Source organism: Herbihabitans rhizosphaerae, from assembly GCF_004216555.1.
Classification (GTDB): domain Bacteria; phylum Actinomycetota; class Actinomycetes; order Mycobacteriales; family Pseudonocardiaceae; genus Herbihabitans; species Herbihabitans rhizosphaerae.
Window position 1 is genome coordinate 1 of record NZ_SGWQ01000015.1, and the last position, 111,313, is coordinate 111,313.

The 111,313-nt window shown below is 69.2% G+C and carries 110 protein-coding genes, 1 tRNA gene and 3 pseudogenes (1 of these 114 cut by a window edge); 55 read left to right on the plus strand and 59 right to left on the minus strand.

What is annotated here, in order from left to right:
• The first annotated feature begins 187 nt into the window (after positions 1–187).
• The 3 genes from EV193_RS29765 to EV193_RS29775 are packed head-to-tail and all read left to right on the plus strand — an operon-like array spanning position 188 to position 2,617.
• The gene (locus EV193_RS29765) at positions 188–841 is read left to right on the plus strand and encodes a TetR/AcrR family transcriptional regulator (RefSeq protein WP_130348279.1); all 654 of its coding nucleotides are present in this window, start codon (positions 188–190) and stop codon (positions 839–841) included.
• Positions 838–1,779, plus strand: a complete 942-nt coding sequence (locus EV193_RS29770; RefSeq protein WP_130348280.1) for an ATP-binding cassette domain-containing protein — start codon at positions 838–840, stop codon at positions 1,777–1,779. The genes EV193_RS29765 and EV193_RS29770 overlap by 4 nt, the downstream gene beginning before the upstream one ends.
• Positions 1,780–1,792: 13 nt before the next feature.
• The gene (locus EV193_RS29775; RefSeq protein WP_130348281.1) at positions 1,793–2,617 is read left to right on the plus strand and encodes an ABC transporter permease; all 825 of its coding nucleotides are present in this window, start codon (positions 1,793–1,795) and stop codon (positions 2,615–2,617) included.
• Positions 2,618–2,620: 3 nt separating this feature from the next.
• Here the strand turns inward: EV193_RS29775 and EV193_RS29780 are convergent, their stop codons facing one another.
• From EV193_RS29780 to EV193_RS29790, 3 genes are all read right to left on the minus strand, one after another.
• On the minus strand, positions 2,621–3,559 hold the full coding sequence (locus EV193_RS29780; protein WP_130348282.1) for a glycoside hydrolase family protein: 939 nt from the start codon (positions 3,557–3,559) through the stop codon (positions 2,621–2,623).
• Between the two features lie 75 nt (positions 3,560–3,634).
• A complete protein-coding gene (locus EV193_RS29785; RefSeq protein ID WP_130348283.1) occupies positions 3,635–5,410 on the minus strand; it encodes a cutinase family protein in 1,776 nt (591 codons plus the stop codon).
• 20 nt (positions 5,411–5,430) lie between these two features.
• Positions 5,431–6,579 carry a serine hydrolase domain-containing protein gene (locus tag EV193_RS29790; RefSeq protein WP_130348284.1) on the minus strand — a complete coding sequence of 383 codons (1,149 nt, stop codon included), beginning with the start codon at positions 6,577–6,579 and terminating at the stop codon, positions 5,431–5,433.
• Between the two features lie 137 nt (positions 6,580–6,716).
• Between EV193_RS29790 and EV193_RS29795 the strand changes: the two genes are divergently transcribed.
• The 3 genes from EV193_RS29795 to EV193_RS29805 all read left to right on the plus strand — a co-directional run bounded on the left by EV193_RS29795 (position 6,717) and on the right by EV193_RS29805 (position 9,009).
• Entirely contained in the window at positions 6,717–7,613 is an 897-nt protein-coding gene (locus EV193_RS29795; protein ID WP_130348285.1) for an SDR family NAD(P)-dependent oxidoreductase, read from the plus strand.
• Positions 7,610–8,179: a carboxymuconolactone decarboxylase family protein gene (locus tag EV193_RS29800; protein ID WP_130348286.1), complete on the plus strand. Its 570-nt coding sequence runs from the start codon at positions 7,610–7,612 to the stop codon at positions 8,177–8,179. Before EV193_RS29795 ends, EV193_RS29800 begins: the two co-directional genes overlap by 4 nt.
• A gap of 191 nt (positions 8,180–8,370) precedes the next feature.
• A complete protein-coding gene (locus EV193_RS29805) occupies positions 8,371–9,009 on the plus strand; it encodes a C39 family peptidase (RefSeq protein WP_130348287.1) in 639 nt (212 codons plus the stop codon).
• A 32-nt stretch (positions 9,010–9,041) separates the two neighbouring features.
• On the opposite strand, the gene EV193_RS29810 is transcribed toward EV193_RS29805, so the two are convergent.
• Positions 9,042–9,671, minus strand: a complete 630-nt coding sequence (locus tag EV193_RS29810; protein WP_130348288.1) for a TetR/AcrR family transcriptional regulator — start codon at positions 9,669–9,671, stop codon at positions 9,042–9,044.
• Positions 9,672–9,887: 216 nt separating this feature from the next.
• Between EV193_RS29810 and EV193_RS29815 the strand changes: the two genes are divergently transcribed.
• A complete protein-coding gene (locus tag EV193_RS29815) occupies positions 9,888–10,529 on the plus strand; it encodes a biliverdin-producing heme oxygenase (protein ID WP_130348289.1) in 642 nt (213 codons plus the stop codon).
• Between the two features lies 1 nt (position 10,530).
• On the opposite strand, the gene EV193_RS29820 is transcribed toward EV193_RS29815, so the two are convergent.
• A complete protein-coding gene (locus tag EV193_RS29820; protein ID WP_130348403.1) occupies positions 10,531–12,447 on the minus strand; it encodes a bifunctional copper resistance protein CopD/cytochrome c oxidase assembly protein in 1,917 nt (638 codons plus the stop codon).
• Positions 12,448–12,728: 281 nt separating this feature from the next.
• Here EV193_RS29820 and EV193_RS29825 point away from each other — a divergent pair.
• A tRNA-Arg gene (locus tag EV193_RS29825) sits at positions 12,729–12,801 on the plus strand.
• A 370-nt stretch (positions 12,802–13,171) separates the two neighbouring features.
• Here the strand turns inward: EV193_RS29825 and EV193_RS29830 are convergent.
• The 6 genes from EV193_RS29830 to aztB form a co-directional block, all read right to left on the minus strand.
• Positions 13,172–13,510 carry a hypothetical protein gene (locus tag EV193_RS29830; RefSeq protein WP_130348290.1) on the minus strand — a complete coding sequence of 113 codons (339 nt, stop codon included), beginning with the start codon at positions 13,508–13,510 and terminating at the stop codon, positions 13,172–13,174.
• Positions 13,511–13,670: 160 nt separating this feature from the next.
• A complete protein-coding gene (locus EV193_RS29835) occupies positions 13,671–15,257 on the minus strand; it encodes an alpha/beta fold hydrolase (RefSeq protein WP_242613768.1) in 1,587 nt (528 codons plus the stop codon).
• A gap of 599 nt (positions 15,258–15,856) precedes the next feature.
• A complete protein-coding gene (gene aztD, locus EV193_RS29840; protein ID WP_130348291.1) occupies positions 15,857–17,044 on the minus strand; it encodes a zinc metallochaperone AztD in 1,188 nt (395 codons plus the stop codon).
• Positions 17,045–17,092: 48 nt separating this feature from the next.
• A complete protein-coding gene (aztC, locus tag EV193_RS29845; RefSeq protein ID WP_130348292.1) occupies positions 17,093–18,013 on the minus strand; it encodes a zinc ABC transporter substrate-binding protein AztC in 921 nt (306 codons plus the stop codon).
• A complete protein-coding gene (locus tag EV193_RS29850; RefSeq protein ID WP_242613769.1) occupies positions 18,010–19,257 on the minus strand; it encodes a hypothetical protein in 1,248 nt (415 codons plus the stop codon). The genes aztC and EV193_RS29850 overlap by 4 nt, the downstream gene beginning before the upstream one ends.
• A gap of 42 nt (positions 19,258–19,299) precedes the next feature.
• Positions 19,300–20,121, minus strand: a complete 822-nt coding sequence (gene aztB / locus EV193_RS29855) for a zinc ABC transporter permease AztB (RefSeq protein WP_130348293.1) — start codon at positions 20,119–20,121, stop codon at positions 19,300–19,302.
• Between the two features lie 49 nt (positions 20,122–20,170).
• Between aztB and aztA the strand changes: the two genes are divergently transcribed.
• On the plus strand, positions 20,171–20,878 hold the full coding sequence (gene aztA / locus EV193_RS29860; protein WP_242613770.1) for a zinc ABC transporter ATP-binding protein AztA: 708 nt from the start codon (positions 20,171–20,173) through the stop codon (positions 20,876–20,878).
• 27 nt (positions 20,879–20,905) lie between these two features.
• On the opposite strand, the gene EV193_RS29865 is transcribed toward aztA, so the two are convergent.
• Entirely contained in the window at positions 20,906–22,822 is a 1,917-nt protein-coding gene (locus EV193_RS29865; RefSeq protein WP_242613777.1) for a heavy metal translocating P-type ATPase, read from the minus strand.
• A gap of 144 nt (positions 22,823–22,966) precedes the next feature.
• On the opposite strand from EV193_RS29865, the gene EV193_RS29870 reads away from it, so the two are divergent.
• Positions 22,967–23,329: an ArsR/SmtB family transcription factor gene (locus EV193_RS29870; protein WP_130348295.1), complete on the plus strand. Its 363-nt coding sequence runs from the start codon at positions 22,967–22,969 to the stop codon at positions 23,327–23,329.
• 18 nt (positions 23,330–23,347) lie between these two features.
• On the opposite strand, the gene EV193_RS33545 is transcribed toward EV193_RS29870, so the two are convergent.
• Both EV193_RS33545 and EV193_RS29875 read right to left on the minus strand, forming a co-directional pair.
• Positions 23,348–23,515: a hypothetical protein gene (locus EV193_RS33545; protein ID WP_165401548.1), complete on the minus strand. Its 168-nt coding sequence runs from the start codon at positions 23,513–23,515 to the stop codon at positions 23,348–23,350.
• 243 nt (positions 23,516–23,758) lie between these two features.
• Entirely contained in the window at positions 23,759–24,823 is a 1,065-nt protein-coding gene (locus EV193_RS29875; RefSeq protein ID WP_130348296.1) for an aldo/keto reductase, read from the minus strand.
• A 116-nt stretch (positions 24,824–24,939) separates the two neighbouring features.
• Here EV193_RS29875 and EV193_RS29880 point away from each other — a divergent pair, with 116 nt between their 5' ends.
• The gene (locus EV193_RS29880; protein ID WP_130348297.1) at positions 24,940–25,773 is read left to right on the plus strand and encodes a helix-turn-helix transcriptional regulator; all 834 of its coding nucleotides are present in this window, start codon (positions 24,940–24,942) and stop codon (positions 25,771–25,773) included.
• A gap of 580 nt (positions 25,774–26,353) precedes the next feature.
• Positions 26,354–27,703, plus strand: coding sequence for a hypothetical protein (locus EV193_RS29885; RefSeq protein ID WP_130348298.1), 1,350 nt, complete (start codon positions 26,354–26,356; stop codon positions 27,701–27,703).
• Here EV193_RS29885 and EV193_RS29890 read toward each other — a convergent pair.
• Genes EV193_RS29890 through EV193_RS29900 form a run of 3 tightly spaced genes read right to left on the minus strand, consistent with a single transcriptional unit; the run spans position 27,653 to position 31,217 of the window.
• On the minus strand, positions 27,653–29,746 hold the full coding sequence (locus EV193_RS29890; protein ID WP_130348299.1) for a tetratricopeptide repeat protein: 2,094 nt from the start codon (positions 29,744–29,746) through the stop codon (positions 27,653–27,655). The two genes, EV193_RS29885 and EV193_RS29890, sit on opposite strands and share 51 nt — an antisense overlap.
• 56 nt (positions 29,747–29,802) lie before the next feature.
• Positions 29,803–30,444, minus strand: a complete 642-nt coding sequence (locus EV193_RS29895; protein WP_130348407.1) for a DNA alkylation repair protein — start codon at positions 30,442–30,444, stop codon at positions 29,803–29,805.
• 20 nt (positions 30,445–30,464) lie between these two features.
• Positions 30,465–31,217, minus strand: coding sequence for an SDR family NAD(P)-dependent oxidoreductase (locus tag EV193_RS29900; protein WP_130348300.1), 753 nt, complete (start codon positions 31,215–31,217; stop codon positions 30,465–30,467).
• Positions 31,218–31,298: 81 nt separating this feature from the next.
• Here EV193_RS29900 and EV193_RS34835 point away from each other — a divergent pair.
• Positions 31,299–32,196, plus strand: a pseudogene (locus tag EV193_RS34835) (AraC family transcriptional regulator).
• On the opposite strand, the gene EV193_RS29910 reads toward EV193_RS34835, so the two are convergent.
• Both EV193_RS29910 and EV193_RS29915 read right to left on the minus strand, forming a co-directional pair.
• Positions 32,190–32,810, minus strand: coding sequence for a LysE family translocator (locus tag EV193_RS29910; protein ID WP_130348301.1), 621 nt, complete (start codon positions 32,808–32,810; stop codon positions 32,190–32,192). The pseudogene EV193_RS34835 and the gene EV193_RS29910 sit on opposite strands and share 7 nt — an antisense overlap.
• A 58-nt stretch (positions 32,811–32,868) precedes the next feature.
• Positions 32,869–33,762 (minus strand): LysR family transcriptional regulator, encoded by an 894-nt coding sequence (locus tag EV193_RS29915; protein WP_341273211.1) that lies wholly within the window; start codon positions 33,760–33,762, stop codon positions 32,869–32,871.
• A 68-nt stretch (positions 33,763–33,830) separates the two neighbouring features.
• Here EV193_RS29915 and EV193_RS29920 point away from each other — a divergent pair, with 68 nt between their 5' ends.
• The gene (locus EV193_RS29920) at positions 33,831–35,807 is read left to right on the plus strand and encodes an APC family permease (protein WP_130348302.1); all 1,977 of its coding nucleotides are present in this window, start codon (positions 33,831–33,833) and stop codon (positions 35,805–35,807) included.
• Positions 35,808–35,924: 117 nt separating this feature from the next.
• Here EV193_RS29920 and phoU read toward each other — a convergent pair whose 3' ends face one another.
• The 3 genes from phoU to EV193_RS29935 all read right to left on the minus strand — a co-directional run bounded on the left by phoU (position 35,925) and on the right by EV193_RS29935 (position 39,465).
• On the minus strand, positions 35,925–36,554 hold the full coding sequence (gene phoU / locus EV193_RS29925; protein WP_130348303.1) for a phosphate signaling complex protein PhoU: 630 nt from the start codon (positions 36,552–36,554) through the stop codon (positions 35,925–35,927).
• A gap of 75 nt (positions 36,555–36,629) precedes the next feature.
• Positions 36,630–37,439, minus strand: coding sequence for an SDR family NAD(P)-dependent oxidoreductase (locus EV193_RS29930; protein ID WP_130348304.1), 810 nt, complete (start codon positions 37,437–37,439; stop codon positions 36,630–36,632).
• A gap of 205 nt (positions 37,440–37,644) precedes the next feature.
• The gene (locus EV193_RS29935; protein ID WP_242613771.1) at positions 37,645–39,465 is read right to left on the minus strand and encodes an APC family permease; all 1,821 of its coding nucleotides are present in this window, start codon (positions 39,463–39,465) and stop codon (positions 37,645–37,647) included.
• Between the two features lie 122 nt (positions 39,466–39,587).
• Here EV193_RS29935 and EV193_RS29940 point away from each other — a divergent pair, with 122 nt between their 5' ends.
• From EV193_RS29940 to EV193_RS29960, 5 genes are read left to right on the plus strand one after another with little or no spacing between them, the layout of a single operon-like run.
• Complete coding sequence (locus EV193_RS29940) at positions 39,588–39,992, plus strand: hypothetical protein (protein WP_130348306.1); 405 nt, start codon at positions 39,588–39,590, stop codon at positions 39,990–39,992.
• Between the two features lie 46 nt (positions 39,993–40,038).
• Positions 40,039–40,536, plus strand: a complete 498-nt coding sequence (locus tag EV193_RS29945; RefSeq protein ID WP_130348307.1) for a toxin-antitoxin system HicB family antitoxin — start codon at positions 40,039–40,041, stop codon at positions 40,534–40,536.
• 57 nt (positions 40,537–40,593) lie between these two features.
• Positions 40,594–41,436 carry a DUF4097 family beta strand repeat-containing protein gene (locus EV193_RS29950; protein ID WP_130348308.1) on the plus strand — a complete coding sequence of 281 codons (843 nt, stop codon included), beginning with the start codon at positions 40,594–40,596 and terminating at the stop codon, positions 41,434–41,436.
• 29 nt (positions 41,437–41,465) lie between these two features.
• Positions 41,466–42,434 carry an ATP-binding cassette domain-containing protein gene (locus EV193_RS29955; RefSeq protein ID WP_130348309.1) on the plus strand — a complete coding sequence of 323 codons (969 nt, stop codon included), beginning with the start codon at positions 41,466–41,468 and terminating at the stop codon, positions 42,432–42,434.
• A complete protein-coding gene (locus tag EV193_RS29960; protein ID WP_130348310.1) occupies positions 42,431–43,216 on the plus strand; it encodes an ABC transporter permease in 786 nt (261 codons plus the stop codon). The genes EV193_RS29955 and EV193_RS29960 overlap by 4 nt, the downstream gene beginning before the upstream one ends.
• Positions 43,217–43,282: 66 nt before the next feature.
• Here the strand turns inward: EV193_RS29960 and EV193_RS33865 are convergent, their stop codons facing one another.
• Both EV193_RS33865 and EV193_RS29970 read right to left on the minus strand, forming a co-directional pair.
• Positions 43,283–43,501 (minus strand): hypothetical protein, encoded by a 219-nt coding sequence (locus EV193_RS33865; RefSeq protein ID WP_207222862.1) that lies wholly within the window; start codon positions 43,499–43,501, stop codon positions 43,283–43,285.
• Positions 43,502–43,725: 224 nt separating this feature from the next.
• Positions 43,726–44,361, minus strand: a complete 636-nt coding sequence (locus EV193_RS29970; protein WP_207222863.1) for a TetR/AcrR family transcriptional regulator — start codon at positions 44,359–44,361, stop codon at positions 43,726–43,728.
• A gap of 158 nt (positions 44,362–44,519) precedes the next feature.
• Here EV193_RS29970 and EV193_RS29975 point away from each other — a divergent pair, with 158 nt between their 5' ends.
• Positions 44,520–45,785 (plus strand): lipase family protein, encoded by a 1,266-nt coding sequence (locus EV193_RS29975; RefSeq protein WP_130348311.1) that lies wholly within the window; start codon positions 44,520–44,522, stop codon positions 45,783–45,785.
• A gap of 148 nt (positions 45,786–45,933) precedes the next feature.
• A complete protein-coding gene (locus EV193_RS29980) occupies positions 45,934–47,712 on the plus strand; it encodes an N-acyl-D-amino-acid deacylase family protein (protein ID WP_130348312.1) in 1,779 nt (592 codons plus the stop codon).
• Here the strand turns inward: EV193_RS29980 and EV193_RS29985 are convergent.
• Genes EV193_RS29985 through accD form a run of 6 tightly spaced genes read right to left on the minus strand, consistent with a single transcriptional unit; the run spans position 47,699 to position 54,268 of the window.
• Positions 47,699–48,217 carry a pyridoxamine 5'-phosphate oxidase family protein gene (locus tag EV193_RS29985; protein ID WP_130348313.1) on the minus strand — a complete coding sequence of 173 codons (519 nt, stop codon included), beginning with the start codon at positions 48,215–48,217 and terminating at the stop codon, positions 47,699–47,701. The genes EV193_RS29980 and EV193_RS29985 overlap by 14 nt on opposite strands.
• Positions 48,214–49,770, minus strand: coding sequence for a phytoene desaturase family protein (locus tag EV193_RS29990; protein ID WP_165401549.1), 1,557 nt, complete (start codon positions 49,768–49,770; stop codon positions 48,214–48,216). The genes EV193_RS29985 and EV193_RS29990 overlap by 4 nt, the downstream gene beginning before the upstream one ends.
• Positions 49,763–50,518 carry an SDR family NAD(P)-dependent oxidoreductase gene (locus EV193_RS29995; protein ID WP_130348315.1) on the minus strand — a complete coding sequence of 252 codons (756 nt, stop codon included), beginning with the start codon at positions 50,516–50,518 and terminating at the stop codon, positions 49,763–49,765. Before EV193_RS29995 ends, EV193_RS29990 begins: the two co-directional genes overlap by 8 nt.
• Positions 50,519–50,523: 5 nt before the next feature.
• A complete protein-coding gene (locus tag EV193_RS30000) occupies positions 50,524–52,131 on the minus strand; it encodes an acetyl-CoA carboxylase biotin carboxylase subunit (protein WP_130348316.1) in 1,608 nt (535 codons plus the stop codon).
• Positions 52,128–52,589, minus strand: coding sequence for an acetyl-CoA carboxylase biotin carboxyl carrier protein (gene accB, locus EV193_RS30005; protein ID WP_130348317.1), 462 nt, complete (start codon positions 52,587–52,589; stop codon positions 52,128–52,130). Before accB ends, EV193_RS30000 begins: the two co-directional genes overlap by 4 nt.
• Positions 52,586–54,268, minus strand: coding sequence for an acetyl-CoA carboxylase, carboxyltransferase subunit beta (gene accD / locus EV193_RS30010; protein ID WP_130348318.1), 1,683 nt, complete (start codon positions 54,266–54,268; stop codon positions 52,586–52,588). The genes accB and accD overlap by 4 nt, the downstream gene beginning before the upstream one ends.
• A 337-nt stretch (positions 54,269–54,605) precedes the next feature.
• On the opposite strand from accD, the gene EV193_RS30015 reads away from it, so the two are divergent.
• The 7 genes from EV193_RS30015 to EV193_RS30045 all read left to right on the plus strand — a co-directional run bounded on the left by EV193_RS30015 (position 54,606) and on the right by EV193_RS30045 (position 61,931).
• Positions 54,606–55,781, plus strand: a complete 1,176-nt coding sequence (locus EV193_RS30015; protein WP_165401550.1) for a beta-ketoacyl-[acyl-carrier-protein] synthase family protein — start codon at positions 54,606–54,608, stop codon at positions 55,779–55,781.
• Positions 55,778–56,641, plus strand: coding sequence for a beta-ketoacyl synthase N-terminal-like domain-containing protein (locus EV193_RS33550; protein WP_165401551.1), 864 nt, complete (start codon positions 55,778–55,780; stop codon positions 56,639–56,641). Before EV193_RS30015 ends, EV193_RS33550 begins: the two co-directional genes overlap by 4 nt.
• Positions 56,622–57,104: an SRPBCC family protein gene (locus EV193_RS30025; protein ID WP_130348321.1), complete on the plus strand. Its 483-nt coding sequence runs from the start codon at positions 56,622–56,624 to the stop codon at positions 57,102–57,104. Before EV193_RS33550 ends, EV193_RS30025 begins: the two co-directional genes overlap by 20 nt.
• Entirely contained in the window at positions 57,101–57,892 is a 792-nt protein-coding gene (locus EV193_RS30030; RefSeq protein ID WP_130348322.1) for an SDR family NAD(P)-dependent oxidoreductase, read from the plus strand. The genes EV193_RS30025 and EV193_RS30030 overlap by 4 nt, the downstream gene beginning before the upstream one ends.
• A gap of 20 nt (positions 57,893–57,912) precedes the next feature.
• The gene (locus tag EV193_RS30035) at positions 57,913–59,490 is read left to right on the plus strand and encodes an alpha/beta hydrolase (protein WP_130348323.1); all 1,578 of its coding nucleotides are present in this window, start codon (positions 57,913–57,915) and stop codon (positions 59,488–59,490) included.
• Complete coding sequence (locus tag EV193_RS30040) at positions 59,487–60,398, plus strand: cyclase family protein (protein ID WP_130348324.1); 912 nt, start codon at positions 59,487–59,489, stop codon at positions 60,396–60,398. The genes EV193_RS30035 and EV193_RS30040 overlap by 4 nt, the downstream gene beginning before the upstream one ends.
• A gap of 315 nt (positions 60,399–60,713) precedes the next feature.
• Entirely contained in the window at positions 60,714–61,931 is a 1,218-nt protein-coding gene (locus EV193_RS30045; RefSeq protein WP_130348325.1) for an HNH endonuclease signature motif containing protein, read from the plus strand.
• Here the strand turns inward: EV193_RS30045 and EV193_RS30050 are convergent.
• The 5 genes from EV193_RS30050 to EV193_RS30070 all read right to left on the minus strand — a co-directional run bounded on the left by EV193_RS30050 (position 61,918) and on the right by EV193_RS30070 (position 65,456).
• Positions 61,918–62,133, minus strand: coding sequence for a hypothetical protein (locus EV193_RS30050; protein ID WP_130348326.1), 216 nt, complete (start codon positions 62,131–62,133; stop codon positions 61,918–61,920). The two genes, EV193_RS30045 and EV193_RS30050, sit on opposite strands and share 14 nt — an antisense overlap.
• Positions 62,134–63,231, minus strand: coding sequence for a PucR family transcriptional regulator (locus tag EV193_RS30055; RefSeq protein WP_130348327.1), 1,098 nt, complete (start codon positions 63,229–63,231; stop codon positions 62,134–62,136).
• A complete protein-coding gene (locus tag EV193_RS30060; RefSeq protein WP_130348328.1) occupies positions 63,228–64,340 on the minus strand; it encodes a PucR family transcriptional regulator in 1,113 nt (370 codons plus the stop codon). Before EV193_RS30060 ends, EV193_RS30055 begins: the two co-directional genes overlap by 4 nt.
• A 168-nt stretch (positions 64,341–64,508) precedes the next feature.
• The gene (locus tag EV193_RS30065) at positions 64,509–64,973 is read right to left on the minus strand and encodes a hypothetical protein (RefSeq protein ID WP_130348329.1); all 465 of its coding nucleotides are present in this window, start codon (positions 64,971–64,973) and stop codon (positions 64,509–64,511) included.
• Between the two features lie 24 nt (positions 64,974–64,997).
• Positions 64,998–65,456: a MarR family winged helix-turn-helix transcriptional regulator gene (locus tag EV193_RS30070; protein ID WP_130348330.1), complete on the minus strand. Its 459-nt coding sequence runs from the start codon at positions 65,454–65,456 to the stop codon at positions 64,998–65,000.
• Positions 65,457–65,645: 189 nt separating this feature from the next.
• Between EV193_RS30070 and EV193_RS30075 the strand changes: the two genes are divergently transcribed.
• The 7 genes from EV193_RS30075 (at position 65,646) to EV193_RS30105 (ending at position 72,674) form a co-directional block, all read left to right on the plus strand.
• Complete coding sequence (locus tag EV193_RS30075) at positions 65,646–66,098, plus strand: MarR family winged helix-turn-helix transcriptional regulator (protein WP_130348331.1); 453 nt, start codon at positions 65,646–65,648, stop codon at positions 66,096–66,098.
• A 113-nt stretch (positions 66,099–66,211) separates the two neighbouring features.
• Complete coding sequence (locus EV193_RS30080) at positions 66,212–66,628, plus strand: organic hydroperoxide resistance protein (RefSeq protein ID WP_130348332.1); 417 nt, start codon at positions 66,212–66,214, stop codon at positions 66,626–66,628.
• Positions 66,628–67,632 carry an NADP-dependent oxidoreductase gene (locus EV193_RS30085; protein WP_130348333.1) on the plus strand — a complete coding sequence of 335 codons (1,005 nt, stop codon included), beginning with the start codon at positions 66,628–66,630 and terminating at the stop codon, positions 67,630–67,632. Before EV193_RS30080 ends, EV193_RS30085 begins: the two co-directional genes overlap by 1 nt.
• A gap of 67 nt (positions 67,633–67,699) precedes the next feature.
• Positions 67,700–68,311, plus strand: a complete 612-nt coding sequence (locus EV193_RS30090; protein WP_242613772.1) for a TetR/AcrR family transcriptional regulator — start codon at positions 67,700–67,702, stop codon at positions 68,309–68,311.
• 22 nt (positions 68,312–68,333) lie between these two features.
• Positions 68,334–70,094 (plus strand): acyl-CoA dehydrogenase family protein, encoded by a 1,761-nt coding sequence (locus EV193_RS30095; protein ID WP_130348335.1) that lies wholly within the window; start codon positions 68,334–68,336, stop codon positions 70,092–70,094.
• 12 nt (positions 70,095–70,106) lie between these two features.
• Positions 70,107–70,964, plus strand: a complete 858-nt coding sequence (locus EV193_RS30100) for a pentapeptide repeat-containing protein (protein WP_130348336.1) — start codon at positions 70,107–70,109, stop codon at positions 70,962–70,964.
• Between the two features lie 1,005 nt (positions 70,965–71,969).
• Positions 71,970–72,674, plus strand: coding sequence for a hypothetical protein (locus EV193_RS30105; RefSeq protein WP_130348337.1), 705 nt, complete (start codon positions 71,970–71,972; stop codon positions 72,672–72,674).
• Here the strand turns inward: EV193_RS30105 and EV193_RS30110 are convergent.
• The 3 genes from EV193_RS30110 to EV193_RS30120 form a co-directional block, all read right to left on the minus strand.
• A complete protein-coding gene (locus tag EV193_RS30110) occupies positions 72,668–74,623 on the minus strand; it encodes an ATP-binding protein (RefSeq protein ID WP_130348338.1) in 1,956 nt (651 codons plus the stop codon). The two genes, EV193_RS30105 and EV193_RS30110, sit on opposite strands and share 7 nt — an antisense overlap.
• 66 nt (positions 74,624–74,689) lie before the next feature.
• A complete protein-coding gene (locus tag EV193_RS30115; protein WP_130348339.1) occupies positions 74,690–75,745 on the minus strand; it encodes a glycosyltransferase in 1,056 nt (351 codons plus the stop codon).
• A 27-nt stretch (positions 75,746–75,772) separates the two neighbouring features.
• Positions 75,773–76,258: a thioesterase II family protein gene (locus EV193_RS30120; protein WP_130348410.1), complete on the minus strand. Its 486-nt coding sequence runs from the start codon at positions 76,256–76,258 to the stop codon at positions 75,773–75,775.
• 142 nt (positions 76,259–76,400) lie between these two features.
• On the opposite strand from EV193_RS30120, the pseudogene EV193_RS34840 reads away from it, so the two are divergent.
• Together EV193_RS34840 and EV193_RS30135 are read left to right on the plus strand one after the other, a co-directional pair.
• Positions 76,401–76,984, plus strand: a pseudogene (locus EV193_RS34840) (condensation domain-containing protein).
• The gene (locus EV193_RS30135; RefSeq protein WP_130348341.1) at positions 76,918–77,172 is read left to right on the plus strand and encodes a hypothetical protein; all 255 of its coding nucleotides are present in this window, start codon (positions 76,918–76,920) and stop codon (positions 77,170–77,172) included. Before EV193_RS34840 ends, EV193_RS30135 begins: the two are co-directional and overlap by 67 nt.
• On the opposite strand, the gene EV193_RS30140 is transcribed toward EV193_RS30135, so the two are convergent.
• Both EV193_RS30140 and EV193_RS30145 read right to left on the minus strand, forming a co-directional pair.
• Complete coding sequence (locus EV193_RS30140; RefSeq protein ID WP_130348342.1) at positions 77,126–77,635, minus strand: DUF488 domain-containing protein; 510 nt, start codon at positions 77,633–77,635, stop codon at positions 77,126–77,128. The genes EV193_RS30135 and EV193_RS30140 overlap by 47 nt on opposite strands.
• Before the next feature lie 175 nt (positions 77,636–77,810).
• Entirely contained in the window at positions 77,811–78,149 is a 339-nt protein-coding gene (locus EV193_RS30145; protein WP_130348412.1) for a nuclear transport factor 2 family protein, read from the minus strand.
• A 76-nt stretch (positions 78,150–78,225) separates the two neighbouring features.
• Between EV193_RS30145 and EV193_RS30150 the strand changes: the two genes are divergently transcribed.
• A complete protein-coding gene (locus EV193_RS30150) occupies positions 78,226–79,197 on the plus strand; it encodes a helix-turn-helix transcriptional regulator (protein WP_130348343.1) in 972 nt (323 codons plus the stop codon).
• Positions 79,198–79,316: 119 nt separating this feature from the next.
• Here EV193_RS30150 and EV193_RS30155 read toward each other — a convergent pair whose 3' ends face one another.
• Complete coding sequence (locus tag EV193_RS30155; protein ID WP_130348344.1) at positions 79,317–79,460, minus strand: AMP-binding protein; 144 nt, start codon at positions 79,458–79,460, stop codon at positions 79,317–79,319.
• Between the two features lie 6 nt (positions 79,461–79,466).
• Here EV193_RS30155 and EV193_RS30160 point away from each other — a divergent pair, with 6 nt between their 5' ends.
• Both EV193_RS30160 and EV193_RS30165 read left to right on the plus strand, forming a co-directional pair.
• Positions 79,467–79,904: a YibE/F family protein gene (locus EV193_RS30160; RefSeq protein WP_242613774.1), complete on the plus strand. Its 438-nt coding sequence runs from the start codon at positions 79,467–79,469 to the stop codon at positions 79,902–79,904.
• Positions 79,870–81,018 carry a zinc-binding dehydrogenase gene (locus EV193_RS30165; RefSeq protein ID WP_130348346.1) on the plus strand — a complete coding sequence of 383 codons (1,149 nt, stop codon included), beginning with the start codon at positions 79,870–79,872 and terminating at the stop codon, positions 81,016–81,018. The genes EV193_RS30160 and EV193_RS30165 overlap by 35 nt, the downstream gene beginning before the upstream one ends.
• Here EV193_RS30165 and EV193_RS30170 read toward each other — a convergent pair.
• Positions 80,993–82,318 (minus strand): FAD-binding oxidoreductase, encoded by a 1,326-nt coding sequence (locus EV193_RS30170; RefSeq protein ID WP_130348347.1) that lies wholly within the window; start codon positions 82,316–82,318, stop codon positions 80,993–80,995. The two genes, EV193_RS30165 and EV193_RS30170, sit on opposite strands and share 26 nt — an antisense overlap.
• Positions 82,319–82,377: 59 nt before the next feature.
• Entirely contained in the window at positions 82,378–86,151 is a 3,774-nt protein-coding gene (locus tag EV193_RS30175; RefSeq protein ID WP_130348348.1) for an NPCBM/NEW2 domain-containing protein, read from the minus strand.
• 181 nt (positions 86,152–86,332) lie between these two features.
• On the opposite strand from EV193_RS30175, the gene EV193_RS30180 reads away from it, so the two are divergent.
• The 6 genes from EV193_RS30180 to EV193_RS30205 are packed head-to-tail and all read left to right on the plus strand — an operon-like array spanning position 86,333 to position 91,194.
• Complete coding sequence (locus tag EV193_RS30180; protein WP_130348349.1) at positions 86,333–87,421, plus strand: LLM class flavin-dependent oxidoreductase; 1,089 nt, start codon at positions 86,333–86,335, stop codon at positions 87,419–87,421.
• Entirely contained in the window at positions 87,418–88,014 is a 597-nt protein-coding gene (locus EV193_RS30185) for an FMN reductase (protein WP_130348350.1), read from the plus strand. Before EV193_RS30180 ends, EV193_RS30185 begins: the two co-directional genes overlap by 4 nt.
• Complete coding sequence (locus EV193_RS30190; protein ID WP_130348351.1) at positions 88,007–88,903, plus strand: LLM class flavin-dependent oxidoreductase; 897 nt, start codon at positions 88,007–88,009, stop codon at positions 88,901–88,903. The genes EV193_RS30185 and EV193_RS30190 overlap by 8 nt, the downstream gene beginning before the upstream one ends.
• A gap of 17 nt (positions 88,904–88,920) precedes the next feature.
• Entirely contained in the window at positions 88,921–89,364 is a 444-nt protein-coding gene (locus tag EV193_RS30195; protein ID WP_130348352.1) for a MarR family winged helix-turn-helix transcriptional regulator, read from the plus strand.
• Between the two features lie 22 nt (positions 89,365–89,386).
• A complete protein-coding gene (locus EV193_RS30200) occupies positions 89,387–90,157 on the plus strand; it encodes a crotonase/enoyl-CoA hydratase family protein (RefSeq protein WP_130348353.1) in 771 nt (256 codons plus the stop codon).
• An 11-nt stretch (positions 90,158–90,168) separates the two neighbouring features.
• The gene (locus EV193_RS30205) at positions 90,169–91,194 is read left to right on the plus strand and encodes a crotonase/enoyl-CoA hydratase family protein (RefSeq protein WP_130348354.1); all 1,026 of its coding nucleotides are present in this window, start codon (positions 90,169–90,171) and stop codon (positions 91,192–91,194) included.
• A gap of 153 nt (positions 91,195–91,347) precedes the next feature.
• Here EV193_RS30205 and EV193_RS30210 read toward each other — a convergent pair whose 3' ends face one another.
• Positions 91,348–91,986, minus strand: a complete 639-nt coding sequence (locus EV193_RS30210; protein ID WP_130348355.1) for a TetR/AcrR family transcriptional regulator — start codon at positions 91,984–91,986, stop codon at positions 91,348–91,350.
• Between the two features lie 78 nt (positions 91,987–92,064).
• On the opposite strand from EV193_RS30210, the gene EV193_RS30215 reads away from it, so the two are divergent.
• The gene (locus EV193_RS30215) at positions 92,065–93,120 is read left to right on the plus strand and encodes an oxygenase MpaB family protein (RefSeq protein WP_130348356.1); all 1,056 of its coding nucleotides are present in this window, start codon (positions 92,065–92,067) and stop codon (positions 93,118–93,120) included.
• A 5-nt stretch (positions 93,121–93,125) separates the two neighbouring features.
• A complete protein-coding gene (locus tag EV193_RS30220; RefSeq protein ID WP_130348357.1) occupies positions 93,126–93,536 on the plus strand; it encodes a DoxX family protein in 411 nt (136 codons plus the stop codon).
• Here EV193_RS30220 and EV193_RS34845 read toward each other — a convergent pair.
• Positions 93,503–93,718, minus strand: a complete 216-nt coding sequence (locus EV193_RS34845; RefSeq protein WP_130348413.1) for a discoidin domain-containing protein — start codon at positions 93,716–93,718, stop codon at positions 93,503–93,505. The two genes, EV193_RS30220 and EV193_RS34845, sit on opposite strands and share 34 nt — an antisense overlap.
• A 101-nt stretch (positions 93,719–93,819) precedes the next feature.
• Here EV193_RS34845 and EV193_RS30230 point away from each other — a divergent pair, with 101 nt between their 5' ends.
• Entirely contained in the window at positions 93,820–94,647 is an 828-nt protein-coding gene (locus EV193_RS30230; RefSeq protein ID WP_130348358.1) for an SDR family oxidoreductase, read from the plus strand.
• On the opposite strand, the gene EV193_RS30235 is transcribed toward EV193_RS30230, so the two are convergent.
• Positions 94,587–95,117: a MarR family winged helix-turn-helix transcriptional regulator gene (locus EV193_RS30235; protein WP_130348359.1), complete on the minus strand. Its 531-nt coding sequence runs from the start codon at positions 95,115–95,117 to the stop codon at positions 94,587–94,589. The genes EV193_RS30230 and EV193_RS30235 overlap by 61 nt on opposite strands.
• Before the next feature lies 1 nt (position 95,118).
• Here EV193_RS30235 and EV193_RS34850 point away from each other — a divergent pair.
• Both EV193_RS34850 and EV193_RS33870 read left to right on the plus strand, forming a co-directional pair.
• Positions 95,119–95,367, plus strand: a pseudogene (locus tag EV193_RS34850) (alpha-N-acetylglucosaminidase TIM-barrel domain-containing protein); the annotation flags it as partial.
• Positions 95,339–96,127, plus strand: a complete 789-nt coding sequence (locus tag EV193_RS33870; RefSeq protein WP_423202248.1) for an alpha-N-acetylglucosaminidase C-terminal domain-containing protein — start codon at positions 95,339–95,341, stop codon at positions 96,125–96,127. The pseudogene EV193_RS34850 and the gene EV193_RS33870, both read left to right, overlap by 29 nt.
• On the opposite strand, the gene EV193_RS30245 is transcribed toward EV193_RS33870, so the two are convergent.
• The 9 genes from EV193_RS30245 to EV193_RS30285 form a co-directional block, all read right to left on the minus strand.
• Positions 96,124–96,759 carry an Mce protein gene (locus tag EV193_RS30245; RefSeq protein ID WP_130348360.1) on the minus strand — a complete coding sequence of 212 codons (636 nt, stop codon included), beginning with the start codon at positions 96,757–96,759 and terminating at the stop codon, positions 96,124–96,126. The genes EV193_RS33870 and EV193_RS30245 overlap by 4 nt on opposite strands.
• A complete protein-coding gene (locus EV193_RS30250) occupies positions 96,759–98,018 on the minus strand; it encodes an MlaD family protein (protein ID WP_130348361.1) in 1,260 nt (419 codons plus the stop codon). The genes EV193_RS30245 and EV193_RS30250 overlap by 1 nt, the downstream gene beginning before the upstream one ends.
• Positions 98,015–99,034, minus strand: a complete 1,020-nt coding sequence (locus EV193_RS30255) for an MCE family protein (protein WP_130348362.1) — start codon at positions 99,032–99,034, stop codon at positions 98,015–98,017. The genes EV193_RS30250 and EV193_RS30255 overlap by 4 nt, the downstream gene beginning before the upstream one ends.
• Entirely contained in the window at positions 99,031–100,110 is a 1,080-nt protein-coding gene (locus tag EV193_RS30260) for an MCE family protein (protein WP_130348363.1), read from the minus strand. The genes EV193_RS30255 and EV193_RS30260 overlap by 4 nt, the downstream gene beginning before the upstream one ends.
• 115 nt (positions 100,111–100,225) lie before the next feature.
• A complete protein-coding gene (locus EV193_RS30265) occupies positions 100,226–101,218 on the minus strand; it encodes an MCE family protein (RefSeq protein ID WP_130348364.1) in 993 nt (330 codons plus the stop codon).
• Positions 101,215–102,225, minus strand: a complete 1,011-nt coding sequence (locus EV193_RS30270; protein ID WP_165401553.1) for an MCE family protein — start codon at positions 102,223–102,225, stop codon at positions 101,215–101,217. Before EV193_RS30270 ends, EV193_RS30265 begins: the two co-directional genes overlap by 4 nt.
• The gene (locus tag EV193_RS30275) at positions 102,222–103,454 is read right to left on the minus strand and encodes an MCE family protein (protein ID WP_130348366.1); all 1,233 of its coding nucleotides are present in this window, start codon (positions 103,452–103,454) and stop codon (positions 102,222–102,224) included. Before EV193_RS30275 ends, EV193_RS30270 begins: the two co-directional genes overlap by 4 nt.
• A complete protein-coding gene (locus EV193_RS30280; RefSeq protein ID WP_130348367.1) occupies positions 103,454–104,260 on the minus strand; it encodes an MlaE family ABC transporter permease in 807 nt (268 codons plus the stop codon). The genes EV193_RS30275 and EV193_RS30280 overlap by 1 nt, the downstream gene beginning before the upstream one ends.
• Complete coding sequence (locus EV193_RS30285) at positions 104,257–105,048, minus strand: MlaE family ABC transporter permease (protein ID WP_130348368.1); 792 nt, start codon at positions 105,046–105,048, stop codon at positions 104,257–104,259. The genes EV193_RS30280 and EV193_RS30285 overlap by 4 nt, the downstream gene beginning before the upstream one ends.
• 95 nt (positions 105,049–105,143) lie before the next feature.
• On the opposite strand from EV193_RS30285, the gene EV193_RS30290 reads away from it, so the two are divergent.
• From EV193_RS30290 to EV193_RS30300, 3 genes are all read left to right on the plus strand, one after another.
• A complete protein-coding gene (locus EV193_RS30290) occupies positions 105,144–105,755 on the plus strand; it encodes a TetR/AcrR family transcriptional regulator (protein ID WP_130348369.1) in 612 nt (203 codons plus the stop codon).
• Positions 105,752–106,135: a nuclear transport factor 2 family protein gene (locus EV193_RS30295; protein WP_130348370.1), complete on the plus strand. Its 384-nt coding sequence runs from the start codon at positions 105,752–105,754 to the stop codon at positions 106,133–106,135. Before EV193_RS30290 ends, EV193_RS30295 begins: the two co-directional genes overlap by 4 nt.
• Positions 106,136–106,196: 61 nt before the next feature.
• The gene (locus EV193_RS30300) at positions 106,197–107,024 is read left to right on the plus strand and encodes an aldo/keto reductase (RefSeq protein ID WP_130348371.1); all 828 of its coding nucleotides are present in this window, start codon (positions 106,197–106,199) and stop codon (positions 107,022–107,024) included.
• Here EV193_RS30300 and EV193_RS30305 read toward each other — a convergent pair.
• Both EV193_RS30305 and EV193_RS30310 read right to left on the minus strand, forming a co-directional pair.
• A complete protein-coding gene (locus tag EV193_RS30305; RefSeq protein WP_130348414.1) occupies positions 106,963–108,411 on the minus strand; it encodes a flavin-containing monooxygenase in 1,449 nt (482 codons plus the stop codon). The two genes, EV193_RS30300 and EV193_RS30305, sit on opposite strands and share 62 nt — an antisense overlap.
• 134 nt (positions 108,412–108,545) lie before the next feature.
• A complete protein-coding gene (locus tag EV193_RS30310) occupies positions 108,546–109,181 on the minus strand; it encodes a response regulator transcription factor (RefSeq protein ID WP_130348372.1) in 636 nt (211 codons plus the stop codon).
• A gap of 257 nt (positions 109,182–109,438) precedes the next feature.
• On the opposite strand from EV193_RS30310, the gene EV193_RS30315 reads away from it, so the two are divergent.
• Positions 109,439–109,993, plus strand: coding sequence for a peptidase inhibitor family I36 protein (locus EV193_RS30315; RefSeq protein WP_165401554.1), 555 nt, complete (start codon positions 109,439–109,441; stop codon positions 109,991–109,993).
• Positions 109,994–110,083: 90 nt separating this feature from the next.
• Here the strand turns inward: EV193_RS30315 and EV193_RS30320 are convergent, their stop codons facing one another.
• Both EV193_RS30320 and EV193_RS30325 read right to left on the minus strand, forming a co-directional pair.
• Positions 110,084–111,088 carry a CU044_5270 family protein gene (locus EV193_RS30320; RefSeq protein WP_207222865.1) on the minus strand — a complete coding sequence of 335 codons (1,005 nt, stop codon included), beginning with the start codon at positions 111,086–111,088 and terminating at the stop codon, positions 110,084–110,086.
• On the minus strand, positions 111,088–111,313 hold the end of the coding sequence (locus EV193_RS30325) for an RNA polymerase sigma factor (RefSeq protein WP_130348375.1). Its footprint extends 317 nt past the window's final position; only the last 226 of its 543 coding nucleotides appear in the window; the start codon falls outside the window, past its right edge — the gene reads right to left on this strand; its stop codon occupies positions 111,088–111,090. Before EV193_RS30325 ends, EV193_RS30320 begins: the two co-directional genes overlap by 1 nt.

The following is a 111,313-nucleotide window of genomic DNA, read 5'->3' on the forward strand; positions in this document are numbered from 1 at the left end:
GGCGGCGCGGAGGAGGGATGGCGGGGGCCGCGGCCGCAGTTGTGGACACCTGGGCGCATGTGGCCTACCCGCCGGTCGGGGCGCCCGTTTGTGGGGTCTTCGTGCCACCCCCCCCCCCCCCCCCCGCCAATCTGAGTGAGTCCTCACTCATTGACATGAGTGAGGACTCACTCATACACTCGCCACCATGTCCCAACGAACCCGTGCGCCGGCCATGAGCACCGAGGACCGGCGTGCCGCGATCATCGAGGCGACCCTGCCGCTGCTCGCCGAGCACGGCATGAAGGTCACCACCGGCCAGATCGCCAAGGCCGCCGGAATCGCCGAGGGCACGGTGTTCCGCGTCTTCGCCGACAAGCAGGAGCTGATCCAGGCCTGCGTGCTCAAGGTGATGAGCCCCGAGGAGGCGCCGCGCTACCTCGAGACGCTCCCGGACGATCTCGAGCTGAGCGAGCGGCTCTCGCGCGTCGGCCACGAGATGGTCGCCGGCATGCGGCGGGTCGGCGCGCTGATGCACGCTCTGATGGCGACCGGCTACAAGCCCGATCGCTCCGGCGGCCAGTTCCACCGGTCGCGCCAGGAGTCGCTGCGGATCTCGATCGACGCGCTGACCGCGGTGTTCGAGCCGGAGGCCGCGTCGTTGCGGCTGCCGCCGCGCCGGGCGGCGCAGATGTTCCTCGGCGTGATCTTCAGCTCGCAGTTCACCAGGCAGATGACCGGTCGCGACGACCCGCACGCCGCGGCCGAGGAGGGAGACGAGGTCACCATCGACGACCTGATCGACGTGTTCGTACACGGTGTGGTCAAGGAAGAGACCAAACGCAAGAGGGGGAAGAGATGACCGAGCTCATGATCGAGGCGGAGCACGTCCGCAAGGTCTTCGGTGACGTGGTCGCGCTGGACGACGTCAGCCTCCGGGTGCCGAAGGGCACCGTGATGGGGCTGCTCGGCCACAACGGCGCCGGCAAGACGACGCTGGTCAACGTGCTCACCACGGTGCTGCCGGCCGAGTCCGGGCGCGCCTCGGTGGCCGGCAACGACCTGACGACCGCGCCGGACAAGGTGCGCTCCAGCATCGGCGTCACCGGACAGTTCGCCTCCGTTGACGAGCTGCTCACCGGTCGGCAGAACCTGATCCTGGTCGCCCGGCTGCTCGGCGCGAGCCCGGGGCAGGCACGGGAACGCGCGTCAGACCTGCTGGAGCTGTTCGACCTCGCCGACGCGGCCGACCGCAAGGCGTCGACCTACTCCGGCGGCATGAAGCGCCGCCTGGACCTGGCCACCAGCCTGCTCGGACACCCGGAGGTGGTGTTCCTCGACGAGCCCACGACCGGGCTGGACCCGACCAGCCGGGTCAGCCTGTGGGAGATCGTCGAGCGGCTCGTGGACGACGGCACCACCGTGCTGCTGACCACGCAGTACATGGAGGAGGCCGACCGGCTGGCCGACTCGATCACCGTGCTCTCCAACGGCTCGGTGGTCGCCGCGGGTACCGCCGCCGAGCTCAAGGCCGACGTCGGCCAGCGCACCGTCGCGGTCACGCTGACCGGCGAGTCCGACCCGGCGGCCGCGCTGGAGTCGTTGCGCCGCAAGGGATTGCGCCCGATGAACGAGAAGCCGCAGCGAGCGCTCACCATCCCGGTCGGCGCGGCGAGCGACGTCGCCGTCGTGGTGCGCGCGCTGGACGACGTGGACGCCGAGGTGTCCGAGCTGAACGTGCACGAGCCGACGCTGGACGACGTGTACCTGGCACTCACCCGCACGAAGACCGCAGCTTGATCGAGGGGACACGATGACCACCACCACGGAGAGACCCACCCGAACGGACGCGCCGGCCGACGCCTGGGGCGGCACGAGCATGGTCACGCAGATCACCGTGCTCACCGGCCGGTCGCTGCGCGCGCTGCGCGACCCGCGGATGCTGATCATGAGCATCCTGCAGCCGCTGATCATGCTCACGCTGTTCAGCCAGGTGTTCCGCAGCGTCGCGGAGTCACCCAACTTCCCCAAGGACCTGGACTACATCGACTATCTGATGCCCGCGATCCTGGTCACCACGGGCAGCCAGGCCGCGATGTGGGCCGGCGTCGGTCTCGCCAACGACCTGAAGAACGGCGCGCTGGCGCGGTTCCGCACGCTGCCGATCAACATGATGTCCGTACTGGCCGCGCGGAGCCTGTTCGACATGGTGCGCAACGGTTTGCAGCTCAGCATCCTGCTGATCGCGGCGACCCTGCTGTTCGGATTCGGCCCGGCCGGCGGGGTGCTCGGCGTACTCGCCGCGCTCGCGCTGGCACTGGTCATCGGCTGGGGCCTGGCGTGGGTGTTCCTGGCGCTGGCCGCCTGGGTGCGCAACCTCGAGGTCATGCAGATGATCGGCATGGTGGCGATGTTCCCGCTGATGTTCGCCTCCAGCGCGTTCGTCACCACCGACAGCCTGCCGGGCTGGCTGCGCGTGATCGCGGAGATCAACCCGCTCACCTACGCCATCGACGCGTCACGAGGCCTCGCACTCGGCGACCCGTCCTGGTCGCCGGTGTTCGGCGCGCTGATCACCAGCGGCGTGATCGCCGCGGTCGGCGCGGTCTTCGCCTTCCGAGGTGTCCGCAAGCCGTGAGAGTTATCTGGCTGGCGTCCACTTGAGGGGCGCCAGCCAGAGGCCGCGCATGCCCCAGCCGGCGCCGGTGATGCCGACGTATCCGTCGTGGTCGGTGATCACTTCGGAGGCGTGCGCGTCGATCCGGCCGGCGGGGGCGTCCATCGAGAACGACAGCGGATCGCGGCTGCGGTACACCCGCGTGTCGGTGTATCCGTCCTCGCAGCAGACGAACAGGTACCACCAGTCTCCTTGGCGCACAACGAAAGGCGACTCGGTCGGCCCGCCGTAGGTACCGACCGTCGGGTGTTCGAATGCCACCTTCTTCTCGCTCCAGCGCAGCAGATCACGACTGGTGCGATACGCCACCTGGTGCTTGCCGCCGAGCGGCTCGCTCGTGGCGGTGTAGTACACGACCCACTGGTCACCGATCCGCCGGACCATCGGGTCACGCCCGTCGTAGCCGTCCACGAACAGCGGGTTGGCCGGGCTTCTGGTCCACGTGACGAGGTCGGTCGAGGTCGCCAGGTGCATCCGGTAGCGGGCGTGGTCGGGTGTGCCGGCCGCGTAGAACAGGTAATAGACGCCGTCGGAGTGGATCACGTGCGGCGCCCAGATGTGGCTCTCCCCCGCGGCCGGGTCGGCGGTCAGCGCGAACGGCTGCTTGGTCCACGGGCCGTGCGGCGACGGCGCGGTGGCGTGCCCGAAGTTCTTCTCGTCCAACGGGTTCGCCGGTTCGGCGTGCGTGATCGCGAAGACGTGCCACAGCCCGGTGACCACGTCCCGCACGAGCGTGTGGTCGTTGTAGTACCAGGGCTCGTCCTCGCCGACCGACGGGTCGTACACGTTCCTGAACGGGCCAGCCGAGACGTTGTCCTGCGGCGGCGGTGCGGCCGAGGCGGGCGTGACGGCGAGCGCGGCCGCCGACACCGTGGCGAGCAGGACGGGGAGCAGTCGACGCATGGCACGCACCCTTCACGTGGGATCCCGGGCCGGCGGCTGGTCGTATCCGAGGGCCCAACCGCCGGCCCGGGTTGATCAACGACCCGGCGCGACCGCCTTCGCGACGGCACCCAGGTCACCCAAGTTCGCGCCGCGCAACGCGTTCAGCACCTCGCCGGCCATGACGACCGAGCGCATCAGCAGGTGCGGCACCCGCACGAGGCCCATGGGGTCGCCGGCGGCGGCGAGATCGCCGAACTCCCTGCCGATCGCCATGATCTCGTACTTGTCGACCTTGTTCAGCGCACGGCCGACGTTGGCGAGCGTGGTCATGGCCGCCAGCATCTGCGGCGTGCGCGCCTGCTCGGGGAGCTGCGAGTAGATCAGCGCGCCGTCGGGCGTGTTCGGGTCGAGCACGTCGAGCACGTCGGCGATCTGCGGCAGGTTCGCGCCCGCCTCGTACATCCGCAGCCCGTCGGACAGGATCGCGAGCCCGGACGAGGTGAGCAGGCCCGCGCCCTGCACGGTCTGCAGGAGCGCCTGCGGCGTCGGCGCGGCACCCAGTGCGGCGCCGCCCGCCGAGACCTTGGCCACGCCCTCGGCGAACCGGTTCAGCTCGTTCGGGTCGACGGCGAGCACGATGTCCCCGAAGTCGGCCGCGGCGTGCATCGCCTTGACGACCGCGTCCTGCGTCAGTTGTGGATCACGCTTCACCAGCGCGTTGGCCACGAGCGTGGTCAGCTTCTCTTGCGGCGCGTGCACACCGACGCCGTCCAGGTTCTCCCGCAACGGCTTGCCGGCGGTGACGCCCTTGACGAGTGCCTGGAACAACGTGAACCCGGCGACGCCCGGGTCCTGCGTCGGCGAGGTGGAGGTGCCGTCGCCCTGGCTCAGCGGCGGACCGCCGGCCGAGGCGCCGCCCAGATCGTCACGAATCCGGTTGGCCGCCCACTCGACGGCGGTCTGCCCGTTGATGTTCAGCCGCCCCTTGTCGGCGTAGACGCCGTGCCGGTTCTCCCGGTTGTACGCCTCGACCGCGGCGGCCGTGCCGGCGATCCGTATCCCGGCGGTGATCGGGTCCGGCGCGCCGATGTGGTTCGACCACTTGGTCAGGTCGAACTGGTTGTCCTGCAACGCTTTCAGCACCTTCTGTACGAAGGTGACGTTCGCCGTGCCGGAGTACTCCTTGGCGAGCGGGGCGAGGACCGTGGCGTTCGGGTCGTTGTCGCACGGCAGGTCGCCGGCACCGCAGAAGGTGAACGTCCTGCCGTGCACGGCGCCGAACCCGCCGGGCCGCACGCCGTCCACGCCGACGCCCTTCACCCGCGGGCCGACGAGCTGGTCGGCGGCGGTGCGATGCGGGTCGGAGAACAGGATTCCGGTGCTCAGCTTGTCGGCGGGGATCGGGCCCCTGCCCTGACCGATGTCGGCCAGCACGTCACCGGCGACACCGGCGCCCTGGGAGTAGCCGGCGATCGCGAACCTTGTGTCACCGCAGCGCTTGGCGATGTCGGCGATGCGCGAGCGCACCATGTCGGCACCGATCTTGACCGACTCCCGGTACGAGATCAGCACGCCGATCTCCGCGGGCTGCACCACCTGCTCGTAACCGATCGTCCCCCTGGCCCGCTCCGGGCCGAGCAGGTTGGACACGTCGGTGATGAACGGGTTGGGCTGCAACGGGTTCAGCCCGTTCGGCTGCCCGGGCGCCGACCACGTGACGTAGTAGTGCGTGCCGGGCACACCGATCAGCTGGATGTTGGGGCAGCCGCCCTCGGCGGACGCGGTGTTCGTCGTGGTGATCACCGCGGTGACGCCGATGCCGGTGGCGAGCGCCGTCGCGGCGGCGATCATTTTGGTCGTGTTCCTCATTGGTGAAATCCCCGTCCTGGTCAGCGTGTCTCGCACAAGGCGGCGTCGACCGCCTCGCTGGCCGTCTTGATGATCGCGTCGTTCTGCGGGAAGCCGCCGTTGATCACGACCGAGGCGTGCCGGCCGTCGTCGGTGGCCATCATCAGCGTGTGGTAGCCCGGAATCAGGCCGTTGTGCCCGAACGCCTGGCCGCCGCAGGACAGGTTCATCCCGTACAGGCCGAGCCCGTACGGCGTGTCCTTCGGAGCGGGCTTGCGCATCTCGGCGAGTTCGGCCTTGCCGATCACCTTCCCGTCCGCGAGGGCCTGGGCGAACGTGGCCATGTCGTCGAGGGAGGAGACCATCGCACCGGCGGCGCGGCCGTAGCTCGGCTCGAACGGCGTCACGTCGATGTAGCCGGCGACCGGGCCGAGCGGCCCGCCGAGGTAGCCGCGCGCGTGCGCTCCGGCGATCTCCCTGTCCCCCGGCTTCGGGAGCGTGGTCTCGTCCAGACCCAGCGGCCGGACGATCCGGGCGTCGATCTCGTCGCCGACGTCGCGGCCGGTGACCTTCTCGATCAGCAGGCCGGCGAGCACGTAGTTGGTGTTGACGTACTCGAAGCTCGTGCCGGGCTCGAACCTCGGCTTGGTGCGCAGCGCCGCGCGTACGAGGTCTTCCTGCTTGTGCTGGCGCAGCATGTTGAGCGGGTTGAGCGGCCCGCCCTGGTAGTTGCCGAAGAAGTCGGCGATGCCGCTGGTGTGCTGGAGCAGTTGGCGCACCGAGATGCGGTTGCCGTCGTAGCCGTTGCCCTGCACGCGTCCGGGCAGGTACCGCTCGATCGGCGCGTCCAGTTCGACCGTGCGTTCACTGACGAGTTGGAGCACGACCGCGGCGACGAAGGTCTTGGTGTTGCTCGCGATCCGCACCCGATCGGTCGGCTGGATGGGTTGGTTCACGCCCAGCCGGCCGGTCCCCCGGCTCAGGTTCCACGCGCTGTCCTTGTCACCGGCGACGACGGCGGCACCGAGCAGGCCCTGCTCGCCGGTCAGCCGTTCCAGCGCCTGGGTGGTCCGCGCGTGGTCCTCGACCGTCCCGGCACCCTTGGCCAGGGCGGACGGCGCGACCAGTGCGGCCGCCACCAGCGCGGTGGCGAGCGTCGCCCCCACGATCCATTTCGTCTTCTTTGCCATCTTCCCCTCACTCTTGGCTCGCGATCGAGCACGTCGTGTTGAGCGCGAGGTTAGCGAACATCGGCGTTCTTAGGAACAGGTCCGTTCATCAACTTACTTTTGCGAACGGCGACGTTCCCCGATGCTACTGTGTACTCATGAGTAGCTTTCACGGACCGACGCTCGCCGGACGACGCGTCTTGATCACGGGCGGCGCCCGGGGAATCGGCGCGGCACTGGCGCGGCGGATGCACGAACGCGGCGCCCGGGTCGCCATCGCCGGCCTCGAGCCCAAGCTGCTCGCCGACGTGGCGTGGGACTGCGGCGACGCGCCATGGCGGTACTGCGACGTCGGCGACCGGGTGGCCGTGGACGCCGCGGTGAACGAGCTGGTCGGCGAGCTCGGCGGGCTGGACGTGGTGGTCGCCAACGCCGGGATCGCGGCACAGTTCCCGCTCGTGCACGGCGACCCCGAAGTACTGGAGCAGACGCTGCGGGTGAACGTGCTCGGCACCTACTACACGCTGCGCGCCGCCGGCCCGCACGTGAGCCACCCGCTCGGATACGCGCTACCGATCGCGTCCATGGCGGCCGCGGTGCACCTGCCGCTGCTCGGCGCGTACAGCGCGTCCAAGGCCGCGGTCGAGGCGCTCGGCGACACGCTGCGCGAAGAGCTGCGACACACCGGCGCGCAGGTCGGCGTCGGCTACTTCACCGAGATCGACACCGACATGACCTCGCGCGGGTTCGGCACCGCGGCGGCGAAGGCGCTCACCAAGGGCAAGTCGCTGTCGATCAGCTCGGTGCTGCCGCTGGACAGCGCGATCGACGCGCTCGAACGCGGGATCGCGCGCCGGTCCCGGCGAATCGTGGCGCCACGCTGGGTCGGCCCGGCGCTGCACGTGCGGATGGCGCTGCAGCGGATCGTCGCCATGGACCGCCGGCTGGCCTCCGTGCCGGAGGCGCTGCGAGTGGCGGCCGACGAGAAGGCCCCGCTGACCACGCCGCAGCCGGAGCGCGGCGACCACGAGCAGCCCACGGATGCAACACCGTGAACCAGCCGAGAATCCCACCCGGCACGCGCCGCGACATCGGCATCGGCGCGTGGCTGCTGATCAGAGTGCTCGGACTGGTGGCCCGAACCGAACCGCCGAAGCTGTTCAGCGTCCTGGCCAGACACCGGCCGCTGTTTCGCGGCTGGCTGTCCTTCGCCCGGCGGCTGATGCCCGGCGGCACGCTCCCCCGGCGCGAGACCGAACTGGTGATCCTGCGGGTGGCGCTGCTGCGCGGCTGCTCCTACGAGCTGGCACACCACCGGCGGCTCGGCGAGCGTGCCGGCGTCACCGACGCCGATCTCGCGCGGCTGGTCGACGGATCCGAGGCCGAGGGCTGGCCCGCCCGTGACCGCGCGGTGCTGCGCGCCGCCGAGAGCATGATCGAGCGGCACGACGTCGACGACCGGTCCTGGGACGAGCTGCGCGAGCACCTCGACGAGCGGGAATGCGTCGAGTTGTGCCTGCTCGTGGCGCACTACGACATGCTGGCCACGGTCATATCGACCCTGCGCATTTCGCCTGATCTCTCCAGCAAAGAAGCACGACGAGAACGCCGGCGACGCTAGAAAGGAGCCACAAGAGAATAGCCGCGGCTAGCCGGCCGCGTGATTGACGATGCCTACTTCGAATTGCGGCACTACGTATTTCACGGCGAATTCACGCCAAGCTCTTCCCTTCGCCGGCGCGCCCCCACCAAGATGGGTGGACGATCACCAGACCCGCGAAGGGTCGGAAACTCACCGACGAAGGGAAGAAGATGCGCAGGAGGTTACTCGTCGCGTCACTCGCGCTGGCCTCGCTCGGCGTGCTGACCACCCCGCTGGTGGCCAACGCCGCGCCGGCCCTGACGCAGGTGGCGTCCGCCGCCCCCGTGCAGCCCAGGGGCACCGTCACGCTGAAGGTCGACTACCAGGTCCAGGAAACCGGATACTGGTGCGGCCCGGCCGCCACCCGAATCGCGCTGTCCGCGCGGGTGGGGCCACCCAGCCAGGCCACGCTCGCCGAGCAGCTCGGCACCACGCAGAACGGCACCGACTGGATCGGCCAGGTCACCGGCGTGCTGAACCAGAACCTCGGCAACGGCTACTACGAGACCAAGGAAATGCCGAACGATCCGCCGTCACAGCAGCAGAAGGAGCTGCTGTGGAACGACATCGTGCTCGACATCAACAACAACTATCCGATCGTGGCGAACATCGTCGCACCGCCGGGAAACCAGCCGCCCGGATACCCGCCGGACCAGACGATCTACCACTACTTCACGATTATCGGCTATGACGACGTGAACCGGACCGTGCAGATCGCCGACCCGGCGTCGTTCTCCGGAAATCAGATCTACTGGCTCACCTTCGACCAGCTCGCGTCGCTGATCCCGCCGAAGGGGTACAGCGCCTGACTCGAAGGCTGAACCGAACACGGCGCCACCGGCTACAGCCCGAAGTGCTCCAGCAGGTCCATGATCGGCTTGCGCAGCTCAGGCAGCTCCTCGGGCTTGCCGGTGGCGACCGTGCTCACCACCAGCGAGCTGATCGCGCCGACCAGCACCCGGCAGGCGAACGCCGGGTCGGGCAGCGTCTGCCAGGAGGGCTCGGTGGCGAAGTTCGCGATCATCGCCTGGACGAACTTCTCCTGGATGTCGAACCGCCGAAGCTGCGAGGCGCGCCCGGCGGCGAACGAGTCGATGAAGAACGCGCGCGCCACCGCCGGCTCGGCGGCCAGCGTCGCCAGATAGGCGCGCAGCGCGCGGTCGAGGCGCTCCTTGGGCGGACCCGAGTTGTCCACCAGCTCGCCGCCCATGATCCCGACCAGGATGGTCGCCGAGTGGTCGAGCGACGCGAGGAAACACGCTTCCTTGTCGGCGAAGTTCTGGTAGAAGGTCTCCCGCGACACGCGCGCCCGCTTCAGCACGTCGGCGACGGAGGTGTGGACGTACCCCTTCTCCGCGACCGCGTCGGCCATCGCCACCAGCAGCCGGCTGCGCTGCGACTCCACCACTTGCTCGCGGGTCAGCCGGTGCCGGCCCCGGGGCAGTGCCTCGAATGCGGGCGATTCGTTCACAGCGGCAGGTTAACAATCAGTGGCGCGCCCCGACAGCCAATCACGCGAATCGGTGATCTTCGGAGTGTCGGAAGCGGCAAGATTAGTCCTCTGTGGACAGTCCACAGTGGTCGTTCGGTCACCGAGCGGATCTTTCTGGACTGGATCGACCGCCGCGACCGGACTATCCTCGAATGCGGCGCCAAGTAAGGGCAGCCTAACTTGGATGGTGGATACATGGCGGGACTGGCGGAACGACTGCGCGCGGAAACCCGCGCGGAGCACGAGCGGACCGAGCAATCCCCGTTCGTGATGTCACTGCTCGACGGACAGCTCGATCGCGGCTGCTACGCGCGCCTGCTCGGCCAGAGCTGGCTGTTCTACCAGGTGCTCGAGGAGGCGGCGGAGGCGTGGCGATCCGACCCGGTCACCGGCGCGTTCGTGTTCGACGGCCTGCACCGCGGCGCCGCGCTCGAAGCCGACCTGCGCTGGCTGCACGGCGAGGCGTGGCGCGACGCGGTGGTGCCGCTGCCGGCCACCCGGCGCTACGTCGACCGGCTGCGCGCGGTGTGCTTCGACTCCCCCACCGCGTTCGTCGCCCACCACTACACCCGCTACCTCGGCGACCTGTCCGGCGGCCAGATCATCCGCCGCCGGCTCACCTCGATCTACGGCCTGACCACCGACGGCGTGCGGTTCTACGTGTTCGACGAGGTGCCGAAGCCCAAGCGGTTCAAGGACGCCTACCGCGAGCTGCTCGACCAGGCACCCTGGACGGCCGAGGACCACGACGACGTCGTCGCGGAGGCCAACGAGGCGTTCCGCCTCAACCGCGCGGTGTTCGAGGACCTGGCCGACGCCTCCGGACTCGCCGCCTGACCTACTTCTTCGGCCCGGCCAGCTTGCGCAGCATCTCGTTGTAGGCCTCCAGGTCGGCGTCCCCGGTGACCTCCTCGCGGCGGTCCAGCCGGCGCGCGTCCCGCTCGTCGGCCCTGATCCACTGCGCCAGCAGCGTGATCACCACGACCAGCAGCGGGATCTCGCCGGACGCCCACGCGATGCCGCCGCCGAGCCGCTGGTCGGCCAGCAGATCGGGCACCCACGGCAGGGTCAGGCCCCGGTAGAACAGCTCGCCGATCACGGTCTGCTTGCTCATCAGGATCACGCCGAAGAACGCGTGGAACGGCATCGAGGCGAACACCAGGCCCAGCCGCGCGAGGTGCGGCAGCCGGCGCGGCGCCGGGTCCACGCCGATCACCGGCCAGTAGAAGACGTACCCGGCGAGCAGGAAGTGCGCGTTCATGGCCAGGTGCGCCCAGTGATAGTTCAGCGCGGAGTCGAACAGGCCGGAGAAGTACAGCGCGAAGAACGAGCCGACGAACAGCGCCAGCGCCACGATCGGGTGAGTGAGCGCGCGGGACACCGGCGAGTGCACCGCCGCGAGCAACCACTCGCGCGGGCCGGGCGGCGCGTCCTTGCCCGCCGCCGGCAGCGCCCGCAGCGCCAGTGTCACCGGCCCGCCGAGCACCAGCAGCACCGGCGCGAGCATGGACAGCAGCATGTGGCTGGTCATGTGCACGCTGAACATCGCCGGCGCGTACCGGCCGATGCCGGACGAGGTGGCGATCAGGATCGTGAGGCAGCCGAGCGTCCAGGCGATCGTGCGGCCGACCGGCCACGCGTCCCCGCGCTTGCGCAGCCGCCGCACGCCGAGCAGGTACGCGACGCCCGCCACGATCGCCGCCGTGCCGTAGACCAGGTCGAAGCGCCAGTCGAACAGCAGCCGCAGGAACGTCGGCGGGCCGTCGAGCGTGTACCCGATCAACAGCTCCACGTTGGACAGCTGGGCGGCGACCTCCTGCGGCGGCGGGGTGCGCGACAGGGCGACGGCCAGGCCGATCGTGCCGAGCATGATCAGCACCTCGACCGCGGCCATGCGCACCAACGCGGACGCCGAGCCGCTGGTGGTGATCTCGCGGAGACTGCGCTCGCGGTGGTACGCGCCGATCGCGCCGAGCACGGCCAACGCGGCGATCTTGCCGAGCACCAGCAGCCCGTACGGCGTGTCGAACAGGTCGTCCAGCCGCACCCGCACCAGCGCGTTGATCACGCCGGAGACGGCCAGCGTGAGCCAGCAGGCCAGCGCGAGCATGGAGAACCGGCGCGCGGCGAGGTCGACGTGATCGCCCCGGCGGCGGCCGTGGGCCAGCAGCGCGACCAGCCCGCCGCCCCAGAGCGCGGCGGCGACCAGGTGGTACAGCAGGCTGTTGGTGGCCAGGTCGTGCTGGCCGCCGCTGGACGAGTGCCCGGTGACGGCGACCGGGAGCAGGCCGACGACGGCGAGCAGGAACAAGGTCGTCGTCCAGCCCCAGGACACGACGAAGCGCGCCGCCACGGCGATCACCAGGGCGATGCCGGCGGTGATCAGCCACGCCTTGGCCTGCTCGAGCGCGCCGGTGAACTCGACGACCAGAGACGGGTCGAGGTCCTCCACCGGCCGGCCCAGCGCGTCGGCGATCGTGAACGGGATGGACGCCAGCGCGCCGGCGAACCAGACGACGGCCGACCACATGGCGGTGCGCACGGCCGCGTACCCGTCGATGGTGAGCACGCCGGAGGTCTTGGGTGGCACCAGGAAGGCGGCGAACAGCAGCGAGCCGATGCACAGCACGGCGCCGATGTCGGTGATCACCCGGACGGCGGCGATCCCGTAGCCGGTGAGCGCGCCCGGGTCGGGCAGCAGGGCGACGGCGTACCGGTCCTCCGCCGAGAGCGCGGTGAGGGCCACCGCCACCATCGCGGCGAGTAGCGCGCCGACGATCAACAGCGGCGCGAGCCCCGACCGGCGCCTGCGCCTGGCCGGCTCGGTCGCCGTCGCGCTGTCGTTCACGGTCACCCGGCGAGCCTATGCGCCCGGTCCCGGTGACCCCGGCGGTACCCTGGTGGTGGGTGCGCATCATGGTTGACCTGCGAAGTCGTCGATTGGGTCACTCGTCCGGCTGGCGAAGAGAAACGACAGAGCCGTTCGGAACGATCACACCGGGCGGGACGGTTAATCTGCCTCGCAGCGCCGCCCACGCCCTGGTAGCTCAGCGGATAGAGCAGGAGCCTTCTAAGCTCTTGGCCGCAGGTTCGAGTCCTGCCCAGGGCACCGGTCCAGCCAATGCGCGAACCTTACGGTCCGCCACCACCGTTTCCGCGGTGGCGGCGGCGCGCTGTGGAGGAATCCCACCGCCGGGGATGACGAAGATGGGTTTGGCCTGGTCGCGGCCGATGATGTCGACGCGGTGGACAAAGGTTCGCATGATCGCACGGAGCGTCTCAGGGCTGCCGGCGTCAGTTGCGGCTTGGATGTCGGCCCGCAGTGTGTCCAGGACGCCGGTATCGGGGAGTTCGGGTTTCCGCACGCGGGGTGAGCACACGTCCTCGTCCATGGTGCCGCTTTCGAACGCACTGAGGTAGCGATCGACAGCTTCCTCGCTCCTCGCGATGTCGCGCTCCACAGCAGCGAGTTCGTCGGCCTAGGTGGTGCACTGGTCGTCGACTTCGCTGGCGGTGCTGGCCAGTCCCTGTTCGATGAGATCGCTGCGCGCGAGGGTGTCGATCAGCGAGGTGAGCACGGCTTGTTCGAGTTGGTCGGCGGGCAGCCGGTCGGCGGGGCAGTGCAGGGGAGCCGTACCGCTGCTTGGTGAAGCAGGTGTAGTAGCGGTATGCGCCTGCGTCAGCCACCCGGCGACCTGGGCGCGGTTGGCGAAATCGAGCTCGACGAGAATGTTGCGCACCTGAGTGCCCGCGGTGCGCGCGGAAATCACCGGTTGTCCGACGTTCTCGCTGTTGATCAGCCAACCCGGCGCGACCACGACTCCGACCTTTCACGGCGAGCACTGGTACGCGCACGCTGGGCCAACGTGCATTCACGATCAGGCAGCCGACGTGGTGGGCACCGCCGTGCCGAGGCGGGGCCACAGCAAACGGCGTCTCGGCCCGCCGAAGATGGCGGGCCGAGACGCCGCTGGTGGTTCAGCGCGTCCGGAACGGGGCTTTGAGGGTGTTTTCCAGACCGGCTGGGCGTTGGCTCATCTTGAGCCCGCTCCTCGGTCCGCCGAGGGCTTTGGGAACTGGCTGGGAAGCGGGTTCGCACTCCATGTCCGCCTGATCGCCGGGCTTCCGCGTGGGAAGAGTGGTGATGTCGGCGAAGAAGCTGGCGATCGCGTTGTCGACGCAGGTGTTGCCGGACAACGAGTTGGAGTGGGTCGTGCCGCCGGGCAGTCCGATGAGGCTGGACTTGGTCAGCAGCTTGCGCAGGGCGAGTCCGTCCTCATACGGAGTCGCTCCGTCGAACTGCTCGTGGATCAGCAACGTGGGCGGCGCGTTCTCGCCGTCGACCTGGACTGGTTTCTCGAGCGCTCCAGCGGTCCAGTAGTTGCACGGCAGGGCGCCCCAGGTGCTGGGCCAGGCGTAGAAGGGCTCCTGGGCGTGACCTTTCCAGGCGTCGGCCGACCACTGTGCCCAGTCGTCCGGGTACGGCGCGTCCGTGCAGAGCACTGCCTCAAGCACAACATCGCCGCTCGTTTTCGGCGCCTGCGTTTCGTCGTAAAGCTTTTGCAGCGCCTCCCATTGGCCATTGTTCACCCAGCCTGAAAAGGCCGTCGCGATACGGTCCCACTCGCCTTGGCCCGGTACCGCTGAATAGAACAGCTCCGTCCATTCAACGGAGCCGATCCTTCCGCCTGCCGCTGCCCGGTCAAGCCGGTCCCGCTCGCCGAACCAGCGGGTCTCAACCTCCGTCCCGGTGGCACCAAGGTGATAGACTCTGTCATATTTTGCAATCCATTCGAAGAACTTGCCGAGCGTGCGGCCTGCAGCCTTCGCCTGATCGTGGTTGGACCTATACCACGCCGTCTGTGGATCGACGTTGCCGTCCAGGATCATCCTTTTGACCTTGCCCGGAAACATCGTGCTGTACACCGGGCCGAGATACGTTCCGTAGGAGTATCCGAAATAGTTGATCTGCTCGACGCCGAGGGCGAGGCGGATAGATTCCATGTCCTCGGCGGCGTCGGTAGTCTTGATGTGTTTCAGCAGTTCGCCGCTGTTCTTTCCACACGCGTCGGCGTGCCCGCTCGCCTTGTCCTTGAGCGCCTGTTCCGTGATGTCGCTTCGCGGCACCAGGTCCGGCTGGTCGTACTTGATCCCCTGGTCCGGGCCACAGGACAGAGTCGGCCCACTGTCGCCGACCCCCCTGGGATCGAACCCGATCCAGTCGTAGTACGCACCGACACCGGAAGGGATCCGACTGCCGATAAGAGACATGTCGAGGCCCGAACCGCCAGGACCGCCGGGATTGCCGAGCACGACACCTTGATATGCGTCACTGGACGACGTGTGCTTGACCCGGGAGATCGCGATGTCGATTTTCTCGCCGCCGGGGTTGCTGTAGTCGAGGGGAACCTTCACCTTCGCGCATTCAGCACCGGCGTCGATCAGGTCTTGATTCGTACACTGCGTCCACTCGACGGGTGACGGCTCGTACCTCGGTGTCGCATTCGGAAAGGCCCCGACAGACGGTGCCGCGACAACGCCGGCCGCGATTACCGTGGCGCCCACGAAAATGAGGCCAGCCGTCCTTCTACTGTTCACAGTATCTCCCAGAGGATATTCGAACCAACTCCGTGCTCGACTTGGTTCCGCGTAGTGGAGCGAAGGGAGATTAGCAGGTCGCAGACGCGCCGATCGGACGTAGCTCCTTATGCGGCGTGGCCGCTAATCCAGATGGGATACTGTCAGTTGAAACATTAGACGAAACGTCACACCAAGGTGTAGTAATGCGACGGAATCGGTAACCAGAAACGTCGCGATTCGGTCATGAGACGCGCTGGGTTCACCCGTTCGTGCACCCGGTCCGCGGATGCGGTTCTCGAGTCGAACAGGCAAGGAAGCCCATGCCGCGGCGAGGCGGTCCTCGACATCCCCGCCGCGCCGGTGGCCTCGTTCGCCGCGAATCAGCACATTGCCGAAAGCCCTGCGTTCGCGGCGTACAGGTGACTGGCGGCACGGTCGAGCCGCCGGTGCCGCCCAGATCCGCCGTGACATCCAGCCGTGACGTCCAGCAGTCGGGTGGTGGTGGTTGGTGCGACCCCGCCGGGTGCTCGCGTGGTGGCTGAGGGACCGCGAGCATGGCCGATGCCGCGGCTGGCGGCGGTCGGTTACGCGGGCACGCCGCTGATTTCGTTGGGCACGCCGGGGAGTGTGCCGGTCGCGGTCCTGGCGCCCGAGGCGAGGTCGACGGCGTGGATCTGTTTCTTGCCCGGGTCGCTGATGTAGGCGGTGGCGCCCCGGACGAAGATCGCCGGTCGTGGTTGCTGCCACTCCAGTGGCTCCTGCCAGGGACCGATCACGGGAATCCTGCGTGTGACCGTGCCGGCGACAGGGTCGATCACGTGGATCTGGCCGTCGGTGCCCAGCACCAGGCCCTCCCCGTGAGGCCCGCGGGCCAATGAGCGGAAGGTGTAGCTGGTGCCGAGTTCGACGTGTCGCAGTGTCGCGCGGTCGGTGTCGATCAGCGATACCCGGGTCGGGCGCTCCAACTCGGCTTCCTTGTCGATCTTGTAGTCGCCGAGGGTGATCGGGGAATGTTCGGAACCGGCCTGGTTGCCGATGCGCCCGTAAGGGTCGGGGCTGGTGACCTTGGTGATGGTGCCGTTGCGGTAGATCAGCGCCCCGGTCTCGCAGCCGATCACCACGGTCTCGCCGCGTGCGGTGGCCTCGCCGTGCACGCCGGGGCACTGCTCGTTGCGCGCGATCTCCTTGCCGTCCCTGTTCAGCACCACGATGCCGGGGCGCGAGTCCTCGTTGCCGATGGTGGTGACCAGTTCGCCGTTGGCCAGCTCGACCGCCACGCCGTGGTGTGCCTGCGGCGTGCGGTGCCGGAGCGCGGGCAGCTTGCCGGATCCCAGCGCCGCCGGCTCGGCCACGGTGATCTCGCCGGTGCCGTCGGCGAAGAGCACGGTCTTGCCCGCGTGTCGCACGACGTGCCCCGGTTTGGCGGCCTTGACCTCGATGCCGGTCAGCGCGGCGCGCGAGGCGTCGAGCACGCGGAACCCGGTGGAGGTCGAGACCAGCAGGTGCCGGTCGTCCCCGGCCGGGTTGAGGCGGTTGAAGCCGTCCAGCCGAATGTCCTTGGCCATCGTGAGAGTCTTGCCGTCGAGCACGTGGATCCCGCCGTCGTAGGTGACCGCGACCGGCGCGGTCACCGTGGCTTCGTTCTGTGCCGCGGCGTTGCCCTGCGGCGGCGGAGGTTGCTCGGAACCGCAGGCCGACAGCGCGAGTGCGGCCGCCGCGGTGAGTGCGGCGCTCCGGGCGGTCGACCGCCGGGCGAACAGCGATGTTGCCATGTTTGCTGCACCTTTCGTCTTTCGTGTGGTCTCGGCCGTTCCCGGTGGTCAGGGCCGGGTCAGGCTGGTCGCGATCGCCTCGGTGTTGGCGCGCATCATTTCCAGGTAGGTCGCGGCACCCTTTCCTGGTTCGGTCAGCGACTCGGTGAACAGTGGCCGCACGGTCACGTGCAGCCCGGCCTGCTCGGCAAGTACGCGGGCGAGCCGATCGGATTGGGAGGAGTCGGCGAAGATCGCCGGTACTCCCGCGGCGCGTACCGCGTCGGACAGTGCCCGCAGGTCGGCGGCGCTGGGTGAGGCGAGGGTGGTGCCGCCCGGGATGACGGCGCCGATGATCTCGAAGCCGAACCGCTGCGCCAGGTAGCCGAAAACGTGGTGGTTGGTCACGAGTTTCCGGCGCGCCGGTGGGATTTCGGCGAACCGGCGGGTCATCGTGGACTCGAGCGCGGCGATCTCGTCGCGGAGGCGTGCGGCGTTGGCCCGCACCACGGCCTCGTCCACTCCGCGCACGTGCGCGATGACCTGGTCGGCGATCACCGTGACCGCCTCGCGCATCCGGCCGGGGTCGGTCCAGAAATGCGGATCGGGCTGCCCGGCGTTCTCGCCACCGGTGTAGCTGATCGGGTTGGTCCGCTCCCCAACCGGCACGGTTGGCACTCCGCTGCCGGCTGCCGAGGCCACGGTGCGAAGCACGCCTTCCTCGAGGCCGAGTCCGTTGTAGACGACCAGGCCCGCGCGCTCCAGCTGGGCGGCCTGCTGGGCTGAGATCCCGAAGGAGTGCGGGTCGGCGTTCGGTTTCATCAGCACCGTCACGTCAGCCTGATCACCGACGACGGTGCGGGTGATGTCGCCGAGAATGTTCGTGGTCACCACCACCGAGGGCCGCCCTTCGGTGGTGCCGGAGCAGCCCGCGACGAGCAGCAGCACGGCGATGAGGCCTGTGGCGAGCCGCGTGGCTGTGCGGCTCATCGGCCGGTCTCCACGATGTGGCTGGCCTTGCCGCCGACGGTCAGCGTCCTGGCCCGGCGAAGGCCGTCGTTGTAGTCGATCTCGTATACCTGTCCGGAGCTCGGGTTGTTGACGTAGGCGCGGGTGTTGTCGATCTGGATGCTCGGCGCGGCGGCCAGCGTCGTCGCCTCTGGCGCCATCAACTGGGTTCGTGCCCGCTCCGCGCCAGTGGTGGTGTCGTAGGCGCGCAAGATCCCGTCCCGGGTCAGCGCCAGCAGCGGCGCCCCCTCGCCGACGGCGTTCACGGCGGCGAGTGGACCGGTCTCTATCCGACGCCACGTCCGCCGGGCGGTGTCCAGCAGCCATGCGCCGCTGTCGCCCGCCGGCGCGGTGAGCGTGCTGCTGCCCGGCCGGTGGGTGAACCGGATGGCGCGTTCCCCTGGGTCGACCTGGCGCGGGTACGGGATCTTCTCGCCGGTGAACGCGCCGTCCTTCTCGGTCACGAGCAGCGCCCCGTCCGCGCAGCCGAAGACGACACCGCGCCGGGTGACCGCCTGGCCCTGGAGTTCCGGGCACGGTTGCGCGACCTCGGCGACCGGGTTGCCCTGCCGATCGTGGACCCGCACCCCGCGTGCGTGCCGCTGCCCCGGATCGGCGACCGAGGCCAGCACACGCTCGCGGTAGGGCACCGCGGTGCTCAGGTGCGCGGTGCGGGCGATGGTTGCCAGCTCGGCGACCGAACCCTTGTCGAGCTTCGCCCGGTCGAGCAGGCTGGTCGTGCCGTTCGGGAAGGACACCGCCGTGACCGCGGGGTCGCTGTAGGCGGCCACCGGCCCCGCGCCTGGCCCCGAACTCGGCACGATGCCCGGTACCACGCCGACCTCGCGGACCGGAGCGCGGTAGTAGTGCACGTGATCGCCGTGGTCGACCATCCAGGAGCCACTGTCGACCACGCGAACCGACCCGTCCCGGCCGGTCAGGTACCCGAACCGGCCGTCCCCGGTGATGCCCCGCACACCATCGACCCGCCCAGCCGGAACGACCTGCTCGGTGATCAGGTCCACCACGTGCACCAAGCCGGTGCCGGCATCGGCCACGATCAGCCTGGACTGCGTCTCGGCGGTCTCCTCGGCGCCCTCGACGTAACCGTGCGGCACTCCCCCGGCGGGCGCGCCGGCCTGCGGCCCATCGCCACCGCAGGCCGCCAGCAACAGCGAAACCACAACGAGCAGACCGGCTCCGCGACCGGTGAGGCGTTTCATCATCGAAGAACTCGATCCCAGTTGTCGGACAGCGAACCCGCGCGCTCAGCCGCGGGACGGCACGACGGCGGACAGCAGAGCGGACAGGAAGAACAGCAGGACCGCGCTCACGACGATGCTCGCGCCGGCGGCCGTACCGCCGTGCCAGGAGACGAGCAGCCCGGCCACCGTCGCCAGGCCGCCCAGCAGTGCGGCGACCAGCATGATCGTGGAGATCCGCCGCGCCCAGAACGTCGCGGCCGCCGCGGGCGCGATGAGCAGGCCGAACACCAGCAGCGTCCCGACCACGCGGAACGACGCCACGATCGTCACCGTCACCAGCGCGAGCAGCAGCGCGTTGGCCAGCCCGGGGCGCAACCCCAGGGTGTGCGCCTTGCGCGCGTCGAAGGTGAGCGCGACGAAAGACCGGTGCCCCAGCGCCGACACCACCGCCACGAGCGCCAACGCGACCGCCAGACCGACGAGGTCACCGGCCCCGACCGCGAGCACGTCGCCGAACAGGAAACCCGTGAGGTCGACCGCGAACGACCGCGAGTGCGACACGATGATCACCCCGGTGGCGAGCATGCCCACGAACAGCAGCCCGATGCCGGTGTCCTGCGACAGCCGCCGCGAACGCCCGAGCGCCGTGAGGCCCACCGCCATCACCGTGGCGCTGAGCAAGGCCCCGAACAGCAGGTTCACCCCGGCCAGCGAGGCCAACGCGACCCCGGGCAGCATCCCGTGCGACAGCGCGTCGCCGATGAAGGCCATGCCGCGCAGCACGACCCAGGTGCCCACGATCGCGCACGCCGCCGCGACCAGCACGCCGGCAACCAGTGCCCGCCGCACGAACGACACCTCGAAAGGGATGAGCAACCAGTCCACGCCACCACTATACTGATAACGATTTTCATCGTCGTCTAGGTGGTGGTCCGTGACCGGCAAAGGAACGATCGTGCTGCGTGACCTCAGCGCGAGCTACGGCCGGCGGGAGGTGCTGCGCCGCGTCACCGCGGAGGTGCCGGCCGCGCGCATCACCACGGTCGTCGGGGCGAACGGGGCCGGGAAGTCGTCCCTGCTCAACGTGATCGCCGGGGTGCTTCCCGTCAGCTCCGGCTCCGTAGTGACCGGGGGCTGCGGGCGTCCCGCGTACGTGACCCAGCACAGCGAGGTTTCCGACTCCGTTCCCATCACCGTGCGCGCGGCGGTGACCATGGGACGTTGGGCGCACCGGGGCCCGTGGCGCAGGCTGACCCGACGCGACCGGGCCGTGGTCGACGATTGCCTGGCGCGGCTGGACATCACCTCGATCGCCGACCGCCGGCTGGGCGTCCTCTCCGGCGGACAACGCCAACGCGCCCTGGTCGCACAGGGCCTGGCCCAACAGTCCGACCTGCTGCTGCTCGACGAACCGTCCGTCGGACTCGACCTGCCCGCCCAGGCGCGGATCGAAGAAGCGCTCCAGGACGCCGGCCGCGACGGTGTGACCGTGCTCCGCGTCACCCACGACCTCACCGTGGCGGGCCGCGCCGACCACTGCCTGTTGCTCAGCGCGGGCACGCTGCTCGCCGAGGGCCCGCCCAACACGGTGCTGACTCCGGAGCGAGTCGCCACCGCGTGGGGCGTGCCGCCGATCCACTGATCACCGCCGGACGCGTCGGAATGATCCTCACCACGCCGAGCGGCGCAGCAGGCGCAGCCCGTTGAGTCCGACCAGCACGGTGGAGCCTTCGTGGCCGGCGACGCCGAGCGGGAGTGGCAGCGTGCCGAGCAGGTCCCAGGTGGCCAGGACGGCGATGAAGGTGAACGCGATGACCAGGTTCGCGACCACGACGCGGCGGGCGCGGCGGGACAGGGCGATGACGGCGGGGATGGTGGTCAGGTCGTCGCGGACCACGACCGCGTCGGCGATCCGCAGGGTCAGATCGGCGCCCGCGCCGCCCATCGCGATGCCGGTGTGTGCGGCGGCCAGCGCCGGGGCGTCGTTGATGCCGTCGCCCACGACGGTCACCCGCTCGCCGGCGGCCTGAAGGTCGCGGACGGCGCCGAGCTTGTCGTCGGGCAGCAGTCCGGCCCGCACGTCGGTGATGCCGACCTGGTCGGCGAGCCGGTCGGCGGTGGCCTGGTTGTCCCCGGTGAGCAGCACCGGTGGGGCGCTGGTCAATCGGGCGACCGAGGCGACGGCCGGCGCGGCTTCGGGCCGCACCTCGTCGGTGATCGCCAACACGCCGACCGGTTGACGTTCGCAGCGCACCACGACCGCGGTTTGCCCCCGACCCTGCGCGGCCTCCACCGCGGTCGCGGCGGCCAGGTCCGCTGGTGCCAGCAGCGCGGACGGGGAGCCGACCTCGATGAACCGGTCTTCGACGGTGGCCGACACGCCGCGCCCGGGCCGGGCGATGAACTCGTCGACAGCAGGCAGGTCCTGCCCCCGGCGGTGGGCGGCACGCACGATCGCCGCGCCGAGCGGGTGTTCGCTGGGGTGCTCGGCCGCCGCGGCCAGCCGCAACAGCTCGTCCTCGGTGGAGATCGCGGCGCGGCGCGCGCCGGGCAGCAGGCCGATCTCGGCGAGTGCGGGTGTACCGCGGGTCAGCGTGCCGGTCTTGTCGAAGGCGACCTGGGTGGTGGCGCCGAGTCGCTCCATGACCACCGCGGACTTGACCAGCACGCCGTGCCGTCCGGCATTGGCGATCGCCGCGAGCAGCGGCGGCATGGTGGCCAGCACCACCGCGCACGGCGAGGCGACGATCATGAAGGTCATCGCGCGCAGCAGCGCGTCCGGCAACTCGTCGCCCATTAACAGAGGGATCACGAACACCGCGACGGTTGCCGCGACCATGCCGATCGAGTAGCGCTGCTCGACTTTCTCGATGAACAGCTGGGTCTTGGCCTTGGTCCGGATGGCCTGCTCGACCAGTCCGGCGATCCGGGCCACCACCGAGTCCTCGGCGCGGCGGTCCACCCGAACCCGCAGTGACCCGGTGCCGTTCAGCGTGCCGGCGAACACCTCGTCCCCGACCGCCTTGTCCACCGGCAGCGGCTCTCCGGTGACGGTCGCCTGATCCGCCTCGCTGGCCCCGGCCAGCACCACGGCGTCGGCGGCGATCCGCTCGCCGGGACGCACCACGACCAGGTCGCCGACCTCCAGATCGGTGACCTTCACGATCTCCTCGTCGCCGTCGGGAGCGAGCCGGGTCGCGGTGTCCGGCGCCAGGTCCAGCAGCCCGCGCACCGAGTCCTCGGTCCGGGCGGTGGCCAACGCCTCCAACGCACCGGAGGTGGCGAAGATGACGATCAACAGGCCGCCGTCCATCACCTGCCCGATCGCCGCCGCGCCGATCGCGGCGACCACCATCAGCAGATCCACATCCAGGGTCTTCTCCCGCAGCGCCCGCAACCCGGCCATGCCCGGCTCCCACCCGCCGGTGGCGTAACAGGCCAGGTACAGCGCCCACCACAACCACGCCGGACCACCAAGAAGCTGGGCAGACAGGCCGGCCAGGAACAACACCAGCGCCGCGGCCGCCCACCGCACCTCGGGCAGCGCGAACGGCCGAGTGCGCCGCACCGGCACCCTCGTCGCCACACGGGCAGCGGGCCGCGCCGCCGCGATCGTGTCCGCGGTGGAACTCACCAGGCACCTCCGGGAGAACGTGTACCGAACTCGCCCGACCATAACAGGAATAAATGAAGAGGTCTTCATGCGTTCCCAAGGGTTAAACTGCGGTCCATGGGACACGGGGTGCAGGGCCGGGACCGGCCCGCCGCACGGCTGGACGCCGACGCCGCAACCCACGTGGCGACCACCCTGCAAGCCCTGGCCACTCCCAGCCGGCTGCTGATCCTCACCGAACTCCGCAACGGCCCCCGCCCGGTCACGGAACTGGCCGACGCCGTCGGGATGGAACAGTCCGCGGTCTCCCACCAACTCCGGCTACTGCGCAACCTCGGCCTGGTCACCGGCACCCGGACCGGCCGCAACATCGTCTACAACCTCTACGACAACCACGTCGCCCAACTGCTCGACGAGGCCATCTACCACAGCGAACACCTGCGCCTCGGCCTGACCGACCGACCCGACACCGCCGGCTGACGCACCGCGTTCCCGGCCTCAGCCGAGCCGGTTGACGGCCGTCTCGATCGCGGCGAGTAGGCGGCGCGGGTCGTTGTTGGAGGCCGTGCGGCCCGCGAAGTAGCAGGTCATGCCGATCTCGGCAGCCAGTGCCGCGATCTCGGGCGTGGCTCCCCGTTCGGCCAGCCGGGCGGTGACCTGATCCACGTAGCCGCGTTGCTTGACGACGCTACGGGCACGCAGCGCGGGCTGTTCGGCGACCAGCGGCCGCAGGGCTCGCTCGTCCGCGGATCACTATCCGTCATCAGCCACACGGGTGCGCCTGTAGCCGGCACGGCGGATCTTCGCGTGAGTCGGCCGCACAGCGACCGGCAAGCCACTGACCAGCGAGATGTGCCGATGATCCCGCCGAGGGCGGCGGTAGTGCCGTCCTCGGCGCTCGGTCGGGTGTCAGCGGCGGGTTTCGATCTTCAGGTCGCCTGCGGTCACAGTGCGGATGTGGTCACTGGCGAGCAGGTCGTGCGGGTAGCCAAGGTCGATCGCGCTGACCTTGTCGAGGCGGGCCAGCTGATCGGCGGTGAAGTCGACCTCCAGGGCGCCCAGATTCCCCATCAGTTGCTCGGGGGTGCGAGCGCCGATGACGGGTGCCGTCACGCCCGGGTTCCGCAGGGTCCAGGCCAGTGCGACCTGGGCCGGTGTGCGTTCCACCTCCGCGGCGACCTCCCGCACGATGTCGGCGATGGCGAGGGTGCGCTCGGTGACCATGCCCAAGCCGGCGTTGAAGCTCTTGCGGTTGCTGTCACCGGAGTCGGCGCTCGTCGCGGTCAGGTCGGCGCGGCCGTACTTGCCGGAAAGCACGCCGCCGCCCAGCGGTGAGTACGGGGTCACCCCCAGCCCCATCGCCCGTGCCATCGGGATCAGGTCACGTTCTCCACCCCGGTTGATGAGGCTGTATTCGATCTGCAGCGCGACCAGCGGCGACCAGCCGCGCAGGTCGGCGATCGCCTGCATGCGCGAGATCTCCCAGGCCGGAGCGTTGGACATCGCCACGTACAGGACCTTGCCGTGGCGGACCAGGTCGTCCATCCCGCGCAGGATCTCCTCAACCGGTGTCGTGAAGTCCCACACGTGCAGGAAGAGCAGATCGAGGTAGTCCGTGCCGAGCTGCCGCAGGCTGGTCTCCACCGACGCGAACAGGCTCTTGCGGTGAGCGCCCCCGGAGTTCGGGTCGCCGGGACGGCGCGACGTCGTGTACTTCGTCGCCAGCACCAGGCTCTCGCGGTTCTCGCGGGTGAATTCGCCCAGCATGCGCTCGGAGCTGCCGTTGGTGTAGGTGCTGGCGGTGTCGATGAAGTTGCCGCCGCGCTCGACGTAGGTGTCGAACAGCTTGCGCGCATCGTCCTGCTCGGCGCCCCAGCCCCACTCGGTGCCGAAGGTCGCCGTGCCCAGTGCCAGTGGTGAGACCCGCAGCCCGGAGCGGCCCAGCAGCCGGTAGGTGTCGAGGGTGAGCGACATGGTGTTCTCCTGTGCTTGTGATCCGGTGTCGAGCACCAGCCTGAGACCACCGCGCGCCGGGGTAAGGGAAGGAAGTTCCTGGGAACAGCAGTCCTACCCGAGCTGTTGGACCAGCCATGATCACCAGCACCGTGGACGTGACACAGGAGCTGGCCGCGTTCCTGCGGACCCGGCGCGAGCGCCTGGATCCGCGGGATTTCGGCCTGCCGGCGCGTCGGCACGCCCGGCGGACCCCGGGATTGCGCCGCGAAGAGGTCGCCGAACTGGCCGGGGTCAGCGTCGACTACATCGTGCGGCTGGAACAGGCCCGCGGGCCGCGGCCCTCAGCGGACGTGGTGGAGGCGCTGGCCAGGGCGCTGCGGCTGGCCCCCAACGAACGCGCCTACCTCTTCGGCCTGGCCCAGCAGCGTCCCCGCGACGCCGGCAAGCTCGCCACCACCGCGGCGCCGTCACTGGCCCGGCTGGTCGCCGACCTGTCGCCGCTGCCGGCCATGCTGATGAACCACCGCTACGACATCCTGGCCTGGAACGGCGAAATGGCGAGGCTGCTCCTGGATTTCGACACCCTGCCGCCGTCGCAGCGCAATGCGATGTGGCTGTGCCTGATGCATCCGGAGACGCGGGAGTTCTATGTCGACCGCGAACGCGTCGTGCGGGAAGGGGTCGCCCACCTGCGCGCTGCGTGGGCCGCGCATCCGGAGGATCAGGCGTTGACCCACCTCATCGCCGAATGCATCACTCGTGACGAGCAATTCGCGCGATTGTGGAACGATCGAGACGTCAAGGTCAACGGTCGCGGACACAAGGTGATGCGACACCCGGAAGCCGGTGTGATCGCAATGCGTTTCGAAACGCTTACGCCACTTCAAGATCCAGACCAACTGCTAGTGATCTACCGCGCCGCGGACGAGGAGAGCCAGTCGGCATTGGACCGGTTGTGCACACGGTGATGTCGAATCGTCCATTCGCGTACTGTGCCGTACCGTCATTCCGGCGTGTTTTCGAGACCGACGCCCACCAACCACGGATACCTTCGAGGCTCGTAGCGCCGTGGACATGCCAGGGTGACGTGATCACACGAGACCTTGAAGTACCTGTTGGTACCGTGGGTCGACGGAGTCCACAGCGCGCACAAGGAGCCGATATGCCGGAGCCGGTCTACGACCTGGTGAAGGTCATCAACGGTGGAGTGAGTCTCTGACCGCCGATCCGCAGTGGGACACCGTCGCGACCCAGCGCACCGTGTTGGCCATCGTGCACAATGTCACGGCAGGTACGCGCCTGCTGGACGCCATCGACGTCCTCGCTTCCGACCTGCGGATCCAGGTCAAGTACACGATCATCGGCTCGTCCGCGTTCACCGCGGGGACATGGCGCTTCCTGACGGATCGAGGAATCGAACCCCTCCCCTGGGATACCGCCGTCGGCGAGTCCTTCGATCTCGCGATCGCGGCCAGTCACGGTGGCCCGCTCTCCGATATCGACGCACCATTAACAATTCTTCCCCATGGAATGGGGTACAATAAGCTATTGAAACCGGAAACCGGAAACCGGAAACCGGAAACCGGAAACCGGAAACCGGAAACCGGAAACCGGAAACCGGAAACCGGAAACCGGAAACCGGTTTTCGGCCTTTCGCCGGAATGGCTGTTCGACGGTGATCGGCTGATCCCGTCGTCGCTGGTGCTCTCCCACCCCGAACAGGTGGAGCGGCTGGTCGCGACCTGCCCGCGCGCCGCGGAGGTCGCCGTCCTGGCGGGTGACACCTGTCTCGACCGGATGTCGGCCAGCGTCGCGCTTCGGCCGTCGTATCGCCGTGCGCTTGGCTGCGCGGAGGATCATCGGCTGGTACTGATCTCTTCCACCTGGGGACCGGATTCGCTGTTCGGCGCGCATCCCGATCTGGTGTCCAGGTTGGTCGCGCGGCTCCCGATCGACGACTTCCGGGTTGTTCTCTCACTGCACCCCAACATCGTCCACCGGCACGCGCCGTGGCAGATCGACCGGTGGTCGCAGGCGTGGCGTCGTGCCGGTGTGACGGTGCTGCCGCCCGAGGAGGGGTGGCGGGCCGCGGTCGTGGCCGCTGATGTCGTGGTCGGCGACCACGGATCAGTCACCTTCTACGGTGCGGCGTTGGGTCGTCCGGTTTTGCTGGCCTCCGCGCCCCGGCACGCGGTCGCCCCGGATTCCGCCGTGGGTCGGTTCCTCACCGCCGCGCCGCTCTACGACCACCGCCGGCCGCCGGCCGCGCAACTCACCGAGGCGATCACGACCCACGACCCGACCGAGGAGCCGCTGGCCTCGATCACCGCACTGGCCACCTCCGCACCCGGCCAGGCGGCTGCCTTGTTGCGCTCCGAGCTGTACCGGCTGATCGAACTGGACGAGCCGGCGGAGCCGGCCGGAACCCGCGCGGTGCCGATCCCCACGGCGGTCACCACACCACCGGGCGCCCAGGTGGTGCTGGCCGAACCGCACGGCGCGGACGTGCGAATCACCCGGTATCCCGCCGAGCTGATGAACGTCGACGGCCGGTTGCCGCCGGGCTGTCATCTGCGGGTCGACCTGCATGAGCCGCAGCGGCGGATGCTGGACCTGGCCGAGATCGTGGTCGTGCCCGACGGGCGGGACGCGGCCGCGGTGTTGGCATCGATGCCCGGGTGTCTGCTGGCGACAGGCCCAGTCGGCACGGACAGGTGGCTGGTGACCGACACCGACGGGGCCACCCTGCTGTTCAGAGGCACCATCGACGACGGTGCGGTGTGGGCTTCCGTGCTACACGCCTGGCTCGACGCGGGTCACAGCCACACGGACCTGCCCGATCGGCTGTCAGCCACCGTCGGCCGGCGCCGGTACACCGCCACCGTCGAGCGAGGCTAGGGCAGCCTTGATCCGATCGGTGTCCGGCCGGAAACCGCATGCCTCGGTGACGGCCAGCGCCTCCTGGTAGCGGCGGCTCGCCAGTCGCGAATCGCCCTGCGCGTTCGCCAGCGCGCCCAACGCCTCCAGGCACAGCGCCCGGTCGTAGGTCCGGTCATGGTCACGCATGAGCTGGAGAGCTGTGTTCAGCTCGTCGCCGGCCTGGGCGAACCAGCCGAGGCCGGTCGCGACGCGACCCAACCACAGCCGCGCCTTGGCCACGTTCACCGGCTCGGGCGGGCTCAACTCGAGGAAGCCGTCCAGCGCGGCGGTCAGCGACGCATGGGCCTGCTCCGGATCGACGGCCTTGCCCAGGTGCAGGCGAATCAGTGCCGATCGTCGCGGATCACCGATCACCTCGGCGAGCTCCAAACTGCGCCGCAGCCAGTGCGCGGCGGAGTCGCGCCGCCCCAACGCCAGCGCGGCAAGCCCGGCGACCTCCGACGCGGACGCTTCGAGCTCGATCTGGCCGGCCGCCGCGTCCACCGCGCGTTCCGAAGCCGCCAGCGCGGCCTCGGGTTTCCCCTCGTGCAGCCACCCGAAAGCCTGCTGCTGCCCGGCCAACGAGGCCAGATCGGACCGCGCCAGCTCATCCGCCGCGGCGAGTGCGGCGGCGTTGACGGACACCTGATCCTCGACGTACTTGCCATGTTCGTGCAGTGGCCACAGCGCGACGGCCATCAGGCACACGTCCAGCCACCGACCGCGATCGGCCAGCGCGTCCACGACCGCCCTGGTGTTCACCCGCTCGGCCTCGAGCCAGCTCATCGGCTCCTCGGGCGCACCGTCGGCGAACCCGTCGGGGGCGAACCGGCGCAGCCAGATACGCCCCGGCATCGCGGCGTGCCCCGCCGCGATCGTGGTCCGCAGGTAGTAACCGAGCATCCGGTCGAGTACGACCTCGCTGTCCTCGCCCGGCGCCACGCCGCGGGCGTGCAGGCGGGTCATGCCGTGCATGACCACCCGCTCGTCCTCGGTCTCCCGCACCAGCCCGGCCCTGACGAGTTCATCGATCAACCCGTCCACCTCGCCGCCCAGCACCATCTCCAGCACCTCGGCGGACACGCTGCCAGCGCCCGGATGCAGGCCGAGCACTCGGTAGAGTCCCCGTGTGGCGGGCGAAAGTCGCTCGTAGGCGGTGTTGAACACGGCCGTCACCGACAAATCGTCGTACCGGGACAGCGCCATCAGACGTCGTCGTTCGTCCGCGAGCTCAGCGACCTGCCGGGCCAGCTTCCGGTTGGGCCGCCCAGCCAGCAACGCACCCACGACACACAGCGCGATCGGCAGCCCCTCGCACGCCGCGGTCAGCGCACGTGCCGCTTCCGGCTCACGGTCGACCCGCTCCCGCCGGATCAACCGAGCCAGCAACTCGACAGCGGCCTCGTCCTCCAGCGGCGTCAACTCGATGTACTCCACCGAATCGCGCTCCCCGAGGCCAGGCATCCGCCCGGCCGCGGTCACCAGCATCACCGACTCCCCCGGCCCGGGCGACAGCATCCGCACCTGACGCGGGGTGAGCGCGTTGTCGACCGAGACCAGCACCTTCTTGTCCGTCGACCAACTCCGAAAGCAGGCCGCGCGCCCTTCCTCGTTGCCGGGAATCTCCGACGGATCCAGACCGGCCGCGATCAGGAACTCGCGCAGCGCGGTGGCCTCTCGCCCCTCCGCGCCGACCGAGAGATCAACGTGGAACTGCCCGTCCGGAAAGCTCTCGCACCGACGCCCACCCCACTGTCGAGCGGCCTCTTTCCTGCCCGACCCAGGCAGCCCGCAGAACACCAGCGTGCGCAGCCCATGGATGTCGAACGCGGCGTCGGCCTGCCCCAACACCCTGAGCTGATTGACGAAGTAGGGAGTCACCGACGGCATCATCCGCGCGGGCTCGGCACGTCGCCGGCCGTAGATGTGGTTGTGCACTCCACCGTGGATGTCGCGGGCCAGCAGGGCGTTCTCGGCGCTGCCGGACAGCTCGTTGTGTACGCCCGGCTGATCGTCATTCATCAGCGATTACCCCCAAGTCGACCACCGCGTCAGCGTACCGACTCCACTACCGATAGTCACCCGTGCTGTCGGCGCACCATCTCGGTGATCCAGACGGGCGCGAACGGCGACGTGCAGTTCGGGGGCGTCGGGTAGTCCTTGAGCACCTCGAGGCGCTCGCCGATGTCGAGTGCGCGGGCGCGGTGCTCGGCGTGCTCGATCCCGATCTGGGCCAGGCAGTGATTCATCGCCCACTGCAGGCGATCCGAAGCGTCCTTCATCTCCGCCTCGATCACGTCGAGCAGTCCCGCGAGGTCGAGGCCCTCGGGCTTGCGCGCCACCCGTTCGGTGGTCAGCGCCCAGCCGGCACTCGCCACCACCGGATCCGAATCGGCCGACCAGGCCAGGCGCAGCTCCTCGGCGTGCGGGCTCTTCTTCACCACGTAGTTCACGAGCCAGTCGTGCACCTTGGGAGTGCGCGCCTCCCGCAGCATGACGTCCAGCTCGTCACGCTCGAACGCCTTCGGACGGCAGATCAACAGCGCCAGCAGTCTGGCCGCGGTGTCGGCCGTCCCCCACAGCTCGCGCGCGAGTTCCTGGCGCGTCTTCAGCCGCTTCGCGATCGCGCGCAGCCTGCCGAGGTTCACACCGTGGTCGTCACCGTGTTTCTCGTTGACCTCACGCACTTTCGGGTCCTCGAGCGCGGCCAGTTCGGCCATCACCCCGGCCACCGTCTCCGTCACTCGGCCTCCCACTCGGCACGGGGAATCACACTCTCCGGGACCACCATTTCCCGCGGTTTCCGGTCGGTGTGCATGGTCCAGAGCAGTTCGGCCAACTCGACCGGGTCGGCGGCGGGCATGTCCGGCACCGGCCGACCCGCGGCTTCTTCGGCCTGGAACGCGGCGTCGAACGGGGTTCCGGTGATGCGCGCGCCAATGTACAGCGTGCCGACGTACACGCCCTGGCCGGCGATCTCGGCCGCGAGGGACTGGAGGTAGTTGCGCTGGGCGGCCAGCACCGGCGACCAGCCGCTCAGGTGCGGGCGGCCCCGAAGAGCGGCGGCTCCCTGGGCGTTGAGGATCGCGCCGTCGCCGCGCTCGATCATTGCCGGGAGGAATTCCTTGATCAGCGCGATCAGGGTGTAGACCGTCATCGGCATCAGCTCGTGCAGTCGTTCGGGGCGCAGATCGACGGCACTGGTGAACGCCGGGTCCGTGGCTGGGCCGTAGTAGAGGGCGGTGGGGTCACCGACCTTCGCGCGAATTCGCTCGGCGACGACGGGCACGAGGTCGGTCTCGGACAGGTCGGCCGTCACCACGTGCGCGGTGATGCCGTGGGCGGCCAGCTCCTCGGCGAACTGGTCCAATGGATCTTGGCGGCGGGCGATCAGGGCGACGTCGTACCCCGCTTTCCCGTATCGGCGGGCGACCGCCCGACCGACGCCGGGACCGGCTCCGAACACCGCGATGGATTTGGGCGTGTTGTTCATGCCCCGAGCAAACCCCAGCGTGCGCAGACGATCCATGGGCAACCGTCGAAGATTGCTTTGTGAACGTCTACCGTGACTGCTGTGGACGTGCTGACCGACTTGCTGCACCGGGCCCGCGCCAGGACCGCGCTGGTCCGGCAGTTGATCCAGACGCCGCCGTGGTCGGTCACCTACGCCGACGCTCCCGCGCTGACCGTGATGGCCGCGCTCGGCGGCCACGCGTCGATCCGGCTCGAGGGCTCCGGGGCCGCGCCGGTGCGCCTCGCCGCCGGGGAGATCGCCCTGGTCACCGGGACCGGCGAGTCCACGATCGCCGACGACCCGAACACTCCGCGCCAGGTCACGATCCGCGGCGGCCGCAAGTACCTCCCCAGCGGAGAACAGACAGCGGGCCACCCGGCTCTGGCGCCGCGCACCTATGGCGACGGCCTGCCCGGGGCGACGATCATGCTCCGGGCCGCCTACGAACTCCACGGCGACGTCGGCGAACGACTGCTCGGCCTGCTGCCACCGCTGGCCGTGGTGCCGGCCGGGCCGCGGACCGCGACGACGTTGGACCTGCTGGCCGCCGAGGTGTCCCGCGATGAACCCGGCCAAGACGCCGTCCTCACCCGGTTGCTGGATCTGGTGCTCGTACTGGCGTTGCGGGCCTGGTGCGCCGAGTCGGCGACCCTGCCCGCCTGGTACCGCGCGCTGGGCGATCCGGCCATCGGCGAAGCGCTGCGCCTGCTGCACACTGGCCGCCAAGGTCGGCTTGTCCCGCGCCGCGTTCGCCGCCCGGTTCGCCGCTCTGGTCGGCGAGCCCCCGCTCACCTACCTGACCGGCTGGCGGATGACGCTCGCGGCGGATCTGTTGCGGGACACCGAGGAGACGGTCGCGGCGGTGGCCGGCGAGGTCGGCTACACCGACGCGTTCGCGTTCAGCGTGGCCTTCAAACGCGCCCGTGGCGTCAGCCCCTCGGTCTGGCGCCGTCAGTGAGCGGCGGTCGCGAGGCGGACGGCCACCGCGCCGAGGACCATCCCGGTCACCTGCTCGATACGCGCACGCACCCGCGGTCGCCGCAGCCAGCGGCCGAGCCGGTCGACGGCGATGAGGTAGACGCTGAACCAGGCCAGGTACAGGATCGCGAAGATCCCGGACAGCACCAGCCCCTGGAGCTGCGGCGAGCCGGTGTCACCGGAGAGGAACTGCGGCAGGAAGGTGACGAAGAACAGCGCGACCTTCGGGTTGAGCGCGTTGGACAGGAATCCCTGCCGCAGGCACGCCGACCGTCGCTGGGGCGCCACGAGCGCGTCGGTCCGCTCCGGGGCGCGGCGGGTGCGCCTCGCCGACCACAGCATCTGCGCGGCCAGCCACAGCAGGTAGACCGCGCCGACGATCTTCAGGATGGTGAACGCCGTCGCCGAGGCGAGCAGCAGCGCGGAGACCCCGAGTGCGGCCAGCGCGGCGTGCACGGCCACGCCGAGCACGCCACCGAGCATGGTCAGCGCTCCGCCGGACCGGCCACCGACGAGGGCGTTGCGGGTGATGAGCGCCTGATCCGGGCCGGGCAACATGATGAGCACCAGCGCGGCGATCGCGAATTCCGTCATGAGAAAAGCGTGACGCAGGCCGATCGATAGGTCCAATGTCAAATTCAGCCGATACCCATCAAGCAGGTTGATGAGTGAGACTCTGCGCGGCCGCTTTCAGGGTGTCGATGAGCGCGGTCGTCGCGGGCGGGTCCGGCGGCTCGCCGTACGTGACGGCGTAGATGTGGCGGGTGCTGCCGGGGATCTCGGTGGCGTGAACTCCCCGCGTGCGGTGCGCCGCGAGCGCGAGCCCGGGCAACGTGGCGACGCCCATCCCGGCCGCCACGAGTGACTGGATCACCACCATGTCGTCGGTGGAGTACGCGATCCGCGGGGTGAAGCCGGCACGCTCGCAGACGGTGATCATCGCCGCCCGGCAGCGCTCGCAGCCGCCGACCCAGACGGAGTCGCGATGGTCCTCCAGACGCTGGTCCGGCTCCTGGCTGATCAGGTACAGCGGATCGTCGAGCAGGTAGGTCAGCCGCAGTTCCTCGTCCTCGTCCGGCGTGTCGTCGTGCCGGAAGACCACGGCGACGTCGACGTGTCCGGCGCGCAGCATCCGCAGCCCTTCGACCGGGTGCACGTCGACCAGATTCAGCTCCACGCCCGGGTACGCCTCGGCCATCTCCGCGGCCGCCCTCGGCACGATCGTGCTGAGCACCGTCTGAAAGCCCGCGAGACGAACCCGCCCGGACCGCAGCCCCACCTGGGCGGCCAGCTCGACGGAGGCGGCGTCCACCCGACCGACGATCTCGCTGGCCCGCTGGGCGAGCAACTCACCCTCGGGGGTCAGCCGGATCCCACGACCCACGCGTTGGACGAGCCGGGCGCCGGTCTCGGCCTCCAGCCGCCCGAGGTGGTGGCTGACCGACGGCTGCGAGTAGTGCAGCTCCTTGGCCGCCTTGGTGACCGACCCGTGCCGGGCGACGGCGTCGAGTACTCGCAGGTGCGTCAGGTTCAGCATGATTGACATTCAACGCCATGATGATCGCGGTACGGCATGCTTGGCCCGACCATCGACTTTGATCACGGGGGTTTCGAGTGAGCGCGGACGCGGACTACGTGGTGCCCGCCGAGGTGACCAGCCCGGTGCCGCCGAAGACACCGGGCGGCGGCTTCGGCAAGTGGATGTTGCAGCACCGGGTGTCGACGCCGGGCCCGGAGGCGGACGAGGCGCACAAGCCGCAGGCGTGGTGGAAGGTCATGTGCCTGACCGGCGTCGACTACTTCTCCTCGCTGGCCTACATCCCGGCGATCGCCGCGTTGGCCGCCGGGGCGATCTCGCCGCTGGCGACGCTGTTGATCGTGGCGCTGACGTTGTTCGGCATGTTGCCGGCGTACCGGCGGGTGGCCAAGGAGAGCCCACACGGCCAGGGTTCGGTGGCGATGCTGGAGAAGCTGCTGCCGTTCTGGCGGGGCAAGCTGCTCGTGCTCGCGCTGCTCGGGTTCGTCGCGACGGCGTGGATCGTCACGATCACGATGTCGGCCTCCGACGCCTCGGTGCACCTGGTGGAGAACCCGGCGTTCCCCAGCTTTCTGCACGGCCACGAAGTGTTGATCACCGTGGTCCTGCTGCTCATCCTCGGCGCGGTGTTCCTGCTCGGGTTCAGCGAGGCGGTGGCGGTGGCTATTCCGCTGGTGGCGCTGTTCCTCCTGGTCAACGCGATCGTCGTGGTCGTCGGCATGGTCGACGTGTTCGGCTCGTCGGACGCGCTCGCCCGCTGGACCGACGCGCTCACCGCCGGCGGGCTGGATTTCAGTGGTCTGGTGTGGCCGGCCATCGCGGCGTTCCCGCTGCTCGCCCTCGGCCTGTCCGGCTTCGAGACCGGCGTGAGCATGATGCCGCTGGTCGCCGCGCGCGGCGAGACGGCGAAGGAGCGGCTCGCCTCGCGGATCACGAACTCGAAGAAGTTGCTCACCTCCGCCGCGCTGATCATGTCGTGCTACCTGATCGCGACCAGCTTCATCACCACGATCCTCATCCCTGCCAAGGAGTTCCAGCCAGGGGGCGCGGCGAACGGCCGGGCCATGGCGTATCTGGCGCACCACGAATTGGGCAGCGGATTCGGCACGGTGTACGACATCAGCACGATCCTGATCCTGTGGTTCGCCGGGGCGTCGGCCATGGCCGGGCTGATCAACATCGTGCCGCGGTACCTCCCCGCGTACGGCATGGCGCCGGAGTGGAGCCGCGCGGTGCGGCCGGTGGTGCTGGTGTACACCGGCATCACGCTGGTGATCACCATCGCGTTCGACGCGGACCCGAACAAGCAGGCGGGCGCGTATGCCACCGGGGTCCTCGCGATGATGGTGTCGGCCGCGTTCGCGGTGGCGGTGTCCGCGCTGCGGCAGGGTCAGCGCCGCGCGGCGCTCGGGTTCTCGGTCGTCACACTGGTGCTGGGCTACGCGATCGTCGCGAACATCGTCGAGCACCCGGACGGCATCGCCATCTCGGCCGGGTTCATCGCCGGGATCGTGGTGATCTCACTGATTTCCCGGGTGTCCCGAACCACCGAGCTGCGGGCGGAGAAGATCGAGTTCGACGACACGGCGCGCCGGTTCGTCACCGACTCGATCAGCCACGACAGCCGGCTCACGCTCATCGCCAACAAGCGCCAGGCCGGCGACAAGGCCGAGTACGACGAGAAGGAGAGCGAGCAGCGCGACATGAACCCGGTCCCCGGAGCGGCGGACGTGCTCTTCTTGGAGATCGAGATCAGCGACCCGTCGGAGTTCAGCGGCGCCCTGCGGGTGCGCGGCATCGAGGTCGACGGCCACCGGATCCTGCGCGCGGAGAGCCCGGCGGTGCCCAACGCGCTCGCCGCGATCCTGCTCGCATTGCGGGACAGCACGGGCATGAGGCCGCACTGCCATTTCGAATGGACCGAGGGCAGCCCGCTGTTCCACATGTTCCGGTACCTGGTGCTCGGTCAGGGTGACACGCCGCCGGTGGTCCGCGAGATCATCCGCAAGGTGGAGCCCGATCCCAAGCAGCGCCCCGGAATCCACGTCGGCTGACCGTGCAGGCGGTGTCTGATAACTCGGGCAAGGCCGCCGCTCGTTCGGCTCCGCCGAAACGGGCTTGTGGTCGTTTTGCGTGGGTGGCCGACCTCGGCGTAGTTCTCAGACATGTTCTCAAGCGACCCGTGCCGTGACCCGGCCGGCGACCGTGACGGCGTGGTCGGCGAACCGTTCGTAGTTGCGGCTGATCATGACGGCGTCGACCGCGGTCCGCGTGCCGTGCAGCCACTCGGTGCAACTCACCACCGGGAACAGCGACCGGTGCAGGTCGTCGATGTCGTCGTCGATCACCGTGATCGTCTCGACGAGCCGCTGGTTGTGCGTGCGGATCGCCCGGCCGGCGGTGGTGGCCAGTTCGGTGGCGACGGCACCCATGTGGTCGAACCGGGTGGACAGCGTCGCCGGGATCGCGGCGGCCGGCCGGCGGCGCGTGACGGCGAGCGCGATGTGGTGTGCCAGATCGCCCATCCGCTCGATGTTCTCCGCCGAGTACACGGCGGCCAGCACCCGCCGCAGGTCGGTCGCGACCGGCGACTGCAACGCCAGCAGGGTGAGCGCGTCGTGCTCCATCGTGGTCCTGGCCGCGTCCAGTGTCACGTCGTCGGCGACCACCCGGTCGGCGAGCCGGAAATCGTTGTGCACCAACGCGTTTGTGGCATGCCGGATCGCCGCCGCCGCGAGATCGCACATGTCGGCGAGCTGGAGTTCGAGCACGTCGAGCTGGTGGTGGAAGTTGTCGCGCATCGGATCGGCGCCCCTCTCGAAGGTGAGTGCGGCTCCAGCAGCCGCGGACTGCTGGAGCCGCGTCCCGTGGGGTGATCAGGCCACCGGTGCGGTGATCAGCCGTTCGCTGAGCTTCCACAACCGGTCGCCGGCACGGGAGTCCAGGACGACGGGTGACGGCGTGCCGAGCACCCGCTCGTCGTAGTAGCCGCCGTTGCGCACCGTCGTGTTCGGCGAGGCGAGGTGCGCGATCACGTCAGCGGCCGCACCGACCGGCCGGCCACGGTGGCCGTAGGCGCGCAAGACCGCGGTGTCCACGACCCCCGGGTGCACGCTGATCGCCGTGCGGGCGCCCGCCGTGCCACGCGCGAACGCCGTGGTGAACACGGTCAGCGCGAGCTTGGACTGCGCGTACGCGGCGCCCCGCAAGTACCGCTGCCGCCGGTTGATGTCGGTCCAGTCGATGTCGCCGCCCTTGTGCAGCGACGAGCTCACGTTGATCACGCGGGCGTTCCCGGCGCGGCGCAGCGGCTCGTCCAGCAGCCGGGTCAGCAGGAACGCGGCGAGGTAGTTGACCTGCAGTGTCACCTCGTTGCCGTCCTCGGTGAGGGTGCGCGCGTCCGGCCCGGCGATGCCGGCGTTGTTGACCAGCAGGTCGATCCGCTGGTAGCGCTCGACGATCTCGTCGACCATCGTGACGACCTCGTGCAGCCGGGTGAAGTCGGCCACGGCGAAGTCCAGCAGGGCCGGGTCCACCCCGGCGGCGCCCAGCCTGCGGACCGTCGCGACCCCGTCATCGTGGGTGCGGGTGTGCATGATCACGGTGCGGCCCTCGCCGGCGAGGCGGCGCGCGGTCTCGAACCCGATTCCGCTGGACGCGCCCGTGACGAGCGCGATTGAAGACACAGTTGTTTCCGATCTGCGAATAGAAATGAGAAGCGCGCGTTCGTGCGCGACGAATTCGAGTACAGCCGGTCGAGATCAGACCGGCTGTCGATGCGGCGGCCGGTCGTCGTGGCGCAAAGCCCATGCGCGCACTCGAGCCATCCCGGTTGCCATGCCTCGATGAAACGCGCGCCGACGCTCCCCGGCAAGACTTCGCCGGCCGTTCTTACGCGTTCCTTTCACCCAACGTGATCCGGAATCGCAGCCGGCACACCACGGCGTCGGTGCGCCGGCGCAGCGCCCGGGCCAGCACGGTGCCGCGCTGGTTCTGCAGCACGCGCTGCCACACGTGCGCCGGCTCCACCTCGGCGATCAACACGAACACCTGCTTGCAGTCCACCCCGCGCAGGTACTCCACCAGCGGCTCGCCCAGCCTGTGCCGCTCGTCGTGCACCCGCACCAGCGGCACACCGGGATCCCACTCGTCCCAGGCGGCCACCAACTCGCGCGCCCGCGCCTCGTCGCCCGGATGCGTCACGTGCACGGCCACCACGCGATCGCCCAGCGACAGCGCGGCGGCCAGCGCCTGCCTGGTCAGGTCGGACACCGCGCCGACCGGTACGACCACCAGCGACCGGTTCGGCCGGGGCGGCGGTGGCACCTCGCCGAGCCGCAACCGCCCGCCGATCTCGTCGTAGCCGCGGTTCACCCACTCCATCAACGCCACCAGTACCGGCAGCGCCACGATGATCAACCAGCCGCCCTCGCCGAACTTCGTCGCCGTCACCACGACGGCCGCGATCCCGGTCAGCACGGCGCCGAACCCGTTCAGCGCGGCCCGCCCGCGCCAGCCCGGCCCGCGTTCACGCCGCCAGTGCAGCACCATTCCGGTCTGCGACAGGGTGAACCCGACGAACACGCCGATCGCGAACAGCGGCACCAGCAGGTTCATCTGCCCGTTCGCCACCACCAGCAGAATCGCCGAGGTGATCGCGAGGAAGGCGATCCCGTACCGGTGCACCTGCCGTTCGGCTCGCAGCGCGAACAGGTGCAGCAGATTGTTGTGCCGCGCCAACAGTTGCGCGAGCACCGGCAGCCCGCCGAAGGACGTGTTCGCGGCGAGCGCGAGCAACACGACGGTGGCGAACTGGACGAGGTAGAACCCGAAGCCGTCGCCCAGTGCCGCGCCGGTCACCTGGGACAGCACGGTCACGCCGTCGACCGGGTGGATCGCGAACTTCTCGATCAGCACGGCGATCCCGAGCAGCATCACGGCCAGCAGCGCACCGAGCGCCACCTCCGCGTGCTGGGCGTTGCGCGCTCTCGGACGGCGGAACGACGGCACCGCGTTGGCGATCGCCTCCACCCCGGTCAGCGCCGCGCATCCGTTCGCGAAAGCCTTGAGCAGCAACAGGATTCCGACCGCCTGCAGGTTCCGCGCGTGCTCCGGCGCGGTGAACGTGGTGGCCGGCTCGCCGCGGATCAGACCGGCGATGATCACCACGAGGATCGACCCCACGAAGATCACCGTGGGCACGACGAACGCCCGCGCGCTGTGCGCGATCCCCCGCATGTTCACCGCCGTCACGATCACCAGCACCGCCAGGCACAGCCAGACCGTGGCCGGCCGCAGCTCGGGCACCGCCGAGGTCAGCGCGGCCACGCCGGCGGCCACCGACACCGCGACGTTCAGCACGTAGTCGATCACCAGCGACGCGGCGGCGACCAGGGACGCGCGCCGGCCCAGATAGGTGCGGGAGACCCCGTAGGCGCCGCCGCCCTCCGGGAACGCGGCGATCACCTGCCGGTAGGACAGCGTCAGCACGGTCAGCAGTACGGCGATCGCGAAGGTCACCGGCAGGGTGAACCCCAGACCGGTGCCACCGGCGAGGGCCAGCACCAGGACGATCGCCTCCGGGCCGTAGGACACCGACGCCATCGCGTCCAGCGACAGCGCGGCGAGGCCTCCGACGACCGTCAGGCGGTGTCGTTCCTTGGGCCGTTCCTTGGGTCGGGTGTCAGGGAGCTGTTCGGATAACGCGGTCACGCGCACAGGTTGATCTCGCCACGTTCGATCGTGCGCCATCGTGACGCCACTCTTACGGCGACGACGCCAATCCGCATACCGCGCTGATGGCGCACCGCGCCGGCGTGGAGTGAGCTGAGTGAATGACGCGACGGGTGACCGGTTGGTTCGGCTTCCCGCTCGGGTTCGCGAGCGCGATCGTCGCGACGATCCTGGCCGTGGCCATCGGCGCGACCGGACACCCGATCGCGTCGGTGCTGCTGCACATCGTGGTGATCGCCGTGACCAGCACCGCGCCGGCGGCTCTTGCGACCGCGGTGACCTGCTGGGCGATGCACGCCGGCTTCGTGCTCGGGCGGCACGGCGAACTCGCGACGAGCGGCCAGGCCGGGCACGACGCGTTCGTCCTGCTGCTGAACACGCTCATCGTGGCCACCCTCGTCTCGGTGGCGCGCACGGCGGTGCGGCACCACCCGGAGGTACGCCTCCCCGACCAGCGGAAAGCCGGCGAATCGGTGTCCGCGATTCGCGACGGCGCGCCAGCCTGAGCCAACTTGGCTTGACATGGCGCCACGATGGCGCCATAGTTGTGCCATGGACCTCAGGATGTACGTCGAGAACCTCCGGCACGAGCTCGCGGTGGCCGCCGAGACCGGCGGCGAGGACGCTCGGGCGCTGGCCGAGCGGCTGACCGCGCCGCTCGAGTCGGCGGTCCGACTCACCCTGCTGGACGCGCTTTCCGCCGCCACCGACGAGATCACCCGCGATCTCGCACCCGGTTCGGTGGAGCTGCGACTGCGCGGACGTGACCCCGAGTTCGTGGTGACGCCACCGCCGGCCGAGTTGGCGTTCGATGACGCCAACGTGGCGCCACCGTCGACGCCGGCTCCGGTGGACGACGACAGCGCCACCTCGCGGATCAACTTCCGGCTGCCGGAGAACCTCAAGGCACGGATCGAAGAGGCCGCCGGCCGGGAAGGGCTCTCGGTCAACGCCTGGCTCGTCCGGGTCGCCGCCGCCGCACTGGAGCCGGAGCGGCCCCGCCGAAGCGGCGGCGGAATCGGCCAGCAATACACCGGCTGGGTGCACTGACCGCACCCCGCTTTCTCACACCTCGCGTTTTCACACCACACCCAGGAGGGCACAGCCATGCCTAATTTCGATACCCCCAACCCCATTTCGGCCACCATCGAACTCGTCGTCGGCAACACCCGCATCACCGCGAGCGACCGTGGTGAGACGGTCGTCGAGGTCCGCCCCAGCGACCCGGACAACCAGCTCGACGTGAAGGCCGCCGACAAGACCACGGTCGACCTCACCAACGGCGGACTGCTGGTCAAGACGCCGAAGCTGAACAGCTTCTTCAGCAGCAAGGTCGGCTCGATCGAGGTGACGGTCGAACTGCCGGCGGGCTCCACCGTGACCGGCGAGACCTCGATCGGCGAGTTCCACGCCGACGGCCGGTTCGGCGAGTGCCGGTTCAAGACCGCGATGGGCACCATCAGGCTGGCCGAGACCGGCCCGCTGCACGTGAAGACCACCGGCGGCAAGGTCGTCGTGGATCGCGTGAACGGTCGCGCCGAGATCACCAGCAGCAACGGCGAGGTGCGCGTCGGCCGGATCGACGGTCCCGCGGTGATCAAGAACGCCAACGGTGACATCGACGTCGGCGACGTCACCGGCGACCTGCGGTGCAACACGGCCAACGGCAACATCGCCGTCCAGCAGGCGCTGGCCGGTGTCAACGCGAAGACGGTCAACGGCAGCGTCCGGATCGGCGAGATCGTGCGCGGCGAGGTCGTCGTCGACACCACGGCCGGCGAGCTGGAGATCGGCATCCGCAAGGGCACCGCCGCCTGGCTGGACGTCAAGTCCGTGTCCGGTCGGGTGCACAGCTCGCTGGATTCCGCGAGCGGCCCGGAAAGCTCCGAGGAAACCGTCAAATTGCGCGCCCGCACCATTACCGGCGACATCGTCATCGGCCGGTCCTGACCTTCCTGATCTCCCGAAGGGGTAACAACATGAATAACTCATTGGCGATCGAGGCCACCGGACTCCGCAAATCCTACGGCGACAAACTGGTACTCGACGGAATCGACCTCAGGATTCCAGCGGGAACGATTTTCTCGCTGCTCGGGCCGAACGGCGCCGGCAAGACCACCGCGGTCCAGATTCTGTCCACCTATATCGGCGCCGACGCCGGCGAGGCGCGAATCGCCGGTCACGATCTGGCCACCGAGCCCGATTCGGTACGCGCCGCGATCGGCGTCACCGGTCAGTTCTCGGCGGTGGACGGCTTGCTCACCGGCGAGGAGAACCTGGTGCTGATGGCGAAGCTGTGCCACCTCGGCAAGCGGGCCGGCCGGCGGCGCGCGTCCGACCTGCTCGAGCAGTTCGATCTGGTCGAGGCCGGCAAGAAGATGGTCGCCACCTACTCCGGCGGCATGCGGCGCCGGCTGGACCTGGCGATGACCCTGGTCGGCAGCGCGCGGATCATCTTCCTGGACGAGCCGACCACGGGCCTGGACCCGCGCAGCCGGCACACCATGTGGGAGATCATCCGCGGCCTGGTCGCCGAGGGTGTCACGATCTTCCTCACCACGCAGTACCTGGAAGAGGCCGACGAACTGGCCGACCGGGTCGCCGTCCTCGACCACGGCAAACTGGTCGCCGAGGGCACCCCGGCCGAGCTCAAGCGCCGGATTCCCGGCAGCCACGTCCAGCTGCGGTTCGCCGACTCCGCCCGGCTCGATCTGGCCGCGCGCACCTTCGGCGGTGCCGCACGCGACGACAACGCGCTGACCCTGCAGGTGCCCAGCGACGGCGGGGTCCGGTCGCTGCGCGCACTGCTCGACCGCATCGACGACGACTCGATCGAGGTCGACGAATTGACGGTGCACACGCCCGATCTCGATGACGTCTTCTTCGCACTGACCGGCCACCCCAGCACAGACAGTAACCCCAGCAAAGAGAGGGAAACCGCCCGATGAGTACTCTCGCCTACGCGGTGCGCGACACGAGAACAATGCTGCACCGGGACTTCATGCATTCTCTCCGATTCCCGGTCATGACGCTCAGCGGCGTGATCACCCCGGTCTTCTTCCTGGCGATGTTCGTCTACGTACTCGGCGGGGCGCTGGGTACCGGTATCGGCGCCGGCGACGAGTACATCAACTTCATCGCCCCCGGAATTCTCGTGATGGCCGTCGGCACCGGCAGCGCGACGACCGCGGTGAATGTCAATACCGATATGACCGAGGGAATCATCGCCCGATTCCGCACCATGTCGATCTCCCGCCAGTCGGTATTGACCGGGACGGCCGTCGGAGCGGTGATCCGCACGATGCTCAGCCTGGTCCTGGTGACCGCCGCCGCGATGCTGATGGGCTTCGACACCACCGCGAACGTCGGCGAATGGCTGGCCGCCGCCGGGGTACTCGCACTGTTCGCACTCGCGCTGACCTGGGTGTCGATCGGACTGGGCCTGTGGGCGAAGTCGCCGGGCGGCGCCAACGGCTCCACCATGATCGTGCAGTTCCTGCTGCCGTTCCTGAGCAGCGCGTTCGTCCCCACCGGGTCGATGCCGTCCTGGCTGCGCGCCTTCGCCGAGAACCAGCCGTACACGCACCTCATCAACACCATGCGCGGACTGCTGCAGGGTGAGCCGATCGGTGACAGCGCGGTGCTCGCGGTGATCTGGTGCGTCGCCATCGGCACCATCGGCTACCTGTGGGCCAGGAAGCTCTACAACCGCGATCCCGCGGCGAGCTGAACCAGTCCAGTCGGGCCGGAAACCGTTGGGAGGAACGGTTTCCGGCCCGATTTCCCTGTGCTGGTTTCAGTGCCAGGTCATGTTGATCGCGCGTTCGAAGTTGACGTATCCGACGAACCCGACCGGCTCGCCGTCCGGCAGCGTCGCGGTCCGCCACCAGTCCCGAGGGCTCCGGTAGCCCGCCAGTTCGTCCTCGAAGTGTCTGACCGCCGCCTCCCGAGCGGGCATCCGGGTCAGATCGTCCCGGCTGTGCGCGTCCAGCGTCCCGTCCAGGTCCTCGACCACGCGCCGGCCACCTCGTCCTCCCGCCAGTCGGGCGGGATCATGCGGCCGTACTCGGGCGGACGGGTGCCTGCCGGGACGACCTCGGCCATGGCCGTCCGTAGCAGCCGCTCAGGGCGACCCACATCCACTCCGGCCGGCGAGGTCGTCGGTGAGGACGTAGGGCAGTCGGCAGAAGAGATCGAGCTCTTCGCGCCGGGTGATCGGGCGCATGATCAGGTGATCCATTACTCCTGAGCCGCGTTCAGGCGACGCATGATGAGGAACTCGGCGAATTCGGCGACCAGTTCGAGCCGGCGTTCCTCGGCGACCGGGTCGGGTGAGATCTCCCGGCGGATCGCCTCGCCGTCGAACATGTGCTCCAGACTGGTGACCAGCATGTCGAGATCTTCCTCGCCGAACAGCTCGGCACCCGGCACCAGGCGGGCGGCCTCGACGATCTCGGCGAAGAACTGGCGCCCGGTCTCGCTCAGCCGAGTTCGCAGGTCCGAGTCGGTGCGGGAGGCCACCATGAGCTCGAACCAGACGACGTTCTCCACGTCGCGGTGACGGTTGCGCATCACCCGGAGCGCTTCAATGAGCGTCGGTTCCCGCAGGTCCGCCAACCGCTGCCGGGCCGCGACGATGTGCCGCCGGCCGACCTCGGCGGCCGTGGCGACCATCAGGTCGAGCCGCGAGTCGAAGTGCCGGAACAGCCCTCCCCGGGACACGCCGGAGCGTTCGCAGATCACGCCGAGCGAGGCGTTCGCGTATCCCGCCTCGGCGATGACCGCGATCGTCGCGTCGATCAACCGGTTGATCATCGTCTCGCGGCGCTCCTGCTGGGTGCGCCGTCGCGGCACGGTCGGGGCAGGCTCCACCATGTCGATCAGGCTACGGGATGGTGAGCAATTTAAAGACCGATCAGTCGTTACTCATGACAACTTAGAGACTGATCGGTCTTCATCGGTTGCCTGTTTGCGACCGAGCGGTTTCTATCTGGCACTGGCGTGTCACGTTCCAACTCAACGCGGAGTACCGGATGTCCCTTTCCCGCCGTCATCGCTTGATCGCCGCCGTGACCGCGACGGTGGTCGCCAGCGCGGTCGCGATCTTGACGGTAGGCACCTCGGCCAGCGCCAAGGGCGCCTCGTCGGTCGCCGACACAACGTCGGTCTACACCGCGAAGTCGCCGCTGCCCGAGGGCCAGAACGGCGACGTGGTCAAGTCCCAGCCCTCGACCTACAACGGCGCGAAGGCGACCAGGATCCAGTACCTGTCCCGGGACGCCAAGAACAAGCAGCTCCCGGTCAGCGGCACGGTCCTGGTGCCGAACGCCCCGTGGTCCGGCCCCGGCGAGCGACCGATCGTGGCCTACGCGCCGTTCACCTTCGGCATGGCGCCGCAGTGCGCTCCCTCGAAGACCCTGGCCGGCGAGGGAGCACAGGACATGGTGTCCGGCTTCCAGGGCAGCTTCGTCAACGCGCTGCTGAGCGCCGGGTTCGCGGTGGCGCAGACGGACTACCTCGGGCCGTGGGTCGAGGGCACCGGCGAGCACCCGTACGTGATGCGGCTGCCCGAGGCGCACACCGTGCTCGACGTGATCCGCGCGGCGCAGCGGCTGCCGGGGACCGGCCTGCCCCCCAACGGTCCGGTGGGCATCGCCGGCTACTCCGAGGGCGGCAGCGCCGCGGCGGCCGCGGCCGAGTTGGCCGCCACCTACGCGCCCGAGCTGAAGGTCAAGGGCGTCTACTCCGGCGCGCCGCCGGCCGACAAGGGCGTGCTGGCCAAGACGCTGGACGGCAGCATGTACGCCGCGTTCCTCGGCTACGCGCTGATCGGCATCAACCAGGCCTACCCCGAGGCCAACCTGATGGGCCTGGCCAACCAGGCCGGCGCCGACCTCTTTCTGAAGGCCCGGCAGACCTGCACGCTGCCCGCCGTCTTCCAGTTCATGTTCACGCAGACGAGCACGTTGACCAAGGACGGTCAGCCGGTGTCCGCGTACCTGTCCAAGCCGCCGTTCGACAAGATCGTCGCGGAGAACAGGATCGGCAACATCAAGCCCGCCATGCCGGTCATGGTCCAGCACAGCCCGATGGACGACGTGATCCCGGTCGCCATGGGCAAGCAGATGGCCAAGGACTGGTGCGACAAGGGCGCCAACGTCCAGTGGAAGGACCTGACATCGTTCGCGCCGTTCTTCTCCCACGCCATGGGCATGATGACGGCACCCAATGACGCCAGCGCCTGGCTGCAAAGCGCGTTCAAGGGCCAGCCAGGCAACGGCAACTGCGGCCAGTTCTGATCACCACTGGGCCGCTGGTGACGTGAAGGGGCCTTTCCCGGTGCTAGCGCCAACCGGGGAAGGCCCCTTCACGGCGATCTGACAACTTTAGAGACCGATCGGTCGCTACCTCTTGACGGTTTGCGACCGATCGGTTTCTATCTTTGTCATGACCTGGGACACGATCATCCGCGGTGGCCGCTGGTTCGACGGCACGGGCGCACCGTCGGCGGTGCGGCATCTGGGCATCCGGGACGGCCGGGTGGCGGCGGTGTCCGAGGCGCCACTGGACACCACGGGGTGCCGGCAGGTGATCGAGGCGGCCGGGCAGTGGGTCATGCCCGGGTTCATCGACATCCACACGCATTACGACGCCGAGGTCCTGCTCGCCCCCGGCCTGACCGAGTCGGTCCGGCACGGCGTCACGACCGTGCTGTTCGGGTCGTGCTCGCTGGGCACCGTGCACGTCGATCCGATCGACGCGGCGGACCTGTTCAGCCGGGTGGAGGCGGTGCCGCGCGAGCACGTGATCCGCGCGCTCACCGAGTACAAGTCCTGGTCGACCGCGGCGGAGTACGTCGCCGCGCTCGAGTCACTTCCGTTGGGCCCCAACGTGACCGCCTTCCTCGGGCACTCGGACCTGCGCGCCGGCGTCATGGGGCTTGGCCGCTCGACCGACCGCCGCGTGACACCGAGCCCGGCGGAACTGCACCGGATGCGGGACCTACTCGCCGACGCGCTCGACGCGGGGCTGATCGGCCTGTCCGAGATGCGCAACCCGTGGGACAAGCTGGACGGTGACCGGTACCGGTCGCGCACCCTGCCGTCGACCTACGCGTCGTGGCGGGAGTACCGCATGCTGCACCGGGTCCTGCGTCGCGAAGGCCGGGTCCTGCAATCGATCCCGAACCTGACCACCCCGTTCAGCCTGGCGCTCTATCTGGTCGCGTCGATGGGATTCGGGCTGCGCCGCGCGTTGAAGACCAGCTTCCTCACCGCGGCCGACGTGAAGGCCAACCCGTTGCTGCACCACGCCATGGGCCCGATCGCCCGGCTGGCCAACAAGCTCGGCCGCGCCGACTTCCGCTGGCAGCACCTGCCGGTCCCGTTCGACATCTTCGCCGACGGGATCGACCTGGTGGTGTTCGAGGAGCTCAGCTCCGGTGCCGCCGCGTTGCACCTGCAGGACGAGGCCCGCGACGAGCTGATGCGCCACGAGGGGTACCGGCGCTGGTTCCGGAAGGAGTACGACCGCAAGTGGACGCCGCGGATCTGGCACCGCGACTTCTACGACGCGCACATCCTCGCCTGCCCGGACACCTCGGTCGTCGGCAAGACCTTCGGGCAGGTCGGCGACGAGCGCGGGCTGCACCCGGTGGACGCCTTCCTCGACCTGGTCGTCGAGTACGGCACGAAAGTTCGTTGGTACACAACGATTTCCAACCACCGGCCGAAGGTGCTGGACAAGCTCTCCGCGCTCCCCGAGGTCCAGATGGGCTTCTCCGACGCCGGCGCCCACCTGCGGAACATGGCCTTCTACAACTTCCCGCTCCGCCTGCTGCGGCGGGCCAACGAGACCGGGTTCATGACCGTCGAGCGCGCCGTGCACCGGCTCACCGGCGAACTCGGCCGGTGGTACGGGATCGACGCCGGCACCCTCCGCGAAGGTGACCGGGCCGATCTCGTGGTGGTCGACCCCGCCGGCCTCGACGAGTCGGTCGACCGGCACGCCGAGGCCCCGATCGAGGTGTTCGGCGGCATGAGCCGCATGGTCAACCGCAACGACCAGGCGGTCACCGCCACCCTGGTCGCCGGCAACCGCCTCTACGGCGCCGGAGAGTTCGACCTGGCCGCCGCCCAGCGGCGGACCGGTCGCTTCCTCCGGGCCGGCGAACCTCGCGGCACCGTCGACCCGGCCACTCAGCCGGTGGGGATCACTCGTCCGTGAGGTGCCGGCCGTCCGGGGTGAACGTGAGCGGCTTGCGCCACATGACGTGCACCCGATGGTCGGACCACAACGCCTCGATCGGACGAACCCGGAAGAACGCGCGCTTCGGGGTGTCCACGTGGTCGTAGAGCCGCGAGTCGGCCAGCCACGGGAACTGCTCGCGGCTCACCCGGACCGCCAGCTCCACCTCCTCGGGATCGTCTACCAGCGACGCATGGCCCTTGACCTGCACGGACTGCACGCCGTCACGCTCGACGTAGCCGGCGTCCGGCAGGTGTGAGACCACATAGGACACGCGCGGGTCGCGCAGCATCTGCTCGTACTTCCGCGCGCTGGTGAACGTGTGCAGGTAGACGATCAGCCCGTCGGCGGCGATGTGCATGTCCGACGCCGACGGCCAACCGTCCACATCGGACAGGGTGGCGAGTGCGCCGACTTCCTTGTACGCCAACAGATCCACGATGTCCTGCTCGATCTGCTGGAGCGGCGGTTCGACGATTCTCATGGCGTGCCGACCACCTTGGCGAAGTCGTAGCCGAGGTCCTCCAGCACGACCCGCGCACCCGCACGGGCACCGCCGGTGACGCCCTGACCCGGGTGGGTGGACGGGCCGACGAGGTAGAAACCCTTGGCGGGCAACCGATATCCCATGTTCGGCAGCGGCCGGTAGCCGAGGAACTGGAACAACTGGCAGCCGAAGTGGCCGGGGTCGCCACCGGGCCAGGCCGCGTTGAACCGGGCCGAGTCCAGCGGGCTGTGCACCACCCTGGCCAGCACCTTGTCCGCGCTCATGTTGGTGGTCTGCGCGCAGAACGTGTCGAATACCCGGTCGAAGATCTCCTCCTTGCGGCTGTCCCAGTCGCCCTCGGCCAGTTCGGTCGGCGCGTAGCTGAGCAGGTAGAGCGTGTGCTTGCCGTCCGGCGCGCGGGTCGGGTCCCACACGCTGGGCACCGCGATGCTCGGGATGGAGTGGATCGGCTCGCCGTACTTCAGCTTGTCGAACGCGCGCAGCAGATCCGGCAGCGGCGCCGTGATCTCCTGGAACCCGGCAGCGCCCGCGTGCTCCCCCGCGGTGAACACCGGCGCCTCGGACAGCGCCAGATGTCCTGCCAGCAAACCGAATCCGACCGGTTTGATCCGCTCCACCTTGCGCCGCCAGTCCGCGCCGAACCGGTCGCCGGTCATCTCGGGCAGCTGCTTGATGTTGAGGTTCGCGACCACCGCGCGCTCGGCGCGCAACTCCTCGCCGGTGGTCAGCTCGACGCCGGACACGCGGTCGCCGTCGAACAGGAACCGCCGCACCACCGCGCCGGTGCGGATGCGCCCGCCGTGCTCGGTGATCGAGGCGACCAGCGCGTCGGTGAGCGCGCCGGACCCGGTCTCCACGTAGCCCATGCCGTAGCGGTGGATGAACGGCACCATCATCAACAGGAACGCGCCGGTGCCGCCCTCCTCCGGCGCGATCAGCAGCTCGGACACCCAGCGGGTCAGCGCCGCGATCACCTTCGGGTGCTCGAACCACTCCCGGCACACGTCCAGGTAGCTCATCATGAGTACCCGGATCATTTCCTGGCCGGTCTCGGTGGAGTCGAGCTGCGAGAGCAGCGCGCCCATCGGGGCCGGCGGCGCGAAGAACGCCGGCAGCAGCATGTCCAGCAGTGGGCTGGCGAACTCGTGGAAGCGCAGGTAGTTCTCCGCGTCCGGCCGGCTGATCGCGGCGATGGTCTCCGCGGTCTTGTGCACGTCGCGGTGGAAGGCGATGAAGTCGCCGTCCGGGAACACCACCGACATGCTCGGATCGGGGTGCACGTAGCGCAGCCCGTGCCGGGACAGCAGGCCGAGTTCGTCGTCGCTGATCATCGGGTTGCCGTGGATGAAGATGTGCGCGATGGCGTGCAGGTCGTGCCGGAACCCGGGCAGCGTGGCCTCGTGCGTGACCACCCCGCCGCCGAGTTCTTCCTTGCCCTCCAACACTTCCACGTCGAGTCCGGCCTTCGCCAGATAGGCCGCGGCGGTCAGGCCGTTGTGCCCGCCGCCGGCCACGATCACCTCAGGCACGGCCACCCCTTTGGTAGCCGCCGTCGATGTCCCACACCGACCCGGTGACGAACGCGCTCTCCCGCTCGTCCAGCAACGTCAGCACCGGCCGGGCGATCTCCTCGGCGTCGGCGATCCGCTTGATCAGGTTGGTGCCGATCACCATGTCGCGCAGGCCCGGGATCGCCTCGGAGCCGGCCTGCAGGCCCGGTGTCTCGGTGATGCCGGCGCACACGCCGTTCACCCGGATGCCCAGCGACGCGAGCTCCGTCGCCCAGGTCGGCACCAGATAGTGCAGCGCCGCCTTGGTGGCGCCGTACACGCCGAGGCCGGCGGCGGGCTTGCGCCCGATGGACGAGGTGATCACGACGATCGCGGTGTCCGGACGCTTGGCCAGCGCCGGCGCGGCGGCGGCCACGCTGGCGATGGTGCCGCGCAGGTTCACCCCGATCACATGGTCCACTTCGGACAGCGGCTGGTTGAGGATCGACCCGGGAAGGAGCACGCCGGCGTTGCACACCAACAGATCCAGGCCGTCGTAGGTGTCCGCGGCGTGTGCCACGGCGCGTTCGGAGGTGTCCTGGTCGGTCATGTCACCGGCCACGTAGGACACGCGCGGACCGAGTGCCGCGCTGGCGTCGACCAGACCGGCTTCACGCCGGGCGGTGAGCACCACGTTCGCTCCCTCGGCCACCAGCGCCCGCGCGATCGCGAAACCGATCCCCGCGCTGGCGCCGGTGACCAAGGCGGTCTTGCCCTGGAAGCGCATTGCCGCTACCCGCAGAGCTTGTCGGCGAGTTCGTCGAAGGTCAGCGTGTTCGCGTCCTCCGGCAGCTCGGGCACGCCGTGCTCGGTGCGCAGCAGGACGCCCAGTTCGACCAGGGCGATCGAGTCGAGGCCCAGGTCGTCCAGCGCGGTCTGCCGCTGCTTGTCCAGCACCTCGCCGTCCAGGCCGACCTCGACAACCAGGATCTCGCGCAGCGTGATCGGGTCCAGCGTCGTGGTGTCGTTCATGACTTCACTCCTCGTGGGTTCGGTGTGCATGTGTTCGAGCAGGTCGGTGGTGTGCTGTCCGGCACGGAACAGCGGATGGTCGACGACCCTCGCCACGAACGGCGTGGTGGTGGCGATCCGGTCGCCCTCGACCACCAACTCATCGAGCGCGCGGGCCATCCGGGAGCACGCCTGCGCGCGCGTCGGCGCCCAGGTGACCACCTTGGCCAGCAGGCTGTCGTAGTCCGGCGGAATGCGATAACCGTTGTGCGCGTGGGTATCCACCCGGGTGAACGGGCCGCCGGGCGGGTCGAACCGGGTCAGCACCCCGGGTGTGGGGCGGAACTCCTGGTCGGGATCCTCGGCGTTGATCCGGCACTCGATCGCCGACCCGCGCAGGGTGATCTCGGCCTGGGACAGCTCCAGCTTGTCGCCCTGTGCCACCCGGATCTGCTGCTCGACCAGGTCGACTCCGGTGACCATCTCGGTGACCGGGTGCTCGACCTGCAGCCGGGCGTTCATCTCCATCAGGTAGAACTCGCCGGCGTCGTCGACCAGGAACTCCATCGTGCCCGCGCCGGTGAAGCCGACCGACAGCGCGCCGCGCACCGACGCCTCGCCCATGGCCGTACGGGTGGCCTCGGGCAGGTTGGGCGCCGGCGCCTCCTCCACCAGCTTCTGGTGCCGCCGCTGGGTGGAGCAGTCCCGGTCGCCGAGGTACACGCCGTTGCCGTACTGGTCGCACAGCACTTGCACCTCGATGTGCCGCGCGCCGGTGAGGTACCGCTCCAGGTAGACCCGACCGTCACCGAACACCGCCGCGGCCGCGGCCCGGGTGCGGGTGAACGCGGCGGGCAGGTCGGCGCGGGAGCGCACGATGCTCATGCCCCGCCCGCCGCCGCCGGCCACCGCCTTGAGGATCACCGGGAAGCCGATCTCGCCGGCGATGTCGGTCGCCTCGGCCGCGGTGGCCACCGGCTCGACCGTGCCGGGCAGCAGCGGCAGCCCGGCCTCGCTCATCAGTCGTCGGGTGGTCGCCTTGTCCCCCAACGCTTTCATCACCTCGGGGCGCGGGCCGACGAACAGCAGGTCCTCGGCCGCGCACACCTCGGCGAAGTCGGGGTCCTCGGACAGGAAGCCGTAGCCGGGGTGCACCGCGTCGGCGCCGGAGACCCTGGCCGCCTCGATGATCGCGGGCACCGACAGGTAGCTGCGCTTGGCCGCCGCCGGTCCGATGTGGACGGAGTCGTCGGCCATCCGCACGACCGCGGAGTCCCGGTCGGCCGAGGAGTACACGGCGACCGTGCCGATACCGATCTCCTTGCACGTCCTGGCGATCCGGACGGCGATCTCGCCCCGGTTGGCGATCAGCAGCGTGCGTATCGTCATCGGTCCACGCTTTCCTGATCGCGCAACGGTTCCAGGGTCAGCAGCGGCTGGTCGAACTCGACGCCGTCGCCGTTGGGCACCAGGACGTCGCGCACCACCCCGGTGGTCTCCGCGGTGATCCGGTTCAGCAGCTTCATCGCCTCGACGATGCCGATCACGGTGTCCGGCGTGACGGTCTCGCCGACCGACACGAACGGCGGCTCGCCGGGCGCCGGCGCGTGGTAGAACGTGCCGACCATCGGCGACCGCACGACCGTGGTGTCGGTGTCGTCCGAGGATTCCGGCTCCGGCGGGTCCACTGTGGACACTGGTGCGACGGCCGGCTCGGGTGGCCGCCACTCCATCTCCACCGCGGTCGTGCCGACGCGCACCTGGACCCGGCTCAACGGCCCGGCCACGTCGGCCGCCAGCCGGCGCGCCTCCTCGCTCAACGTGCGCAGTAAATCGTCCTCGCTCATTTCACGTCCTCCGTCCACTGTGGAGCGCCGATCCGGCGCAGCCGCTCGCGGCGGCGGGCGACGAGCTGGTCGGCGGGAATCCCGCCGAGCTCGCCGATGGTGGTCCGCACCGCGGCGGCGAGGTTGGCAGCCGCCGCGGTGGGGTCGGTGTGCGCGCCGTCGCCGGGTTCCGGGATGACGCCGTCGACCACGCCGAGGCGGAGCAGGTCCGGCGCGGTGATCCTCAGTGCCTCGGCGGCGCGCGGCGCGGCGGTCGCGTCCCAGAGGATCGCGGCGCAGCCTTCCGGCGAGATCACCGAGTAGACGCCGTTGGCGAACATCAGCACCTGGTCGCCGACGGCGAGCGCCAGCGCGCCGCCGCTGCCGCCCTCACCGGTGATCACCGGGATCACCGGCACCCGCAATCCGGTCAGCGCCAGGATGTTCGTCGCGATCGCGCCGGCTTGACAGTTCTCCTCCGCGGCCACTCCGGGGTACGCGCCAGGGGTGTCGATCAGCGTCACGACCGGCAGGCCGAGCTTCTCGGCGAGCCGGAACAGCCGCAGCGCCTTGCGATAACCCTCTGGCCCGGCCATGCCGAAGTTGGTGGCCAGCAGTTCGCGGGTGGAGTGCCCCTTCTGCGTGGCCACGACCATCGCGCTGATCCCGCCGAGGTCGGCGATCCCACCGATGATGGTCGGCGAGTCGGCGCCCATCCGGTCACCGTGCAGCTCCAGGAACGACTCGGCGATCAGGTGCGTGTACTCGCGCCCGGTGGGCCGTTCCGCGTTGCGTGCCAAGGAGACCACGTGCCACGGGTCCCGCTCGGGCAGGTCCCGACAGTCCCGTATCAGTCCACTTGGGACGGTCGGCGGCGGTGCGGACGGTCCACCGGCGGCGCGCAGCAGCCGGGACAGCACGTCGCGCAGTTCGGCCCGGTCCGCGACCACGTCGAGCGCGCCGCGGGCGAGCAGGAACTCGGCGGTCTGGAAGCCGTCGGGCAGCTCGGCGCGCACCGTGTCGCGGATGACCCTGCGGCCGGCGAAACCCAGCCGCGCACCCGGTTCGGCGATGATCACGTCCGCCTGCGTGGCGAACGACGCGGCGACGCCACCGTAGGTCGGGTCGGTGATCAGCGACACGAACAGCAGGCCCGCCTCGTTCAGCGCGGCGATCGCCTGACTGACTTTTGCCATCTGCAGCAGGGAAAGCACGCCCTCCTGCATCCGAGCGCCGCCCGAGGCGGTCACCACCAGCAGCGGCAGGCGCCGGGCCAGCGCGTCCTCGGCGGCCAGCGTCAGCAGCTCGCCGACTCCGGTACCCAGGCTGCCGCCGAGGAACCGGAAGTCCATCACGGCGAGCACCAGCGGCCGGCCGTCGATCGCGGCCGCGCCGCACACCACCGCCTCCCGCTCCCCCGTGTCGCGTCTGGCGTCCTCGACCCGCCGCGGGTACGGCCGGCGGTCGGTGAAGCCGAGTGGATCGGTGTCCGGAAGCCGGTGGATCTGCTCGCGGAACGTGCCGGGGTCGACCAGTTGGCGGATCCGCTCACGAGCGGTCAGCCGCCCGTGTGCCCCGCATTCCGGGCAGACGCCGGCATTCCGGTTCCACCTTTTGGCGTAGACGAGTTCCCTGCATGTGGGGCAGTGCAGCCATTCCGCCTGCGTTACCCCCAAAGACTCCTGCTCGACTGTCGTCATTGCTCACCTTCCCCTTACTTAGCGGCGAGACTCGGCGAACGGAATTCATGAGACAGGCGGTTCAGCACTGCCGTCAATACGCTTTGTCAGATACTCCAAGAACGGCGAGCAGGGGTTGTAGGGGTCAGTAAATCAGCAGGTCAGAGCACAGATCACAAACAATTGGCGTCGATCCTGTCGTTCGCCCCATAGGGGTTCACACCCCCTGCCGGCTAACTTCGTGACGGTCCGAAACATTTGAGTCACACCCCGCCGAGAAGGATGTGCCATGGGGACGGTCGACGGCGATTCCGAGAATTATTCGATTGGTCTAAACAATGGAGCACGCAGGCGAGTCGTGCTGACCGGAGTCGGCGCGGTGTCACCGGCCGGGCCGGAGTCGAAAGCGCACCTGTCCGGCCTGCTGGCCGGCCGGTCGGCGGCCAGGGAACTCACCGAGGACTGGTTCGCGCCGTTCGCCAAGTCGATCGGCGCGCCGGTGGACTCCGTGACGCCGGCGGCCGGCCTGCCCCGGCACGTCGCCTACGCCGACCTCGCCATCACCGAGGCGCTGGCCGAGGCCGGCCTGGACGCCGAGGAACTGGCCGGCACGCACCTGGTCACCTCGACCGCGATCGGCGCGTCGGTCGAGCTCGAGACGGCTTTCCGGGACGCGAGCGTGATCCCGCCGGGCTGGTTCGGCTTCGACCTGGTCACCGAACGGGCGCGCGAGCAGCACAAGGTCGGCCGCCACGGCTGGTCGATGACGCTGTCCACCGGGTGCACCGCCGGGCTCGACGCGCTGGGCACCGGATACGACGCGGTGGCCGCCGGCCGGGCGCGCCGGGTGTTGGTCGTGTCCGCGGAGGCCACCATGTGCCCGATCGTGCTGGCCGCGTTCCAGAAGATCGGCGCGCTGTCCAACCGCGATGTCGAGGCCGAGCGCGCCTCCGCGCCGTTCTCCCGCCAGCGCGACGGATTCGTGCTCGGCGAGGGTGCCGCCGCGGTCCTCTTGGAGGACGCCGAACTGGCCACCGCCCGCGGCGCACAGCCGCTGCTGGAGGTCCTCGGCTGGGCCTCGGTGTCCAGCGCGTACCACATGACCAGGATTCGCCGGTCCGGCGAGGACATCGCCGCCTCGATCCGCCAGGCGCTGGACGACGCCGGCCTGCCGCCGGACGCGGTCGAGTCGATCGACGCGCACGGCACGTCCACTCCGCTCAACGACGCCAGCGAGACCGCCGCGTATCACGACGTGTTCGGCGCTCGGGCGAACCGGCTGCCGGTCGTCGCGCAGAAGGGCGTCACCGGGCACGCGCTGGGCGCGTCCAATCTGCTGGAGATCGCGGGCCTGGCCCGATACCTGCCCGGCGGCGCGCTGCCGCCGACCGCCAACACCACCGCCGAGACGCTGGACGCCGATCTGGACGTGGTGCTCGACGAACCGCGCCTGGCCGAGCCGGAGATCGTGGTGAAGACCAGCAGCGGCTTCTCCGGCATCCACAGTGCCGCGGTGCTGAGGAGGATCTCGTGAGAAAACCCCTGCACGAACTGGAGATCGCCGCCGCGGCGACCGCGCTGCCGCCCGACGGCGAACGCGCCACCGTGGACCTGCGCCGGTCGGGCCCGCCCGACCGTGGCGACACGGTCGACCTGCCCGCGTTCGCCACCGACCCGCGCACCGATCCGGCGGTGCCCGCCCCGCTGCGCCGGCGCATCGACCGGTTCGCCGCGGTCGCCCACCTCGCGGTCAACCGGGTGCTCGCCGACCTGCCCGACCGCCCGCCGCGCGAGCGGATCGGCGTGTTCCTGGTCAACGCCAGGGCCGGCTGGTCCTACGGCGAGCCGGAGCTGGCGCTGCTGGTCGACCAGGGCGCCGAGGCGATGCACGCCTACCAGGCCACGGCGTGGTTCCCGGCCGCGGCGCAGGGCGAGGTGACCATCGACCTGGACCTGCGCGGGTGCGCCAAGACCACCGCCGGGCGCGCGTCCGGGTTCGCCGAGGCGCTGTGGCTGGCCAGGGACGCGCTGGAGCGCGACGCGGTCGACCTGGCGCTGGTCGGCGCGGCCGAGTCGCTGGTGAACGGGTTCGTGCTGCGCGACTGGCCCGCCGAACAGGCGCTGCCGGACTCCGGCCCGGCCGAGGGCGCGGTGGTGTTCGCGCTGCGCCGCCCCACCGACGAGCCGGCTGATCACCCGGCAACCCGGTTACACGACCTGCGTCACGAGCCGGAAACGGCCACGCCCCAACAGGTTTGGGCGCCGACACTGTCGGCGGCCGCCGACCTGTACGCCGCGCTGGCCGCGGCGGCACCAGCCGACGTCGACCTCGGCGGCGGCTTCCGGATCACCGTCCACCCGCGAAGGAGTAACAGTGAACACGGTACTGAGTGAGATCGTCCCCGCCGGAAACCTGGCCGCCGTGGCCCGGCACGAGCTGCACATCCCCGGCCCGGTCGCCGAGGTGTTCGAGATGACCAGGGACGTGACCCGCTGGAGCGAGTACATGCCGGCGGTCACCGAGGCCAAGTTCGTCGAGGACCACGCCGACGGCGACGTGGTGGAGATCAGCGCCGAGGCCAACGACGAGAAGCACACCTGGCGCTCCCGCCGGGCCGTCGACCGTACCGAGCGGACGATCGAGTTCAGTCGGATCGGCGCGACCGAGCCGCTGGTGACCATGACCGGCAAGTGGGAGTTCCAGGCTGACGGCGACGGCACCCGTGCGGTGCTCACCCACCGCTTCGTCACCACCACGACCGAGGCGCTGGAGTTCTTCGGCAACGCCACCCGCTCCAACGCCACCCGCGACCTCGAGGGCCTCGCGGACCACTTCACCAAGGAGGCCGCGCGATGAGCGCCGTACTGCGGGACAAGGTCGCGCTGATCACCGGCGGCAGCCGGGGCATCGGCCGGGCCTCGGCGACCACGCTGGGCACCATGGGCGCGACCGTGGTGATCACCGGCACCTCGACGGAGACCGTCGACACGGGCGTCGCCGCGCTCAAGGACGCCGGCCTGCCGAAGGTCAGCGGCCACGTGGCCGACGTACGCGAGCAGAGCAGCGTCGACGCGCTGTTCGACGACGTGCTCGCCGAGCACGGCCGGGTCGACGTACTGGTCAACAACGCCGGCGTCGGCGGAGGCGGCTGGACCCACGAGATCCCGTACGACACGTGGGAGCAGTTGATCGACATCAACCTCAACGGCGTGTTCCGGGTGACCCGCACTTGGCTGCTGCGCTCCGGCGCCCGCGACCGCGGCTGGGGCCGAGTGATCAACATCGCCTCCACCGGCGGCAAGCAGGGCGTGCGGCTGGCCGTCGCCTACACCGCCAGCAAGCACGGCGTGGTCGGGCTGTCCAAGTCGCTGGCCCACGAGACGGCCAAGCACGGGATCACGGTCAACGCGGTGTGCCCCGGCTTCGTGGAGACCGAGCTGTCGATCGGCTCGCGGCAGCGCTACGCGGCCGCGTGGGGCATCACCCCGGAAGAGGTGCTGGAGAAGCAGAACGCGCGCTTTCCGTTGGGGCGCCACGTGAATCCGGACGAGGTCGCACGGCTGGTGGGGTTCCTCGCCGACCCGGCGGCGGAGGCGATCACCGGCCAGGCGATGAACGTCTGCGGCGGACTCGGGCTTTACTGACCAGAGAGGGACCTGATCCGATGACAACCGCCACCGCGACCGTGGTCGTCAACTCCATCCACGTCGACGCCTCCCCCGAACTGCTCTACCAGTCCTGTGTGGACGTCGGGTACTGGCCGCTGATCTTCCCCACCGTCGAGAAGGTGGACACCACGGCGACCGCGCCGGACGAGATCACCATGGACATGACCGTGGCCAACGATCTCGGCCGCAACGCCGTCCGCTCGCACCGCGTCTACCACCGCTCCACGCTACGCATCGACTTCACCATGTCCACGCTGCCGCCGGCGATCGCCGCGATGGACGGGCACTGGATCGTCGAGGCGGACGGCACCGGTGCGCGGTTGGAGATCACGCACAGCGTCGTGCCCAGCGACCCGTCCGAGACCGCCGCGCTGGTCGAAACCCTGTACGGCACAACGGAAAACGTGCTCGGACAGCTCAAGGGCTGGGTGGAGTCGGAGCGCGAGCTGGACGAGCTGTACACCGAGATGCGCGCGTCCACCAGCAAGGTGTCGCCGGAGATGTACTCGGTGTGCGAGCTGTTCTTCAGCCGGCTCGGCCTGTGCGGCCTCGACTGGGGCGACATCGTCATGGTCTGCAAGGACCTGCGCAAGAAGAACACGCACGAGGACTGGGCGGACTGGCACCGCCGGTGGTCCGCACTCGGCCGGCACTACCAGACGCGGGCCGAGGCGGCGTTCGCCGACGGGCGGATCGAGACCGGCCGGCTGTGCGTCGGCCGGGCGGCGGCGGCTTTCCACTTCGCCGAGTTCTTCTTCTTCGACGAGCCGGAGCTCAAGGACCCAACCAGGGCCAGGGTGACCGCGGTGTTCGAGCGCGGCCGGGAGTACTCGCGCACCCCGATCCGTCCGTTGCGGATTCCCTTTCGGGACTTGGAGTTGCCGGGGTACCTGATGACGCCGGACGGCGAGGGACCCTGGCCGACGGTGATCCTGGTCAACGGTCTCGACTCGGCCAAGGAGGTCGAGCTGCTGGCGTTCGCCGAGTCGTTCCTGGCCCGCGGGATGGCCGCGGTCGTGTTCGACGGACCCGGCCAGGGCGAGCTCGCCGGGTCGCTGCCGATGGAGATCCAGTACGAGAACGTGGTCGACGCCGTGCTCTCCGTGCTGGCCGGCGAGTCCGATGTGGACAGTGAGAGGATCGGGATCTTCGGGGTGAGCTTCGGCGGCTACCTCGCACCCCGTGCGGCCGCCTGCCTCGACACGATCAAGGCCTGCGTGAGCCTGTCCGGCGGGTTCGACCACGACGGCTACGAAGACCTGAACATCATGGTGCAGAAGGACTTCAAGCACGTGTTCCACATCGACGACGATGTCGAGATGGCCGAGCTGAGCCGCGCGAAGCTGAACCTGCGGGAGGTCCCGCCGCTGCGGGTTCCGCTGCTGTCGGTGCACCCGGAGGAGGACAAGATCATCCCGTTCGAGTCCTGCCTGCGGATGATCGAGTGGGCCGAGGGCGACACCGAGTTGCTGCGCTACCCCGGCGCCCGGCACGTGGCACCCGAGCACTTCGCCGACTACATCCCGTTCTTCGGCGACTGGATGGCGCGGCACCTGGGAGTGCTTCCGCGATGACCGCCACCGAGGAGACCCCCGCGTCCTCGGCGGTCCCAGCGTCCTCGGCGTCCACGGCATCCGCTGTGGACGCCGGGGGCGCGCGGCCGGTGATCGTGGACCTGAGCGTGCCGGTCGACCCGGAGTACTGGGAGCCGGAACCGGTGCGGCGCAAGGTGATCGGCCACCGGGAGGGCGCGGACCTGCTCGGCCGGTCCTACGCCTACCTGCGTGCGCCGAACCGCCTCGCGCGGTGGGTCAGCGTGCTGCTGCACCGGCTCGGCCGCGGAGTGAACCACCGCGACTTCCCGGACGGCAAGGGCCTGTCGCTGATGCACTACACGCTCACCACGCACACCGGGACGCACATGGACGCGCCGTGGCACTACGGCGACCTGACCGCGTCCGGCGAGCGGGCGCGCACCATCTGCGAGGTGCCGCTGGACTGGTGCCACGGCGACGGCGTGCTGCTGGACCTGCGTGCCGGGCCGGCCGACCAGGCCGTCACGGCCACGGAGATCGCGGCGGCCCTGGGCGCGATCGACTACACGATCAAGCCGTTGGACATCGTGCTGCTGTGGACCGGCGGGGACACCGAGATCGGGACGCGCGGGTACTTCCAGCGCTTCCGCGGTGTCACCCGGGAGGCCACGGCGTACCTGGTCGAGCGCGGCGTGAAGGTGATCGGGGTGGACAGCTTCGGGTTCGACGCGCCGTTCCTGCGCATGCTGGAGTCCTATATGGACAGTGGCGAGGTCGCCGACCTGTGGCCGGCCCACCTGTACGGCAGGGAGGCCGAGTACTGCCAGTTGGAGCGGCTGACCAACCTCGGCGCGATCGGCCGGCCGCACGGGTTCCGGGTCAGCTGCTTCCCGGTGAAGCTGGCCGGCGGCGACGCCGGCTGGACCCGCGTGGTGGCGCACGTCTGACAACTCGTCGTGTCGGTGGTCGCGAGTTCCGCGCTGTGCATCGCGCGAGTTGCGCCGTCGTGGCTTTGAGTCGCATCGTCGTTGTGGCTTGGGGTGTGGCGGCGCGGAATTGTGCGGGCCGATACTCACAAGTCAAGGGCGCCTACGGCGTCGCTTCGCGACTCGCTTCGCTCGCCCTGGACTTGCGAGCCTCGATCGGCCCTAAGGCAGGCGACATCGGGGCAGGCCGGGGGCCTGCCCCGAATTGTCCGCGCCGCCACCTTGCTCCTATTGATTCACCCCATAGTGGTCGATCTTTTTCGGTAGAATCGAGGTATGAGGGGACAACAACTACTCGACGAGCTACACGCTCGCGAAATAGCGATCCGAAAACAACAATTCGAGCAACTACGGCTCATCAAACAAATAGAGGATGAAGGCATCGCTAGGGAAATGGGTGCCTACTCCACGCCGGTGCTGTTGCGCGGCAGACTACGAATCAGTCCAGGCGACGCGCGACGGCGAGTCGAGGACGCCAACGCGTTGTTCGGCTCCGCCACGTTGACCGGCCAGCCCATCGAGCCACAGATACCCGTCGCGGCGCGAGCGTTGGCCGAGGGGGTGATCAGCCGCGACCACATCCAGGTCGTGCGCGCCACCCTGAAGAAGCTTCCCGCCGAGCATCACGCCGAGGTCGAGCAGCGGCTCGTGGAGGAAGGCGCAGCTTTCGACCCGGTGAAGCTCAGCAAGATCGCCACTCACATCCGTGCGTACGTACAGCCTGAACAGGTTGTGCTCAACGAACAACAAGCCCGCAAACGCATGGAACTGTCGATGGTCGAGGACCTTGACGGCATGATCCACATTCGTGGGCAGCTCTCACCCGAGTGTGCCGAAGTCCTCAAAGCCGCACTCTCCCCGCTCGCGAAACCGGCCGGGAAGGACGACGTCCGCTCCGCCGCGCGGCGGTGGGCCGAGGCGCTGGTCGAACTTGCGAATCGGGTGCTCGACTCGGACACGCTCCCGCAAGACGGTGGACGGCGACCGCACCTGGCGGTGACGATTTCCTACGAACAACTTCGCCAGCAGATCGGGCTCGGCCACGGTGACTTCGGTGCGATGATCACCCCACAGACGATTCGGCAGATCGCCTGCGACGCGGGCATCACGCCCATCGTGTTGAACAGCGAAGGTCAACCACTCGACGTCGGACGCGAAGAACGACTCGTCACCAAAGCCATTCGAGCCGCACTCATCGCACGCGACAAAGGCTGCTCATTCCCCGGGTGCGACCGGCCGCCAGAGTGGACCGACGCACACCACATCATCCACTGGATCGACGGCGGAATAACCTCGGCAGAACTCATGACCTTGCTATGTCGATACCACCACACCACCGTTCACGAACAAGACTGGGAAATCGTCATGCGCGATGGGATCCCCTACTACATCCCGCCCGCATGGGTAGATCCGGATCGCAAACCGATCCGCAACACCATGCACACCGCCGTTGAACGCGGATATTCGCCGAGTTCTCAGGTTAGATCTTGGTGATGCCGGGTTTGCCCGCCTCGACGATGGCGGTCCGCTCCTTCTGCAGACTTTGCCTCGGGTCGTCCAGCTTGTATTCGCGATTCTCGAGAAGCATCCAGGTGTGTTGGACACTATCGGGGCGCACAACGAGCTTGCCGAAGCCGCTATTGCTCCGCTCCAGCAGAGACCGCTCGAGCCGGGCGTGGCTGTAGTCGTCGCGCACCTACCCCGGTGAGCCCAGCGCGTCACGGCCGAGCGAGCGGTGAGTCAGCACCCAGAGGAGTTCGAAGACGGCGATCGGGTTGCCGCGCAGGCTCACCCCCGCCAGCTCCTCGAACCGGGCGATCCGGTACCGGACCGTGTTCGGGTGCACGAACAGCTGCTCGGCCGTGCGCGCCACGTTCTTGCCCTCCAGCAGGTAGGCGTGCAGAGTGTCGGCGATCTCGACGGCGGAGTCGTTGTGCCCCAACGGTTCCAGGTATCGGCGGGTCAGCGCGCCGCTGATCGTGCCGTCGGTGCCGACGGTCGGTAACAGGCCGAGCTCGTCGAACTCGTGCACGCCCGTGCGGCCGTGCCGGCGGGCGGTCTCCAGCGCACGCGAGGCCATCCGAAACGACTCGGGCAGCCGATGAGGTGGGCGGGGCGGACCGACCCCCAGGGTGCCCCGACGGTCCGCCCCTTGCCCCGGCCGGGCGGGCAGCACCCCGGCCAGGTCTTCGCCGATCACGGTCACCAGGCCCGCCGCGCCGCCGTACCCGGCGATCAGGCCGTAGGCGCGCGCGAGGTCCTCCGGCCGCATGCCGGGTGCCGGCCGGCCGCGGACCGCGAGGTACTCCCGGTCCGGATCCAGTCCACAGTGGACGGCGTCCTGCCGTGCCGTGGTCGCCGTGGTGTCGAACAGCAGCCGCCGCAGGAAGTTCGCGCGCACGCGGTGGTGCTCGGCGTTCTGGTAGCCCTCGGCCACCGCGGCGGCCAGCGCGTTGCACCGCTGGACCACCTCGTCCACCGTGCCGAGCACGACCTCGGGCGGCGTGCCCCGAACCGCTCCCGCGTCACGCAGATGATCGACGATCACGCGCAGCGCCGCCTGGTACACGGCGGCGACCTGGCCCGGCGGGTAGCCATCGGCGGCCCACGCGGCGCCGATGGTGACCAGCCGCGCCCGGTCCGTCGCCGGCGTGCCGATGACACGTCGGATCAGGGCACTCAGCAGATACTCGGCGTCGGTCAGCTGCGGCATGGCCCGCGCGTTGCGGCGCACCGCCCCGACGATGTGCGCCCGCAGCGCCTCGGTGTCCAGCGACTCGACGATCTCGCTCACCGAGGGCCTCCCGCGCCGAGCCGGGTCATGTACGCGTCGTACCGCAGCGCCCACCAGACCTCCATCGCGTGCACCGGATCGCGCAGCCGCGCACCGGTCAGCTCCTCGAACCGGGACATGCGGTACCGCAACGTGTTCGGGTGCAGATAGAGCACCTTGGCCGCCTGGTGCACGTGCATCCCCTGTTCGAAGTAGACGCGCAGGCTCTCCAGCACCTCCGCGCCCGACTCCACCGAGGACAGCGGTGCCAGATAGCGCCGGCGCAGGGCGTCGCCGACATCGCCGTCGGCCAGGATCGTCGGGAGCAGGCCCAGCGACTCGATGGTGTGCACGCCGGTCAGGCCGAACGCGTAGGCCGACTCGGCGGCACGGCTGGCCAACCGGAACGACTCCGGCAGGCGGTCAAGCGTGCGCGGTGGCCCGATGCCGATGGTGACGTCCGCCAGGTCGGGTGGCGGGCAGGCGCCGAACCCGACGACGTCGCCGTCCATCTCGGCGAGCATGCGATCACCGAGCGGTTCGGTTCCGGTGAGCCGTTCGGTCAGCTCGCCGCGGCGCAGGCCGGCCCGCGGTCGGGCGCGGAACGGCACGTACAGACGCTCGGTCCCGATGCCGTAAACGGTGACCTGCAGGCGCAGGTCCGGCGAGGTCGGCAGGCCGAGCAGCAGGATGCCGGCGAGCCGGTTGCCGTACTCGGAGTCGAACGAGCTCCGGTCCACCGGGCGACGAATCCCGTTGTCCCCCAACATGATCGCCGACGCGGACACGTCGGCCACCGCGCTGGCCACCTCGAGCGAGGCGACCGGGTCGCCACCGTCCATGGTGCCGATCTCCTCCAGGTAGTCGATCGTCTCCGTGATGGCCGCGCGCCCGACCGACAGCATGGCCTCCGACGGCGCGCGCCGGTCGCACTCCAGGGGCGCGAGCCGGCCGCCGCCGCGGATCGACTCGATGATCTGCCGGTACTGCAGGTCGAACGCGGTGTCGATGGCGTGGTCCGGTGTGGTCGCGACGGTCGGGCAGTCCCGGCGAACCCGCGCCCTGGTCCTGGTCCTCAGCAGTTCGGCCGCGGACCGGAGCGCCTCGAGTAAGTCACCGGTGGTCGTCACCGGCGCGTCAGCGATGCGTCTAATGGAAAGTCACCCCTTCGGACGAGGCCGTGCGGGTACGCCTCACCGCGGACGCGGCTCGATCGAACCGTTGTCCAGCAACGGGTTTGCCCGGCACGACCGGTTGGTAGTCGAGCTGTTGCTGACGCCTCGTCGCGCCGGGAAAGATCAAGCCACGCCGGTCGTGCTGCTCCGCCGGCGCCGGATGCGTCCGGTGAGCAGCAGGCCGTCGCGCAGGTTCAGGCTCATCAGAACGATGTTGACCGCCCCGCCGGCGAGTTCGATCGCCTGCAGGGTCGTGAACGCCGCGCCGAAGTCGTTCTCGGCGGACAGTCGCTGCAGCAGGATGGCGCACGGCGTGAGCACGCCGAGGCCGATCGCCGCGATGGCGATCATCCGCTTCTGCTTGCCGAGAATTCGAGGGCCGCGGCGCTTGCCCATCAGCGACCGCCCGCTCCCACCGGTGATCGCCATACTGGGCACCAGTACGCAGATTCCGTACAGGATCAGGGTTTTCACGCTCGCGATGGCATCGTGGTCACCGCCCACCTCCACCAGGACGGAGGCGACGAAAAAGGTCGTGATCAAGGTCAGACCGAGTGTGCCGGCGACGGCGTGTACGCGTTTCTTCATGCGTCGTCCTCCCATGGGTTGGGCCTACGGCATCGCGGCGTCCTGCCGGTCGAGCAGATTGACGTCGATGTGCCTCAAGATCCGTTTCAGCGCAGCCACGTCGTCGTCGACGAGCCCCTCCAGCGCGCGGGCCAGAACCGCTTCGGCCAGCCCGACGAGTGATTCCTTGAGCTGGCGCCCCTCCGCGGTCAGGAACACCGAGAAGGCCCTGCGGTCCTGCTCGTTCGGCTCACGGAAGATGTAGCCGTTGCGCTCCAGCACGGCGAGCATCCTCGTCACGTTCGGCTTGTCGTTGAACGTCCGCTGCGCGAGCTCCACCTGCGAGAGGCCCTCCTCCTCCCACAGCCGGTTCAGCAGCGCCCACTGCTCCGGCGTGACCACGCAGCCGGCGTCCCGGAACGCGTGCAGCAGCTCGCGCTTGAGGTACAGCGCGGTCCGGTTGAGGAAGAACCCCACCGAGTCGTCGAGCTTGAATTCCGCCATGAGCCTTCGATCACAATTGGTTGTTATGACAACGGAAGGCTAGTCCCGCGTCCGCCTCACCGTCAAGGGGCTACGGCCACTCTCGGCTCTCGGAAAATGGCTGTTTACCTGGCGTTACACCGCTCGCCTCGCGGTAGCTTGCGAGACACTCAGTTGCACACAACTGAACTCGCTTCTAGCATCGAGCTCATGGGGAACTCGGATCTGACGCTGGACAAGCAGGTGTGCTTCGCCCTCTACTCGGCGTCCAGGGCGGTCACCCAGCTGTATCGCCCGGTACTGGACAGCCTCGGCCTGACCTACCCGCAGTACCTGGTGCTGATCGTGCTGTGGGAGCGCGGCCCGACGACCGTGAAGGATCTCGGCACGGCGTTGCGCCTCGACTCGGGGACGCTGTCTCCCCTGCTCAAGCGCCTGGAATCGGCCGGGCTGGTCGCCCGTGAGCGGCGGGCCGAGGACGAGCGATCGGTACGCGTGCGACTCACCGACAAGGGCGACGAGCTGCGCGGCCGCGCGTGCGTGGTGCCCGGCCGGATCGCCGGCGCCTCGGGTATGGACCTGGCCGAGCTGGAGGAGTTGCGGCAGCGCCTGGTCGAGCTGACCGAGGCGGTCGGCAAGCACACCCTCGCACCGCTCGACTGACCACCCCGACGAGTCGCCCCCGCGATCAGCGTCACGGTTCATTTGATTGTGCACAATTGAATTGCGCACTACGGTCGATGGAGTACGACATCCGATGATCGAAGGAGAAGGCGATGACCACGCTGTACACAGCCAAGGCGACGGCAACCGGAGCGGGCCGAGGCGGCCGGGTTCGCTCCTCGGACGAGGTCCTCGACGTCGAGCTGAGCGTGCCCAAGGAGCTCGGCGGCCCCGGTGCGGCCGCCACCAACCCGGAGCAGCTGTTCGCCGCCGGCTACGCGGCCTGCTTCAACAGCGCGCTGCAACTGGTCGCGCGCAAGCAGAAGATCACGCTCGACGACTCGACGGTGACCGCCGAGGTGGGCATCGGCCCGGCCGGAGCCGGGTTCGGACTGTCCGTCTCGCTGCTGGTCAGCACCCCGAGCGTGCCGAGGGAGACGGCGCAGGCCCTGGTCGGCGCCGCGCACCAGGTGTGCCCCTACTCCAACGCGACCCGCGGCAACGTCGACATCGAGCTGAAGGTGGCGTGATGACCACGACCAGGGAGATCCACCTCGCCGCACGGCCGGTCGGCTGGCCCACCGCGAACGATTTCGCCCTCGTGCAGCGGGACCTGCCGCCGTTGGCCGCCGGTCAGGTGCTGGTGCGCAACCAGTACATGTCGGTGGACCCGTACATGCGCGGCCGGATGAACGACGCCAAGTCCTACACGCCTGCATTCCCGCTCGGCGAGCCGCTCGTCGGCGGCGCTGTCGGCGAGGTCGTTGAGTCCACAGTGGACGGTCTCGCGGCCGGCGATCTGGTGCTGCACGGTCTCGGCTGGCGCGAGCACGCGATCGTGGACGGTGGCGGCGTGACCAAGCTGGACAGTGTCACCGGCGTGTCGCCGTCGCGGTACCTCGGCGCGCTCGGTATGCCAGGGCTCACCGCCCACGTCGGACTGCTGGACATCGCCGCGTTCCAGCCGGGTGACACGGTGTTCGTCTCCGGCGCCGCCGGGGCGGTCGGCGCGCTGGTGGGCCAGATCGCGCGGCTGCGCGGCGCCAAGCGGGTGATCGGCAGTGCCGGATCGGCCGGCAAGGTCGCCTACCTGACCGACCGGCTCGGCTTCGACGCGGCGTTCAACTACCGCGACGGCGACGTGCACGGGCAACTCGCGGCGGCCGCGCCGGACGGCATCGACGTCTACTTCGACAACGTCGGCGGTGATCACCTGGAGGCGGCGATCGGCCGGCTGAACGTCGGCGGCCGGGTCGCGCTGTGCGGGGCCATCTCGATGTACAACGCCAGCGAGCCGCAGCCGGGGCCGAACAATCTCGCGCTGGCCGTCGGCAAGCGGCTGAGCCTGCGCGGCTTCATCGTCAGCGATCACTTCGACCGGCTGCCCGAGGTCGTGGCCGAGGTCGGCGGCTGGCTGCGCGACGGTGAGCTCGTCGCCGACGAGACCGTGGTGGACGGCCTGGACAACGCGGTCGACGCGTTCCTCGGCATGCTGCGCGGCACCAACACCGGGAAGATGATCGTCCGGCTTTGACACCCGTTCGAGTGGTTTCCTTCACAACTGAATGGTTTTCCTGCAGCTGTGTAGGAACACTGCCGGAGTGACCCGATCAGCTCCGGACCGCACGCGCGCGCCACACCTCGGACCCGAGCGGCGCCGCCCTCAGGTCCTGGACGCCGCACTGGCGATCGCCGCCGCCGAGGGCATCACCGCGGTGTCGATCGCCAGGGTGGCCGACCACCTCGGCGTCACCCGTCCCGTGGTGTACGCCTGCTTCGCCGACCGGATCGAGCTGATCAAGGCGCTGGTCGAGCGAGAGGAACAGGTCATCCTCGGCGGCGCGTTCGCCGCGTTGTCCCCGCGGGACGGCGACCCGTTCGTGGCCGGCTTCCAGGCGTTACTCACCACCGTGGCCGAGCATCCGGACTCCTGGCGAGTCGTGTTCGAGGGCACGCCCGACCCCGCCGTGCGCGAGCTGTTCGGCCGCGGCCGGATGCTGATCGGCGCCGAGTTCGAGCGCCTGATCACCCCGACCCTGCGCGCCTGGGGCACCACCGACGTGCCGCGCAAACTGCCGGTGCTGGTGGAGCTGTTCCTGTCCTCCTGCGAGGGCGCCATCCGCACGCTGCTCAGCGGCGAGCAGACCTGGACACCCGACGAGCTCGGCGAGTTCGTCGGCAAGGCCGTCCACCGCGCACTGCGCGAAGCCTGACCCGACCATCGCAAGGAGAGCCATGCCCGTCGCCGCGAAGTCACTGCTGCTCAACCCGTCCGCCTACGATCCGGCGCACTTCGACGAGCAGACGCGGCGGGTGCTCGCCGCCACCGTCGAGCACTTCGAGGGACGCGGGCTGGCCAAGCTCGTCGAGGACTACCACGCGCACACCTGGTACCAGGAGTTCCTCGACTTCGTGGCCGAGCAGAAGGTGTTCGCCACCTTCCTCACCCCGGCCCGCGACGGCGGCGGTGACAGCGACAAGCGGTGGGACACCGCGCGGGTGGCGGCCATGTCGGAGCTGCTCGGCTTCTACGGCCTGTCCTACTGGTACCCGTGGCAGGTGACCTGCCTCGGGCTCGGCCCGGTGTGGCAGAGCCACAACGACACCGCACGGGAACGCGCCGCGGCGGCGCTCGACGCGGGCGGCGTGGCCGCGTTCGGCCTGTCCGAGCGGGAGCACGGCGCGGACATCTACTCCACCGACATGGTGCTCACCCCGGACGGCGCCGGCGGGTTCACGGCCAACGGCGACAAGTACTACATCGGCAACGGCAACGCGGCGTCCACCGTGTCGGTGTTCGGGCGGATCGACGGAGTCGACGGACCCGACCAGTACGTCTTCTTCACCGCCGACAGCGGCCACCCGAACTACCGGCTGATCCAGAACGTGGTGCCGAACCAGAACTACGTGTCGGAGTTCCGGCTCGAGGACTACCCGGTCGCCGCCACCGACATCCTGCACACCGGCGACGACGCGTTCAGCGCCGCGCTCAACACGGTCAACGTCGGCAAGTTCAACCTCTGCTTCGGCGCGATCGGACTGACCACGCACGGGTTCTACGCGTCGATCCGGCACGCGCACAATCGCGTGCTGTACGGCAAGCCGGTCACCGACATGAGCCACATCCGCGCGTCGTTCACCGACTCCTACGCCCGGCTGATCGCGATGAAACTGTTCAGCGACCGGGCAATCGACTACTTCCGCACCGCGAGCCCCGAGGACCGGCGCTATCTGCTGTTCAACCCGGTCACGAAGATGAAGGTGACCGCAGAGGGCGAGAAGGTGATGATCCAACTCGGCGATGTCGTGGCGGCCAAGGGCTTCGAGAAGGACAACTTCATCGCCATCGCGAAGTTCGACACCACGTGCCTGCCCCGGCTGGAGGGCACGGTCGCGGTGAACCTGGCGCTGGTGCTCAAGTTCATGCCGGCCTACCTGTTCATGCCGGAGGACCTGCCCGAGGTGCCGACCCGCCAGGACGCCGCCGACGACGAGTTCCTGTTCCGGCAGGGCCCCACCCGAGGGCTGTCCAAGGTCCGCTTCCATGACTGGCGCGCCGCCTTCGCCGCGGCCAAGGGCATCCCGAACGTGGCGCTGTTCACCGAGCAGGCCGAGGCGTTCACCCAGCTTCTGCTCACCGCCGCACCCGACGCCGAGCAGCAGAAGGATCTCGACTTTCTGTTGGCGCTCGGCGAGATCTTCACGCTGATCGTCTACGGGCAGCTCATCCTGGAGCAGGCTAAGCTGGTCGACCTCGATCAGGACGCGGTGGACTCGATCTTCGAGTTCCTGGTGCGCGACTTCTCCTCGGCGGCGGTCACCCTGCACGGCAAAGCCGCCGCGACGGCCGACCAGCGGGAGTGGGCGCTCGGCGTGGTGCGCGCACCGGTCACCGACGCCGAGCGCGCCGCCCGGATGTGGTCCGAGGTGGCCGGGCTCGCCGGCGCCTACGCGATGAACCCGGGACCCCTGGTCGCCGGTGACGGCGGCGCGTAGTGAAATGTGCCCATGAGGCGATGGCTGATCGGCTGCGGACTCGTGATCGTCACGCTCGTGACGGTCTGGTTCCTCTTCGGACCGCTCACGAGCTGGATCGCCGGCACCGAGGTGACACGGATGGACACCAAGGATCGATTCGCGGCGACCAGCACGATTCGAACCCAGATCGGCAGTCTGTTCGGTGGCCTGGCGGTCGCCGGCGGCCTGTTCTACACGGCCAGAAGGTACTTCCTCGACCGTGACAGGCAGTTCACCGAACGGTTCACCGCGGCGGTCGAGCATCTCGGGTCCGAGAACGTGACGGTCCGCGCCGGCGGCGTGGCCGCGCTCGATCGAATTCTGCGGGACTCCCCCGCCGACCGGAACCGAGTCCTCGACCGTATCGCCGGGTTTCTGCGCCAGCAGACCATTCGCGTGTCCGAACCGCTGCCCGATGACGTCATGGTGGCCGTCGCGGCGCTGCGCGTCCCGCGCAAACGGATTCGAGGAACGGCGGAGGAACCGCTCAACCTGACCGCGGTGCGCCTGCCGGGGGCCGACATGCGCCGCACCGCGATGCCGACGGCCCTCCTGGCGAAGGCCGAGCTCCGGGAGGCCGATCTGTCCGGAGCGAACCTCGCCGGCGCGAAGCTGGACGGCTCGACGTTGATCAACGCCAACCTCGCCGGCGCCGACCTGACAGCGGCGAGCCTGGCCGGGGCACGGCTGTCCGGAGCGAACCTCACCGACGCCGTCCTGGCCGACGCGGACCTGTCGGAGGCCGACCTGACGAAGACGATCGGCCTCACCACCGAGCAGATCGCCTCGGCACGGGTCGACGACAAGACCCGGATTCCCGCCGGCCTCACCGAGGCGCGGGCCACATGACGACCGGGCCCGGGGTGGACGTGCCGGTCGGCCTCCGGGCCGGGCACTGGAACACAGTCAAGCCGGAACGGGTCGTACTCATCGTGGTGCACAATGTCACCACTGTCAGCCGGCTTCTCGATGTCATTCCCGCATTCGACAGCGATCCCCGAGTACAACTGGTGTTCAGCTCGAGCGGCTCGGACCCGTTTCAGCATGGACTCGACGAATTACTCGACCGACTCGGATACATCACCATACCCTGGCACCAGGCGAAACAGACGAGATTCGATCTCGCCATTTCCGCGAGCCACCACGGCGGGTTGACCGACATCGAAGCCCCACTCGCCATTCTCTCGCACGGAATTGGGTATACTAAGTACTCACCCGGAGCCCGGAGCCCGGAGCCCGGAGCCCGGAGCCCGGAGCCCGGAGCCCGGAGCCCGGAGCATTTTCGGGCTTTCGTCGCAATGGGTCCTGTACGACGGCAAACCGATCGCCGACGCGTTCGTACTCTCCCACGACCACCAGCGTGACGCTCTCGCACGTGAGGCGCCCACCGCGGTTTCGCGCGCCGTCGTCGCCGGAGACCCTTGCTATGACAGGCTGTTGGCAAGCCTGGAGTTCCGCGATCGCTACCGCGGTGCCCTCGGCGTCGACGGGCGAACCGTGGTCATGGTGTCCTCGACGTGGGGACCTTCCTCGCTCATCGGCCAACACCCACAAATCGTCAGAGAATTGCTGCACGCGCTGCCGTCCGACTTGTATAAAGTAGTCGCGGCGCTTCATCCGAACACCTCTCACGGTCACGGCCCCGGGCAGATCAGACAATGGCTGGCCGACTGCCTCAGATCAGGACTGACAATTCTTCCGGAAATAGACGGATGGCAAGCCGGCCTCATCGCGTCCGACGTTCTCATCGGCGATTTCGGCGCGGTGACCGGTTACCATGCCGCGTTACGAAAGCCCACGTTGCTTGGCGCTTTCGAAGAATACGACGTCGTCCCGGGAACGGCCGTTTCCACGATGGGTGACGCCGCGCCCAGGCTGCGCCCCGGCACGCCGTTACGGCAGCAGATCGACAACGCGGTCGAGGACCACGATCCCGATCGGTATTCGAGCGTTTCCGGCTTGGTCACCTCGGCGGCCGGAAGGTCGCTCGGTCTGCTGCGCGGCCTGTTCTATCGGCTGCTGAACCTGACGGAACCGTCCGCCGAGGCCCCGGTCGAGGTCGTGCCGAGCCCTTCCACACCACGAACGCACCGCTGGGACTCGCCGCACGCGTACCGCGTGAGCGCCACTGTCGATGAGGCGCGCCGGACTATCACCGTCGTGCGTCGCCCCGCCGAGGTCGGACTGACTCGGGCCGGCCGCCCCGCCACCCACATCGTCTGCTCGCGGGACTACCCGCTGCGATCCCTGCGCTCGCAGGCGTCGGTCATCACGGCACGACGGCCCGACCTCGCCGACCCGCCGAGCTGGCTGCGCGCCACGCTCGACCACAACCCGACCTGCCAAGTCGCCGCGCTGCTCGACCAGGGCATCTGCACCGTGCGCACCAGCGACGGGTGGACCGCGACCCTGCGCGCCGCCGAGTTGCCCGAGGAGTCACTGCCGTCGGTGATCGTCGCCTGGCTGGCCGCCGGTCACCCGATCACCGAGCTGCCGCCGTCGATCACGATCGAAATCGGCGCGCGGCGAGGCGAGGTGACGGTCGACCGGGCCTACTGATCGTGCCCGTCGCGCAGTTCCTCGGCCTCGGCCCGGTACCGCGCCGCGTCGTCCGCGCGACCCGCCGCGTCCGCCGTCTCCGCCAGCCACTCGAGCAGGTTGATCGCGCGGCTGGCGAGGCGGCCGCGCAGGAACATCGCGCGCGCGTCCTCCCCAAGTCGAATCGCCGCATCGACATCACCGCGATCTCCACGGATCCGGGCGATCAGTTCGACGCAGAGCGCCTCGTTCACCTGCTCGTCACCGCGCTCGACGAAACCGGCATGGGCACGGATGGCCGCCTGCTCAGCCTTGTCGAGTTCCTCCGAAACGCCGCGCTTCCACGTGATCCGCGCGCAGTGCATGTCGATCAAGACCAGTGCGCGCCGCTCCTGCTCCGGATCCTCCATCAGCGGCACGGCCTCGCGAGCAAGGTCCATCGCCCGCTGCGCTTCGGCAAGATCACCACGTGACTCCAGAGCGAGCCCGCGCCATGTGTACAGGCTCTCGTCTCCCTTGCGATAACCGACCGCGAAGGCGAGGGCGATGGACTCGTCGGCCAGATCGTGTTCGCCGATGCGCTCATACAGGCCGGCCAGGTCGCGGCGCAGTTGCCAGGTGACCTCAGGCTCGTGGTCCCTGTAGTCCAGCGCCCGGATGTACAGATCGATCACCACCGAGCAACGACCGGTCTGGTAGGCGAACGGCCACAACGCCGGCGGGAAGGCCGTCACCAGCCGGCGCTGATCAAGCTCGGCGGCCCGGCGCGCAGATGCGATCAGGTTCGGCCACTCGCGATCCAATTCCTCGGCCGCGTGCACGCCGTCGCCGTCAAACGAGGGGTCGGCCTCGTCGTAGGCCCACTCCGCGCCGAACGGCTTGGGACGTTTCGAGTAGGCCTTGGCCAACGCACCGAGACGGAGCAACCGCGCCACGATCACCCGGCGCACGGTCTCGTCGCGCACCTCCTCGGCCAGGTCAGTCGACGCCACCTCCGTCGCGTACTCGCGCACCAGGTCGTGGTAGCGAAACAGGCCGCGGTGCTCGGGCCGCTCGGCGCCGAGGTCGACCACCATGAGCTTGTGCACCAGCCGACGCACGAGGTGCTTGGCGGCCCGGTCCGGCAGATCGAGCGCGGCGGCGGCCTCGGTGAAGCCGAAGTGCCGTCCGGGGATCAGGGCGAGTAGCGGATACGCACGCGCCTCGTCGGGATTCACGCCGCGGTACACGGCGTCGAAGAGCTTCTGGAGCGTGCCATCGATGTCGACCTCGTCGAGCACGCGGCCGGTGCGGAGCGCCTCGACGAATTCCTCCGGACTGTCGTCACCATCCCGCAGGCGTGCCGCGGCCATGGCGAGCGCCACCGGCAGGCCGCCACAGATCTTGTTCAACTCCGTGATCACCGGCCGGGCGACCGTCGCGAGCGGAGGATTGGCCAACGTCGTCACGATCACTTCGGCCGCCGTATCGTTCAGGCCGCCGAGCATGATCGACTTGAAACGCGCGTTCTCCAACTCGGGGAGCCGCTGACGGCTGGTCACCAGGACCGCCGACCGCGACATGTCACCGAGCAACTCCTTGACCTGGTGCGCGTCCCCGACGTCGTCCAGCACCAGCAGGATCCGTCGGCCACCCAGATGAGACCGCAGCGCGTCCACTCGTTGACGAGGATCGTCCGGCACGTTCTCGCGCAGCTGCGCCAGCAGCCGACTGGCCACGTCCTCGACCGGCGTCGCGCCGCCGGGCGCGGAGCCACCGCAGTCACAGAACAGCACGCCATCGGGATAGTCGTTCGCCAATGCGTAGGCGACCGCGACGGTCAACGTGGTCTTGCCGGCGCCGGGCTCCCCCGTGATCAGCACGAGCAGCGGCACGCGTTCCCGCACCGCGTCCACCTGCCACCCGGTCACCGTCTCGGTTTGCTCATCGCGACCGACGCACCACGGCTTCATCGGCAGTACGGTGCCCACCGGAACCCCTTTCCCCAGGTTTCAACCCTCGACTCTAGCGACTCAGGACACCAGAGGGTGACCTGATCAACACCGCATGTCCTTGATGATCACGCCGTCCAGGGCATCAGCGGCGTGTGCGGCACCGGCCGATGCCACCGCCTGCCGCTGGGCCGCCCGCAAGGTCGACCGGACAGCAGGGTCCTCGGCGAGGTGTTCGACCGTCGTCCGCAGCCGCCCCTGGCCTGGCCACGGCAGGGCGACTCCGCACCGATGTGCGAGCGATGCCAGGCGATTCTGCTCCCGGCTGCGCGGGACGGTGACCATCGGCACCGCGTGGACGATCGACTCCTGTACGGAGTTCATACCGGCATGGGTGACGAACACGTCGGCGTGTTCGAGCAGCTCGAGCTGAGGGAGCCACTGCCGGGCGATCACGTTGCCCGGCAACGCACCCAGTGCGCTGAGCGGGGTCTGCCCGGCGGCGAGCACCACGGTCCATTCCGTGTCGGCCAGTTCTCCGATCAGGGTGCGAAAGAATTGTCGTTCCCAGGTGTTGACGGTGCCGGGCGACACGAGCAGCGTGCGACCTCGCCGGATCCGCTCCCACGGCAGACCGGGGTCGGGAGATCGCACGCCGCCGATCAACGGGCCGACGAACCGGTAGTGCGGACCGAACCGCTCGCGTCGCGGTTGCAGTTCCGGCACGGCGTTCACCAGGACCAGTCCCGATCCCCGACGAAGACGCGCGTACGTGGTCCAGAACGGCACGGTCGTCACACCCCAGCGGGTACCGAGCCGGCCCGCCCACCGCAGCCTCGGATCGGCGAGGACCACGTCCGGGGGCGCGGAATCGAACACCGCTCGGCAGGTGCTCGCCATCCGCGTCCACGCCTGGCGGCGGGCGACGGAGAGCGCGACCCGATCGATGCCTTTCCGGACGCCGTAACCAGGTTGGACGCGCACGTCGTGGTCGGTATCTCCGCCGACGAGTGACGCGCCGGCATCCGTCACGGCGGTCGCGTACCGGCGTCCTGCCACGACCGTGACCGCGTGGCCGCGAGCGATCAGCTCGGCTGCCACCGCCAAGAAAGGGTTCACGTGACCGCGCGCCGAGTAGGGAATGAGCAAGAACGAACCCATCGATCCTCGACCGCGACCGTTGGCGATCTACGGTGTCGCCGGCTGGGCGGCGTTGAGCGACTCGATGAACGTGGGCAGCTTCTGCCAGGTCTCCGGCGTGTAGAAGTGCCCGCCGGGCAACATGTCCCGTTCGGTCAGGCCCCTGCTCGGCGCGTTGGCCGAGAACACGACCAGCGCTTCGGGCGGCCGCTTTCCGGCTCGCTCGATTCCGGCGGTGACATCGAACGCCATCCAGCCGCCCATGCTGTGACCGAAAAGGACGTAGGGAATGTCGGTGGCGGACAACACCGCCTCGGTCGTGTCGGCGACCAGTTCGTCCCAGTTCTCGGCGAATTCGTCGGTGAACCTGCCCTCTCGGCCGGGATAGCAGATGGCGGCGAGTTCGTTCTCGGGGCCGATTTTGTCGTCCCATTCGAGGTAAGACGCCGCTCCCCCGCCACAGAAGCCGCGGCAAATCAGTCTGCGAGTCGCGTCGGGGTTTCGCCGACGGCGAACAACAGTCGTGTCGTGCATTGTCACAACCCGCACCCTAGCGCACCGAACGCGGCCCTCGTGGGCGTTCGGAGCCTGTACGCTGTCGTGGGTTCTGACACGGGGAAGAGTTTCTCGAGTGATCGATGATCAGCAGTCGCATGCCGCCGCGCACCTGGTCGACATGGACGCGTTTCCCGCCTCCAAGGTGCAGGAACAGCTGTTCTTCGCCCAGCAGGCGCTCGGCGACGCACCGACGTATCACGTTCCGCTGTTCCCGCGCGGGTCCGCCGATCTTGACGTCGAGACGCTGCGCCGCGCAGTCGAACGAGTGGTCGCCCGGCACGAGGCGTTGCGCACCAGATTCCTCGCGTCCCGCGAGGGTCTGCGACAGGTCGTCGACGACGACATAACCTGGAATCGGGGCCGCTGTTTCGCGCCGGTGTGTTCTCCTGCCGCGATTCCGAGCCGATCGTGATGCTGTGCGCGCACCACGCGATCTGCGACGGCTGGTCATTGAAGGTATTGCTGGAAGAATTGACCGAGTGCTATCACGCTTTCCGGTCGGGCGATTCTCCGGTATTGGATGACGATCCTTTCCAGTACGGTGACTATTCGCTGTGGCACAACGAACGGCTGGACAGTTCGGCGGCCGACGAGCAGCGGCGTTCTGAACCGAGGCGCTGGCCGAAAGCCTGCCGGTGCTGGACCTCCCCGGAGACGCGCTCGCCGAAACCGGTGACGGTCTCGCGATCTTCCAGGCGCTGACCGATCTCCTTGCGGCACACCAGGTTCGCCCGTACGCCGGCCCGGTCACGTTCGTCCGAGGCGACGGCACGCCGGTCGAGCGGTGGCGCGCGACCCTCGGATCGATCACCGTGCACCCGGTGGACGCCGACCACTACGCGATCATCCGCGCTCCCGAGCTGGCCGGCGTCCTGGACGCAGATCCGTGACCGGCAAGCCATGCCCGGCGCGCACCCGCGCGGCCACGAGTGAGCGGTGACATGCCTCCGGGTCGCGCTCGACGCAGAGCAGCACGGTCGTCGAGTCGTCCGGAAGCTCGGCCACGAGCGCGCCGAGGTCGAACGGGTCGAGGATCTCCCGGGTGTAGCGCTCGGCGTACTCGGGCGCGAGCGCGACGCGGTTGCGCTTGCCCACGCCCTGGCGGTCGTCCTCGCGGTACTGGAGCTGGCGCAGATCGGTGGTCGGCGCCAGCTCCTTCACGTGCCGGTAGGCGATGTCCGCGGCGGCGAGCGCGCCCTGGAGCCGCGCCGAGTTCGCCCATGCGTACTCGGGTCCGCGAACGCCGCGGCGCTGGCGGAGGTCGAGCAGCAACCCCACGCCCTCGCCGGTGAGCTTCTCGACGAAGGCTTCGACCGTGAAGCCGTAGACGCCGATCGTCGCGACGCGTCTCACCGCCGCCCCGCTCGTGTCCCGTGTCCGAGGTTCCTTGATGATTGCCGGGAGTCAGCGTGGTGCGTCGCAAGGCGGAGGTAAGGGCTCGTACCGGGGTTGTACTTGCCCTTGCCGACAACGCAGCGAGGCGCCGCGCTGGCCCCGGCAATCGCAAGATGATTTCGGACACGGGGCACTAGGGTACGAGTGCCGGCTGGTCCACGGCCCACAGCCAGGACCCGTCCGGCTGGCGGCGGGCGATCTCGACGGTCACCTCGCCGGTGGTCAGCGTGGACGCCGTGAGTGCCAGGTCGCCGCTCACCAGCGCCAGGTGCTGCCTGCCCGGCAGGAGCACCGGCGCGGCCGCGACGAACTGCTCGTACACCTTGCGGATCTCCGCGTGTCCGGTCGCGAGGTTGCCCGGCGGGAACGCCAGCACGGCGTCCGGCTCGTACAACGCCACCAGTCCGTCGACGTCACCCGCGTTGGCGCGCTCGATGAAGTACTTGCCAAGGTCGTTCGGCTCAGTGGCCACTGTCTTGCTTGTCATGCCGATGAGCCTCTCAGCGAATCACGACATCCTGTGTCGTGTATTTCGGTAGAGTTCTCGTATGCGCGCCGACCGGTTGGTGTCGCTGGTGCTGCTGCTGCGCCAGCACGGTCGGCTGTCCGCGACCGCGCTGGCCCGCGAGCTGGAGGTGTCCACTCGCACCGTGCTGCGCGACATCGAGGCGCTGTCCTCGGCCGGCGTCCCGGTCTACGCCGAACGCGGCCGGCACGGCGGTTTCGCGTTGCTGCCCGGTTTTCAGACCGAGCTCACCGGGCTGAACCACGACGAGGCACTCGCCCTGCTGGTCGCCGGATCGCGGCGCGGCGCGCAGACGTTCGGCCTCGGCGCGGCACTCGCGTCGGCCATGCGCAAGGTGGTCGACGCGCTGCCGGAAAGCTATCGGGCCACCGCTGCCGGCGCGGCCCAGCGACTGCTCATCGACCCGGAGATCGACCTGCTCGCGCGCCGGCTGGTCGACGAGGAGGTGCCCGACACCATCGTGGCCGAGGTCCGGCGCGCGGTGTTCGCCGGACACAAGCTGCGCATCCACTACGCGGCCGTGGACCAGAGCCCGAAGTGGCGCACGGTGGACCCGATCGGCCTGGTCACCGTGCGCGACCAGGGGTACCTGCTGGCCACGAGGTCCGGCGCGGACCGCACCTACAAGCTGTCCCGGATCTTGGAGGCCGAGGAACTCGCCGAACCCGCGGAGCGACCGGACCGGGTCGACCTGGACCGGGCCTGGCAGGAACGCAGCACCCGGTTTCGGACCGGCGGCGACCAGGTCACCGTGCTGGTGCGGGTGAACCCGGCGCGGCGCGCGGAGCTGGTGGGCACCGCACTGGCCGTCCTTGCCGAGGAGGCCGACGCGGACGGCTGGCCGCGACTGGAGCTGACCTTCCAGGATTCGAGGCACGCCGAGTGGGCGCTGTGGCAGCTCGCCACGAACGCGGAAGCCCTTGCGCCGCAATGGTTGCGCAGCTCCCTGCGCGATCGCGCCGCCGCGGTCGCCACCAGCTACGCGGTCATCTAGCCCTGTACTACAGGGCCTTTCCGGCGTGTCGTGAGCCACGCTAACGGGTCGAGCCCGCTGAACCCTTTAGCCGCGCTAACGGGTTCAGCGGGCTCGACCCGGTTTGTAGCCCTCTAGAGCTAGACAGCGCCGGCCAGCAGGCCGATAACCATTTCCGTCGAGCGGTCCAGACAGATCGCCACGACGTCGTCCGCGCCGACGCCGAGCCCGCGCAGGTGGTTGGCGAGTTGGTTGGCGCACCGGTCCAGCTCGGCATAGCTCAACTGCTCGTGCCACTCGCCGTACTGGCCGGACTCTTCGCGCTCGCCGTGATCGCACTGTCCCGCTGGCGAGGGCTCGCGGCACTCGGCGCGCTCGCGGTCTGTCTGCTCGGGCTGACCGAGTTCGTGCTGCCGGCGATCATCGAGGGCAATGATCCGCTCGTGGTCGCGGTGATCGGCTGCACGGTGATCATGGTGGTCGCGCTGTACCTGACGCACGGCGTGAACGCGCGCACCTCGGTGGCCCTGGTCGCGACGGTGGCGAGCCTCGCGATCACCGGCGTACTCGGGCACTTCGCCCTCGCCTATGCCGGCACCGCGCTCCCAATGCTGCTGTTGTTCACCCTCACCGGTCTGCCCGGCGAGCACGCGCTGGCCGCGCTGGCCGTCGGCAACCGGCTACCGTTGCCAAATGAGAGCGGTCACTTGCGAGAAGGCGCGCCTTGAGGTCGCCGAACTGCCAGACCCTCGGCCAGAGAAGGGCCACCTGCTGATCGAGGTGGAGCGCTGCGGCATCTGCGGCTCGGATCTGCACGCGCGCCACCACGCCGACGAGTTGGCCGACGTGGCGAGCGAGGCCGGCTACGACGGGTTCATGCGCTCCGATCACCGGGTGATCATGGGCCACGAGTTCTGCGGCGAGGTGGTCGAGCGCGGGCCGGGCTGCCGCGCGATCAAGCCGGGCACCAGGGTGGTGGCGATGCCGCTGCTGCGCCGCGCGGACGGCGTGCACCAGATCGGGCTGTCCACCGCCGCGCCGGGCGGCTACGCCGAGCGGATGCTGGTCCAGGAGTCGCTCGCGTTCCCGGTGCCCAACGGCCTGTCGTCCGAGGTGGCCGCGCTGACCGAGCCGATGGCCGTCGGGTGGCACGCCGTCCGCCGGGGCGATGTCGGCAAGAAGCAGGTCGCCGTCGTGATCGGCTGCGGGCCGATCGGGCTCGCGGTGATCAGCCTGCTCAAGGCGAACGGCGTGCGTACGGTGATCGCCAGCGACTTCTCCCCCGGCCGGCGCGCGCTGGCCACCGCGTGCGGCGCGGACGTGGTGGTGGACCCGGCCGAGGACTCGCCGTTCGCCTCGGCCGCCGACCACGGGCACGTGGTGTCCGCCTCGGCCCTGCTCGATCTGGCCGTCTCCTCGATGAGCAAGCTCCGCCGGCTGCCGGTGCCGTGGGAGCACGTGTGGCGGATCGCGGAACGGTTCGGCGCCACCACGCCCAAGCACCCGGTGGTCTTCGAGTGCGTCGGCGTGCCCGGGGTGCTGGACCAGATCATCACCAGCGCGCCACTGTTCTCCCGCGTGGTCGTGGTCGGCGTGTGCATGGAACCCGATCGCATTCGGCCGGCGCTGGCGATCACCAAGGAGATCGACCTGCGCTTCGTGCTCGGCTACACCCCGATCGAGTTCCGGGACACCCTGCACATGCTCGCCGACGGCGAGATCGACGCCACGCCGCTGATCACCGACACGGTCGGCCTCGACGGTGTGCACGACGCGTTCGGCACGCTCGCCGACCCCGGCGCGCACGCCAAGATCCTCATCGACCCTCGGGCGGGACGTTGAAGTTGATCCGGAACACGTTGTCCGGGTCGGTGGCGGCCTTGATCCGGCGCAGCCTGGCGAAGTCGTCCGGGTGGTAGGCCAGGCTGACCGCGTCCGGCGAGGTGTCCTCGACGCCGGAGAAATTCGGGAACGTCGCACCGGTGGCATAGGGCCGCATCGCCGTCAGCAGCGCGTCCCGACGCGTCCGGTTGGCCACGTCCGGGTCGCTGATCGCCAGCAGCGAGAACGCCGCGTCCCGCCTGCCGATCGCGTTCGGCACCGCGGCCGGGCGGGACAGCGCGCCGCCCCAGGCCCGCAGTTCGACGAGGTACGGCGCACCCGGGCCGGCGTGCTTGGCCAGCGTGGCGGCCGCGTCCTGGTCGAAGTCCCGCAGCATGATGTTGCGATCGAACGCGGGCACCGGCACGTCGACCGGCTCGTGATGGATGCTCCCGATCTCCGTGTACGGCAGCTCGCGCACGGTGTCCACGACGCGAGGGCCGAGCCGGCGCAGCCGCTCCACCAACCGGTGTCCCTCGGCGCGGTTGTCTCCGCTGTACGCGAGACGCACGTGCGTGATGTGCCGGCCGCGCAGTTCCGGCGGCATCGCCGGATCGTCCGGGTAGTCGAGCAGCAGCACGGACGAGGCCATCGTGTCGGGCACCTCGGCCGCCCAGCGGGCGTAACCGTGCAGCACGTCCTCGAACACCTCCGGCCCGAAGCACAGCTCGCCGCCCAGCACGCCCGGCACCGCGAACAGGTCGATCTCCATGGCGGTGACCACGCCGAAGTTGCCGCCGCCACCGCGCATCGCCCAGAACAGGTCCGGGTTCTCCTCGGCGGACACCCGCCGGTGCGCGCCGTCCGCCGTGACCACGTCGAACCACCGCACATGATCGGCGGCGAAGCCGAACCGCCTGGCCAGCAGGCCGACTCCGCCACCAAGCGTGTAGCCGACCGCGCCGACGTGCGGGCTGGTGCCGTTCAGCGGGGCCAGCCCGTGCGGCGCGGCGGCCTCGATGACCGCCCGCCACGACGCGCCGCCCTCGACCCGCGCCACCCGCCGTGCCGGGTCGACGTCCACTGTGGACATACGGCCCGTGCGGATCAGCACCGCGCCGTCGGCCGGCACGGACGGCCCGTGCCCGGTGTTCAGCACGCCGACCGGCACGCCACGATCCGAGGCCAGCCGCACGGCGGCGACCACATCGGCCGCGCACGTCGCGTCGACGATCAGCTCGGGACGGTGCTCGACGGCGAGGTTGAACCCCGAGCGCAGCGCGTCGTATTCCGGTTCACCAGGGCGAATCACGATGGACATACCGCCATCGTCGCGCGTCTCACGCCGCCCGTATTGAACGTTTCGGACATCCCACCCGATCAGGGTGCACAGGTCAGCTTGGCCTCCGCCCAGTCGCCGTGGTCGCTGCCGACGCCGTTGCCGCCGTCGCCGATGTGCAGGTCCATCGTCTTGCCGCCGGTGACGTCCACGTCCACCGTCGCGGTGGCGGAGTTCCCGGTGAGCACCGGCGAGACGTACTTCTCCACACCGTCCACCACGACCCTGAACACCACCGAGCCGCGATCGGCCATCTCGTCGTCCACGCCGACCTTGGCGGTGAACCGGGTGCACACCCCGCCGAGGTTCGCCTTCACGGCGGACACCGCGTGCCCACCGAGGCCCTTGGCGTAGGTGACACCGTTGAGTGTCAACGGGTTGCCGTCGCCGCCGGCGCTCTCGTTGTTCGACTTGTCCCGCTCGACCGGTCCCCAGCCGTTGGTCGTGGAGATCCACTCCAGGTCGCTGACGAACGCCTCACCCTTCGGCGCGGGCGGCAGCGGCCGGTCGTGCACGGCCGCTGCGAAGAACCCGATGGTCGAGTTCGCCGGCAGCTTCACGGCGCGGATCTGCTTGCCTGGCACCAGTTCCACGGTGTTGTAGAACATCCGGTAGTCCACGTCGGTGTTGGCCAACCCGGTCGGCGTGTACCGACCCTTGACCGCCACGGCGAGCTTGGAGCCGCCGGTCCCCTCGTCCTGGAACGACCAGTTCGGCACCTGCAACGCGTGCTGAGACTCGGTGCCGTCGGTGTACATCGCGGTCACCGTGCCGGTCGCGTTGGTGCTCGCGCCGGAGGCGAGGAACGCCAGGTGGGTTCCCGTGCCGGACACCAGGATCGGCTGCGCGTTGTTCTTCACCAGGTTCGGCGAACCCGGCGCGCCGGGTGGCAGGGTGAACTCCGCGCCGTTCACGGTGACCTTCGCACCGGGCCGGAAACCCTTGTCCGCCAACAACTCCCCGGCGAAACTGTTGCCGTCGGGGTCGAAGCCGCCCTTCGCGAACGTCGTCGCGTCGGTGACGCCGACCGTGTTCGCCGCGGTGGACATCGACGCGTACGGCAGCGCGGCGCCGGCCACCGCGGTGTTGTAGTAGACCCGGCCGGCGCGCGCCGTGTAGGTAACGTCCGCGCGGACCGTGTACTTGCCCGGTGGCACGGTCGCTCCCGGTGTCACGGTGAACCGGGCGGACACCGTCCGGCCGGGCTCGACCACCCGGGCCGGCGCGGGGTCACGCGGCACGGCGGTCCACCCCTGCGGCAGGTTCAGCGCCATCCGCACGTCCAGCATCCGGTGCGTGCCGCCGTTGCGGAAGGTCGCGGTGACGTCGGTCGGCTGACCGGGTGCGGCCCACAGGTCCGGTGTGGACAGTTCCGGCACGCCGAGCGAGTCCGACGCGTGCGCGCCGCCGCCGACCGAGCTGGCACCGGCCAGTGTGATCACCGACGACGCACTCGTCGCCACCGGCGAGGTCTTCACGTTCACCACGCCGCCGCGATCGGTTTCCGCGTAGTACCAACCGGTTTCGGCCGCTTCGTAGGCCTGCTTGGACGGGTGTTCGGTCAGCGGGCGGTCGTCCGCCTTGACCACCTTCGGCTTCGATCCGGTGTGCACGGTCAGCTCGTAGGGCCGCGCGGACGGCTTGCCCGCGTACTCGCCGACACTCTGTCCGATGTGGACGGTCACGTCACCCTTGCCGGCCACCGGCGCGGTCACGTCGAACCTCTGTGTCGCCGACTTGCCCTCGCGGTGCGCCCGGGTGGTCCGGTCGTCCTCGTAGAGATCGAAGCTCGAGTTGCCCTGCGGGTACACGTCCACGGTGACCCGGTCGCCCGGCTTCTGCTCGGCGTGCCCGTTGATCCCGTCGCGCCACATCGGCACGACCGCACCGGCCTTGACGAACAGCGGCAGCCGGTCCAGCGGCGCGTGATACCCGTTGACCGTGGTCTGCCCCTGGTACAGCTTGCCGGTCCAGTAGTCGATCCAGGTGCCGGCCGGCAGGTAGATCCCGTCCTTCACCTCACTGTCCGTCCACATGGGAGCGACCAGGAACTCTTTGCCGGCAAGGAATTCGTACTTGGTGGTGTCGTCCCAGGTCTTCGGATCGTCCGGGTACTCCAGCACCAGCGAGCGGTTGATCGGCGCACCGGTGCGGTGCGCGTTCGCCGCGTAGGAGTACAGGTACGGCAGCAGCCGCTCGCGCAGCTTCAGGTACTTGCGGTTGATCGCGGTATACGGCTCGCCGTAGGCCCACGGCTGCTTGAACTTCGGCGTGGACCAGCCGCTCATGGTCATCAGCGCCGGGTTGAACACCTTCCACTGCATGTCGCGCACGTAGCTGGTGGCGCTGCCGCCGAAGATGCCATCGATGTCACCGGCGGCATACGCGATCGCGGAGTTGCCCGAGCCGTGGATCGCGGGGATCTGCCACTTGATGTTGTCCAGCGTGCCGGAGTGGTCGCCGGTCCACTGCACGGCGCAGCGTTGCGCACCGGCCCAGCCCTCGACCATCCAGCTGTACCCGCGCGCGTCGCTGTGCTGCTCGATGCCGCCGTGCGCGGTGTCGCACGCGGACAGCGCGTGCCGGTAGCCGGGTCCGACCCAGGCCACGTCCAGCTTGCGCACCCGCACGCCGGCCTTGCCGACCTCCTCGGGCTGCTTGTCCAGCGCCGCCTCGGTCCACAGTCCCATGTGGACACCGCGCTTGCGCAGCTCGTCGCCGGCCTTGGTGAGCGCCTCGATGTCCCTGGTGCCGATGTAGCGCTCCACGCCGCCCGGGTTCGGGTTCGGGACGAAGGCGTCGCGGTCGGCGCTGTAGCCGCAGCCGTAGTCGTCGTTGACCAGCATCCAGCCGCGCGGCATGTCGTGGTCGGCGAACTTCTGCGCGATCTTGGGCGCGTCGGCGGCGGTGGTCTCCTTGTCCTGGTGGTACTTCCAGTCGTTGTTCGGGTCCGGGTCCACGCCGGGGCGGTAGTGGCCGCGGTTGTAGCAGTCGGAGTCGCCGTACTCCATGCCGTACAGCGGTGGCAGGAACGGGCGGCCGGTCAGCTCGGTGTAGCGGTCCAGCGCGGTGTACATGTCACCGGCGAAGTAGTACGCGTCGAACCGTTTCTCCTCGTGCGTGGTCGCGACGGGTTCGGTGAACGCGTAGTTGCCCGGCGCGAAGGTGTTGCGCAGCACGCCGTATCCCGCGGTCGACATGTAGTACGGCGAGGCGTTCGGGTTGCCGCCGTCCGCCCAGTTGAAGTCGCGGGTGACCTTGATTGTCTTGTCCCGGTGGGAAAAGCGGCCGTTCTGCATGCCGCCGCCGACGAACTGCTCGGCGACGCCGCGGCCCAGCGACTGGGTGGCCGTCTTGTCGGTCCAGGACAGCGCCTTGGTCTCCGACCAGATCACCGATCCGTCCGCGCGGTGCAGGGCGAACCGCAGCGGGTCCTTGTACGCGCGCACCTCGATCGTGTTGGTACGCAAGGAGAAGTACGTTCCCTTGTCCGTCCACTGCGTGCTGGGCGCCGGGTAGTCGGTCTTCACCACGATGTTGGAACTCGGTGCGTTCGGGTCCGGTGGCGGCGTGTTGGCCGGGTCGGTGAACTGCCCGTCCGGTGCGAGCCACAGCCGGAACACGTCGTCGCGCTGGAAGATCACCCGCACTTTGGCCGGGCCCGCTGTGAGCGTGTATGTCGCACCGTCGGCGGAGAAGTCGGTGACCTTGCCCAGCGAGCCGTCCGGTTGTGCGGCCGCCGGTGTGGCCCACAGCAGACCCACCGCGACCACCAGGGAAAACGCGGCGACGAATCCACGTCTGAGCACGCTCATGGCCTGCCTACCCATTCTTCTGATGTCAACTACTGCATTTTCTGCACAGCTTTCGAACACTATTGAACAGTCGCGTGCTGTGGTCAAGAGGATAAACGGACGGTCGCATCCCAGGGAACAACTCGGCGATCGCCGGTGTTGGACGGGTTGTTCAAATTTGAGACAAGTGCTGGAGGCTGGGATGCAGTTCGGAGTGTTCACCGTCGGTGACGTGACACCGGACCCGACGACCGGGCGCGCGCCGTCCGAACACGAGCGGATCACCGCGATGGTGGCGATCGCGCTGAAGGCCGAGGAGATCGGCCTCGACGTGTTCGCGACCGGCGAGCACCACAATCCGCCGTTCGTGCCGTCCTCGCCGACCACCCTGCTCGGCCACATCGGCGCACGGACCGAGAAGCTGATCCTGTCCACCGCGACCACGCTGATCACCACCAACGACCCGGTGAAGATCGCCGAGGACTACGCGATGCTGCAGCACCTCACCAGTGGGCGGGTCGACCTGATGCTGGGCAGGGGCAACACCGCGCCGGTCTACCCGTGGTTCGGCCAGGACATCCGGCAGGGCATTCCGCTGGCCATCGAGAACTACGCGCTGCTGCACCGGTTGTGGCGCGAGGACGTGGTCGACTGGGAGGGCCGGTTCCGCACGCCGCTGCAAGGGTTCACCTCCACACCGCGACCACTCGACGGGGTGCCGCCGTTCGTGTGGCACGGCTCGATCCGCAGCCCGGAGATCGCCGAGCAGGCCGCATACTACGGTGACGGCTTCTTCCACAACCACATCTTCTGGCCCGCCGAGCACACCAAGCGGATGGTGAGCCTGTACCGGCAGCGGTTCGAGCACTACGGGCACGGCAGCGCCGATCAGGCCATCGTCGGCCTCGGCGGGCAGATCTTCATGCGCGCGAACTCGCAGGACGCGATCGCGGAGTTCCGCCCGTACTTCGACAACGCCCCGGTCTACGGCGGCGGGCCGTCGCTGGAGGACTTCTCCGCCGACACCCCGCTCACCGTGGGCAGCCCGCAGCAGGTGATCGACCGGACGCTCGGCTTCCGTGACTACGTCGGCGACTACCAACGGCAGCTGTTCCTCGTCGATCACGCCGGCCTGCCGCTGAAGACCGTGCTGGAGCAGCTCGACCTGCTCGGCGAGCACGTGCTTCCGGTGCTGCGCAAGGAAATCGAGGCTCGCACGCCCGCGCATGTGCCGTCCGCGCCGACACACGATTCCCTGCGCGCGGCACGCGAGGAGGTGACCGCCGGATGACCACGATCATGGCGATCTCCGCCGGTCTGTCCCAGCCGTCCAGCACGCGAATGCTGGCCGACCGGCTCGCCGCCGAGGTGAAAGCGGATCACACCGAGACCGTCGAACTGCGCGAGTACGCCCACGACATCACCGACCACCTGCTGACCCGGTTCGCCAACGCGCGCCTGCGGCCGGTGCTGCGACGGCTCGCCGACGCCGACGGGCTGATCCTGGTCACGCCGGTGTTCACCGCATCGTTCAGCGGGCTGTTCAAGTCGTTCCTCGACATCGTGGAACCCGATGCGCTGCAAGGAAAACCGGTGCTGATCGGCGCGACCGGCGGGACCGAGCGGCACTCGCTGGTACTCGAGCACGCGCTGCGGCCGGTGCTGACCTATCTGCGCGCCGTCGTGCTCCCGACCGCCGTGTACGCGGCCAGCGCCGACTGGGGCAACGACACCGATCTGAGCCGGCGGATCGCCCGCGCCGCCGGCGAGTTGGCCGCCGAGGTGGCGCGCCGCCCAGCCGTCGGACGCGTCGACCCGTTCGCCGATCCCGTCCCGTTCACCGACCTGCTCGCCGACATTTCCGGGAGGACCGATCATGACTGACTACGGACGCGAGCCTCAGTTCGGCGTGTTCGCGACGCCCAACGCGGACAACGCCGACCACCTGATGCGCGTCGCGACACTGGCCGACGAGCGCGGCCTCGACCTGATCGGCATCCAGGATCACCCGTACCAGCGGCGGTTCCTGGACGCGTGGTCGCTGATGGCCGTGCTGCTGGCGCGCACCGAGCGGGTGCGCGTTTTCCCTGACGTGGCAAGCCTTCCACTCCGCCAGCCCGCCGTACTGGCCAAGGCGGCGGCGAGCCTGGACGTGCTGTCCGGCGGGCGGTTCGAACTCGGGCTCGGAGCCGGCGCGTTCTGGGACGCGATCGGCGCGATGGGCGGCCCGAAGCGCTCCCCGCGCGAGGCGGCCGACGCGCTGATCGAGGCGATCGCGGTGATCAGGGCGATGTGGTCGGACGAGCGGTCGGTCCGCGTTGACGGCGAGCACTACCGGCTCGCCGGCGTGCGTCCCGGCCCGGCACCCGCACACCCGATCGGCCTGTGGCTCGGCGTGCTCGGGCCTCGGTTGCTCGGCGAATTGGGCCGGTCGGCCGACGGCTGGGTGCCGTCCTCCAGCTACGTGCCACCCGAGAAGCTGGCCGACAAGCACGCGCGGATCGACGAGGCGGCCACCGAGGCCGGCCGTGATCCCGCGGCGATCCAGCGGATCTACAACGTGCTCGGCACGATCACCGGCGGCGAGTCGCGCGGGTTCCTGCACGGACCGCCGACCCAGTGGATCGAGGAGCTGACCGGGCTCGTGCTGGAGCACGGGATGGACACGTTCGTGCTCGGCACCGAGGGCGACGACCTGGCCCAGTTCGCCACCTTCGCGGACGAGATCGTGCCGGCCGTGCGGCAAGCCGTGGACGCGGCGCGCACTCGATAGTTCAATATTGAGAGACCATGGACGACCAGTGCCCTGACGACCGCGTGTGGCGGACCTACATCGAGACGAGCATTCGGCTGCAGACTCGTCTCGACGATGACCTGCGCGCGACGGCCGGCATGAGCCTGATCGACTACCACGTGCTGCTGCTGCTCGCCGAGGCTCCGGACTGCCGGATGCGCATGGGCGAGTTGGCCGCGCGCATGGTGTTCTCCTCCAGCCGGCTGACCTACCAGGTCAAGGCCATGGAGGAGCGCGGCTGGGTGCTGCGCCAGCAGTCGTCGGCCGACCGGCGGGTCAGCCACGCGGTGCTCACCGCCAGCGGGTTCACCGCGCTGCGCGATGCCGGCGAGCACCACGGGCGCACCGTGCGAGAACTGTTCACCAACGACCTGGACGACGAGGAGCTGCGCGTACTGCGGCGGGTGTTCGAGCGCGTGGCGAAGCGCCTGGACGGTTGATCTCGCGCCGTACGGTGTCCCTATGGCTGTCACCGTTGACAAACGCGGCCCGATCACGATCGTCACGCTGGACCGGCCCGAGGTCCGCAACGCGGTCGATCACGAGCACGCGCTCGCGCTGACCGAGGCGTTCCAGTCCTTCGACGCGGACGAGGACTCCTCGGTCGCCGTGCTGCACGGCGCCGGCGGGAACTTCTGCGCCGGCGCGGACCTGAAGGCCGTCGCCCGCGGCGACGTGCGCATCGTTCCGCCCGGCGAGGACGGCCCGGCCGGCATGGGGCCGACCCGGCTGCTGCTCGGCAAGCCGGTGATCGCCGCCGTCGAGGGCTACGCGGTGGCCGGCGGGCTGGAGCTGGCGATCTGGGCCGACCTGCGGGTGGCCGACCCGACCGCGGTCTTCGGCGTGTTCTGCCGGCGGTGGGGCGTGCCACTGATCGACGGCGGCACGATCCGGCTCCCCCGCCTGATCGGCCACTCGCACGCGCTGGACATGATCCTCACCGGCCGCCCGGTCGACGCGTCCGAGGCGCACCGGATGGGCCTGGCGAACCGGATCAGCGCCCCTGGCCGCGCGCTCGACGAGGCGATCGAACTCGCCGAGCAGATCGCCGGCTTCCCGCAGACCTGCATGCGCGGCGATCGGCTGTCCAGCCACGAGCAGCACTCGATGGAACTGGACGACGCGATCGCCAACGAGTGGCGGCACGGTATGTCGGCGATCGAGGCGGCTGTCACCGGCGCCGGCCGGTTCGCCTCCGGCCTCGGCCGGCACGGCAACTTCGACGAGCATTGAGGAGATTTCCGTTGTCCGACAACGAATCGCACGCGGGCCAGCGCCCGGCGGCGTGGTATGAGAACTGGACAGAGGCACCGGACTCGCCGTGGCGGGACCGGCCCGCACCGGAGTCCGATCGCGAATACCGGACATTGACATACGAGCGGGACGGCCGGATCGCGCGGCTCACGTTCAACCGTCCGGACAAGGGCAACACGATCACGCCGGACACCCCGGTCGAGCTGGCACACGCGGTGGAGCGCGCCGACCTCGACCCACGGGTGCACGTGATCCTGCTTTCCGGGCGTGGCAAGGGTTTTTGCGGCGGTTACGACCTCGCGCTGTTCGCCGAGCAGGGCGGATCAACCGACGGTGAGGACGTGACCGGCACCGCGATCGACCCGGTCGCGCAGGCCGCGAACCACAACCCGTGGGGCACCTGGGATCCGATGCTCGACTACGCGATGATGAGCCGCTTCAACCGCGGCTTCGCGAGTCTGCTGCACGCGAACAAGCCGACCGTGGCGAAGCTGCACGGGTTCGCGGTCGCCGGTGGCACGGACATCGCGCTGTACTGCGACCAGATCATCTGCGCCGACGACACCAAGATCGGCTACCCGCCCACCCGCGTGTGGGGTATCCCGGCCGCCGGCATGTGGGCGCACCGGCTCGGCGACCAACGCGCCAAGCGGCTGCTGTTCACCGGCGACTGCATCAGCGGCAAACAAGCGGCCGAGTGGGGGCTGGCGGTCGAGTCGTGCCCACTGGAGGAGTTGGATGAGCGCACCGAATCATTCGTGGCACGAATCGCCCGCATGCCGGTCAACCAGCTGATGATGGCCAAGCTCGCGCTCAACTCCGCGCTGCACTCCCAGGGCGTGACCAACTCCGCGATGATCAGCACGGTGTTCGACGGCATCTCCCGGCACACCCGCGAGGGCTACGCCTTCCAACTGCGCGCCGCCACGGCCGGCTTCCGCGAAGCCGTACGCGAGCGCGACGAGCCCTACGGCGACCACAAGCGCGCCCAGTTCAAGCACCCCCACCACCCCTGACCTGCACCTTTGTGCCCTCCTCGGACTTTAGCGGGCTAAAGTACGCACGCATACACGGCGAATCGTGTCAAGTCGCGCATCCACAGGCCTCCGACCTGGCGCGATCACACCACGTCACCGTCCACGGCCCCTGGAGCGGCGTACTTTAGCGGGCTAAAGTCCGACTCGGGGCGTGACCAGGCCGATCGCGGCGCGCAGGGAGCCGACGAACCGCTCGGGGCGGTAGCGCTCGGGATCGGTGAGCACGAGGCGCGCGGCCATCTCGAACAGCGTGACGATCGTGTGGCCGGCGATCTCCGGATCGAACCCGTCGACCCGGCGCTGCCCCCACTCGGCGATCTCCCGCGCTCGCCGCAGCACCGCGTCGCGAGCCTCGTCGCGCGCGCGATGGAACGCCGACGGCATGTCGGGCAGCGGCATCACGATGCAGTACCAGCGATCCGGCGTCTCACGGACCGTGCGCAGGAACCGGTCCAGCGTCTCGGTGACCAGGCGTGCGGGCTCCCCGGCGCGCATGTCGGTCTCGGCCGGGATGAGCGCGAACAGTTGCGACAGCGCGGCCCGCTGCTCACGCCGCAGCAGCGCGTCGAGCAGGTCTGCCCGGCCGGAGAACTGGCCGTAGATCACCGGCTTGGTGACCCCGGCCCGCTCGGCGAGCGCGTCCATGGTCACCGCGTCGTGCCCGCTGGTGACGATCAGTCGCAGGGCCGCGTCGAGCAGTTGGGTGCGCCGCTCCTCGGCCGGCACCCGCGTCGCGTACGGGCGGCGCTTTCGGCTGGTCGTGCTGGTCAAGCGCACCTCCCTTGAAAAACTACTCCGCAGTAGTATATTACTACTCCACGGTAGCATTTGACTCGCGGGAGGCACGCGATGGCACGCAGGAACACCCCGACGCCGTGGGAGGACTACGGGTTCTTCGGGCCGGACTCGGTGGCCTGGAAGGTGTGGGGCTACCCGACCGCACCGGTCACCGGCCTGCAACGGGCCGTCGTGGTCGAGGAGCTGGACCCGCCGCTGATCGCCGCCGTGGACGCCACCGGCGACAACTACAACCGCCCGCGCACCCGGTACGACCGCACGATCCGCTACTTCGCCATGGTCGCCTTCGCCGACAGCCGCACCGTGTCCAAGGCAGCCGACGTGCTGGTGAAGGTGCACTCCAAGGCGATCGGCGTGGAACCGTTGAGCGGCAAGACATACGACGCCAACGACCCACACTCGCAGCTGTGGATCCTGCTCACCGGATGGCACTCGGTGCTCAAGGCGTATGAGACCTACGGGCCCGGCAAGCTCTCCGAAGAGGAGGAGAACCGGTACTGGGAGGAGTGCGCGATCGCCGCCGAACTGCAGACCTGCGACCCGGCCGACGTGCCGCGCACCCGCGACGGCGTGCGCGCCTACTTCGAGCGGATGCGCCCGCACCTGGCCGCGAGCGAGGCCGCGCAGAACATGATGCACCACCTGCTGAACGCGCAGGTGATCCTTCCGTCGGCGCACTGGTCGCTGCGACCGGCGCTGTGGGCCATCGCCAAGGTCATCCGCGCCGGCACGATCGCGACCATGCCGCACTGGATGCGCCGGTTGGGCGGACTGCGCCAGTCTCGGCTGACCGACGTCCTCGTCCGGCCGCTGCTGCGGCTGAGCTACGGCGTGCTGCACCGCGTCCGGACGCTCAAGCTGGCCGTGCTTCGGGCGATCTCGCCGTCGACCGTGCCGATCGTGGAGCCGATGTGGCGCGGCATCGCGCCGGCCAACCCCGTCGTGCTCACCCCGACCGAGGCGCGCGAGCGCTACGGCTACGACGAACCGAGGCGCGCACACCTCGCCCTGCGCGCCCGCCAGCGCGAGCGGGTGTTCGGGCACGGCGAGTCGCCCAGCGACGAGGGGCTCGTCGAGTCGCAGCAGGTCCTGGGTTCGCTAGCGTGACGGGCATGCGCGAACTCAGGTCGGCCAAGGCACTGGCGGTGTTGTTGGGAACCGCGGGCGTCACGCACTTCGTGCGGCCCGATCTCTACGACCCGCTGATCCCCCGCCAACTCCCCGGCAAGCCGCGCGATTGGACGTACGGCTCCGGTGTCGCCGAACTGGGTGTCGCCGTGGCGGTGGCCGTGCCGCGCACCCGTCGGCTCGGCGGACTGCTCGCCGCGCTGCTGTTCGCCGCGGTGTTCCCGGGCAACGTGAAGATGGCCGCCGACTTCCACCGCGCCCGCAAGCCGCTGCCGATGCGCGCCATCGCGCTGTTGCGGCTACCCGTGCAGTGGCCGCTGATCACCTGGGCACTGCGGGTGCGCCGGAATCACGGCCATCCTCACAGGGGTGTGCCGAAGGCCCACAATTCGTAGAGCGAATAACCCCACTCGGTCTTGCGCTTCACGCCGTGCACGCGCACGTGCCGAACGGGTTCCGGAGCGTTCAGCTCGACCTGCTCGACCCCGCGGTTGGACGTGACCACGGTCGCCGCGTCGCGCCAGGTGACACCGTCGGCGGAGACCTGGATCGTGTAGCTCGTCGCGCAGGCCGGCAGAACATCTTCGAGCGATCGCGGTCAGTAACCATTCATCAGTTGATGCGTCGCCCATATCGTTTGTGGTACTTATGATTGGCACAGCGACCAGAGGAGACGCGATGGCGAACACGTTGGCCGGCAAGACGATCGTGATGTCCGGCGGGAGCAGGGGAATCGGCCTGGCCATCGCGCTGCGCGCCGCCAGGGACGGGGCGAACGTGGTGCTCCTGGCCAAGACCGCGCAGCCGCACCCCCGGCTCGACGGCACGGTGTTCACCGCCGCGGAGGAGATCGAGCGGGCCGGCGGAGCCGCGCTGCCGGTGGTCGGCGACGTGCGCTCCGACGAGGACGTTTTCGGTGCCGTGCGCGCCGCGGTCGAGCGGTTCGGCGGCATCGACATCGTGGTGAACAACGCCAGCGCCATCGACCTGTCGGCCACCGAAGCACTGGAGATGAAGCGCTACGACTTGATGCAAGATATCAACACCAGAGGCACGTTCCTGCTCAGCAAGGCCGCGATCCCGCACCTGCGCGAGGCGGCCAACCCGCACATCCTCACGCTGTCACCACCGCTGAACCCCGCGCCGCACTGGCCGGGCCGGCACCTCGGCTACACGCTGTCCAAGTACGGCATGAGCCTGTGCACCGTTGGTCTCGCGAACGAGCTGGCCGATGCCGGAGTCGCCGCGAACTCGCTGTGGCCGCGCACGCTGATCGACACCGCGGCCGTGCGCAACCTGGTCGGCGGCGCGGAGAACTCACGCCGGCCGGAGATCATGGCCGACGCCGCGCACGCGATCCTCACTCGTGACTCCCGCACGTGCACCGGCAACCTGTTCGTCGACGACGAGGTGCTCGCCGCCGAGGGTGTCACCGACCTGTCCGGCTACCGCCCGGACGGCGCCACCGGCGAACTCGCGCTGGACATCTTCCTCGACCCGGCCTGAAAGCGGCTGGCGTCGAACGCGGCGGGCAGTACGTCGCCCGCCGCGAGCGTGGCGAGGCTGCCGTGCAGCGCACGCCGCTTGGTCTGGGGCAGGTCGGACAGCAGCAAGTCGTCCAGGTCGGACAGCATGCGGTTCGCGCGAGCCAGCCGTTTCTTGCCGGCAGCGGTGGTCTCGACCAGGTAGCGGCGCCGGTCGCCGGGATCGCGCACCCGCGCGGCGTACCCCGCCGACTCCAGGTCGTCCAAAGTGGACACCATGGTGGCCGGGTCGATGCGCAGATGCCCGCCGATCCCGAGCTGCGACATCGCGCCGTTGTCCGCCAGCGCCTGCAGCACGCTGTAGTGCCGCACCCGCAGGCCGAGGTCGGCCAGCGATTCCTCGGCCAACCGGTACAGCACTTGGCCGACCTTCACCAGCAGACAGCCGGTGTGTTCGGCGATCGACCCCGGCACCAGTGGCGCGTCACTCATCGTGCGTCCTACCTATCGTTCGCGGTACGTACGAACGTTCATACTACGGGGAGAGCAGTGGAAGGGCACGCCGTACGCGTTCGGCACCATTCCGAACTTCGGCGGGCACACCACGATCGGCGCGAATACCGGGGTGTGGACCGCCCGCTTCCACCAATGGCACACCAAACCGGACAGCGCGCTGCGCGGCATCGCCTACCTGCCGGAGGGCACCGGCACCGATCCGGCTACGTTCGAGATGTTCACCGAGTTGGCCTGGCACACCGAGCAGGTCGACCACCGGCGCTGGGTTCGCCGACTACGCCGAACGTCGTTACGGCACAACGGATCCGCGTGCGGTGAGCGCGTGGGGGGCGCTGCGCCGTGGGCCGTACGACATGCTGTCGGGCGAGTGGAGCGAGCCGCAGGACAGCCTGTACGCCGCGCGGCCGAGTCTGACCGTGCGCACCGCGGCGGCGTGGTCGCCGACGTCAATGCGGTACGACCTGGTCAACACCGCGCGGCAGGTGCTGGCAAACCGCAGTCGCACGCTGCTGCCGGAGATCAAGGCGGCCTACGACGCAGCTGATCTGCCCCGGTTCCGCGCGCTGGCCGCCGAGTGGAAGGGCGACATGGATCTGCTGGAGCGCCTGCTAGCCAGCGACCCGCGGTTCCTGGTCGGGCCCTGGCTGCGCGACGTGAAGGCTTGGGGTACAACGGATTCCGAGAAGCGCACGCTCGAGTACGACGCGCGGTCGATCATGACAACGTGGGGCCACCGGGCCAGCAGCGACGGCGGCCCACTGCACGATTACGCGAACCGCGAGCTGTCCGGCTTGGTCGCCGACTTCTACGCGATGCGCTGGACCAGGTACCTCGACACGCTCGACACCGCGCTGGCCACCGGCACCCCGCCGGCGCCGATCGACTGGTTCGCGATCGAGGACGCGTGGAACCGCGAGACCAAGACCTACCCGGTCGCCGCGACCGGCGATCCGTACCGGCTGGCAATTGAAGTAGCGGCGCGTTAGAGAAGTTGGACGTCGTCCATCAGCCAGTGGTCGCCGTCGTTGACCAGGGTCATATGGATCCGGTTGCGGTCGGCGCGCGTCTCCGGGCTGTTGGTGTTGGTGATGTTCTGGTCGACGAACAGGACCACCACCGCGCGATCGCGGCCGGCGTCGTCTTCGTCCAGCGAGGTGACACCGGCGGCCAGCACGTTGCCCAAGCTGGTCGCCTTGTGGTCCTGGATCAGCTTGGTCAACACCGCGCTGACCTGCTCGTACTGCTTGGTGAACTTCTCGGTCGCGTTCTTGGACACCACCGCGAAGTTCTCCGCGATCCTGGTGTGGTCATAGCTCGCCAGATCGGTCGCGTACTGCTTGGCCGCGGTCAGCGCACCGTCCCGGGTGGACTCGATCCGATCGAGCCGATACCACTGGTAGCCAAGGAATCCGGCCGCACCGAGCAGTACGGCGAGCACCGCGGCCAGCACGATCCGCCGCCAGCGCGGCCGGGGCTCGGCCACCGGGTCCTCATCGCCCGGCGGCGGAGTGTCCATAGTGGACTCAGTGGACTCCTCCGACGAAGGCTCACTGTCCGCTGTGGACATACGACCGGCGACACGGGTGACCCGGCGTGGCTTGAGCGTCGTGGATTTCATCAGCGTGCTCCTTGGAGGTAGAGAGCCGACCAGGACATACCGCCGAGCAGGTGGTTCTGCCCGCCGTTGGCGCCCAGTCGCATCGGGTCGCCGGACGGCGTGCGCACCTGCCCGGTCACGGGATCGGCGGAGGCGACCGCGGTGGTGTCGGCCGGGCGTGGCGCGTTGGCCGCACCGCGCACGCCGAGGCCGTCGGTTTGCCCGCCTGGACAACGGAATCCGGGGTTCGCCTCGCGCGGCCCGGTCTCCTGCGGGGTGCGCCGTTGCTGGTCGTAGTAGCACACACCACCCTGCGCGCCGACCATCTCGAACCGCGCGATGTTCCCGTCGCCGATCGATGCCAGCTCACCGATCGCGCGAGGAATCACCACCAGCCCGTGCGACAGGGCCGGTGTGCGCACCGCGAGCATTTGCGCGGTGCTCACCAGGTTGCCGAGCAACATTGCGATCGACTGCTGGTTGTTGCGAAGCAACGGAACGACCTGCGCAACGAACGGCGGCGTGGTGTCCACAAGGGACCGGATGTCCGGATCCATCCGACGGATCTCGTCGGACAGCGCGCGCAGGTTCGCGGCGAGCGCGGGCAGCCGGCCGGTCGCGCCCTGGATGCCGGCGAAGAACTCCTTCGACCCGCCGAGCAGGCTCAACGTGGTCGGCTCGATCTCCTCCAGCGCGCGCATGATCCGCCCGCCGTTGCCCATGATCTGTTCGAGCTTCGGCGCCATGCCGGACAGTCCGACGGACAGCTCGTCGGCGATCGTGGCGATCGCCCTGATGTCGATGCTGTCGGTCAGTCGCATCAGGTCGACCAGCACCCGTTCCAGCGGCAACGGCCGGGCCGTGCGGGACGGCGGGATCACCGCGCCGTCGGCGAGGAACGGCCCGCTGGCGGTATTCGGGCGCAGGTCCAGGTGCATGATCGCGACCGGAACGTCTTGTGCCACAACGGCTTGCGTGTCCACCGGGATCTGGCGCGCCGGGTCCAGGCGAAGATCGATCGCCACGCCCTTGCCCGGCCCGAGCAGTCGCACGTCGGCCACCTTGCCGGCCTCCACACCCCGGTAGGTCACCGGCGAGTCGGGTGCCAGACCGCCCGCGTTGTCCGTCAGCACGGTCACCGTGACCTTGTCGGCGAACGTGTCCACGCCGACCGCCTTCACCCCGACGTAGACCGTGCACGCGATGCCGATCACCAGGAACAGCGCCAGTTGCACCACCGGTAGCGGCTGGCGGGTCGTGTTGCGCCGGAACCTGATCATCGCGTCCCCCCGTGCAACAATCCGCCGACCGTGGGCAGGCCCGGCGGCGGTGGCAGCAGCGACGGCAGGCCGGTGATCAGGCCGACCAGCGAGCCGGGTACGTCGATCGTGGTGTCGGTGTTGAGATAGTCGCCGGGCACCGCGCGATCGAGCAGGCGGTGGAAGCTCTTCAGCCCGGCCAGCGTGGAACCGAGCTTGCCGTCCAGCGCGGCGACGCTCTCTACCACCGGCCCGAGCTTGGTGAGCTGCTCGATGATCCCGCTCTGCGTCGCGGCGAGCACGTCGCTCGTCGTGCGGGACAGGCTGGTCACCTGGCCGAGCGCGGTGCGGATGTTGCCCTGCTGGCCGCGCAACACGTCGATCGCCGGGGTGATCTGCCGCAACGCGGTCTCCATCAGCGCCTTGTTGTCCACGGCGGTCTTGCTCAGCGCGCCCAACGCGTCCAGCGTCCGAGTCAGATCGCCGCCCCTGGCGTTGATCGACGCGAGGAGCTTGTCCAGCCGCTCGATCAGGTCGCGCACCTTGCCCTCGCGGCCGCCGAGCATCGTGTTGGTCTCCGTGACGATCGTGCGGATCTGCTCGAAGCCGCTGTTGGACAGCACGGTTCCCAGCAGTGCCAAGGAATCCTCGACGTCCGGCCCGCGCGAGGTCTGGGTGATCACCGCGCCGCCGGCCAGCTTTCCCGGTCCGGCCGGCAGCAGATCCACGTACTGGTCGCCGAGCGCGGTGCTCTGCCGCAGCCGTGCGGTGGTCGCCGTGCCGAGCGCCACGTCCTCGCGAACGCGCAGGCGCACGTGCGCGCGGTAGTCCTTCGCCTGAGTCGCCAGCACCCGGCCCACCTCGACCGGCCCGATCCGGACCCGCCCGCCGAGCGGCAGCCCGGCCGCGTTGTCGAACACCGCAGTCAGCTCGTAGGACGGCCCGTCGACCGACCGGCCGATCGGCATGTTCTGAAAGCTGACCGAGCACCCGGACAGCAGCAGAGTCGTTGCCGCGCAAGCGATGCGCCACCTCATCGGCCACCTCCGAGCGCGCCGGACAGGCCGAGTGGATCGGCGAAGCGCGGCGGGAAGTGGATCGGGTTGACCAGCCCGGCGCCGGAGCACAGCGGGATCGGCCAGCGCCGGCAGAACTCCTGGCCGGCCGGGAACTGGGTGAGTGTGGTGGAGAAGTCCAGCCGGATCCGCAGCTTGTGCTCCGGCGAGATCGCGTTGCTCAGGTTGTCCATCGCCAGCGGCATCGTGTCGAGTACCTCGGCGAGCTGGTTCTGGTGTCCGGCAAGGGATCCGGCGATCCGGGCGAGCTGGGCGACGTCCTTGCCGATGGTGGCGCCGTGGTCGCGGACCAGCGCGCCGACCTCGCTCATGGCGGCGGTCAGCGCGGTGATCGTGTCGGCGATGGTGCGGCGCTGACCGGCGAACTCGGCAGCGGCCAGGTTCACCGACCCAGCCAGTGAGTCCACGCCGGACTTGTTGGCGTTCAAGGCTTTCACCAGCTTGTCCACGCCGGTGAGCACCGCCTGCACGTCGCCCATGCTGGTCGCGACGATCGTGCTGGCCTGCGAGATGCTGGTGATCGCGCTGTTGAACTGCGGCCCGCGCCCGCGCACCAGGGCGGCGGCCGACTCCAGCACCTTGCCCAGCGAGCCGTCCGCGTTCGCGCCGTCCGGCCCGAGCGCGACGAGGAGACTGTCGATCGAGGACATCAGCTTGTCCCAGCGCACCGGGGCGTGCGTACGCTCGACCGGGATCCGGCCGCCGTCGGGCAGCGCCTCCCCCGTCGTGTACGCCGGGGACAGCTCGACGTACTGGTCGCTGATCACCGCGGGTGACATCAGCCACGCCTCGACGTTGGCCGGGATCTTCGTGCCGCGCGGCACGGTCATCCGCACGGTGACGCTCAACCCGTTGGGGCGCACCGATTCCACGTGCCCGAGCGGCACGCCGAGAACGGCCACCTTGCTGCCCGGGTGGATCCCCTCCGCCTGGGCGAACTCCGCCTCGATCGTCGTCCCCGGCTTCGGCCACACCACGAGCACCACCGCGGTCGCCACCAGCGCGAGCACCACGAACGCCGTCACCGCCCGCCTCACCGCGCACCCCCAATCTCGCGAGTCCCGCGCTGTGCACCGCCGAGTCCCGCGCTGTGCACCCGCGCCGGTGCCTGAGCGCGGGACTCACCGTGTCTGAGCGCGGGACTCGCGGGCATCAGCGGCACCCCTTCACCAGGCCGACGGCGCACAACGCGTTGTCGGGGATCGGGCCGGCGGGTGCGGTGACGTCCAGCCACGGGCCGTTGCCGGTGGCGTTGGCCAGGTAGCGCGCACCCGGGGCGAGGACGTTCAACGTGCGCGACAGCGCCTGCTCGTTGGCCACCAGCGACGCGGTGATCACGTCGAACCGGCGCACCAGCGGGTCGATCACCGGCTTGTTCACCCGCAGGAAGTCGATCAACTGCCGGCTCATCGCGTTCACGTCGTTGATCAGCGCCCTGATCACGCCGCGGTGCTCGGCCAACGTTGACGCCACGATGTTCGCGTCGCCGAGCAGCGTCACCAGCGTGCCCTGCTGGGACAGCAGCGTGTCGGTGACCTTCTGCGCGCCGGCCAGCACCTCGCCGAACTGCTTGCTGTGCTTGGTGAACACCTCGCTGACCGCCGTCACGCCACGCAGCGCCTCGCCGGTGAGCCGCGGGTCGGGTGCCTCCGCGCGCAGGGTCCGCACCAGCGTGCGCAGCCGCTCCAGGTCCAACTCGGCGGTGGTCTTCTCGGCCGAGCCGGCCAGGTCCTGCAACGAGTACGGCACCGACGTGCGGGCCAGCGGGATCGGGCGATCGCCGTCCAGCCGCCCGCCGCCGGCCGGCTCCACCGAGAGGTACCGCTTGCCCAGGATCGTCTGGATCTTCACGGCGGCGCGCGTCGCCTCGCCGAGCGGCTGATCGCGGTTCAGCCGGAACCGCACGAGCACCCGGTCGCCGGCCAACCCCAGCTCGGTGACCCGACCGGCCGGCACCCCGGCGATGTGCACCTGGTCGTCCACCTGCAGGCCCGCCGCGTTGGCCAACTCGGCGGCGTAGTCGGTGGTGCGCGCGTAGAAGAACGCCTGCGGCACCACCAGAGAACCGGCCACCAGCAGCGTGCCGACCAGCAGCCCGGCGATGGTCAGCTTGAGCGGATCGCGCTCCCGGAAGGGCCTCGTCATCGGCACACCGCCGAATGGTGATCGCTCACGCTGAGATGGATCGGCTGCCCGCCGAGCGAGACCCGCAGGTTGCAGAAGTAGATGTTCATCCAGGAGCCGTAGTCCAGCGTCCGTGCGATCGTGTTGAAGAACGCCGGCGCGCGCTGGATCGCCTCGTTGACCGCGTCCAGATTGCGCTCCAGCGTGCCGGTCGCGGCGTTCACCGCGTTCAGGTCGCGCTGCACCGCCGGCCGCGCCCGTTCGACCAAAGTGGACAGTGAGGCGGCCACGTTTCCCGCGCCACGCAAGGCATCCACGATCTGCTGCCGGTCGGCCGCCACCCCGGAGGTGAGCGCCGCCAGTCCGTCCAGCAGCCGCTTGAACTCCGGCGTGTTGGCCACCATCGTGCCGAGCAGGCTGTTCAGGTTGCCCAGCACCTGACCGATCACGGCGTCCTTGGACACCACGGTGTCGGTCAACCGAACCAGGTGCGCGAGCAGGCTGTTGATCGTGCCGCCCTCACCCTGGAACACCGCGATCAGCTCGCCGGCGAGCTGGTTGATCTCCTGCGGACGCAGCACGTCGAACACCGGTTTGAACCCGCCGAGCAGGTCGGTCAGGTCCAGCGCGGGACGGGTGCGCGCGAGCGGGATCGTGGCGCCGGGCGCGAGTGAATCCGTTGTGGCACTGGGCAACAGCGAGATGTACCGCGCGCCGAGCAGGTCGTGGTAGCGCACGACGGCCTGCGCGTCAGCCGGCACCGGCTGCGACTCGATCACCTCGAAGTCGACCTTCGCGTGCCCGTCCACCAGCGTGATCCCGGTGACCTGGCCGACCCGCACGCCGGCCACCCGGATGTCGCTGCCCGCGCGCAGCCCGAGCACGTCGGCGAACTCGGCCGAGTAGTCCTTTGTGGACTCTTCGAGCGACTTGGCCAGTGTGTTCACCACGAGCACGGTGGCCAGCACCGCGACGAGCACGAACGCGGTGAGCTTGATCAGCGTGCCGGTGAGCGCACCCCTGTTCACGGCATCACCATCCGCATGCCGCGCACGATCGGCCCGAGGAAGATCCCCATCAGGCCGGCCGGCAGTGGATTCGTCCGCGGTGGCACCGTCCGCCGGACCAACTCTTCGAGCGCCGACCGTTCGGCCGGGCTGCCCACCGGTCCGCTCGTCCCGCCGAAGCTGGGCGGCGGCGCGGACATGGGTGCGGGTGCCGGCGGGCGGGCGGTGGGCGCGCGGCCGCAGTTCGGGCCGGCGAGATCGCCGTAGCGCGGGCAGTCCGCCGAGGTGTACGGGTACGGCTGCACCAGCGTGATGTTGGCGCTGAGCTTCAGCCACGGGCCGGTGGAGAACACCGGCTGCGCGGCGTCCACGAGCGACTTGAGACCGCCGATGATCTCGGGGATGGCGCCGCGCTGCGCGTGCAACACGTCCAGTACCGGGTCACCGGCGCGGATCAGCTGAATGGCGCGATCCTTGTTGTCCCGCAACAGTTTCTCGCCCTCACCCATCAGCTCGATACCGCCGGTGACCATGGCGGCGAGCCCGCCGCGCTTGTCCACGATCGTGCGCGAGGTGACGATCGCGTTGTCCAGCGTGCGCCACAGGTCCGGCGCGGCGGTACGCAGTTGCTCGGCGAGATCGGCGGTGAACGCCAGATCCTCGCCCAGGGTGTCCACAATGGACTGCCCGTCGCGCACCAGGGAGTGCGCCTGGTCGATCATGTCGCCGAACCGCGCTCCCCTGCCGCCGAGCACCCCGGCGACCGCGGCCAGCGCAGTGTTGATCTTCGCCGGCTCGATCTGCTTGAGCACCGTGTACAGCCGCTCGTAGGCGTCGTTGAGCGCGATCGTCTGCGCCGAATCGTCGGCCGGAACGGTGGTGCCGGCTCGTAGCGCGGCACTCTCGCCGGGCGGCGCGACCAGATCCACGTACTGGTCACCGAACAGCGTGCGCGGCAGCACGCGGGCCCGCACGGTCGCCGGGATGGCGTCGATCTGGTCGTCGGCCAGGCGGATCGTGAGCGTCGAGGTGGTCGCCGTGGTGTGCACCTCGGTGACCGTGCCGACCACCACGCCGTGATGCTCCACAGTGGACTGAGCGGCGATCCCGGCACTGCGCGCGGGCACCACGGCGGTGACGGTCGGCCGGTCGTCGAACGCGCCGGCGCCCTTGGCGATCACCAGTACGGCGATCACCGCCACGATCAGCAGGCCGGCGATTCCCCGCAGTGCCAAGGAAAACCGGTTCATCAGCGCCCACCGCCGGTGCCGGGCAGCTCCTGGTGGATGCCCCAGAACGCGAACGTGAGCAGTACGTCCACGATCATGATCAACACGATGCTGGTGCGCAGCGCCCGCCCGGCCGCGCGCCCGACGCCCTCCGGCCCGCCCGTGGCCGTGTAGCCGTAGTAGCAGTGCACCATCGTCACGACCATGGCCAGCACAAGCGCCTTGAGCAGCGAGAACAACACGTCCTGCGGCGGGAGTACCAGGGAGAAGTAGTAGTCGTAGTTGCCGCCGGACTGGCCGTTCAGGTCCACCACGACCAGGCGCGTCGCCACGTACGAGGCGAACAGGCCCACCAGGTACAACGGGATCACCGTGAAGAACGCGGCGATCATGCGCGTGGTGACCAGGAACGGCAGCGAGCGGATCGACATCGCGTCCAGCGCGTCGATCTCCTCGGAGATCCGCATCGCGCCGAGTTGCGCGGTGAACCCGGTGCCCACCTTCGCCGCCAGCGTCAGGCCCGCCACGATCGGCGCCAGCTCGCGGGTGTTCACCAGCGCGGACATCGAGCCGGACAGCGGCGACAGCGACACCAGGTCCAGGCCGCGGAAGCCCTCCAGCCCGATCTGCGAACCGGACACGAACGACATCGCGAACACCACGCCGATCGTCCCGCCGCCGGCGAGCAGCGTCGCCGAGCCGAAGCTGACCTCGGCGATCAGCCGCACGATGTGTCGCCAGTAGCGCACCAGCGAGCGCGGCACGGCGGCGATCACCTTGACGTAGAAGGTGAACTGTCGCCCGGTCTCGGCGAGCATCTTGATCATGGCCCACTCCCCAGCGCGTACACCTCGCCGATGCCCACGTTGGCCAGGAACACCAGGAAGAACGCGAGCACCACGGCCTCGTTCACAGCGTTGCCGACACCCGCTGGTCCGCCCTTGGCGGTGAGCCCCTTGAAGCAGCACACGCCGGCCGCGAGCACGGCGAACGCGGCCGCTTTCACCTGGGACAAGATGAAGTCGGACAGGTGCGCGAAGTCGGTCATGGTGCCGAGGAAACTGCCCGCGGTGACGTCCTGCACGAGTACCTGGAAGGCGAAGCTCGCGCCGATGCCGATCGCCATCACCAGGCTGTCCAGCAGCATGGTGATCAGCACGGCGGCGACGATCCTCGGCACCACGAGCCGCTCCAGGGTGGAGATGCCCATGACCTCCAGCGCGTCGACCTCCTCGCGGATGTTGCGCGCGCCGAGGTCGGCGCACATGGCCGAGCCGCCGACACCGGCGATCATCACCGCGCACACCAGAGGTGCTGCCTGGCCGACGATCAGCAGCGCGACGACGGCGCCGCTGTAGCTCTGCGCGCCGATCTGGCCGGTGAGCGATCCGACCTCGACCGCGACCACCACGCCGAACGGGATCATCACCAGGATGGCCGGCACGGTGCACACGCCGGCCAGGAACCACATCTGCCCGACGCACTCCCGCCAGGCGAACCGGCCACGGGTGATCGAGCGCCAGGCGGCGATCCCGGTGTCGACGGCGAATCCGAACAGCACGCCGATCTCGACGACGGCGGGCGGGAGCCGTCGCGTGCCCGCCGGAGCGGCCATGTGCCCCCCTCTCGCCGTCGGGCCTGTCAAAGACAGAACGATTGTTACGTGACATGAGTTACGCAACAAGTGTTCTGCTGGGATAACCTTTGCGCATGGCGAAGACGACCCGCGACCCGGAGAGTCGGCATCGGATCGTGCGCGCGGCGTGGCGGCTCGTCGGAAAACAGGGCGTGCCGGCCACCACCGTGCGCGGCATCGCCGTCGAGGCGGGCGTGTCCACCGGCTCGGTGACGCACTATTTCGAGGACAAGGCCGAGATCATGTCCTCGGTGCTGCGGTACAACAACCGCCTGATGGCCGAGCGGATCGGCAAGTCGATCGGACGGGCGACCGGCCTCGCCGCGGTCGAGCGGATCGCGCAGGCGATGCTCCCGCTGGACAACGAGCGCCTGCGGACGTGGAACGTGTTGATCGCGTTCTGGGGCCAGAGCGGCGCGTGGGCGCACATCGACCAGCGCTCCCCCGACTCCGGCTACGGCGGGCTCCGCATGCTGGTGATCGAGGCGTTCGCCGACGCGCGGCGCGCCGGCGAACTCCCCTCCGACACCACCCCGGCGCACGAGGCCGAGCGGCTGCTCGTGCTCGTCTTCGGCCTCAGCCTGATGGCGGGCGGATTCCCCGCGCTGCTCGGCAACGTCGCCCGGCGCTCGCGCACCATGCTTGCCGAGCACATCGCCGCACTGCGCACGAAGGAGAACGTATGACCGAGGATCTCGTCGCGATCGAGAAGCGTCGCGTCCAGTCACTGCTGGACGTCGACGCCGACGGCTACGACCAGCTGCACGCCGACGACTACCGGCTGTGCAACCCGACCGGCACGGTCTGGACCAAGACCGAGTACCTGGACCGGCTGCGCACCGGCGGGCTGACCTACCGTCGGCTGGAGCCGCTCGGCGACATCGACGTGCTCGCCGACGGCGACCTGGCCGTGCTGCGCTACCGGTGCCTGATCGAGCTGCGCGTCGACGGTGCCGACATTCCCGCGCACGAGGCGTGGCACACCGACGTGTACCGGCGCGCCGGGGACTCGTGGCGGTGCGTGTGGTCGCAGGCCACGGGAATCATGGCCACGGTCACCGGGTAGCCGGCCTGCGAGGCGGGTTCGGGCCCGTCATGCTGGAGCGGCGACCGTCGAGGGAGATCCGATGACCATTGCGCCGACCGTGAAGCTGCGGGACGGCAACGAGATGCCGGTACTCGGGTTCGGCACCTGGCCGATGGACGACGCGCAGTCCGAGGTCGCCGTGTCCGAGGCGCTGCGCCTGGGCTACCGGCTGGTCGACACCGCCGCCAAGTACGGCAACGAGTCGGGTGTGGGCGCCGGCGTGCGCACTTCCGGAGTGCCGCGCGAGCAGGTGTTCGTCACCACCAAGTTGCGCGGCTCGCAACACGGCTACGACGAGGCGCTGGCCGGATTCGAGGAGAGCCGCGCCCGGCTCGGCCTGGACTACGTGGACCTGTACCTGATCCACTGGCCGCTGCCCGGCATCGACAAGTACGTGGACTCGTGGCGCGCGTTCGTCGAGCTGCGTGACCGCGGCCTGGTGCGCTCGATCGGCGTCTCCAACTTCACGCCGGACCAGATGGACCGGCTGACCGCCGAGACGGGCGTGACCCCGGCGGTCAACCAGATCGAGATGCACCTGGACTTCCCGCAGGACGAGATGCGCGCCTGGCACACCGAGCACGACGTGGTCACCGAGTCGTGGCGCCCGTTCGGACGGGGTCCGTTGTCCCGCAAGGAGGTTCTCGACGTCGCCGAGGCACGCGGGTGCACCCCGGCGCAGATCCTGTTGCGCTGGCACCATCAGCTCGGCGCGGTCCCGATCCCGAAGTCGGGCAACCCGGAGCGGATGGCGCAGAACCTCGCGATCTTCGACTTCACGCTCACCGAGGAGGAGATGACCACCCTCAGCGCGGCGAGCCAGGCCGTTCGGCTCGGGGGCGAGCCGACGACTCACGTGGAACTGTGACCGTGCGGTAGTCGGCCAGGTTCACCGTGCGGGTGCGGCGGTCGTACTCCGAGACCAGGCCGGGCCAGTTGTTGGTCACCCGCCCGGCCTCGGTGCGGTACCAGCTCGCGCACGACGCCCACGCCGTACCGGCCAGCCGCGACTGGATCTCCCGGTCGTACCGGGCCTCCACGTCCACTCGAACGTCCACATAGGACTGTCCGTCCAGGTGGTCGACGAGCTGGCGGATGTAGCGGGCCTGGCGCTCCAGCATGTAGATGATCGAGCCGGCGCCCAGGTTGGTGTTCGGGCCGTACATGAGGAACAGGTTCGGGAAGGCGGGCACCGTGATGCCCAGGTACGCCCGCGCGCCGTCGGCCCAAGCGTCGTTCAGGTCGCGGCCGTCGAGCCCGCGCACGGCGATCGGCGCCAGGAAGGACTGCGTGGCGAAGCCGGTGCCGTAGACGATCACGTCCACGTCGTGCTGCGTCCCGGCCGCGTCGCGCACCCCGCCGGGCGTGATCTCCGCGATCCGCTCGGTCACGACGTCCACATTGGACTGTGCCAGCGCCGGGTAGTAGTCATCGGCGAACAGGACGCGCTTGCAGCCGATCGGGTAGTCCGGGGTCAGCTTCGCCCGCAGCGCCGGGTCGAACACCTGCCGTTTCAGGTGCCAGCGGGTGACCGCCGAGCCGAGCTTCGCGATCGCCTTGTTGCCGACGATGCCCATCGTGCTGAACTCGCAGAACGCCCACCACAGGAACCGTTCCGCCTTCTGCAGCACGGGAAAGCGGGCGAACGCGGTGTGGTGCAGCGGCTTGTAGACGGTGTCCGGCTTGGGTGCGATGTAGGGTGCCGAGCGCTGGAACAGGGTCAGCCGATCGACCCCCTGCTGGATCTTCGGCACGAACTGGATCGCGCTCGCGCCGGTGCCGATCACCGCGACCCGCTTGCCGGTGAGGTCGACGTCGTGGTCCCACTCGGCGGAGTGGAAAGCCTTGCCGGCGAAGGTTTCTCGCCCCGGAATGTCCGGATGGGACGGTCGGGAAAGCTGCCCGGTCGCCGGCACGAACACATCCGCGGTGAGCGTCTCACCGGTGCTGGTCGTGATCGTCCACTGCCCGCTGTCCTTGTCGAACTCGGCCGACGCGACCTCGGTCCGGAACCGGATGTGCTCGCGCAGCCCGTGCCGGTCCACCACCCCGTTCATGTACGCCGTGATGTCCTCGCGCAATGAGAACCGCATCGGCCACACCGGGTTCGGCTCGTAGGAGAACGAGTAGTACGGCGACGGGATGTCGCAGCCGGCGCCCGGATAGGTGTTCTCCCGCCACACGCCGCCGACCTCGCCGGCCTTCTCCAGCACGGTGAAGTCGTGATACCCGTTGCGTTTCAGCTCCAACGCCATCGCCAGGCCGCCGAAGCCCGACCCGACGATCACCACCGAGGTCGTCACCGCGTGAGGCTAACCCTTCCCATAATCGGCTTCAACTGCTGCGGGAGATGCTCCAGGACGGACTCATACTGCCCTGTTGCGAACGATCAACCATCGACCGGCTCGTTCGTTAGCCTAAATGCCAAGGTTACGGCTTCCCACCTATTTCTGGCACCAAGCTTTGCCAGCAGGTTGGAAACATGATATTTGACAGTCCTCTGGCTGAGCGTCAACAAGCTGGCGATGTCGTCATTTGACCGCCCTTGCGCGAGTAGGTGTAATACGTCGCGCTCGCGAGCAGTCAGGCGCATCCTTGTGTCACATCCGGCCAGTCCAGCGCGCAACGCGATCCTATTAAGGATATGAGATCCTTCGGAGAACATCGTGCTGTGAATATAGTAGCTGCCTCGCGACACAACCTTGACCGCGAGGCACAGGTCTACCGGTGACACCTCGACTCCAACCACACCGCGGAGTCCTCGATCTAGCAGTTCTACTGCCTCACGCACTTTGTTGTGCTCGGCTACCAGCACCAGCCCCGGAGCGGAAGTCGGCCTTGACGCCAAGTAGCGGGCAAGCTCGGAATACCTCGATCGGCCGTCAATGACTAGTGTCAGATCTTTTCCATTAGCTGCTGCGATAAGCGAGTCGATGTCTGCTGCCTGGAGTACAGACGGCATGCCATCTGGACCAGCAAGACTCATCGCCATACCAGATCTGACGATCTCGCTGTCCGCGCACACTCCAACGACGATATGTGACAACACATCCCCCAGCCCCCAAGCTGATCAGTTCACCACAATCTAGCCGGGGTGGGAGGCGGCGAGTAGGTCTGAACGAGTGACGCTCCTCGATCCGTGCTCGAGGAACACAGCCGCCACGGTTGGTCCTGTCCTGAAGGCCAAGTCAGAAACCCGGTCCCAAGGCTGGGGTGCGGCAGTGGGGTTGCCTGGCTAACTACTTGGCGTCGAGTCCAACTCACATGAAGGAGTGCGAACAGATGAAGACATGGTTCCAAGCCAGCATAGCGACCACTGCACTGCTGGCGGGCTTCGCGTTGGGGACGCCGTCGGCAACCGCGGCCACTCCCACCGGGTCGACCGAGCCGGGCGCGACGGCTTCTTTCGAAGGAAAGAGGCTTGACCTAAAGAGACAGGGCTGGGGGCAAGCGCAATCGTGCGTCGTGTTTAGCCGAGCGCGGACTGACTGCTTTCGGAGCAACGAAGAAGCGAACAGAGCCATTGGCTACGACAGAACCAAGGAAGTTCGTCAGGGTTTGACGACAACAGCGGACTTCGACTGCGCCAGAGATTGGCTGTGCCTCTTCGAGCACGCTGAAGGCAGAGGTCGCCGACTAATCTTCAACGAGGACGTCTGGCACAATCTCGCCGATTGGGATTTCGCCAATAAGACGTCCTCTTGGCGCAACAGGATGTTCGGGTGGGACGACGGTATACTGGGCGACGGCAAGGGGCACGTCCTTATACTCGAGTCGGGTGCGCGGGCCGCCTACATGGGCGGATGGAATGATGCCGCAGTCCACGTTCACGGCTGACGAACCGGCACCGTCGGCGTGAGCCGTCTACGGATGTCTCGCATGTAGTGACCTTGGGTGTGGGCGTCGTTCGTGCCCACCCCAAGGTCACTACCGAAACTCGTGCTGCAGGTAGTTCTCATACGAGATGACAGCCGGAATGCGAACGTTCAATTTGCCTGCGGTCGTTGGCAACATTTGCTCATAGCTGAGAACCTGCCCATCGATTGAACTAATAACCAAGGTATAGCGCGTCGGCAATCCGCCGTAGCTTGACTCCAGGGAGAACGCCTTGCCGAGCCGTCCGGCTCGGTCACGAGCATCCCCGTCGTTGTGCAGACCGGGTAGGTCGGCCACGACTCGGAGCACGGCCGCGCGTTCGGCGGGCGTTAGGACACGCTCCCGCAGCAGATCGGTGACGGCGACGATCGTCTCCGCAGGGCCGTGCTCAGGCGGATGGTCCTTCTGGAGCCAAGTCCGCAGAGCGTTCATGTCTGTAGGCGGTCGGTCATTCCAGACTCGTGAAAATCCGCCAGGGCCGAAGGTGCGAGTGGCGTTGTCGCCTGACCGCGACGCCTCCCATTTCTGCAGGTCCGCAGTGGACTCGAACTCCAGCGGCGACGTTCGGTTGCTCTCGCGACCGGATCCGTCTGAGTTGACCCAGATCTCGCGCTGGGTTGCCTGCAACGCCGACACTGTTTCGGACTTGGTGACCTGAGAGTGCAATGACCACGCATGCGTTCGGAGGTATTCGGTGCGGCCGGCACTAAGCGCTGGAACTGGTGACTGACCTGCCCGGTCGGCGATCTCTCGCAGAACGATGTCGGCGGGTCGACCATCGACACTCGGAACGATCTTCAATGGTGCCGGCGTCGCCGCGAGACCGCGCGGTGGGTTCGGACCGGCGATCGTCCACACTCCGACACCGGCCAGCGCAACCGTGGCAGCCGCCGCCGTCGTCAGCACAGATCGGCGTGTTCGTTGACTACTCCACTGACGGCGTCGTGCGAGATCAGTCGCGTCATCAAACGTCGGCACCGGTGGCACCTGAGCGTCACGGTCCAGCACGGGATCCAGTGGACTGAGGAGATCGCGAATCTGCCGTTCAGCGCCCATCATTTCGCTCCTTTACCGTGACTCAAGCTCAGGTGTGGACCGCCTGATGGTTGCTCCGGCTGGTCCATGGCACGAAGCAGGCGCCGACGTGCGCGGCTCACACGCATGCTCGCGGTGGTCCGCGCGCAGCCCAGCACTTCGCCGACCTGTGTGCTGGAAAGGTTTTCCCAAGCGACCAACCGCAGGACTTCTTGATCCGCCTCGCTCAGTTGATCGAAAGCAGCA

What these genes read in the sequence shown, in the direction of transcription:
- EV193_RS29765 (WP_130348279.1), top strand. Translation starts at nt 188, where the DNA reads ATGTCCCAACGAACCCGTGCGCCGGCCATGAGCACCGAGGACCGGCGT.
- EV193_RS29770 (WP_130348280.1), top strand. Translation starts at nt 838, where the DNA reads ATGACCGAGCTCATGATCGAGGCGGAGCACGTCCGCAAGGTCTTCGGT.
- EV193_RS29775 (WP_130348281.1), top strand. Translation starts at nt 1,793, where the DNA reads ATGACCACCACCACGGAGAGACCCACCCGAACGGACGCGCCGGCCGAC.
- EV193_RS29780 (WP_130348282.1), bottom strand. Translation starts at nt 3,559, where the DNA reads ATGCGTCGACTGCTCCCCGTCCTGCTCGCCACGGTGTCGGCGGCCGCG.
- EV193_RS29785 (WP_130348283.1), bottom strand. Translation starts at nt 5,410, where the DNA reads ATGAGGAACACGACCAAAATGATCGCCGCCGCGACGGCGCTCGCCACC.
- EV193_RS29790 (WP_130348284.1), bottom strand. Translation starts at nt 6,579, where the DNA reads ATGGCAAAGAAGACGAAATGGATCGTGGGGGCGACGCTCGCCACCGCG.
- EV193_RS29795 (WP_130348285.1), top strand. Translation starts at nt 6,717, where the DNA reads ATGAGTAGCTTTCACGGACCGACGCTCGCCGGACGACGCGTCTTGATC.
- EV193_RS29805 (WP_130348287.1), top strand. Translation starts at nt 8,371, where the DNA reads ATGCGCAGGAGGTTACTCGTCGCGTCACTCGCGCTGGCCTCGCTCGGC.
- EV193_RS29815 (WP_130348289.1), top strand. Translation starts at nt 9,888, where the DNA reads ATGGCGGGACTGGCGGAACGACTGCGCGCGGAAACCCGCGCGGAGCAC.
- EV193_RS29820 (WP_130348403.1), bottom strand. Translation starts at nt 12,447, where the DNA reads ATGGTGGCGGTGGCCCTCACCGCGCTCTCGGCGGAGGACCGGTACGCC.
- aztD (WP_130348291.1), bottom strand. Translation starts at nt 17,044, where the DNA reads ATGGCAACATCGCTGTTCGCCCGGCGGTCGACCGCCCGGAGCGCCGCA.
- aztC (WP_130348292.1), bottom strand. Translation starts at nt 18,013, where the DNA reads ATGAGCCGCACAGCCACGCGGCTCGCCACAGGCCTCATCGCCGTGCTG.
- EV193_RS29850 (WP_242613769.1), bottom strand. Translation starts at nt 19,257, where the DNA reads ATGATGAAACGCCTCACCGGTCGCGGAGCCGGTCTGCTCGTTGTGGTT.
- EV193_RS29870 (WP_130348295.1), top strand. Translation starts at nt 22,967, where the DNA reads ATGGGACACGGGGTGCAGGGCCGGGACCGGCCCGCCGCACGGCTGGAC.
- EV193_RS29875 (WP_130348296.1), bottom strand. Translation starts at nt 24,823, where the DNA reads ATGTCGCTCACCCTCGACACCTACCGGCTGCTGGGCCGCTCCGGGCTG.
- EV193_RS29880 (WP_130348297.1), top strand. Translation starts at nt 24,940, where the DNA reads ATGATCACCAGCACCGTGGACGTGACACAGGAGCTGGCCGCGTTCCTG.
- EV193_RS29890 (WP_130348299.1), bottom strand. Translation starts at nt 29,746, where the DNA reads ATGAATGACGATCAGCCGGGCGTACACAACGAGCTGTCCGGCAGCGCC.
- EV193_RS29895 (WP_130348407.1), bottom strand. Translation starts at nt 30,444, where the DNA reads ATGGCCGAACTGGCCGCGCTCGAGGACCCGAAAGTGCGTGAGGTCAAC.
- EV193_RS29900 (WP_130348300.1), bottom strand. Translation starts at nt 31,217, where the DNA reads ATGAACAACACGCCCAAATCCATCGCGGTGTTCGGAGCCGGTCCCGGC.
- EV193_RS29910 (WP_130348301.1), bottom strand. Translation starts at nt 32,810, where the DNA reads ATGACGGAATTCGCGATCGCCGCGCTGGTGCTCATCATGTTGCCCGGC.
- EV193_RS29915 (WP_341273211.1), bottom strand. Translation starts at nt 33,762, where the DNA reads ATGTCAATCATGCTGAACCTGACGCACCTGCGAGTACTCGACGCCGTC.
- phoU (WP_130348303.1), bottom strand. Translation starts at nt 36,554, where the DNA reads ATGCGCGACAACTTCCACCACCAGCTCGACGTGCTCGAACTCCAGCTC.
- EV193_RS29940 (WP_130348306.1), top strand. Translation starts at nt 39,588, where the DNA reads ATGACGCGACGGGTGACCGGTTGGTTCGGCTTCCCGCTCGGGTTCGCG.
- EV193_RS29945 (WP_130348307.1), top strand. Translation starts at nt 40,039, where the DNA reads ATGGACCTCAGGATGTACGTCGAGAACCTCCGGCACGAGCTCGCGGTG.
- EV193_RS29950 (WP_130348308.1), top strand. Translation starts at nt 40,594, where the DNA reads ATGCCTAATTTCGATACCCCCAACCCCATTTCGGCCACCATCGAACTC.
- EV193_RS29955 (WP_130348309.1), top strand. Translation starts at nt 41,466, where the DNA reads ATGAATAACTCATTGGCGATCGAGGCCACCGGACTCCGCAAATCCTAC.
- EV193_RS29960 (WP_130348310.1), top strand. Translation starts at nt 42,431, where the DNA reads ATGAGTACTCTCGCCTACGCGGTGCGCGACACGAGAACAATGCTGCAC.
- EV193_RS29970 (WP_207222863.1), bottom strand. Translation starts at nt 44,361, where the DNA reads ATGGTGGAGCCTGCCCCGACCGTGCCGCGACGGCGCACCCAGCAGGAG.
- EV193_RS29975 (WP_130348311.1), top strand. Translation starts at nt 44,520, where the DNA reads ATGTCCCTTTCCCGCCGTCATCGCTTGATCGCCGCCGTGACCGCGACG.
- EV193_RS29980 (WP_130348312.1), top strand. Translation starts at nt 45,934, where the DNA reads ATGACCTGGGACACGATCATCCGCGGTGGCCGCTGGTTCGACGGCACG.
- EV193_RS29985 (WP_130348313.1), bottom strand. Translation starts at nt 48,217, where the DNA reads ATGAGAATCGTCGAACCGCCGCTCCAGCAGATCGAGCAGGACATCGTG.
- EV193_RS29995 (WP_130348315.1), bottom strand. Translation starts at nt 50,518, where the DNA reads ATGCGCTTCCAGGGCAAGACCGCCTTGGTCACCGGCGCCAGCGCGGGG.
- EV193_RS30000 (WP_130348316.1), bottom strand. Translation starts at nt 52,131, where the DNA reads ATGACGATACGCACGCTGCTGATCGCCAACCGGGGCGAGATCGCCGTC.
- accB (WP_130348317.1), bottom strand. Translation starts at nt 52,589, where the DNA reads ATGAGCGAGGACGATTTACTGCGCACGTTGAGCGAGGAGGCGCGCCGG.
- accD (WP_130348318.1), bottom strand. Translation starts at nt 54,268, where the DNA reads ATGACGACAGTCGAGCAGGAGTCTTTGGGGGTAACGCAGGCGGAATGG.
- EV193_RS30030 (WP_130348322.1), top strand. Translation starts at nt 57,101, where the DNA reads ATGAGCGCCGTACTGCGGGACAAGGTCGCGCTGATCACCGGCGGCAGC.
- EV193_RS30035 (WP_130348323.1), top strand. Translation starts at nt 57,913, where the DNA reads ATGACAACCGCCACCGCGACCGTGGTCGTCAACTCCATCCACGTCGAC.
- EV193_RS30040 (WP_130348324.1), top strand. Translation starts at nt 59,487, where the DNA reads ATGACCGCCACCGAGGAGACCCCCGCGTCCTCGGCGGTCCCAGCGTCC.
- EV193_RS30045 (WP_130348325.1), top strand. Translation starts at nt 60,714, where the DNA reads ATGAGGGGACAACAACTACTCGACGAGCTACACGCTCGCGAAATAGCG.
- EV193_RS30065 (WP_130348329.1), bottom strand. Translation starts at nt 64,973, where the DNA reads ATGAAGAAACGCGTACACGCCGTCGCCGGCACACTCGGTCTGACCTTG.
- EV193_RS30070 (WP_130348330.1), bottom strand. Translation starts at nt 65,456, where the DNA reads ATGGCGGAATTCAAGCTCGACGACTCGGTGGGGTTCTTCCTCAACCGG.
- EV193_RS30075 (WP_130348331.1), top strand. Translation starts at nt 65,646, where the DNA reads ATGGGGAACTCGGATCTGACGCTGGACAAGCAGGTGTGCTTCGCCCTC.
- EV193_RS30080 (WP_130348332.1), top strand. Translation starts at nt 66,212, where the DNA reads ATGACCACGCTGTACACAGCCAAGGCGACGGCAACCGGAGCGGGCCGA.
- EV193_RS30085 (WP_130348333.1), top strand. Translation starts at nt 66,628, where the DNA reads ATGACCACGACCAGGGAGATCCACCTCGCCGCACGGCCGGTCGGCTGG.
- EV193_RS30095 (WP_130348335.1), top strand. Translation starts at nt 68,334, where the DNA reads ATGCCCGTCGCCGCGAAGTCACTGCTGCTCAACCCGTCCGCCTACGAT.
- EV193_RS30100 (WP_130348336.1), top strand. Translation starts at nt 70,107, where the DNA reads ATGAGGCGATGGCTGATCGGCTGCGGACTCGTGATCGTCACGCTCGTG.
- EV193_RS30105 (WP_130348337.1), top strand. Translation starts at nt 71,970, where the DNA reads ATGGGTGACGCCGCGCCCAGGCTGCGCCCCGGCACGCCGTTACGGCAG.
- EV193_RS30115 (WP_130348339.1), bottom strand. Translation starts at nt 75,745, where the DNA reads ATGGGTTCGTTCTTGCTCATTCCCTACTCGGCGCGCGGTCACGTGAAC.
- EV193_RS30120 (WP_130348410.1), bottom strand. Translation starts at nt 76,258, where the DNA reads ATGCACGACACGACTGTTGTTCGCCGTCGGCGAAACCCCGACGCGACT.
- EV193_RS30150 (WP_130348343.1), top strand. Translation starts at nt 78,226, where the DNA reads ATGCGCGCCGACCGGTTGGTGTCGCTGGTGCTGCTGCTGCGCCAGCAC.
- EV193_RS30165 (WP_130348346.1), top strand. Translation starts at nt 79,870, where the DNA reads ATGAGAGCGGTCACTTGCGAGAAGGCGCGCCTTGAGGTCGCCGAACTG.
- EV193_RS30170 (WP_130348347.1), bottom strand. Translation starts at nt 82,318, where the DNA reads ATGTCCATCGTGATTCGCCCTGGTGAACCGGAATACGACGCGCTGCGC.
- EV193_RS30175 (WP_130348348.1), bottom strand. Translation starts at nt 86,151, where the DNA reads ATGAGCGTGCTCAGACGTGGATTCGTCGCCGCGTTTTCCCTGGTGGTC.
- EV193_RS30180 (WP_130348349.1), top strand. Translation starts at nt 86,333, where the DNA reads ATGCAGTTCGGAGTGTTCACCGTCGGTGACGTGACACCGGACCCGACG.
- EV193_RS30185 (WP_130348350.1), top strand. Translation starts at nt 87,418, where the DNA reads ATGACCACGATCATGGCGATCTCCGCCGGTCTGTCCCAGCCGTCCAGC.
- EV193_RS30190 (WP_130348351.1), top strand. Translation starts at nt 88,007, where the DNA reads ATGACTGACTACGGACGCGAGCCTCAGTTCGGCGTGTTCGCGACGCCC.
- EV193_RS30195 (WP_130348352.1), top strand. Translation starts at nt 88,921, where the DNA reads ATGGACGACCAGTGCCCTGACGACCGCGTGTGGCGGACCTACATCGAG.
- EV193_RS30200 (WP_130348353.1), top strand. Translation starts at nt 89,387, where the DNA reads ATGGCTGTCACCGTTGACAAACGCGGCCCGATCACGATCGTCACGCTG.
- EV193_RS30215 (WP_130348356.1), top strand. Translation starts at nt 92,065, where the DNA reads ATGGCACGCAGGAACACCCCGACGCCGTGGGAGGACTACGGGTTCTTC.
- EV193_RS30220 (WP_130348357.1), top strand. Translation starts at nt 93,126, where the DNA reads ATGCGCGAACTCAGGTCGGCCAAGGCACTGGCGGTGTTGTTGGGAACC.
- EV193_RS30230 (WP_130348358.1), top strand. Translation starts at nt 93,820, where the DNA reads ATGGCGAACACGTTGGCCGGCAAGACGATCGTGATGTCCGGCGGGAGC.
- EV193_RS30235 (WP_130348359.1), bottom strand. Translation starts at nt 95,117, where the DNA reads ATGAGTGACGCGCCACTGGTGCCGGGGTCGATCGCCGAACACACCGGC.
- EV193_RS30245 (WP_130348360.1), bottom strand. Translation starts at nt 96,759, where the DNA reads ATGAAATCCACGACGCTCAAGCCACGCCGGGTCACCCGTGTCGCCGGT.
- EV193_RS30250 (WP_130348361.1), bottom strand. Translation starts at nt 98,018, where the DNA reads ATGATCAGGTTCCGGCGCAACACGACCCGCCAGCCGCTACCGGTGGTG.
- EV193_RS30255 (WP_130348362.1), bottom strand. Translation starts at nt 99,034, where the DNA reads ATGAGGTGGCGCATCGCTTGCGCGGCAACGACTCTGCTGCTGTCCGGG.
- EV193_RS30265 (WP_130348364.1), bottom strand. Translation starts at nt 101,218, where the DNA reads ATGACGAGGCCCTTCCGGGAGCGCGATCCGCTCAAGCTGACCATCGCC.
- EV193_RS30275 (WP_130348366.1), bottom strand. Translation starts at nt 103,454, where the DNA reads ATGAACCGGTTTTCCTTGGCACTGCGGGGAATCGCCGGCCTGCTGATC.
- EV193_RS30280 (WP_130348367.1), bottom strand. Translation starts at nt 104,260, where the DNA reads ATGATCAAGATGCTCGCCGAGACCGGGCGACAGTTCACCTTCTACGTC.
- EV193_RS30285 (WP_130348368.1), bottom strand. Translation starts at nt 105,048, where the DNA reads ATGGCCGCTCCGGCGGGCACGCGACGGCTCCCGCCCGCCGTCGTCGAG.
- EV193_RS30290 (WP_130348369.1), top strand. Translation starts at nt 105,144, where the DNA reads ATGGCGAAGACGACCCGCGACCCGGAGAGTCGGCATCGGATCGTGCGC.
- EV193_RS30295 (WP_130348370.1), top strand. Translation starts at nt 105,752, where the DNA reads ATGACCGAGGATCTCGTCGCGATCGAGAAGCGTCGCGTCCAGTCACTG.
- EV193_RS30300 (WP_130348371.1), top strand. Translation starts at nt 106,197, where the DNA reads ATGACCATTGCGCCGACCGTGAAGCTGCGGGACGGCAACGAGATGCCG.
- EV193_RS30305 (WP_130348414.1), bottom strand. Translation starts at nt 108,411, where the DNA reads ATGGCGTTGGAGCTGAAACGCAACGGGTATCACGACTTCACCGTGCTG.
- EV193_RS30315 (WP_165401554.1), top strand. Translation starts at nt 109,439, where the DNA reads ATGAAGACATGGTTCCAAGCCAGCATAGCGACCACTGCACTGCTGGCG.
- EV193_RS30320 (WP_207222865.1), bottom strand. Translation starts at nt 111,088, where the DNA reads ATGGGCGCTGAACGGCAGATTCGCGATCTCCTCAGTCCACTGGATCCC.